Annotated in this window: 75 protein-coding genes and 1 pseudogene (1 of these 76 running past the window's edge); 23 read left to right on the forward strand and 53 right to left on the reverse strand. The window is 54.8% G+C overall.

The window, feature by feature from the left end:
* From LX66_RS23695 to LX66_RS28675, 4 genes are all read right to left on the reverse strand, one after another.
* A protein-coding gene (locus tag LX66_RS23695) for a SusC/RagA family TonB-linked outer membrane protein (RefSeq protein WP_145718057.1) crosses the window boundary here: on the reverse strand, nt 1–3221 show its 5' portion. 193 nt of this gene lie to the left of the window's left edge; 3221 of the gene's 3414 nt are visible here — the first part of the coding sequence; its start codon is at nt 3219–3221; its stop codon lies beyond the left edge, outside the window.
* Nucleotides 3222–3322: 101 nt separating this feature from the next.
* Nucleotides 3323–4288 (reverse strand): FecR family protein, encoded by a 966-nt coding sequence (locus tag LX66_RS23700; protein WP_158642741.1) that lies wholly within the window; start codon nt 4286–4288, stop codon nt 3323–3325.
* A 217-nt stretch (nt 4289–4505) separates the two neighbouring features.
* A complete protein-coding gene (locus tag LX66_RS23705) occupies nt 4506–5099 on the reverse strand; it encodes an RNA polymerase sigma-70 factor (RefSeq protein ID WP_145718061.1) in 594 nt (197 codons plus the stop codon).
* Between the two features lie 80 nt (nt 5100–5179).
* Nucleotides 5180–5263 carry a DUF433 domain-containing protein gene (locus LX66_RS28675; protein WP_145718376.1) on the reverse strand — a complete coding sequence of 28 codons (84 nt, stop codon included), beginning with the start codon at nt 5261–5263 and terminating at the stop codon, nt 5180–5182.
* Between the two features lie 445 nt (nt 5264–5708).
* Here LX66_RS28675 and LX66_RS23715 point away from each other — a divergent pair, with 445 nt between their 5' ends.
* Both LX66_RS23715 and LX66_RS23720 read left to right on the forward strand, forming a co-directional pair.
* Nucleotides 5709–6047 (forward strand): hypothetical protein, encoded by a 339-nt coding sequence (locus LX66_RS23715; RefSeq protein WP_145718063.1) that lies wholly within the window; start codon nt 5709–5711, stop codon nt 6045–6047.
* A gap of 77 nt (nt 6048–6124) precedes the next feature.
* The gene (locus LX66_RS23720; RefSeq protein WP_145718065.1) at nt 6125–8407 is read left to right on the forward strand and encodes an outer membrane beta-barrel family protein; all 2283 of its coding nucleotides are present in this window, start codon (nt 6125–6127) and stop codon (nt 8405–8407) included.
* Between the two features lie 55 nt (nt 8408–8462).
* Here LX66_RS23720 and LX66_RS23725 read toward each other — a convergent pair whose 3' ends face one another.
* From LX66_RS23725 to LX66_RS23805, 17 genes are all read right to left on the reverse strand, one after another.
* Entirely contained in the window at nt 8463–9176 is a 714-nt protein-coding gene (locus LX66_RS23725; protein ID WP_158642742.1) for a DUF4625 domain-containing protein, read from the reverse strand.
* A 53-nt stretch (nt 9177–9229) separates the two neighbouring features.
* Nucleotides 9230–9706: a DUF4625 domain-containing protein gene (locus tag LX66_RS23730; protein WP_145718069.1), complete on the reverse strand. Its 477-nt coding sequence runs from the start codon at nt 9704–9706 to the stop codon at nt 9230–9232.
* Between the two features lie 225 nt (nt 9707–9931).
* Nucleotides 9932–10270, reverse strand: a complete 339-nt coding sequence (locus LX66_RS23735; protein WP_145718071.1) for a hypothetical protein — start codon at nt 10268–10270, stop codon at nt 9932–9934.
* A complete protein-coding gene (locus tag LX66_RS23740) occupies nt 10263–12644 on the reverse strand; it encodes a TonB-dependent receptor (protein ID WP_211366489.1) in 2382 nt (793 codons plus the stop codon). The genes LX66_RS23735 and LX66_RS23740 overlap by 8 nt, the downstream gene beginning before the upstream one ends.
* Nucleotides 12645–12779: 135 nt before the next feature.
* Entirely contained in the window at nt 12780–13202 is a 423-nt protein-coding gene (locus LX66_RS23745; protein ID WP_145718072.1) for a Fur family transcriptional regulator, read from the reverse strand.
* Nucleotides 13203–13852: 650 nt separating this feature from the next.
* Nucleotides 13853–15922 carry a CehA/McbA family metallohydrolase domain-containing protein gene (locus tag LX66_RS23750; RefSeq protein ID WP_145718074.1) on the reverse strand — a complete coding sequence of 690 codons (2070 nt, stop codon included), beginning with the start codon at nt 15920–15922 and terminating at the stop codon, nt 13853–13855.
* A 53-nt stretch (nt 15923–15975) separates the two neighbouring features.
* Nucleotides 15976–18144 carry a TonB-dependent receptor gene (locus LX66_RS23755; protein ID WP_145718076.1) on the reverse strand — a complete coding sequence of 723 codons (2169 nt, stop codon included), beginning with the start codon at nt 18142–18144 and terminating at the stop codon, nt 15976–15978.
* A 68-nt stretch (nt 18145–18212) separates the two neighbouring features.
* Nucleotides 18213–18545: a DUF6660 family protein gene (locus LX66_RS23760; protein ID WP_145718078.1), complete on the reverse strand. Its 333-nt coding sequence runs from the start codon at nt 18543–18545 to the stop codon at nt 18213–18215.
* A 15-nt stretch (nt 18546–18560) separates the two neighbouring features.
* Nucleotides 18561–20336 carry a hypothetical protein gene (locus LX66_RS23765; RefSeq protein WP_145718080.1) on the reverse strand — a complete coding sequence of 592 codons (1776 nt, stop codon included), beginning with the start codon at nt 20334–20336 and terminating at the stop codon, nt 18561–18563.
* A gap of 248 nt (nt 20337–20584) precedes the next feature.
* Nucleotides 20585–22246, reverse strand: a complete 1662-nt coding sequence (locus LX66_RS23770) for a GH35 family beta-galactosidase (RefSeq protein ID WP_211366491.1) — start codon at nt 22244–22246, stop codon at nt 20585–20587.
* A gap of 33 nt (nt 22247–22279) precedes the next feature.
* Nucleotides 22280–24214, reverse strand: coding sequence for a sialate O-acetylesterase (locus LX66_RS23775; protein ID WP_145718082.1), 1935 nt, complete (start codon nt 24212–24214; stop codon nt 22280–22282).
* A gap of 102 nt (nt 24215–24316) precedes the next feature.
* Nucleotides 24317–28120 (reverse strand): cobaltochelatase subunit CobN, encoded by a 3804-nt coding sequence (locus tag LX66_RS23780; protein WP_158642743.1) that lies wholly within the window; start codon nt 28118–28120, stop codon nt 24317–24319.
* 45 nt (nt 28121–28165) lie between these two features.
* Complete coding sequence (locus LX66_RS23785) at nt 28166–30235, reverse strand: TonB-dependent receptor plug domain-containing protein (RefSeq protein WP_145718086.1); 2070 nt, start codon at nt 30233–30235, stop codon at nt 28166–28168.
* A 133-nt stretch (nt 30236–30368) separates the two neighbouring features.
* Nucleotides 30369–31889 (reverse strand): RagB/SusD family nutrient uptake outer membrane protein, encoded by a 1521-nt coding sequence (locus tag LX66_RS23790; RefSeq protein WP_145718088.1) that lies wholly within the window; start codon nt 31887–31889, stop codon nt 30369–30371.
* A gap of 15 nt (nt 31890–31904) precedes the next feature.
* Nucleotides 31905–35474, reverse strand: coding sequence for a SusC/RagA family TonB-linked outer membrane protein (locus tag LX66_RS23795; protein ID WP_211366494.1), 3570 nt, complete (start codon nt 35472–35474; stop codon nt 31905–31907).
* Nucleotides 35475–35750: 276 nt separating this feature from the next.
* Entirely contained in the window at nt 35751–36764 is a 1014-nt protein-coding gene (locus tag LX66_RS23800; RefSeq protein ID WP_145718090.1) for a FecR family protein, read from the reverse strand.
* Between the two features lie 83 nt (nt 36765–36847).
* A complete protein-coding gene (locus tag LX66_RS23805) occupies nt 36848–37450 on the reverse strand; it encodes an RNA polymerase sigma factor (RefSeq protein WP_158642744.1) in 603 nt (200 codons plus the stop codon).
* Between the two features lie 235 nt (nt 37451–37685).
* On the opposite strand from LX66_RS23805, the gene LX66_RS23810 reads away from it, so the two are divergent.
* From LX66_RS23810 to LX66_RS23830, 5 genes and pseudogenes are all read left to right on the forward strand, one after another.
* Nucleotides 37686–39728 carry an ATP-binding protein gene (locus LX66_RS23810; protein WP_145718095.1) on the forward strand — a complete coding sequence of 681 codons (2043 nt, stop codon included), beginning with the start codon at nt 37686–37688 and terminating at the stop codon, nt 39726–39728.
* Nucleotides 39729–39811: 83 nt separating this feature from the next.
* Entirely contained in the window at nt 39812–40588 is a 777-nt protein-coding gene (gene map / locus LX66_RS23815; protein WP_145718096.1) for a type I methionyl aminopeptidase, read from the forward strand.
* 15 nt (nt 40589–40603) lie between these two features.
* Nucleotides 40604–41365, forward strand: coding sequence for a bestrophin-like domain (locus LX66_RS23820; protein WP_145718098.1), 762 nt, complete (start codon nt 40604–40606; stop codon nt 41363–41365).
* Nucleotides 41366–41450: 85 nt separating this feature from the next.
* Nucleotides 41451–44051, forward strand: coding sequence for an alpha-L-arabinofuranosidase C-terminal domain-containing protein (locus tag LX66_RS23825; protein WP_244620492.1), 2601 nt, complete (start codon nt 41451–41453; stop codon nt 44049–44051).
* Nucleotides 44052–44155: 104 nt separating this feature from the next.
* Nucleotides 44156–45328, forward strand: a pseudogene (locus LX66_RS23830) (glycoside hydrolase family 27 protein); the annotation flags it as partial.
* Here the strand turns inward: LX66_RS23830 and LX66_RS23835 are convergent.
* The 5 genes from LX66_RS23835 to LX66_RS23855 all read right to left on the reverse strand — a co-directional run bounded on the left by LX66_RS23835 (nt 45238) and on the right by LX66_RS23855 (nt 60088).
* Nucleotides 45238–47373, reverse strand: a complete 2136-nt coding sequence (locus LX66_RS23835) for a glycoside hydrolase family 97 protein (protein WP_407643614.1) — start codon at nt 47371–47373, stop codon at nt 45238–45240. The pseudogene LX66_RS23830 and the gene LX66_RS23835 overlap by 91 nt on opposite strands.
* Nucleotides 47374–47378: 5 nt before the next feature.
* A complete protein-coding gene (locus LX66_RS23840) occupies nt 47379–50873 on the reverse strand; it encodes an alginate lyase family protein (RefSeq protein ID WP_145718100.1) in 3495 nt (1164 codons plus the stop codon).
* Nucleotides 50873–52642, reverse strand: coding sequence for a RagB/SusD family nutrient uptake outer membrane protein (locus LX66_RS23845; protein WP_145718102.1), 1770 nt, complete (start codon nt 52640–52642; stop codon nt 50873–50875). The genes LX66_RS23840 and LX66_RS23845 overlap by 1 nt, the downstream gene beginning before the upstream one ends.
* 31 nt (nt 52643–52673) lie before the next feature.
* On the reverse strand, nt 52674–55856 hold the full coding sequence (locus tag LX66_RS23850) for a SusC/RagA family TonB-linked outer membrane protein (RefSeq protein ID WP_145718104.1): 3183 nt from the start codon (nt 55854–55856) through the stop codon (nt 52674–52676).
* A gap of 167 nt (nt 55857–56023) precedes the next feature.
* The gene (locus LX66_RS23855) at nt 56024–60088 is read right to left on the reverse strand and encodes a hybrid sensor histidine kinase/response regulator (protein ID WP_145718106.1); all 4065 of its coding nucleotides are present in this window, start codon (nt 60086–60088) and stop codon (nt 56024–56026) included.
* 206 nt (nt 60089–60294) lie between these two features.
* Here LX66_RS23855 and LX66_RS23860 point away from each other — a divergent pair, with 206 nt between their 5' ends.
* The 4 genes from LX66_RS23860 to LX66_RS23875 are packed head-to-tail and all read left to right on the forward strand — an operon-like array spanning nt 60295 to nt 64502.
* Nucleotides 60295–61452 carry a COG1470 family protein gene (locus LX66_RS23860; protein ID WP_145718108.1) on the forward strand — a complete coding sequence of 386 codons (1158 nt, stop codon included), beginning with the start codon at nt 60295–60297 and terminating at the stop codon, nt 61450–61452.
* 3 nt (nt 61453–61455) lie between these two features.
* Nucleotides 61456–62418, forward strand: a complete 963-nt coding sequence (locus tag LX66_RS23865; protein WP_145718110.1) for an ABC transporter ATP-binding protein — start codon at nt 61456–61458, stop codon at nt 62416–62418.
* A complete protein-coding gene (locus LX66_RS23870; RefSeq protein WP_145718112.1) occupies nt 62402–63409 on the forward strand; it encodes an ABC transporter permease in 1008 nt (335 codons plus the stop codon). The genes LX66_RS23865 and LX66_RS23870 overlap by 17 nt, the downstream gene beginning before the upstream one ends.
* Before the next feature lie 46 nt (nt 63410–63455).
* Nucleotides 63456–64502, forward strand: a complete 1047-nt coding sequence (locus LX66_RS23875; protein WP_145718113.1) for a family 43 glycosylhydrolase — start codon at nt 63456–63458, stop codon at nt 64500–64502.
* Between the two features lie 12 nt (nt 64503–64514).
* Here the strand turns inward: LX66_RS23875 and LX66_RS23880 are convergent, their stop codons facing one another.
* On the reverse strand, nt 64515–65225 hold the full coding sequence (locus LX66_RS23880) for a membrane or secreted protein (RefSeq protein ID WP_145718115.1): 711 nt from the start codon (nt 65223–65225) through the stop codon (nt 64515–64517).
* Between the two features lie 75 nt (nt 65226–65300).
* Between LX66_RS23880 and LX66_RS23885 the strand changes: the two genes are divergently transcribed.
* Nucleotides 65301–65723, forward strand: a complete 423-nt coding sequence (locus LX66_RS23885; RefSeq protein WP_145718117.1) for a secondary thiamine-phosphate synthase enzyme YjbQ — start codon at nt 65301–65303, stop codon at nt 65721–65723.
* Nucleotides 65724–65734: 11 nt separating this feature from the next.
* Here LX66_RS23885 and LX66_RS23890 read toward each other — a convergent pair whose 3' ends face one another.
* Complete coding sequence (locus LX66_RS23890) at nt 65735–66970, reverse strand: cation:proton antiporter (protein WP_145718119.1); 1236 nt, start codon at nt 66968–66970, stop codon at nt 65735–65737.
* A 71-nt stretch (nt 66971–67041) separates the two neighbouring features.
* On the opposite strand from LX66_RS23890, the gene LX66_RS23895 reads away from it, so the two are divergent.
* Nucleotides 67042–68523 (forward strand): vitamin K epoxide reductase family protein, encoded by a 1482-nt coding sequence (locus LX66_RS23895; protein WP_145718121.1) that lies wholly within the window; start codon nt 67042–67044, stop codon nt 68521–68523.
* A 4-nt stretch (nt 68524–68527) separates the two neighbouring features.
* Here LX66_RS23895 and LX66_RS23900 read toward each other — a convergent pair whose 3' ends face one another.
* The 10 genes from LX66_RS23900 to coxB form a co-directional block, all read right to left on the reverse strand.
* Complete coding sequence (locus tag LX66_RS23900) at nt 68528–71644, reverse strand: FAD-binding and (Fe-S)-binding domain-containing protein (protein ID WP_145718123.1); 3117 nt, start codon at nt 71642–71644, stop codon at nt 68528–68530.
* A gap of 18 nt (nt 71645–71662) precedes the next feature.
* Nucleotides 71663–72781 carry an enolase C-terminal domain-like protein gene (locus tag LX66_RS23905; protein ID WP_145718125.1) on the reverse strand — a complete coding sequence of 373 codons (1119 nt, stop codon included), beginning with the start codon at nt 72779–72781 and terminating at the stop codon, nt 71663–71665.
* Nucleotides 72782–72796: 15 nt separating this feature from the next.
* Entirely contained in the window at nt 72797–74587 is a 1791-nt protein-coding gene (locus LX66_RS23910; RefSeq protein WP_145718127.1) for a thiamine pyrophosphate-requiring protein, read from the reverse strand.
* A gap of 64 nt (nt 74588–74651) precedes the next feature.
* Nucleotides 74652–76046 carry a cytochrome b N-terminal domain-containing protein gene (locus LX66_RS23915; protein ID WP_145718130.1) on the reverse strand — a complete coding sequence of 465 codons (1395 nt, stop codon included), beginning with the start codon at nt 76044–76046 and terminating at the stop codon, nt 74652–74654.
* A 10-nt stretch (nt 76047–76056) separates the two neighbouring features.
* On the reverse strand, nt 76057–76566 hold the full coding sequence (locus tag LX66_RS23920; RefSeq protein WP_244620494.1) for a QcrA and Rieske domain-containing protein: 510 nt from the start codon (nt 76564–76566) through the stop codon (nt 76057–76059).
* Nucleotides 76541–76756 (reverse strand): hypothetical protein, encoded by a 216-nt coding sequence (locus tag LX66_RS23925; protein WP_145718132.1) that lies wholly within the window; start codon nt 76754–76756, stop codon nt 76541–76543. The genes LX66_RS23920 and LX66_RS23925 overlap by 26 nt, the downstream gene beginning before the upstream one ends.
* A complete protein-coding gene (locus tag LX66_RS23930) occupies nt 76753–77565 on the reverse strand; it encodes a cytochrome c oxidase assembly protein (protein WP_145718134.1) in 813 nt (270 codons plus the stop codon). Before LX66_RS23930 ends, LX66_RS23925 begins: the two co-directional genes overlap by 4 nt.
* An 11-nt stretch (nt 77566–77576) precedes the next feature.
* Complete coding sequence (locus LX66_RS23935) at nt 77577–78128, reverse strand: cytochrome c oxidase subunit 3 (RefSeq protein ID WP_145718136.1); 552 nt, start codon at nt 78126–78128, stop codon at nt 77577–77579.
* A gap of 5 nt (nt 78129–78133) precedes the next feature.
* On the reverse strand, nt 78134–79780 hold the full coding sequence (ctaD, locus tag LX66_RS23940; RefSeq protein ID WP_145718138.1) for a cytochrome c oxidase subunit I: 1647 nt from the start codon (nt 79778–79780) through the stop codon (nt 78134–78136).
* Nucleotides 79781–79796: 16 nt separating this feature from the next.
* Entirely contained in the window at nt 79797–80756 is a 960-nt protein-coding gene (gene coxB / locus LX66_RS23945) for a cytochrome c oxidase subunit II (protein ID WP_158642745.1), read from the reverse strand.
* A 60-nt stretch (nt 80757–80816) separates the two neighbouring features.
* On the opposite strand from coxB, the gene LX66_RS23950 reads away from it, so the two are divergent.
* Genes LX66_RS23950 through LX66_RS23960 form a run of 3 tightly spaced genes read left to right on the forward strand, consistent with a single transcriptional unit; the run spans nt 80817 to nt 84959 of the window.
* The gene (locus tag LX66_RS23950) at nt 80817–81833 is read left to right on the forward strand and encodes an SDR family oxidoreductase (RefSeq protein ID WP_145718142.1); all 1017 of its coding nucleotides are present in this window, start codon (nt 80817–80819) and stop codon (nt 81831–81833) included.
* 20 nt (nt 81834–81853) lie between these two features.
* Nucleotides 81854–83698: a glycoside hydrolase family 15 protein gene (locus tag LX66_RS23955; protein ID WP_145718144.1), complete on the forward strand. Its 1845-nt coding sequence runs from the start codon at nt 81854–81856 to the stop codon at nt 83696–83698.
* 25 nt (nt 83699–83723) lie between these two features.
* Nucleotides 83724–84959, forward strand: coding sequence for a cation:proton antiporter (locus tag LX66_RS23960; RefSeq protein WP_145718146.1), 1236 nt, complete (start codon nt 83724–83726; stop codon nt 84957–84959).
* Here LX66_RS23960 and LX66_RS23965 read toward each other — a convergent pair.
* From LX66_RS23965 to LX66_RS23990, 6 genes are read right to left on the reverse strand one after another with little or no spacing between them, the layout of a single operon-like run.
* A complete protein-coding gene (locus tag LX66_RS23965; RefSeq protein WP_145718148.1) occupies nt 84945–85301 on the reverse strand; it encodes an SPW repeat domain-containing protein in 357 nt (118 codons plus the stop codon). The genes LX66_RS23960 and LX66_RS23965 overlap by 15 nt on opposite strands.
* Nucleotides 85302–85304: 3 nt before the next feature.
* A complete protein-coding gene (locus LX66_RS23970) occupies nt 85305–85865 on the reverse strand; it encodes a vitamin K epoxide reductase family protein (RefSeq protein WP_145718150.1) in 561 nt (186 codons plus the stop codon).
* Between the two features lie 27 nt (nt 85866–85892).
* Entirely contained in the window at nt 85893–87347 is a 1455-nt protein-coding gene (locus LX66_RS23975) for a calcineurin-like phosphoesterase C-terminal domain-containing protein (protein WP_145718152.1), read from the reverse strand.
* A gap of 28 nt (nt 87348–87375) precedes the next feature.
* Nucleotides 87376–88932 carry a RagB/SusD family nutrient uptake outer membrane protein gene (locus LX66_RS23980; protein ID WP_145718154.1) on the reverse strand — a complete coding sequence of 519 codons (1557 nt, stop codon included), beginning with the start codon at nt 88930–88932 and terminating at the stop codon, nt 87376–87378.
* A 27-nt stretch (nt 88933–88959) separates the two neighbouring features.
* Nucleotides 88960–92067: a SusC/RagA family TonB-linked outer membrane protein gene (locus LX66_RS23985; RefSeq protein WP_244620495.1), complete on the reverse strand. Its 3108-nt coding sequence runs from the start codon at nt 92065–92067 to the stop codon at nt 88960–88962.
* Nucleotides 92068–92083: 16 nt separating this feature from the next.
* Nucleotides 92084–93151, reverse strand: coding sequence for a FecR family protein (locus LX66_RS23990; protein ID WP_158642746.1), 1068 nt, complete (start codon nt 93149–93151; stop codon nt 92084–92086).
* Nucleotides 93152–93294: 143 nt separating this feature from the next.
* On the opposite strand from LX66_RS23990, the gene LX66_RS23995 reads away from it, so the two are divergent.
* A complete protein-coding gene (locus tag LX66_RS23995; RefSeq protein ID WP_158642747.1) occupies nt 93295–93909 on the forward strand; it encodes an RNA polymerase sigma factor in 615 nt (204 codons plus the stop codon).
* A gap of 2 nt (nt 93910–93911) precedes the next feature.
* Here LX66_RS23995 and LX66_RS24000 read toward each other — a convergent pair whose 3' ends face one another.
* Complete coding sequence (locus tag LX66_RS24000; protein WP_145718160.1) at nt 93912–97148, reverse strand: S41 family peptidase; 3237 nt, start codon at nt 97146–97148, stop codon at nt 93912–93914.
* A 227-nt stretch (nt 97149–97375) separates the two neighbouring features.
* Here LX66_RS24000 and LX66_RS24005 point away from each other — a divergent pair, with 227 nt between their 5' ends.
* Nucleotides 97376–97765, forward strand: a complete 390-nt coding sequence (locus tag LX66_RS24005) for an SPW repeat domain-containing protein (protein WP_244620496.1) — start codon at nt 97376–97378, stop codon at nt 97763–97765.
* 10 nt (nt 97766–97775) lie between these two features.
* On the opposite strand, the gene LX66_RS24010 is transcribed toward LX66_RS24005, so the two are convergent.
* From LX66_RS24010 to LX66_RS24030, 5 genes are all read right to left on the reverse strand, one after another.
* Nucleotides 97776–99830 (reverse strand): beta-L-arabinofuranosidase domain-containing protein, encoded by a 2055-nt coding sequence (locus tag LX66_RS24010; protein ID WP_145718162.1) that lies wholly within the window; start codon nt 99828–99830, stop codon nt 97776–97778.
* Between the two features lie 28 nt (nt 99831–99858).
* Nucleotides 99859–102297 carry an ABC transporter permease gene (locus tag LX66_RS24015; RefSeq protein ID WP_145718164.1) on the reverse strand — a complete coding sequence of 813 codons (2439 nt, stop codon included), beginning with the start codon at nt 102295–102297 and terminating at the stop codon, nt 99859–99861.
* Between the two features lie 154 nt (nt 102298–102451).
* Nucleotides 102452–102835, reverse strand: coding sequence for a DUF3037 domain-containing protein (locus LX66_RS24020; RefSeq protein WP_145718166.1), 384 nt, complete (start codon nt 102833–102835; stop codon nt 102452–102454).
* Nucleotides 102813–103610 carry a HipA family kinase gene (locus LX66_RS24025; RefSeq protein ID WP_145718168.1) on the reverse strand — a complete coding sequence of 266 codons (798 nt, stop codon included), beginning with the start codon at nt 103608–103610 and terminating at the stop codon, nt 102813–102815. Before LX66_RS24025 ends, LX66_RS24020 begins: the two co-directional genes overlap by 23 nt.
* A 26-nt stretch (nt 103611–103636) precedes the next feature.
* On the reverse strand, nt 103637–104878 hold the full coding sequence (locus LX66_RS24030) for an MFS transporter (protein WP_145718170.1): 1242 nt from the start codon (nt 104876–104878) through the stop codon (nt 103637–103639).
* Between the two features lie 187 nt (nt 104879–105065).
* Between LX66_RS24030 and LX66_RS24035 the strand changes: the two genes are divergently transcribed.
* The 5 genes from LX66_RS24035 (at nt 105066) to LX66_RS24055 (ending at nt 111880) form a co-directional block, all read left to right on the forward strand.
* Nucleotides 105066–105275 carry a YgaP family membrane protein gene (locus LX66_RS24035; protein ID WP_145718172.1) on the forward strand — a complete coding sequence of 70 codons (210 nt, stop codon included), beginning with the start codon at nt 105066–105068 and terminating at the stop codon, nt 105273–105275.
* Nucleotides 105276–105380: 105 nt separating this feature from the next.
* Complete coding sequence (locus LX66_RS24040; protein WP_145718174.1) at nt 105381–105938, forward strand: RNA polymerase sigma factor; 558 nt, start codon at nt 105381–105383, stop codon at nt 105936–105938.
* An 88-nt stretch (nt 105939–106026) separates the two neighbouring features.
* Complete coding sequence (locus LX66_RS24045; RefSeq protein WP_145718176.1) at nt 106027–106980, forward strand: FecR family protein; 954 nt, start codon at nt 106027–106029, stop codon at nt 106978–106980.
* Between the two features lie 50 nt (nt 106981–107030).
* Nucleotides 107031–110264: a TonB-dependent receptor gene (locus LX66_RS24050; protein WP_211366498.1), complete on the forward strand. Its 3234-nt coding sequence runs from the start codon at nt 107031–107033 to the stop codon at nt 110262–110264.
* Between the two features lie 23 nt (nt 110265–110287).
* Nucleotides 110288–111880 carry a RagB/SusD family nutrient uptake outer membrane protein gene (locus LX66_RS24055; RefSeq protein ID WP_145718178.1) on the forward strand — a complete coding sequence of 531 codons (1593 nt, stop codon included), beginning with the start codon at nt 110288–110290 and terminating at the stop codon, nt 111878–111880.
* Between the two features lie 84 nt (nt 111881–111964).
* Here LX66_RS24055 and LX66_RS24060 read toward each other — a convergent pair whose 3' ends face one another.
* The 3 genes from LX66_RS24060 to LX66_RS24070 all read right to left on the reverse strand — a co-directional run bounded on the left by LX66_RS24060 (nt 111965) and on the right by LX66_RS24070 (nt 115236).
* Nucleotides 111965–114307, reverse strand: a complete 2343-nt coding sequence (locus tag LX66_RS24060) for a GAF domain-containing protein (RefSeq protein ID WP_145718179.1) — start codon at nt 114305–114307, stop codon at nt 111965–111967.
* Nucleotides 114308–114408: 101 nt separating this feature from the next.
* A complete protein-coding gene (locus LX66_RS24065; protein ID WP_145718181.1) occupies nt 114409–114708 on the reverse strand; it encodes a hypothetical protein in 300 nt (99 codons plus the stop codon).
* Between the two features lie 114 nt (nt 114709–114822).
* Nucleotides 114823–115236 (reverse strand): nuclear transport factor 2 family protein, encoded by a 414-nt coding sequence (locus LX66_RS24070; RefSeq protein ID WP_145718183.1) that lies wholly within the window; start codon nt 115234–115236, stop codon nt 114823–114825.
* Between the last annotated feature and the right edge of the window lie 107 nt (nt 115237–115343).

Below are 115343 nucleotides of genomic sequence, written 5' to 3' on the forward strand. Positions count from 1 at the left end.
TAGGCGATCTCCGCGTTCTTCAGGCGTATGTATGAACCGTCATACATATATTGGGTTCCCCTGTAATAGCCTGCCGGGGTGGAAAGCCAGCGCAGCATGGGCACCATGTCGCCGGTGTTGTCCTTTGTCCAGTAAGCGCCTTCGTCATATACTACATGGCTTTGAGAAGACAGGCTGTTGAACACCACCTGGCGGGTGGCATTGTTCACGCCGTAAAACTGTACGAAAACGCCGAGGCCTTTCCAATCAATGCCGATGGTGGCATTGTAGGTATTTTGCGGCCATGAGGAATAGCCGTAGGGAATGTTGTCCTGCGCGTCAATCACGCCGTCCCCGTTATAATCCACGATGTGATAGTTGCCCGGCAGCTTCTGGTTGTCATTGGTATTGTGCATGGTGCTGCCATACAACTCATCCCAGGTATTGTAATAGCCCTGGCTTACATAAGAATAGGTCTGGCCGATCTCCTTTCCTTCCGTTTTCTGGTATTCAGGCAGCAGGGTGGGATTATCCGCATCAATTATTTTGTTCTGGGAATGGGTCATATTAAGGTCTGCCCAGAGGCGGATCTTGTTTTTGAACGTATAGTTGAAGTGCAGCTCAAGCTCATATCCTTTTGACTGTACCCTGCCCAGGTTAGCCACAGGAGCGGTTGTGCCGTAGTAAGAGGGAATGGCCCTGCTGCCGCCTGCCAGCAGTATTTCGCTGCGGTTATCACGGAAAAAGTCCGCCTTACCGGTAATCATCCCTTCCAGGAAACCGAAATCAATGCCCAGGTTGGCTTTCTCCACTTTCTCCCAGTGAATGTCCGGGTTTCCTACCGCGGTCTCTGTGTACCATGTGTAAGGGCTTTGCTCCGCGCCTTCCCCTGTTACGCCCAGCCTGGCCCTGCCGCCATAGGCCCACTGCGACATATACAACCACCTGCCGCTGATATTATCATCCCCTATCTGGCCGTAGGAAGCGCGTATCTTCAACAGGTCCAGGAAGCTGAGCCCCTGCATGAATTTCTCTTTGGACACTATCCATCCGACCCCGCCTGATGAAAAGAAGGCGAAACGGTGCTCCGGGCTGAATTTCTCCGAACCATTATAAGCCCCGTTGTATTCCACCATGTATTTACCGGCATAGTTATAAGTGGTTCGGAACACCCAGTCTTCGCGGTAGTTGGGTATCTCGCTGCCGCTGGCGCTCTCGTTCCGGTTAAAAAGCCCCATGGCTGTAACATTGTGCTTACTGCCCAGGGTAACGGCGTAATTGAGCTGCGCCTGGTAGAACAGCCTGCGCTGGTTGGCCGTTACCGCTCCCGCTGCGGGCGACCATTTGATGCCTTCCTGGAAATCAAAATTGGTAACGCCGTCATACGCCTGTTTGTAAATAACCATTCCTGTTCCGGGGTCAATCCACTTACGTTGGGTATCATTATACAGGTCGTTGATTCCCCTGTCGCTTTCCACGAATGTGTTGTCCAGGGAAACTGTGCCGCTGAACTTCAGCCCCCTGACCAGCATGTCCAGGTCCTGGTCAATGGTAAAGTCCGTGGTGATCCTTGCGGTGGTCTGGTATTGTATGCCGCCGATGGCCAGGCTCCTGGCGGAGTTTTCCGCCCTTCCTTCGCTGGGCGCATAATATCCCCAGGAACCGTCGGAATAAACCGGCAGGAAAACGTCCGGCGCCGTAGTGTAAGCATCTATCCAGGGCCCGTACTGCGAGCCGGAAAATCCCCAAGGGCTTTTTCTTACGCCATATGAGCCGAAAAGGTTGGTTTTAAAAAGCGTGGAGGGCGTTAACTGGAAGTCCAGGTTGCTCCGTACGTTCAAGCGCTTGAAGCCGAAGCCGGGCTTATACCCCCTGTTATTGTCATATACTTTGAACAGGTCTCCTTCATGGAGGAAATCCGCGCTGGTGAAATATTTAACTGTCCTGGTGCCGCCGCTGATATTAATGTTGGCGTTGTGCGACATTGCATAGTCCTTAAACAGCGCCTTTGCCCAGTCAACGTTCGGGTAACGCTCTGCTTCTTCCAGGCTGGCAGGATAACGGTATTTGTCCAGGATTGCCTGGGGGAGATACTCGTTCCAGCTTTCCGGCTTCAGGGCCAGCTCATACTCAATGGCTTTATTACGGATGCGCAGCGCATCATAAGCATCGTACTTGCCGGGCAACCGGGAGGGAACTTTAACAATAGTGTTCACCGTTCCCCTGATAGATGCCTTTCCTGTCCGTCCTCTTTTGGTGGTGATGAGGATAACCCCGTTTGCCCCTCTTACCCCGAACACCGCCGTGGCAGAGGCGTCTTTCAGGACTGATATAGATTCCACAGAACCGATGTCAATGCTGGTCATGGGCCGTTCCACCCCATCAACAAGGATCAGCGGGTCAGCATTATTCCAGGTGCTGCGCCCCCTGATGATGATCCGCGGATCTTCTTCCCCGGGCAAACCAGTACTGGCCGCAGTGATCAGGCCGGGCACGTTACCTGTTAATGCAGCGCCAACACTGGAAACGCCGCCGGCGCGTTCCAGCACGGCGCCGTTCACCTGGGCCACCGCGGCTACCACGCTTTCCCTTTTCTGCTTCCCGTAGCCCACAATTACAACGTCATTTATCGATACCGTCACGGGCAGCAACTGGATGGAAACAGGGCTTTGCCTGCCCGATAGCGGAAGCTCCGCCGGCGCGTATCCTACATAGGTAACCAGCAGCACCGCTGTACTGTTCGTGACAGTGATAGTGAAAGAGCCATCGCTTTTTGTAATGGCAGAATTGCCGGCGCCTTTCTCCACCACCGTTGCCCCGGCAAGCGGTTCCCCTTTCTCATTGATAACTTTTCCTTTTACCGTTTCCGCCAAAGGGCCGGACACCTCCCTGTCTGAAGCCAGTGGAACAATGGTTACCAGGTTGCTGTTGATCTTCCTGAAGGTCAACAGGGTGTTTTCAAGCGCTATGTCAAGCACTTCCTCCAGTGTAGCGTTCTTAACGCGCAGGCTTACCCGCTTGTCTTTCGGGAGGATCTCCTCCTTATACACAAAGCGGTATTTCCCCTGTTCCTCAATAGCTTTAAACACCCTGGCCAGGTCCACCTTATCCAGGGTAAGGCTGATAGTGTCCTGGGCATCAATGCCGGTAAAGGATTCAAGGAAAAGAAGGCTGGCTGACAGCAGCGCGCACCTGGCGGCGAAAGACCAGGCAAGCAGCAGTTTTTTTGTAACGTTTTTCATAATCTAGTCTAACGTGAAATGTTACTATTTACCCCCGGCGGCACAAAGCTCCGCCTGAAGGCACGTGGAAAATTTACATCTACCCTCTTGTATTTATGCTGTTATTGGTTGATAGTCACCTTATCTTCCTGTATAGTATAGTGGAATCCTCCTGTTAGTCGTAATGCCTCCAGTACTTCTTTCAATTTTTCGTTTTCGAACAGTCCTGTATATTTTGCTTCGTTCAGCCGGTCATCGGTAATGATTACACGCACACCATACCAGCGTTCAATCTTCCCGGCTATCTTGTCCAGTGTCTCCCTGTCAAACACCAGCCTGTTCTTCATCCAGGCGGTTTCTATATTATTGCTGCTATCCTTTCCCCAGTAGCGTATTTTGCCCAGTACAATCAGGGGGATTTCTTCATGCCCTTTTCCGCCTGCTGTAGTATAGGCCGTGCTGTTTACCGTGTTATTTACCAGTATTTTCTCCTTGGGCTTCAGGATAATTTTTTTAAGGGGGTCATTTCTCAATGTCACTTCAACTGCCCCGCTGACCAGTGAAGTTTCCGTTTCCTTCTCACTTTCATATGACCTGACATTGAAAGCCGTGCCCAGGACCCTCAGGTCAATGGCGCTTGTGTGAATAATGAATGGGCGGTCCTTATCTTTTGTTACATTAAAAAACGCTTCCCCGGACAGGTGCACTTCCCGGGTATTCCCCCGGAAATCGCCTATATAAGTCAGTCTGCTGTCAGCATTTAACCACACGCTGGAACCGTCCGGCAGCGTAATATTTTTTCTGGTGCCCGGCTTTGTGGCAACAGTATGACCGGCTGCATCCAACTTCGTATGTTCCTTACCGCTATAATAGTACTTCACCGCAGCACAGCAAAGCAGCACAGACGCCGCCACTGCGCCCAGGCGCAACAGCATCCTACGCCCTGACCGCCCTGCCACTGACGGTCTTAACATTACCACATCCTCCTGCTGTGCAGGGTCCTGCAAATGCGCCCTGAACCTTTCCAAATGCCTGTCAAGCGCTTCTTCCTTTTTTTCCACCAGGCCCGCATGCTTTTCATTCCACATGGCGCCAAGCATCTCCAAATGGGCCCGCAAACCGGGATCCTGCGCGATAAGATATTCAAGCTCCTCTAGTTCCCTGGCAGTGGCTTCCCCGCTTAATTTTAAACTGACTAATAACCAAAATCTTTGATCTCCCGGCATTTGAACAGGTGTCTGTTAATATAAGGACACAGCGGGCAATTAAAATGTACCAAAGACACTAAAAAAAAATTTAAAGCCGTCAGGAGGTGGAGAACCGGTCATGAAAATGCAGCAGGGACCTGTATTGGAGGGGTAATGCTTCTGAAATTTTCTTTATGGCGATGGCAAGCTGGTTACGGACAGTCAGCACGGATAAATTCAGGATACCGGCCACCTCCTTGTACTTCAGCCCGTCCTCCTTCACCAACTGGAAAATGATCCTGCACTGGGGCGGTAACTGGCAGACAGCCTGCCGGACCTTATTGATGATCTCATTGGAGATATAGATGTCTTCGGGGCTTTTGACCTCTATGATGGTTTCAACATCAATCTGGTCAAGCTGCACAAGCTGTTTCTTTGCCGTCCTGGCGTGATAATTAAGGGAGAGATTCTTAGTGATAACGTAGAGGTAAACTTTCAGGTTATCCACCTTCTCCAGCCCGCCCCTTACCTGCCATAGCTTTATAAAGGCATCGGACACTATTTCCTCCGCTGCTTCGCGGGATCTGACGACTGAGTAGGAAAACCTGTGCAGGCCGTTGAACAGAAGGAGATAAAGCTCACTGTATGCTTTGACATCTTCATACAAAGCAATGCGCAACTGTAATTCCTTTATGATACGCTCCTGCTGCATTGATTGGAGGTAGGGATTTTATGTGTTAATATTACAATTATTACAGTAAAAAACAAAAGTAATTGTATATCTCTTTAACCCTATTCTCCTTTTATCTTTAATACGGCATACTTTAAAGCGGCATAAATAGATTCTTTAGTTATATGCGGGTAAGCAGTAAGGATATGTGCCGCCCAGGGTCTTTATATATAAATATGATAAACGTTATTCGGGAATAAAATAGTAAATTAGGAAAGTATTTTGTTCACATAACGCAACCCGGTTATGTTCCTCAAAAACCATTTTTCACCCAAAAACCCAAGCATTATGAAAAAGAAAACGTCAAAATCCCTCAAGCTCACAAAAATCAAGATCGCGTCCCTTTCAAAGCCTCAACAAAATTATCGCCTCGCCACTGAAATTGATTGCTGGAGCGATCGCCGAACCTGCGCCTCCTGCGTGCTCACCTGCACAACGAATTTGTGTTAACCTGGTCTACACCCCAAGGCTGTTTCTATAAGAGATAGCCTTGGCTTGTCATTGCATATTGCCACTATTGCAGGCACAACCGTACTCTTTCAATAAATACAACATTGTTGCAATTATTGAAAAAAGCGCCTATCTTTGTTTGTGCCTGTTTTACAAAACATACGCTCCACGAAGCTCACCGCATTTGTACTCCTGGTACTTATGCCGGGCATTCATGGGGTAAAGCTTTTTCATCACCACCCCACTCCCGTTTTAACCAAGCATGCATCTCCCGGCCGCTCTGCGCTGGCTGTCCACCCACCGGTACATCATTGTGTAATATGCGATTTTCAACCGGCCAAGGCCGCCGGCGTAGCGATTGTACAGTTTTGTTTCCAGCCGTTACAGCCTGCTGTTGCATGGTACGCCCACTACCCTGCTGCTTACACTACCATCCGTTCTCCTCACGTATGGCTGCGGGGGCCGCCCGTAATCGCCTGATCATCTGCATACATGGTAATGGTGGTAAAACTGCTGGTTAACAGCAATCCGCCCTGTTTATAATTCCAATTTTCCGCATGGCTGAACTGCTTGGTAAGCGGCACGATGGTGCTGCTGCATTGAAAAGTATTGATCTGTCCCGGCAAAAAGGCGCCGGCAGGCGCTTTACGATCAAGAAAACCCGTATTATAACCGTCTTGCTCTACGCTTCCGTTTCGCTGCGCAGCTACGGGCAAACAGCATCGCAGGACAGCACCCAGGCGCCGGCCATGCTGCTGCCCGGCATAGATACACTCCAACAGGTGGTCATTTCCGCACAGCGAAACAAGATCGCCGTCAGCGGCAACAAGGTAACGCTGCATGTAGCCAACAGCGCCACTACTGCCGCCAGCTCCGTAATGGATCTCTTAAAGAACCTGCCCGGTGTAACGGTTGACCAGGACGAAAACATCCTGTTCCGTGGCTCTTCCCAACTGAACATCATGATGGATGGAAAAATGACGTATGTATCGGGAAAAGAGCTGGCGCAGATGCTCAAGGGGATCAGTGCGGAAAATATCGCTAAAATAGAAATGCTGCTGTCCCCTTCCGCCGAATTCGACGCTGCCGGAAACGCCGGCATCCTCAACATTGTGACCAGGAAAAACCTGCGGGCCGGCTATGCTGCCGACCTGCGGGCAGCGGTTTCAAAGGGAAAGTACTGGATGACAAATGAAAACATATCAGCCAACTTCCGGGGACGGCAATTCAGCATCAGCGGCTCCTTTGATTTTAACACCCCGCATAAGCTCATTAAAGGCCGCAGCAGCAATACGATTAATGAGAATGGTGAAACCGTCAGGATACAAAGAGACAATGAAGTAGCTTTCAAGATCAGGTACTATACCTACCGGCTAGGGGCAGACTGGCAGATTGCGCCGCGCCACCAGTTGCAGGCAGGATATTCTGGTTATAAGGATGACTTCACGGCGCCCAAATCGTCAGTAATTGGCAAATATGACCAGGCGCAGCACCTGCTTGGCACCCTGTACACCACCGTTAACATTATCGAGCCCTATTACTATGACGCGGGCAACCTGGGGTACCGGTTTGATATTGATTCCGCCGGGAAAAATATAACTGCGGATGCGCACTATATCTCCTACCGGAATTACTCTGATTCCCGGATGGAAAGCATTTATCATGATCCAGAGGGCGCACCGGCAGGCGATCAGCAAGTATTACGGTCCACGCAACCGGGATTTATAAAGATCCGCTCTTTTAAGCTGGACGCTGAATTGCCGTTTCCCGCCATCACGATCAAGGCCGGGCTCAAATACTCCAAAGTAACCAACGACAACCAGTTCCGTTTTGACTCGCTCGTTGCCGGCCACTTCGTTGAGGCGCCTTCCCTCTCCGATCATTTCATGTATACCGAAGCAATAAAGGCAGCGTATGTTTCGGCCTCGAAAAAGATTGGCCGCATCAGCCTGAACATGGGCCTGCGACTGGAGGATACAGAGGCAAGCGGCCATACGGTAAAGCAATTGGTTGACAATAAATGGAGCTATACCCGCTTGTTCCCTTCCGGCTCCCTTGAATATGAGATCAGTGAGCAGCACAAGATCAATTTTGCTGCCAGCCGCAGGATAGAACGGCCCAGGTACGCCAACCTCAACCCGGTACGGTGGTATAACGACCCCTATTTTATGTTTGCAGGAAATGTGGACCTGAAGCCTGAAATGGGCTGGCTATTTACTTCTACGTATACTTTCCGGCAAAAGTACATCCTGATGCTGAGCTACAGCAAAAGAACCGATTTCCTGTCGCGGAGGCTCATGGTTGAACCGGGCACGAACGCCGTCATCAGCCAGATGGCAAATTTTGACCGCCTTGAACGCTTCGATCTGAATTTCACTGCTCCCTTCACGCTCCTGCACGGCTGGCAGGTACAGGGTAGCGCCGGGCTGAATTACATGGAATACCCCATAGGCCAGTTGCATGGCAGCAGCACATTGTCGCAATGGGCCGCCAATTTACAGCTACTGCAGCAGATCGCCCTTCCCATGGGCCTTAAAATGGAATGCAACGCCTACTGGTATTCCAGCGAGCTGTTGGGCGTGTATAAGCACAGCGCTTACTTTTTTGTCGATTGCGGGCTGAAAAGATCCTTCCTGGAAAAAGCGCTTGATGTTCGCTTGTCCCTGAACGACCTGTTCTCAACCAATCATTTCAAAGCCACCTCGCAAACGGATTATACGGATTACACCTATCATAACCGGCCGGACACCCGGCGAATAGGCCTGTCCCTGACCTATCATTTTGGCGGCAACCCGGCCGTCAGCAAAACGCGCCGCATAGAAGAACAGGACCGGCTTTAAGGCACAAAGCCCGCAAACATTGCTGTCTGCGGGCTTTGGTATGGTCCGGTGCTGCTTATGGTTTATCAAAGTGATCTTCAAACTCACGTTCCTTTCCTGCCTGGTCCACCACCTTGATATGAACATGGTAGTGACCGGCGGGAGCGGCTGAAATATCTATATGCTTATGGAAGTCATAAGTGGTCTGCCCTACCATCTCCGCATCGGTGTAGGTGTACTCTTCCTCCCAGGCCCCGTGTATTTCCACGCTCACCTCCGCAATTTTGTTAGGCGCGGTAATGGTTGTTTCCAGGTGAAGCTCATTCCCGTTGTTCTCAAGCTCAATGCCAAGCCCGGAAATAGACGGCAGCGTAGCGTCCTGCCGGATCTCGATCTCTTCCTCTATTTCTGCTTTCACGCCGTTTTCATCCGTTACCGTCAGATGAAGATGATAATGGCCCACAGCGGCATCCGCCGGGATATCGATATGCTCATGGAACTGGGCGTTTTTCAGCCCCGCAAAGCCTTCCGTATAAACAGAGTCATATTCCCAGCCGGCGCCGGACTCGGGATGTATCTCCAACTGCACATTTGCAATGCTGCCCGCGGCGGTAATGGCTGCATCAATATGGAAGTCGCTGCCAGCGTACCCGATCTTGCTGTTATCGGCCCCGATCTCCACTTCCGTAATGGAAGGAGCGGCAGGACGCACGTCATCATCATCGGAGCAGGCTGCAAACAAGGCCGAAATGCTTAGTACCATGAATAGTGTTCTAAAATTAGTTCTCATGATGTCGGTTTTAAATGTTAGGTAATAAGATGGATTGAAACAAGTCATGTTTATCAGTCAGTAATTTTAATACTGAGCCCCTTCATCGTCTGCCAGCCCTCCTTGTCCGTAAGCCTTACCATAAAATGGTAATCCCCGGGGTCGGCGTCTGCCGGCACGCTGATCTCAACGGTTGCTACATATTCCTGCAGCCCGGCCGTTATCGCATAATCCTTTATGAACAGGAATGGCTGCACCGGCGTCTTCTTTGCCTCCAGGTCGCATTCCTCCACCTCGGTGCTATGCGAATGATGGTCGAAATTGTGATGGACGTCGAGGCTGTAAGAGCCCAGTTCCGCGTTATCGCTGAAACGGGCTTTGAATGTGAAAGCCTGTCCGCGTTGAATGCTGCTGCATTGCCGGGGAAAAGCCCCTGCAACAGAAAGGTCGATCTCCGGGTAAACGGTATCCACCTCCTCCTTGTCTTTACTGCAACGCGTAAATAACAGGGAGGCCAATACGGCAAGGCACATGAATGTGGCTTTTTTCATACTATTGATTTTGACAAAGTGATTATTCGTAACGGATTGAAAAGTCGATGTAGTGATACAAGCTCATATTGCAGGTGGTGTTCCTGTACAGCACGCCCAGGTAGTACTCTCCTGGTTCCCTGGATTTGCCGCCTTGCCGGAAACAGCAGGCCGGGCGGGCACATACCTTATGCGTATGCAGGATGGAAAGCCGGGCCCATAGCCCGGGTCGCAGCAATTTGTTTGTCAGAAATCGGTAGTGACATACGGGAAAAAAGGAGGTCCCCTTTTGAAACTGTCAATGATTACCGCAGGAATGCAGTATGAAAACCGGATGGTATTCAATAAGGTATATCGCTGGACGATGAAATCCACTACCTGGGGGGCGGCGATGATGGCAAAAGAAAAGTGATAGTCGCAAACCGTGCAATGCCGTTGGGTTTTATGGATACCGCACAGGTCCTTATGTTCATTAACATGATGCTGAACAACCAGGTAATGCAGGGACTTCTGCTGCGCAAAGAACAGGAGGACCGCAGACAGCAGTACAATCATTACTTTCTTATGGTGGGCTGCCCTATCCATTGATGCTTACACTAAAAGGGATCTTAACAGATAAAATAATGTTACGCCCCGGCTCCGGCAGTTGGATCAGCCTGTAGAAGCTGGTATGGCGCAGGTATCTCGTATTCAGCACATTCTGCACCAGCAGGTGAATGGTCAGGTCGTGCCGCTTCAGCCGGACCCTGCTCCCGGCCGAAAAATTGAGCACGCGGTACCCGGGTGTTTTTCTTTCCGGTGGAACAATATTATCCTGCTTCGCCGTCAGCCGGTAGTCAAGCGATACATAGCTTTCGTGCAGGGTTTTCCTGAACACCGGGTGATAACTGACGTTTAACAACAGGGAAGGCGGCGGCGTAAAGGGCAGGGTGTAGCCTTTCTTTTCTCCGGACAGTTGCTCGTTATACAGGTACTCCCCCAGTATCTCCGCGCTCCAGTGCTCCAGGAACCTGTACCTCACCTGCGCTTCTCCCCCGTAGCGCATTACACGGCTTTGCGCGTAATGAAACACCTGGTTGCCGGCCCCGTAATAGTAGTCGTGCTGCGAGGTAGGGTTCAGATAAATATAGTTGGGAAAATAATTGAAAAAGGGGCTCAACTCCACGGACCAACCGGTGGCCGTCCAGCCGAGCCCGAGATCCAACTGGTAGGAGCGTTCCGGCGACAATCCCGGGTCTCCCTTCTCATACCGGAAATAGTGGTAGTTGACACCGTTGGCGCCCAGTTCTTTGGCGATCGGCATCCTGAAGCTGCTGCCGATATTCGCTTTCAGCGTAAATGCCCCCGGCGTAAAGTTGACGCCGGCCGACCAGTTCACACTGTTGAACATCCTTGTAAGATTGCCGGCACGTTGCAGGTATTGCCGGACCGTATCCCCGTTGGAAACAATATCCGAGCTGAACCAGTCCGTATACTCCTTCATATCGATCCTCCCGTAGTCATAACGGGCCGCGCCGTGCAGGAATAATGCGTCATTCAACCGCAGTTTGTCATAAACGAAAGCGCCGGCCGTCACCTGGTCAAAGGAGGGTATCAGGAAACTCCATCCATCAATGCGGTTACGCTGGTATTCACCATTGGCCCCAAAGGTAAGCGCATGCCGGCCCAATGTAATTTCATCCTGTATGTTCAGGGAATATACCCTTTTGTCATACTGCCTTTCCAGGGTAGACGGCACCTGCATGTGACCGGGATAAACGGGTGGCATATAACCGTGATTCACATATTGGTTCCACTCCTGCCGGAAATTCCGCTGAAAGCCCAGCTCGGTCTCCAGCCGGTGCCTGCCCGGCCGGAACACGCTGCGGTTAATGATCTTGTGATGCGTTACTTCCTGGTTAGGCATCAGCATGTCCCGGTTGGAACGGTCATGGAGCGCGGCATCTACGCGGCGGGGCTCCAGGCCATGTGCATTGGCAAAGAAACCGGTTTTATTGTACACCCGGCTCAGGTAAAAGACGGACTGCATGCGGCTACCCATCCATCCTGCACTGGCGTGCAGGTTCCATTCCCTGCCCGCCGTATTGCGTACATAGCGGTTATTCAACCCTACGGCGTAACTGTAAACATACACGGTGTCCGCTGGCACCCGGTAGTCACCATAGGCGGTATGGGTGAGGCGGGTATCAAAGAAAAACGCGCCTTTCCGCCCGTAAAGCTGAAGAGAGCCGCCGTACTGGTTATTATTCGATCTGCCTGCCAGGTCAAAGGCGCCCCCCAGCGTATCCTGCGAGGGCGGCGGAGCGGGCTTGATGTCGATGGCGCCTGCGATAGCGTCGGAGCCGTACACGAACGATGCCGGCCCTTTTATGATCTCCAGGCGGTTCACGGCAAACTGGTCTATTTCCAGGCCATGATCGGCTCCCCACTGCTGCCCTTCGTGCTTAATACCGTTATCTACCACCACTACCTGGTTGAAGCCAAGCCCGCGGATCAGCGGTTTGGAGTTCCCCGATCCGATCCCGATGGTTTTCACGCCGGGCAGGCGCTCCAGGGATTGCATTAAGCTGCCTCCCAGGTTGCGCCGGATATAATCGCTGTTCACCGCTTCGATCTGCAGCGACGACTCCCGCCGGTTGCGCCCGGCATAATTATCTGACACCACCACTTCCCCAAGCACCCGGGTAAACGGGATGAGGGTGATATCCGCTACTTTATTCAGGTGCTTCCGCAGGTTCACTTCCAGCATAGCCTGGTGATGGCCGGTAAAGGTCACCGTTATTTGTTGCCTGCCGCGCGGCAGGTCTGCAAAGGAAAAATATCCCGCTGTATCTGTCACCGCAGTTTTGGCGGCCGGGTACACCGCCACTGTTGCGCCGCGGGCAGGCGCCTGTGTATGATCCAGCACCCGGCCTGCCAGGCGGACGGATTGCGCCATCGCCCCTGTGGCAACAGTCATGAAGAGAAAACAATAGTATAATAGCGGAACTACGTGACTATGCATTTTATTAAACCTTCAGCTCATTTTTTGCAATACTGTTGCAAATATAGAATATCCCCTGAAGATTCCTACGATAAAATGCGATCAGCGGCATCAGGATGTTTGCGTACAACTGTTGCATTCTCCTGTGATCACCACTTCCGTTTCCTTCTCCTTAAAGCCTTCCGGGAGCTTAAACTGGGGAATGGGAATATTGCCCAGGCAAATTGTGCGGCCGCAGATGTCACATAGAAAATGTAAATGCTGCTGGTAATACGGGTCCTTATTATTTTCCAGCAATCCATAGCGAGTTACCGGGCTCGTGGATGGGAGTATATGGATAATGCCTTTTTCCTGGAACAGATCCAATGCCCTGTAAATGGTTACGCGGTTATAGGCGCCGGACATCCGGCTTCTTATCTGCTGAAAGCTCAGGGCCTCCTGCCGTTCGAGAAAGATCGCCAGCAAGGCGGTTCTGGCCGTAGTAGGAAGGACTCCTTTTTTTTGCAGCATGGCCGTTACTTCATGATGATGCATAACAAAATAATATGGAGCATGTAAATAAGGTTGCCTATACCTGGCACCACTTTTTATTCATATTGATCATTGCCAGGCTACAGCGCAGGAGAACATAAATAGAGGCGGACGCAAACCGTCCCTGATCAACATGCACGCGGTGCGGTTTAACGCCATGGCATGCAGGTGATGCATTTCATGATCCGTTGCTGTAAGCAGCGGTGATATTAAACCAGGTGAGGCAAAGGGGGACCTTTATTGGAGCAGGTTAAAGTGAAGGCCAAAGTAATTTCCCGCTTGTAAAAGCAGGTAATCATTCCCAGGAACAGCGGCCGGTGCTGCCAGTGAAAGAGGCAGCTTTCCTCGTAAACGCTGTATTGATGCGTACAGATCCTGCAATGTTCTTTCCCTGCATGTATGACCTTTCCCTTCGGAACCGTTGTAAGATCGGCTCCCGAAGCGGCCGAGGCATGGTGATGCCAGTGCTCAACAGGGGTTGCAATAAAGGTGTACAGCGCCAACAGCATAGCAGCGATCACTGATCTGTATGTATTTAAGGCCGACACGTTTTTGCAATATTGTTGCAAATATAGTAGTTTATTTAAGCAAAACCACTATTTGTGCGATTTCAGTCTGCCGGCGAACATTCACTTCATACAATATGCCACCGCCTAGCGGAGATAGAAGGTCTGGCTGAAAGCTCCATTGGCGGCTACATCCCAGGCCTCCACGCGTACCCATTTCCGGCCGGCCAGTTGACTTTTGAAGGTAAAGGTCTTTTCCCCGAAAGCCTCCGTGTCCCGGAGATCTATTTTCTCCCGGTATACTTTAGCACCGTCTCCCGAAATCACCTCCACGAAATTCATGGGAAATGTCCAGTTCAATGTAAGTACGATATCCGCCATACCGCCGGGAGGGAGTTGCAGGCTATCGCCCGAGATATGCCCGTTGATCTTTAACGAGGGGATCAGCACTTCACCTGTAGTGCCAAAGAACCGGCCATGCTGCATGGCGTCGAGGATGGGGCTCCAGCCGTCCTTGTAGGCGGGCAGCTTGTCCAGCATGAGGTAGTTGACATTCATGTGCGCATACATCTCGTTCTCCTGTGTGACGGTGAACAGGTCGGCTTCAGAGATCACTGTCTTTTTTGTTCCCCAGTTGTTCATATCGTCCAGCAGGTCCAGGACCCTTTTACCCAGCCGGGGCTGGGAAAGGTCTGCCGGCATCGCCTTCCAGGCGGCGCCCATAAACCGGTCGGACAAAAAGAATGCTTCATGGTTATAGATGTCCGGTGTGTTTACGGACCCCTTTGTCCGGGGATGGGCTGTCCAGGCAAGGCCCTGCTCGTCTTCCAGCAGGCGCAGCATCTCCTCCTTGTTGCCGATATGGTATACCTTACCGTAGCCGGTTTTTTCTTCCACGTAGGGTACACCGGGTTTTCGGGACATTACCCAATACACCGGGCGGGGGAACAGCTCGAGCCAGTGGCCGCCCAAAAATTCATTCGGCTCTTCGCCCGGCAGCAGCAGGAAATCTTTGCCGGATTGCTTTTCACATAAGTCGAAAAGCGCCTTCAACTGGGGCAGTCTTTTCTCATCCGGTCCCCTGGGATCAGCGGTGTAATGGAACTCTGCCAGGTGCACAATATCAAGGCCCAGTTGTTTGAACACTTTCACAAACTCCGGGTGCTCCGGTACCGGCTTTCCCGCCATCACCACCTTCATAATAAATTCATTATGGAAATGGCTGGACATGGTTTTGAACCCGGGCAGCCGCACGTAGCGGTCATTATGCGTAAAACGTTTTACGGCAGCAAAAGCCTCCGCATCGTTTTCCGTGCTCAATAAACAAAAGAAATTGAGGCGCTGCTTTGTTCCCGGCGGTGCATTAAACCAGGGCACAAAACGTTTGTCGCCCTGCAGCTCCTGCCTGATACCAATGCCATAGCCATCCACCAGCCGGCGGTACCCGCCGCCATACCAGGTAAACCGCAGGTTAAAGGCTTCATCCAAAGGATAGAAATACTGGTGCGGCGGAGGAAACAATACCAGCACCCCTTGCCCGCCTGCCGCAGCAATGGCGCGGTACTTAACCGCCAGGTTGCGGGCGGTGTCACTTGCCACTACCCGCGCCTGCCGCAGGCTGTCACCCGTAGTGATCCAGGAAACCCGCTGCCAGTCGGGAGAACGGCTCACCATTCCTGCATCGAAAACAATTGCTTTGGCCTCCGCTTCTGTGGTTATCACGGCGGCTACATTGAATAAGGGGCTGCCGTTGTAGCAGGTAACTTCCAAGGTACCTGTAAAGCTTTCTGCCGTCAATTGCCCGATGGTAACGATCGTGCGGCTGCCTTCCGTCTTTACGGATGCAGCGTTCTTCTTCATTATTAACGGGAATGACTCATGCGGACGGTTGGGCACTTTATCAAAAAAGATGTTCCACCTGTTTTGTGAAAGCAGGTCTCTTTTGCCGACTGTGAGCACAAAAGCCGGGTCAACATTGGCGGTGACCAGTTTGTTCCCGAGATAGATCTCTTTAAAAAGCGCGCGGCCGGGCGCCAGGTCAAATATAATTTTACCGGCAAGTGCATTGCCGGCCGGCCAGGTGATCTCCAGCAGTTGACCCTCCTGACGGACAACCGCACCGTTACCAGGCCTGAACACTTCCAGGTCGGTACCTACCCCGGCTGCGGTAGTAACGGTAACGAATAAGGTAATAGCAAATAACAAAGCCAATCTCATGACGTGGATTTTTATTGGCTGAATATATATTTTTCCGCTGGGAAATCCAATCCCTACAACCGCAGCTTCAACCCGCCATTCACCACAAAACCGTCCAGCGGGGCATAAATATCCCTGAATACCGGCTGCGTTACCGTTCCGGTATATATGCTGTCAAACTTCGTTTGCCGGGTATCTGTAAAGTTCTCAAAATTGATGAACAGGGAAAAGCGTTCCCACATCCGTTCTGCCATAAAACCGAATGTCCAGTAGGGCTGCCCGGTGGCGCCATCGTTCAGGTGCTGACGGCTGTAGTAATACGCTTCCAGCCCGGCCCGCCATTTTTCCTCCACTTCATACATCAGTACATTATTCAGGCGATGTCGCGCCGTAAGCGGATTCTCCTGCACCCTGCTTCCCTGTTTCAATTGGGCATCGGTAAAGGTATATCCAAGAAAGAGTTTAAAATCATGGAATGACAGCTTAACGTTGGTTTCCCAGCCTTTGGTATCCAGGTAACCGTCAGCATTGGCAAGCTGGTAGCGGTTGCCGGCGGCCTGCGCCAGCAGTAAAGGATGGTTGATACGGGTATAAAAGAAAAGCTGGTTGATGCTGAGGCTGAGCTTTTCAAATAAAGTGGTGCGGTAATTCACATCAAAGTTAACGCCGTAAGACCTTTCCAGTTGGTCGGCCGCCGCGCCCAAAGGCAATACCGACCTGAATTGTATGCGCTCCGTTTCTTCCGTGAAGATATTGGGCACCTTATACCCCAGGCCGCCGCCCAGACGCGAACTAAGTGCGGGGGAGATCCTGAAGAGGGCGGCTATGCGGGGCAGGAACACAAAACCGTAATCTATCACGTAATCACCGCGTATGCCTGTCTCCATCTGCAACCAGTCACTGGCTTTCCAGGTGTTCTGTATAAACCCGCCCAGGGTATATTGACCGTAATCCCGCTGCGGGAAACTGTCTTTCGGGTATTCATTGAAGTTATCAGTATACACGTTCAGACCGGCAACCCAGTCCATTTGCTCCCGGTTGTTATGGTAGGCTGCTTCGGAATAAGTGGACCATTGCTTACCGTCGAAAACATACGCGGGGACCGTGATCTTCCTGTTAAAATTATTCACGGAATTTTTGATCACCAGGCCGCTGTGGTCGCTGAACTGGTGCCCGAGGGAAAACTGCGTGGAGAAACGGCTGCTTTTATTCCGTTCAAAGTAACTATGCGTGCTGTCGCCATGCCCTTTGATATACCGGATGTCGCCGCCGGTGCGGTCCTCGAAGATGGTATTAACGCCAATGTTCATGGTGGTGCGGGGGCTGAAGTAAACAAACAGCCGTGGATTCAATACATAGCGCTCTGTTTCAGGAATGGCTGTAAAACCGGTGCCGGATGGGTCATAGGGCCGGCTGCTGTTGCGGGCGGCGTAAACGGTCCAACCGGTCCGTTTGAATTTTTGAGCGTAGAAGCCGTTGATATCCAGACCGCCGGCAGAAGTGCCATTCACCAGGAAGCGCAGTTCCCTTTCTTCCGTGGGCTCTTTGGAAATGAGGTTCACCAGCCCCGCTATAGCGCCGCCGCCATACAGGGTGGAGGAAGCGCCCTTGATCACCTCTACCTGCTTCAGGTCCAGGGGAGGCGTTTGCAGCAGTCCCAGGCCGCCGGAAAACCCGGCGTACATGGGAAACCCGTCCTTCAGCATCTGGGTGTAGCGGCCGTCGAGGCCCTGTATGCGGATGCTGGAATTGGCGGAGGTAGCGGATACCTGCTGGGTTTGTATACCCGTGCTTTCATTCAGCATCATGCGTATGTCCCCCGGTTTCATATTGCCCTTTTCTTCCAGTTCTTCCCCTCCTATAAATTCCACGCGGGTGGGAATGTTCTGAATGGTGCGGGTGCTGCGGGTAGAACTGATCACCACCTCTTCCACCTCCTCCCCTGCCGGTTCCAGCAGTATGGTGAGCGTGTCATTATCCAGGGGAAAGACAAGTATTTCCCTATGCTGCCGGTAGCCGACAGAGCGAAACAGCAGTTCCTGCTTACCACCGGGTATGCCGGTAAGCACCACGATCCCGTTTTCATCTGCTGCGGCGCCTTTGTTGCTGCCTGCCAGCAGTACGGCGGCTCCTGCCAGCGGCTCGCGGGAGTCTGCATCCTTTATAATAGCTGTGAACAGATGCTGCGCCATGCACAGGTTACCCATGCAAAGCAATAGCGCCAGCGCTAAAACTTTTATCATTTTCCGGTATGTAATTTATAATGAAATAAATGACGCATGCCTGCATGCAGGCATGCTGTAAAGTATGATCAGGCGGTGGTACGCGCCCGCCGGGGAGGCTGCCAGATGGAAGGTGAAAAATCAGCAGGGGGATGTACTTTATAGTCACTTTGCGGGGCTGCTACCGGGCGTAGCGGCTTTAAAAATTCAATAGTATGATCAGGCACCACAATGGCATGACAGGCGCCACAGGCAAAAAAGGGAGAGCAGGGACAGGCCGGCTTATGATCCGGATCATGCGCCGGCTTCGCGGGTTCGGTGGTGCAGGTGATCTCATCCGCACAGCAATGCTCGTCCGCATCACAGGGGATGCCGGACAACAGCAGTACGTAAAACGAGAACAGGTAAAGCAGCCACTTCATGGATGCGAATATACGCTATGATATGTTTTCCTCACCATCGTTTTTAGCAGGAGGCGCCTCGGTTGGCTGCGTACCCGTTAGTTCCTTCAATTGCTTGTCCCCTATTCCCTGTAGCGGTGTGGGGTATCTCTTCTTTTTCAGTTCTGTTAATGTCATTTTCATGTAATCCCCCAGTGATGCCTTATACGCTGCTATTGTCGTCTTTTTCTGCTCATCTTCGGGGTTACCGGATTGAAGTATGCTTAATTTTTCCTCCCACTGGTGCAGCCGCTGATAAGCTTTTACAATATCGATCTGCAGCACCCGCATGATCCTGAACAATTCATCATTAGCGCTTTTCACCCTGCTTTGCACCCCCTTTCTCCTTGCCCGGCTCTTTTCTATCTGCTGCTGTGCATCACTATCCTTTGATTCGCCCTCCAGGATGTCTAATTCTGCCATTTTTGCCGCATATTCCTTGAACATGCCCCCCGAGTACACATTGTGCTTAAATACATAATCATAAAACTCACGCAGGGTCCACTCACCAACCTCTGCTACGGAAAAGGGGAATTTCCAGGATTCGTCTTCTTCCATGCTATTATCACTCCCGGTATCTTTCACGCCCAGGTGTACCCTCAGGTGATCTTCATCCTTTTCACTGAACCTGTGCAAGGCATCCGCATCAAACTGCATTTCCCGGAGCACTTGTTTTGTCTTTTCTTTACGGTCCTTTCGCGCAGCGCTCAATAATGTATCCTTATGGCTGAACTGCTGATCCCTTCCGCTGAGCGCGCTCTGGTACAGTTTAAAGGTCAGGGAGCCCGCAGTTTTACTGAACAGCTTGTTTTGATTGTCTTCAAATTTGACATCGAATAACGCAGGAAATAATTTAACGTGATCCGGCTGCCCAATCCCCAGGCTATGCAGCGGCGCCTGCTCCGCCGGTAATCCCAGTATAGCCTGTGTAAATTCCAGTTGCTTCTTCCTGGACTCATCCCTGCTTTGCCTGGGCCCCTGCGTACCGTTATTCGTTTCCTGGTATTCCATTAAGTGGCAACCTACAATCTGTGCCAATGGGGAGCCATTCGAGGTGGTTTTGATGGTGTATTGCTTCGCCGGCTGTTCAGCCTGCCATAGTTTCGCCCCCTCTTCAAGCCCCGGCTGCAATGCGCCCTCTTTTTGCAACAGCGACATAAGGCTTTGCATCGTTGGATAACTCCAGTCCTTTTTACTGATGATCGAAGTGGCCAGCTCCGCTGTGAGTCCGCATTCTTCTCTCAATACCCGGATAGCCTCCCCGGGGTCGTCGAATGTAGTATACGTCCGGGCGCTGTTGTGCCGCCTGGCAACATGGAACTTGATGGGTACGATTGTTTTTCTCTTCTTGGTTGCACTCCCCTCATTTTTTCTTTTCCGCTTCCTGGTAGCTTCCCCTTCTTCAACGTTCTTTTCATCCCAGCCGGTAAATCCTAATACTCCGGTATAGGACGGATCAAAGTTGTAATTATTGTCCTGAAAATCCGCCCATACCTGGTTCCCGTCCCTGTCTTCCAGCTTATATGCCAGCCTGCCGCGAAAAATATCATTGTCCACTATTTCAAACCTGGCGCCGGAGGGCCCTATCACTATCCGGCCCCGATGTAAATAGCCGCCGTTGCCGATCATGCGTTGTATAACGCCGCTGGCCGACATACTGGCATAATTATCCGCCAGGGCCTGGTAGCTTCTCAGTTGTTTTATCTGCGCCGTGTCATTGGCCATTTCCTGGTAAGTGCTCAGCCGCTTCACCTGCGGACTGTTATCCGCCATTTCACGCTGTACCTGTGATTGAGCCGTTTCGGGACGACTATCCTCGAACTGAAGTGGAGTTGCCTGCCCCCGCTGCAATACGATTGGCGTACTTGCAGGGATTTGGTTTTTACGTTCCCCTTTTTTTTCAGCGTGGGTATTCATAGTCTTATCTTTTCAGGTTTTCAACTCGTTTACCGTCGCAAAACAAAGTGTAGGAAAGAGTATCTACCGGCAAAAGATAGTGTAAATATAATCATCCGGGGGTATTAAAAGGTCGCTGTACCCACATTCGTCCTGTACAGTTTTATGCGTTGCAGCCCCCATTCGCCAAAGGGTATGCGCAGGTGGCGGCCCTGGTGGCTTTGGTCGCCGTTCAGCCTTCTGCCGCGTTGCCAGGCGCCATTTACGAATTCGCCTTCATCAATCCATAAAATATTGGCTACCTCCGTGGTATCAACGGACGTAAATGTGGCAAAAACGCCCATGCCGCCTACCATAAACTCATCTTCACCCACCCGGATGATGATGCCGCCGCCGGGCTCCCATACGCTATCCTTCGCCACCGGCGACCAGGGCAACAGCCCGTCGTGCAAAAAGGTAATGTCATACCCGCCCAGGCGGAGCTTTTGCCGGGTATTAACCTTATCTACCAGTATGCCTTCCCGGTTGCCTTTTTCATTACGGTGTATGCTGTTGCCGGCTATGATAAGCGGCTGTAGCTGGCGGATAATATCGTAACTGCTTTTTAATGCACCTGCTTCCTCCTTTGCTCCGTTCTCGATAGAAAAGGGAGAAAAGCCCAGGGTGTTGTAATGCCCGAATACATACAGTGCCTTGGCCCCGCAGGAAGGCTCAAAGCGCATTTCAGGAATGAACAGCGGTTGCTGTTTGCGGGTATACAGGTCGCACCAGTAGGTAGTATTGGGATTATAAAAATCCGGTGATAAAATGTCCACTGCCGGTGCGGCACATTGCCACACCTCCATTACCTGCGGCAATGGTCCTGCACTGGGGTAGTTGCCCGGCAACTGTCCTTCGCGGAACAGCGCGGCGTTCACATACATGGGAATATCATATTCCGCCTTGCCGGCCGCCGCCACGGCATTGGCAAAACGGGCATAGTACCAGGCCTGGAAAATCTCATCGGTGGCCGGGCCTTTGCCAAACACAGCTTCCCAGTTCCCGCTGGTCTTATAACCCTGCGCGGCCCAGCGGCTGCGCAGCCCGGGCAAGAGCAAGGCTTTGTTGTTGACCAGGTAATTCATCAGCTCAGCAGGTACCGGCCGGTTAAAGGCAGCATTGGCTTTCCGGGTAATTTCCCTGGCAGGGCCCAGCATCCCGATCTCGTTTTCCACCTGCACCATGATCACGGTACGTTCTTTTTCGTCTATCTGCCGGATATGTTTCATCAGGGCGGCGAAGGCCTTCTTATCGGCCGCTAAATTCTCTTCACCGAATGCGGATAGTATTTCCACCGGTTTCCGGTCCTTGTCGGTGGCCCGCTCAAACCGGTCCGCGTCGGTCTTTACCCAGGCAGGTGCATAACAGCTCATGCTGTTCTTCCAGGAACCGAACCAGAGGAAAATGATCTTCATATCATGCTGCCGGGCCTGTTGGATATGATCATCTACCCGGGTAAAATCAAATACATTTTCCTTTGGCTCCATCAGCTCCCAGTACACGGGTATCAATACCGTGTTGAGCTGCATGGCCTGCAGGCGCGGCCATACAGGACGCATCTGCTCAATGGTGGATGCCGTGGAGTTGCCCAGCTCCCCCCCCAGCACCAGGAAAGGCTTTCCATCCACCAGCAGTTGCGTGGCAGCATCTTTTCTTTCCAGGCGTGGAGCAGGATTGTTTTCCTGCGCATGCAACATTGCAGGCAAAAGGACAATGGCGATGTACAACAGCGAAAAATAGTACTTCATGTACGGAAGGTTTTTAACAGGATATAGCGTACCCTATCTTTTAATAACCGCTTCAAAGGGTGAAGCCGGCAGGCCGGCCTGGTTGTATAGATTCGCGCCTTCAGGATTATTGGCCCAGGCGTACCGCACGGCCACCGGCTGCGTAATCTGATCGCTCCAGACCGTTATTTCGTACGGCCCGCTTATGTCGGCCTGCGCCCATGCAAACTGCCGGTCCGGTCCGGCTATCGCAAAGTATTGAGGGGCTTTCCCGTTTTTGGTTGTCAATGGGCTGCCGTTGTCCGCAAATTTCAAAATAGCCTTGTTCCCTTTTACCTGCATGGATTGATACAAAGGCCCGGAAGCAACAACATGCTTATCACCATAAGCCAGGCGCATGGCCTGCAATGCCAGGCGATGGCCCACATCCTGTTTGTTCAGCGGGTGAATGTCGTTCCATTCGCCGAGGTCAATGGTAACGGCCATGCCCGTACGCGGTGTCCGTTGCAGGGTGTTGAGCTGCGCCTGCCGCAATGCAGCCCAGTCGCTTTCGGCGGGCTGGCTTACCGGCTCCATAAAACCAGGTAGTTGCGCAAACAGGAACGGGAAATCACCTTGTTGCCATTTGGCGCGCCAGTCGCTGATCAGGGCTTTGAACAGCGCGGTATATTCCTGCGCCCGGCCGGTATTGGCTTCGCCCTGGTACCAGATGCATCCTTTGATGGCATAATGCAGCAATGGCGCGATCATAGCGTTGTAGAGGCCCAGCGGTTTCCATCTTATAAACGTAGCGCCGCGCAGTGGTTCCATTACCGCTCCCTGGCGGTATTTCCAGTCGCCTTCGAGGTGCAGGGTATCCGTATCGGTGGCAATGGCATATAATTTATCCGGCACAAAGCCTCCCCTGCCGGCGGTATTGACCACTCTTACAGCAATGGTGTTACTGCCAGCTTTCAGTACACCGGCAGGCAATTCATAGCGACGTGGGGGATATTGATAGCCGGTAGTGCCCACAAACTGCCCGTTGACGAAAACGGAGTCCGCGTCTACAATTCTGCCCAGCCAGAGCCTTACCGGCTTATTGATGAAGGCAGCCGGCACATGCACGCTTTTACGGAACCACACCACGCCATTTGTACGGCCCGGCGCCTGATCTGCCCAGTAGCCGGGCACCGGCATCTGCTGCCAGCCCGCATCATCCAGCGCAGCGGCGGACCAATGTTCTTTCAGGCCCTGGTCCTGTCCATGCAGGCGGGCATACCATTTCCCGGAAATTGTTCTATCCGCCTCCTCAATACTGTCGATCAGCGCCTGGTTCCTGAACTTCATGGCTTCCGCATAGGGAGCAGGAAACGCTTTCAATGCGTCTTCGCTCAGCCAGGCTTCCACCGGCGAGCCGCCGAGCGCGGAATTGATCAAACCTACCGGCACCTGGTACTTTTCATATATTTCCCTGGCAAAAAAATAAGCCACCGCGGAAAAGGCGAGGATATGCTCCGGCGTAGCTTCCTGCCATTCGCCTGCTTCCAGGTCGTTATGCGGTTGGTTGAAATCGTATTTATCCGGCACGGTGAACTGCCGGATCATGGAATTTCCCTTAGCGGCAATGACAGCGGCGTATTTATCCTGTACTCTTTGCATGGTCAGCTCCATATTGGATTGGCCGGAGCAAAGCCATACATCGCCCAGCAGGATGTTATTGATCTCGATCGTGTTGCTGGCGCTGAAGGTCATTGTATAAGGGCCGCCCGCACCTTGCGGAGGGAGCTGGATGGCCCAGCTACCGTTATTGTCAGCCACGGTATGATATTCCTTTTGCCGGAAACGCAGGCTTACTTTTTCTCCCGCGGCGGCCCATCCCCAAACCTTGATTTTTTTATCGCGCTGCAGGACCATACCATCGCTGATCAACCTGGGCAACCTGATCTGGGCATAAGTGACAAATGGCAGCAGCAACAGGGGGAGCACCTGTGTTAAAAGTCTGTTCATAACGTATTGTTTGTTTCCGCTCATTGCAAGTAATGCGGAGGGTAACAGACAAATTAGCTATAAAATGTCAATTTAACAACCATTAATTGGCTCCCCTGTATGCTACCGGTTTTTCTTCCTGCCTTCCTCGTAGGGTGTCAGCGTGGCATCCGGCACATTCTTATCCTTCAGGTCCTTGTTCCTGCCGGGCGTCTTTTGTTGCCCGTTGTTGTCCGTGCTTTTTATGTCTGCCAGTTGTTGCTTATAGGACTCCAGCAGTTGCGGGTCGTCCTTCGTATTATCTTCAATAAAGCCACGCAACGCCGGGTTGTCGCAAACATTTTCGTTGCAGGAAAGGCCGGTTTCCTGCACGGTCTGCAGGTATTCCTTCACCAGCTTATTCCTGGTTGCGGCCACGGGATGCCAGTAATCTTTCCTGACCACTTCCAGCATGCGGGAAAGCGCCACCTGGTAGGCGTGCATATTGCCGGACTTCCGGAATTTCTCCTTAATGTCCAGTTGGAACTGATCGTTCACGTACGTATCAAACAGTTGCTGCCATTTGTTTTCCTCTACAGCGCCGGGCACCGTTACCTGCCAGCCCCAGAGATTGGACACCACGTTATTGATCATGCGGGCGCCTGCATAGCCTTCGTCCAGCATTTCGTTTATCCATGCAGGGTTGAGGTAACGGGTTTTCATTTCCCTGCCCATGTATTTGTCCAAAGACTCCTGCTCGCCGGCGCCTGCACCGGAAAGGTTGGTCACCACTACATCCGGGGTGGAGCCATCCACCGCCCTAACCGCCATGGCCGTACCGCCCAGGTACTGGAAAAAATCGTCGTTGTCCAGCGCGCCGTACAGGTTGGAAGAGCGGCTGTGCACCACAGCCCTGGTGCCGGACAATGCGCCTTTCAGCAACTGCGTGCTGAAACCGGCCGGCAGCGTTTTGTTCTTTGTCTCCGCCTTGTCGCCCCAGAAACCCTGTCCGTACAAATGGCTCATCCTGTTAAAGTAAACATCGGCCACCTGCGCTTCCTTGTCCCATGTGCCGGAAGCCTGCACCACGTTTTCAAGACCGGCGCCGTATGCGCCGCTGGGCACGGAAAACATGCGCACACCGGCCAGCCGTGCCGCCACATCCTGCTGTACGCCCTGCTGCATCAACTGCTGCTGCATGGACAATGCATGTTGCCGCAGGTAATTGTCCGGCTCTTCCTGTTGCTTCACCAGGCTCACAGCCTGGTCCAGCAGTTCCATGAGGTTGGGGAACATATCCCGGTAAAGGCCGGAGGGGATCATGACCACGTCCACACGCGGACGCTGCAGGCTGTCACGGGGAATAAGCGCCACCCCGCTTACCCGGCCATAGCCGTCATATACCGGCTTTACGCCCATGAGCTGCAATATCTGCGCTTCCATTACGCCTTCATGGCGGATGGTCTCCACAGACCACAGGTTAAAGGTGATCTTATCCGGGAACTGCCCCTTGTGCCGGTCCCGGTGCTGGCGGATCATCTCTTCCGCCAGTTGACTGCCGGCAGCAAATACCGCCTCAGACGGGATCTTGGAAGGGTCAAACGCGTAAAAATTCTTACCGGTGGGTAGGGAGGCCGGGTTTCTCAGGGGATCGTTTCCCTGGGCCGCCGGCACGTAACGCCCGTTGAGAACGGCTATTAATGCATCCAGCTCGCTGCGGCCGCTAGCAGCTATTTTTTCCGTGATGTCGCGGAGCAGGCTGTCCCTGGCGGCAGGCGCCAGCTTTCCCTGCCGGTCTGCAATGGCGGCGGCAGTAGAAGCCACCCGTTCCGGCGATGGAGAGGCGCCGAAAGTATGCAGGCCAAAAGGGGTTTGCCGCTCTCCTATTTCCTGCACGTAATGCTCCAGCCGTTGTATGTGCTCCGCAGCCAGGCTGTCTTTAATACCCAGGTCCTTCAGCAATCCCAGCCTGTTGGCCAGCCGGCTGATGCCTTTCAGCTTGGCGGAAGCCAGCATCTCGCTTTTGTCTGCCGCAGCCATGTAATCATTTACCAGGCCTGCCAGCTCCTTCAGCTCCGGGTTCAGGCCCGCTTTGTCAAAAGGCGGAGTAAGATGGTCAACCACTACTGCCATGCCCCTGCGTTTGGCCTGCAGCCCTTCTCCCACATCGTCCACGATGTAGGGGTAAATATTCACCAGGTCGGCGATCAGCGCCTCCGGCGCATCGTCATCATTCAGCCCGGTTTCCTTGCCGTTCAGCCATTCGTGCGTGCCATGGGTGCCCACATGGATAACGGCATCTGCCCGGAACCTGCGCCGCAGGTACAGGTAGAAGGCAATGTACTGGTGATGCGGCGGCAACGTTACGTCATGGTACATCTTTTCCGCATCGGCATCCCAGCCCCGCGGCGGTTGGGGCGTCAATAGTATTTTTCCATAGCGTACCGCCGGCAGCACAAAGTAGCCGTTGCCGTTATGGTCATGCCAGGTCATAATGCGGGAGCTGTCAGGCGGGCCCCATTTATCCAGCACCTGCTGCTGGAAACGTGGGCTAAGGGTAGCAAACCAGGTTTTGTATTCGCTGACGGGCACCAGCACGGGCAGGCCATTCTCTGCCAGACGGCTGATCTCCGCAGGCGCCCAGTGCCCGATATTGCGCCCCCGGTTCATGATATCGTCAAAGATTCGGTTGCTGTCCGGTGCAATGCTGCCCAGGTCATACCCTTCCTGCTCCATCCGCGCCAGGATGTTGTACATCGTAGCGGGCAGCACATTCAGGTAGCTGGCGCCGATGTTCTCCTTCCCGGGCGGGTTGACGTAATAGATCAGGGCAATATGTTTTTCTCGGTTGGCTTCCTGCTGCAGCCGGTGCCAGGCCAGCACCCGGTCCACCAGGCGCTGCACGCGGCCCGGTATGGCCCGCTTCTCCGTGATGCGTACGCTGCCCGGCAGCACCGTTGTTTCCTGGCTGCTGGTCACCATTGGCTGCACCTGCCCGGTCAGCTCAGGTCTGCCCAGGTGCAGGGTGCGGCTGAAAACGCTCAGCCCGGTAAGCGACTGCTCCCATTCCTGCGCGGACTGATCCAGCGAAATGGCGTTGATCACTGGCACGCCTATACGGGCAAACATTCCCCGCAGCGTTTCCGGCGACGCCCCCGGAAGCGAGGAGGTGGTGACCAGGAAACTTACGGTTGCCCGGCCCAGGGAGTCCAGGCAGTACCGCTTCAGCGATACCTGCATGGGTATGCCGAAGAAAGGCATTACGTTGAACCCTGCACGTTCCAGGGCCTGTATGTGCGCGTCCAGGTAGTCATGCTGCCCGGTCAGTATCTCGTAGCGGAAGGTATAGATGCCTATCCAGGGCTTCCCGGGCCGGTAGTTAGCATACGATGCCCGGAATGCCTGCAGATCGGTATAAACCGTGTCGCCGTTCAGTGAATAGATGCCTGCTTCCGGGTACCTGATCACATCACCATAGGGAAATTTCAGTCCCTTGTCCACATCCAGCCGAAACAGGATCATGTTCTTAAAGTTCTCTATGCTGGCCTGGTCAAAATACTGCAGCACGCCCGCGTTAAAGATCACCCCAGCTTCCCGGTACGCCTCTTCTGCCGGTGTAGCGCCTAAAGCATATACGCTGGCACCCCGGCTGATCGCTTTCAGCAGGTGCGGCTTCGCCTGCTCAAATACAGGCGTCACATGCACATAGGCAAACACCAGGTCCGATGCTTCCAGGAAAGCAATATCGTTGCTGTAGAAATCCGTATGGGCATATACCTTTATCTCGCATTTTCCCCGGAGGCCAGGTGCAGATGCGTACAGCCGCTGCACGGCCTCATGACCGGCTTTGGTATAATTGTCGGACAGTACCAGGCTGACCTTCACCTGCGCCCGCAGCGCCAGCAGCGGCAGCAAGAGCAGGATAACATAAATGAAACAATGTTTCATTTTTTTCTTAACACACGTAGACATCATCATTCACGTTTTTATGGCTTATAAAAGGTAAGACACCCCCAGGTTCACGGCGCGGCCGGGAGCCAGGTAATAGCTGGTGGGAGAAGTATAGGACCCGAAGTATTGCTTATCGAACAGGTTCAGCATGGTGCCGTACACCGTGAACTTCCCTATTTTCCTGGCGGCCCGGATATCGGCCACGGTGTAAGCGCCGATCATTTTATCCTTTGAATTTTCCAGGTCGCTGAAACTGCTGCCCGTGTACCTTAGCCACAGGCTTACATCCACGATCCGGCTGCCTGCAAAAGCCAGCCCGCCGTTTACCTGGTGCCGCGGGTTATCGTCCACCTCGTTGCCCTCATAGGCGGTGTTGGTTTCGTAACGGGTGATCTTAGAGCGGTTGTAGAAATAGCTGGCAATGGCCGTCAGTTGCGGCGTTATTTTGTAGCGCAGCGATGCTTCCACTCCATGCAGGTTTACCTGGCCGATGTTGATATACTGCCTGACCGGCAGGCCACCGGGATCAAAGTAGTCCGGCACTTTGGCCGGGTCAATGAGCACGGCGTCCAGGAAATCTTTGTAGCGGGAAGCATACGCAGTGCCGGATAGTTCCAGCACTTTGCCAAGGGAGTAGTCCACCCCGGCTTCTATGGAGTACACCATGCGCTCCGGCTTCAGGTCCGGATTGCCCAGGCGGAAGGAAGAGCCCAGCGGTGTGGCGTTGTACATGTAATACATGGCCGGCGCTTTAAAGCCCATGGCGTATACCGTGCGCAGGCGCAGTTGATCCGACAGGTGCCAGACCAGGCCGGCTTTGGGCGAGAATACGCCGGATGAGGCGTTATCATAGTGAATGGAGATGTCCGTTCCGCTCTGGTTGTCATGGAACTTCCCGTTGTTGTTCTGCCAGTTATCGTAACGGAGGCCCACATTCAGGTCCAGCCTGGAGCCGATGGTTACATCGTCGTTGATGAAAAAGGAAAGGAAGTGCTGATTACCGGAGTAATCCTGGTTGCCCTTTCCATCATAGTATTTACGGGAATCCAGCTTGCTGCTGCGTATATCCGTGCCCAGGGTGATGCGGTTGTGCCAGATGGTCCTGCTGACCTTCCCGATAAAACCGAACACCTGGACCGGCACCCGGGAATTGTAATACGGTGTATTGAAGGCCGCTTCGCTGTTGTTCCAGCGGACCGCGTCCGTTTCCTGGTCAATACGGTTATAATAGGCGGACAGGTTGTACTCAAACAACTGGTTATGCCCGCTATAACGCAATAAATAATTGTTGGTGCGGGAATTCTCTTTGTAGATCGTAGCAGTGCCGGATGCCGGGCGCTCCATGTAGTAGTCCACTATACCTTCCAGCTTGGAACGTTCATTCAACTGGTAGGACAGCTTCCCGTTCACATTCAGCAGCTCCTGCGTAGGCTTGCGGTAGTAGCTTTTCCACAGGCTGTCCGCCATGTACTGGTAACCGTCCGTTCTCTTGTATTCTGCAAAGGCGATCACGCCAAAGCCGTTCCTGAACGCTTTCCCGCCTTTAATGCCCGCTATCAGCGTGTTCATGGAGCCATAGCGGAGATCGGCCCCGAAGGTGGGTTTTAAAGTGGGATTTTCCGTCACCAGGTTAATGGTGCCTCCCATGGAGTTGGAGCCGTAAATGGAAGAGCCCGGCCCTCTCACCACTTCCACCCGGGCGATGCTGTTGGTGGCCAGGCTGTTCCACTGGTTCACCCCGCCGGTGTAGGTATCATTCAGTGGAATGCCGTCCTTCAGGATCAGCGTGCGGCCCGCGGCGCCGGTACCTCTTAGTGTCACGGTGGTATGCGAGCCGGTGGTGGTCAGCCCGCGGCCCCGGTTGACTGATACGCCCGGCATGTAGCTCAGGGCATCGTCTATGGTCTGTACCTGTTTCATTTCCGGGTCGGAGGCTTTCAGCACGGTAACGCTGGACGCCACTTTCCGCAATTCCACCGGCATGGCGGAAGCGGTGACCGTTATTTCGTTCAGCCTGGTAATACGGGAGGTGTCCTCCTTTGACTGGGCAAAAGCGGCAGTAAAGGTAAGGAGGAAAAAGCAGCATAGGTGAATGGCGGATGGTGTGCGCATAATGACAATCTTTTACGGGGACAAACATAAAAAAATAATTGCAACGTAGTTGCATTATTTTTTCCGTTAAATAAAAAAGCCGCCCCGCAAATCGGGACGGCTCTCTATAAAAACGTTATTGACTATGGCAGCCCTACTCTACCAGCTCATTATAATCTGTTTCCTTCAACGGAATTTTCCAGGTCCACTTGTTATTCTGATCAGGCGTGATGGTTACAGCCAGGGTGGAGGTGTAATTCCCGCCATTGGCAAAGCTGGTACGCTGGATGTTGTCGCCCCAGCGCTTCATATCAAACCAGTCAAAACCTTCTCCCCACAGCTCAATGGCCCGGTATAGCTTGATCTCGTTCAGCAGGTCCGTGCCGGTTTTGGTGCAGGTGTAGTCCGGATCGCGGCCGCTGGCGGCAGTCAGCTCCTCCAGGAGCTGCTGTATTTCGGCGGCGCTTTCATGCTGAAAGTATTTGGCCTCGGCTTCTACCAGGTACATTTCAGATGAACGGAAATGGTTCATATTACCTACGCCGGGCAGGTCATTTGCCTTGATCTTGAACTGCATATAGGCGTATACTTTAGCCGTGCTTTGTATGTCAGGGTACAGTTCCCGGGCGTGGCTTGCCAGCGCGGCGCTGCCCTCCCCGGAAGAAGCAGAGTAAGTATACCCGGTAGGGTCCAGGAACAGGTCTTTACGGATATCCGTAGCGGGGATCTGCTCATACAGGAGCTTGCTGATGCATTTGGGATAGGTTCTTACGGCGCTTGCATTTGAATTATAGGCGATATAGGCAAAATAGGAATAGTAGTAAAGCGTTTCATCGGAAGCGCCGTAGCTGCCCCATATCCATTCGCCATTCGGGTTGGCGAAGCCGGCTTTATAATCGGCCACGCTCATCAGTGCATAACCTTCCCGGGCTTTCACGGCATTGGCTTCTGCGTTGGCGTAATCCTGCCGGTTCAGCGCAGCCCTTGCATATATTGCATAGGCAACATTCACATCGGGATCGAAATTCTTTTCCCTTGTTTTGCCGGATGCGGTAAAGAGCGCAATGGCATTGTCCAGGTCCGCATATATCTGGTCATATGTTTCCTTCAATGTGGATAAGGGCATGTCGTCTGTTGATTCATCCAGGCGCAGCACCAGGCCTGCTGCAGTCCCGCCGTTGGAATCGCTCCAGCGGTTGCAGTACAACTGGGAGAGCATCATGAACGCATAAGCCCGGTAGGTGAGCGCCTGGGCCTTGATGAACTGCCTTTCGGCTTCTGTTCCTTCGGCATTATCTACATTGACGATGATAGAATTGGCATTGCCAATGATCATGTAATAGTAATACCAGGGATAGTAGCAATAGATGCTGGCGGTATTCTCGTTGAAGGTGGCGTTGATGATAGGCGCCCAGCCGTTGAGATACACATAGAAATGGTTGCCCGGGTAGTTGCCATAGTACATTTTGATGGTGCCCTCACCGTTAAAGCCCTGGCTGGATAAATATTGCCGGGTCATCAGCTTCGCCAGGCCGTTGACCGCCAGTGCGGCATTGGCGGTAGTGGCGAAAGTGGTGGGCTTCCCGATGGCGTTGGTCGGCACTGTCTCCAGGTAATCTTTAGCACAGGAGGAGCAGGCCAATATGATAAGTAGCAGATATGATAATTTCTTCATTGCGGTTGCATTTTTTTATAAACCAATATTCACTCCTGCAGAAAACACGCGGGCAGTTACAAAGGCGTTGTTATTAAGGCCGTTAAATGACTGCTGCGGGTTCATGCCTCTCAGCGATGTAAATGTGGCCAGGTTTTCCACCGCCAGGTTAATGCTGGCGCTGTTCAGTCCCAGCCTGTTCATCCAGGGTTGCGGCACCTTGTAACCCAGCGCAATGTTCTTGATCACGAAGTAGGAAGCGTCCTGCAGGAAACGGGAAGAGGTGGAATTGGTGAACTGGCTTCTTGCAAAGTCCACTACCGGCACGCCATCCGGGTCTATCCTGTTGGCGGCGCCTTCTGTCATACCGGCTGGCACATCCTTCCAGGCCTTCAGCAGGTCCTTGTGCAGGGCGGAGGGATTCCCCGACATGCTCATCAGCGACTGGTAGGAATAGTCCAGCACTTTACCGCCCAGGGAGTAGGTCAATACCGTTGACAGGGAGAAATTCTTCCAGGTTAAAGTAGAAGAGATCGCGCCATATACATCCGGCAGGGCGCTGCCGCTCCAGTCTCTTTTTGCGTAGGTAGTATAAGTGGTGTAATAATCCTTCCCGATCTGTACCAGGTACTGGCCCGGTATGGTATCCTTGTCAGGTGCGGACCCGTTGAGGTTGTATGCCTCCGTATCCGGCAGGTACAGTGCATTACCGGTCATCTGGTCTACACCTACGTACTGGTGCAACCAGAAATCATATACGCCATGGCCTTCCAGGAACCGCTTGGTGCCGGATATAATCCCCTTCTCCCTGTTTTCCTCCGGCAGCTTCACGATCTTGTTCTTCAGCACCGTGGCATTCACGCCAATGTTCCAGGTCAGGTTTTTCTTCCTGATCACGTCCACATCTACCATTACTTCAATCCCTTTGTTGGAGACAGAGCCGATGTTCTTTGCAATGGTGGACTCTGCATCGTCCGTGGAAGTTCCCCCGGCTGAAAGCGGCAGGTTCACATCAAACAGCAGGTCATTTGATCTTTTATCGAAATACTCCACGGTGAAATTGGCCCTGTCAAACAGGCGTCCCTCCAGGGCTACACCAAATGACGCGGCAGTTTCCCAGATAAGATCTTTTGCCTCATTCTGTATTTTATAAAGCGCGCCCATATTCGCGTTCTGGCCCAGCGTATACAAAGCCATGTAGGCATAGTAATCCACGCTCTGGTCATTTCCCACTTCCCCGTAAGAAGCGCGCAGCTTCAGATCATTCACCACATGGGCGATGGGCTGCATAAAGTTTTCCCGGCTGATCAGCCAGCTACCGCCCAGCGACCAGAAGTTCCCCCACCTGTTGTCCTGGTAGAAACGGGAAGATCCATCCCTGCGGAAAGAAGCATCAGCAAAATACTTTTCGTCATAGCTATACCGCACGCGGCTTAAATAGCTCTCCGTTTTATAATTGTGCTGGTAATCGGTAAGGCGCGTGATCTCTGTAAAATTCACCAACTCGGGCATGCCTGCAAATGTCTCCAGGGTTTTGTAACCGTTCAGGTAATTTTCATTGTAGCTGTAATTTTCGTGGCCTACCAATACATCTACGGCATGTGCATTGAAGGAGCGGTTCCAGTTCAACTGCTGCTGGAACGTATAGTTCTTGTAGCGGTAAATGGTGCGCTGGGCGCGGCCCTGGTTGCCGGCGCCATCGCCGATGATGGCATTGTTGTAGGTTTGCTGCTCGCTGTTGCGCACATTCAGATCGCCCCGGAGGGTAAACCTGAAATCTTTCAGGAAGCTGATATCTGCGAAGGCCTGGCTGTTAATGGTATTCCTGTAAGTGCGGTCCATATCCAGCTCGTTTTCCCAGATCACATGGCGGCCGGGATATTGCGGGCGGGAATACAGGGTGCCATCATCATACTGCTTGTTGCCGTTTGCATCCAGCACGTACTCCCCGGTAGCCATATCGTGCAGGTGCACCGGGTATACCGGCGCTATCTGGCGGGCGTACATGAAGGGATTTACAAAAGAGGCCGCGTTATCCGTAGAGCCGGAGGTGTTGCTCGACATCTGGTGCGAACCCGCCAGTTGCACCCCGGCTTTGAACCATTTTACGGGAGACATATCCGCATTGAGCCGGCCGGTGAACCTTTTGAAATCAGAACGTTTCACATAGCCTTTTTCATCGAGGTAGCCGCCGGAGAAATAAAACCCGCTCTTTTCGGAACGGCTGCCGCCGTTAATGAAATAATCCTGGCGGTGCCCTACCCTTTCAATGGGATCATACCAGTCCAGGTCGCCATTGTAGCCGTCACGCATTTGGGCATCGGCTACCAGTTTACCGTTAGCATCAAAAAGGGCATCACCGGGTTTATTGTACAGGTTATAGGTAACATAATCGGATACCAGCGAGCTGGACGCCTCGGCATTGGCCAGTTCCCGGGTAGGATAGTTGCCAGGCTGGGAGGTCATCAGGTAATTCCGGTAGCCGGTCCACATGGTTTCCATCCAGTCGTTAGGTCCCAGCCGCTCGTATTCCTTGATGCCCCTGGTATACAGCCCCTGGTTCACGCTTACGTTCATGGATACACGGTCCCGCCTGCCGCGCTTGGTGGTGATGATGATCACGCCGTTGGAAGCGCGGTTGCCGTAAAGCGCAGCAGAAGCCGCATCCTTCAATACGGAAATGCTTTCAATGTCTGCAGGGTTCAGGTCAGAAATGTTACCTCCAAACTGAACGCCATCCAGCACGTACATCGGGGCGTTGGAACCATTCACGGATGTAAAGCCCCGGATGCGGATGGTGGGATTGGCACCGGGCTCTCCATAGGTGTTGCTGACCTGGATACCGGGGGCTGCTCCTTCCAGCGCGCCAACCACGCTGGACAAGGGGCGCTTCTGGATATCCTTATCGGAAATGGCAGACACGGCGCCTGTCAGCGATTCCCGTTTTGCAGTGCCGTACGCCACTACCACCACTTCATTCAGGCTCTGGTCTGACTGCGCCAGCGAGGCATTGATCACGGAGGAGGCGCCGATCTCCTGGGTCTTTGTCAGGAAGCCCACATAGCGAAACTCCAGCGATTTTGCATCCCGCCCCACTTCCAGGCTGTATTCCCCGTTGCCATCCGTGATGGTAGCATACTTCGTGCCTGCTATAATTACCGTTACGCCGATCAGGGGGCTTCCGTCACCGGCAGCCACCACTTTCCCGCGGATCCTGCGGCGCAGGGTATCTGCCTGGCTGCCCGGCAACTCCTCCATAAGCGCTGCCGCTTTCTTTACACGCGCTGCTTCCCGGAAAATGAGGATGGTATTACGCTGCTCCTTAAACGACAGCGCGGTGTTTTCCAATAACAGCGCAAGTGTCTGCTCTACCGTTCTCACGCCCTTTTCCAGCGATATATGGCCATACCTGGCCACTGCCTGGCTGGACCAGGCCAGCCGGAAGCCGGACAGCGCCTCCACCCTGGACAACGCTTCGCTCAACGGCACATCCTTTAGTTCCAGGGCGATCTTCTTCTCCGTCATGTTCTGGCCACTGCCGGCATGGGCGGACAATAACTGAACAGAGGTAAGCAACACAAATACCACACAGGTACTTACTCGCATAAATAGCCTTGTTTGATAATTACATAATAGCGCTCTTAGCAATGATGCAACAGGCGCAGAGGTATAGCCACGGGATATCCGCCTGCCGTAAGCAATGATTTTTTGCATAACTTGCAAGTAGTTTTAAATTGACAATAGTTGATTTGAACGGTCCCCTCGGAGCTTCCTACGGCATGGGGGGACTTTTAATAGCAAATTCCTTCCCGTCAGGAACTGTCGGATTTCTCCATAGCGACTGAATTTTGGTTGTTAATAATTATAGCTGTTCACTTTTACTTATTGTTCTCCGCATCCCGCGCCATCAAACACAACCTGGTTGCCGGAACGGGTATACTGTATGTTCAGGATAGCCGAAAGTGTCTGCAGCACGGTTTCCAGCGCTTCCGTTCCGCTGAAGGAGGCTACCAGCTCACATTGCTTCAACTGTTCATTGTTAAATGATACCTGTACATTATACCGCTTGCTGATAGCAGCCGCCACTTTTTCAAGCGGCTCATCCCGGAATATCATATCTGCCTGTGCCCAGCGGGCTGCTGTGGCAGCGGCATCCACCTTATGCAGCGCCACCGTGGCGGCTGCCGTCTGGTAGGTGATCTGCTCATTGCTTGTCAGTTCCACCGATACCTGCTTCCCGTCCTCCACGCGCACTTTTCCGCTGGTAACGGATACCTCCACGCTTTCCTGCCCGGGCCAGGCTTTGATGTTAAAAGCAGTGCCCAGCACCGTGGTCTTCAGGTTCCCGGTATGAATGATAAAGGGTTGCGCATGATCGTGCACAATATCAAAATAGGCCTCCCCGATCAATGTCACCTCCCTGGCCCTGCCGCTAAATACCGGCGGGAACTGCAGCCGGCTGTTGGCCTGCAATACGGCGCGGCTGCCATCCGGCAGCACGATGTTACGGATATAGGTCACCGCGACAGCCGGATCCGGAGCAGCTATCACCGCCTGCTGCCGGCCGGCGGGAGATGTTTTTACCAGCCAGTAGTATGTTCCGGCCAGCAGCAACACAGCTATGCAGGCCGCCGCCCAGCCCCACCTGCGCAGGAAACGTGCCCGGCCGGCCACCCTAAGCGGGGCAGGCTCCGCTACCCGTTCCATTAACCGCTCCCAGTTCCTGCTTTCAATCGCCGCCCGCTCCTCACCGGTATAGGTATCCGACAGGTTGGGCTCCTGCTCAAATTGCCGGTAATATTGCTCAACAAAGGCCCGCTCCTGCTCCGTAGCGTTGCCCTGCTGGTAGCGCATCAATATTTGCTGCAGTTTTTTCCTGTTTTGGTCGTATGACATGATCTACATACTGGTTTATACCTATATAGCCACCAAACAGGCACAAACCTCCCAAGCAGGGAGAAAATTTTTTTTGCTTTAACCTATAAAAAGAGAGGCGCTGGTATCAGGAGAAGATACCGGAGACTGATACACCAGAGGATAAGGGGCGCCAGGCCGGTCCGGAGCCTTTTCAGGGCAGTTCCCAACTGGTTCTGCACGGTTTTCTGGGAGATGTCCAGCACCCAGGCAATTTCCTTTGTGGAATACCTGGACTGTATATGCAGGAGAAATATCTGCCGGCGTTTTTCCGGCAGGGTCTGGGCATAAGCGTAGGCCAGTTGCAGCAGGTTCCGGGCTACCAGCTCATTTTCCGGGGTGGTGCCGCCTTCCAGCAGCTCATGGAAAGGCTCCAGGAATGCATGCGGCTGCCGGCTGCGGGAAAAGTAATTGAGTATTTCGTACCGGACCGCCGTATGCAGGTAGGCCTCCAGGTGCTGCACCTGTAATGCCGCGCGTTTGGCCCATAGTTTACAGAACACATCCTGTACTATATCCTCCGCCTGCTGCTTGTCCTTCAGCCGTTTCCAGGCATGGTCCACCAGCGGCCACCAGTATTTATGGTAGATGGCCTCAAAAGCTTTCCGTTCTCCCCTGGAGAGTTGCTGCAGCAATACCTGGTCTGTATGAGCGATTTCGGCTGGCATTTGTTGATAGTCAACGGTTTGGATAGCGCGCAATAAAAACGGCAACATTGTCCCCTGCTATACTTGCAATAAAGCAAATATACAATAACCCGCAAATTTATTTTACAGGCGGAAGCAGGAAGATCTGCCAATCCTGATTTTTAGCTTGGAGAATGATTAAATATACGTAATATTGACAGCGGCATATAATTTCTCCTGTTATTAACTGATTTGTTGGTCCTTATCCTAAAGAAATATGAATATATATTTCTTGTTTTCAATTATTATCCTCCTTTCTGCCTGCGCGCCTGCTGCGCAGCACATACAGGAACATCCTGCCTACTTTGATGAAGTTTTCGCGAAGGCTGACAGCATTGGTCATTCCGACCTGCCTGCCTCCCACGCGTACTTGCAAAGCGCCTATGCGGCATTCCCCGAGCCGGGTATGATAGACCTTTGGCGGAAATACGAACACCTGTTCATCTATCACATCGGTAAGACCTATAATTTTTCACTAGCCATGCTGTACGCGGACAGCATGTTATACACGCTGCGCGACAGATCGCTCCAACAGCGGTATCCTGTCTATTATGCCGGCGCGTTGTTTGCAAAAGGAGATGTGCTGCGCGACCAGCAAAAATACAACGAGGCCTATACCTATTTCTATCGAGGCCGGGAGATCCTGCGGAAAACAAATGATACCTGTGAATATCACCAGTACGCCAGCAGGTTGGCGCTCGTTTATTACCGGCAGGAAAAATACCTGGAGGCGGCGCCTTATTTCCTCGAAACCTTTGAACGGCTTGGGCAATGCGACACCTCAGATTACAATACTTTTTATCTCCGGCAGGGTATGCTGGACAATGTGGCATTGAGCTACGACAAGGCTGGCAACACCCGCCAGGCGCTCGCTTACTATGACAGCACCCTGTACTTCATCCGCCTGCAGGGCGCAAAATTCCGGCATATCCCCGAATACGAAAGGGGCATGCAGGCCGCCGCCGCCGTGGTGTATGGCAACAAAGGCAGCGCCCTGCTCCGTATGGGAGATACTCTTGCTGCGGAATCCCTGTTCCTGCAAAGCATTGCGATCAACATCCGCGGCAGGGACGAAAAAGTGGATGCACAGTTGACCATGGCCAAGCTCACTGCCCTGTACCTGGCTGCTAACCGGCTGAAAGATGCCGCCGCCGTACTACAAGAAATGCAGGCAGCCCAGGCGCTGGCTCCCAATGCCGACTGCCGGCAACGCTGGCTTCACCTTCGATGGCAATATTTTGAAAAGACCGGCCGGACCGATTCCGGCTATGCTACCCTGAAGGCCTATACACAACTTAAAGATTCCCTGGCGGCGGCGGCCACCAAGCCAGACATCGCGGATATTAAGGAAGAATTTGAGCATATGTCCAGGGTACACCAGTTGGAGATAATCGAGAAGAATAACCAGCTCAAGACGGCCTACCTGGGCATCCTGGTCATTTTATTCATCATCGTTTTGCTAATCGCGTGGATGATCTGGCAAAACTGGCGGAAATCGCACCGGCATATAGCGGAGCTCCAGCGCCTGAACCAGGAGATCACCGCCCGGCATGACGACATCCGCAAAAGCCTGACCGCGCTGGAGCAAAGCCATCAAAATAATTCCCGGATGATGAAGATCGTAGCGCATGACCTGCGCAATCCCGTAGGCGCCATCTATTCCATCGCGCAACTGCTGCAGCATGGAAAGCTGTCGCCAGAAAAGGACCAGGAAATGCTGGAATTGATCAAAACCTCCAGCGATAGCGCCCTGCACCTGATCTCGGACCTGTTGGTACTGGATACTGCACTCACAAATATGGAAAAAGAGCTGGTGGAGATACATGTTTCACTAAAGTATTGCGTGGACCTGCTACAGACGAAAGCCATGGAAAAGCAGCAGAATATTGTGCTGGAAACGGAGCCTGTAAAAGTCCTGGCTTCCCGTGAAAAGATCTGGCGCGTGTTCAGCAACCTTATCAACAATGCCATCAAGTTCAGCCCGGACGGCTCCCGCATAGAAGTGGCGCTGAAACGGGTAAACGGCACTGCCAGGATATCCGTGAAGGACCAGGGTATCGGGATACCACCTGCCATGCAGGACAAGATATTTAGCCTGAGCAGCGAGGTAAAACGAAGAGGCACCCGCGGGGAAGAATCTTTCGGCTTCGGCCTCAGTATTTCCAAACAGATCATTGAAGCGCATAATGGCAGGATATGGTTTGAGACAGAGCATGGCAAAGGCACCACCTTTTACGTGGAAATGAGCGCGTCTGCGTAGCAGGTTGTGGGTGGAAACCAGGAGAGAAAACATTAATTTGCGTATTGAAAGCAGTTGACCAAACATGATAAACAAGCACGCCTATGTCTATTACAGCAGCAGATGAATTAACCGGCATGCAAAAGGCCAGCGCCGCGGTAGCGCTTACTTTACAGGAAATGCGGTACTATGCCAGGCCGGGAATGACCACGGGGGAACTGGACCGATTTGGGGAAAAGATACTGGCAAAATTCGGCGCGCGGTCTGCGCCGCGTTTAACCTATAATTTCCCCGGCTGCACCTGCATTTCCCTGAATAAGGAAATTGCCCACGGTATTCCCCATAATGGCAAGGTAATGCAGGAGGGAGACCTTGTCAATATTGATGTTTCTGCAGAGCTTAACGGGTTCTGGTCCGACAACGGCGGCTCCTTTGTGCTGGGGGAAGACATTCACCATTATCAGCCGCTTGTGGATGCCTCGAAAGATATCCTTAAAAAGGCCATCTTCCATATAAAAAATGACGTAAAGATCTCCGACATCGGGTACCTGATGGAATCCACGGCCAAAAGATCAGGCTATACCGTCATCAGGAACCTGACCGGCCATGGTATCGGCAGGAGCTTACACGAAGCACCTACCTCCATCGCTAATTACCGGCAACGTTTCAACAGGGAGCGGTTCAGGAAAAATGCGGTAGTAGCGGTTGAAACCTTTATTTCCACCGCTTCCAATATGGCAGTTTCACTGCAGGATGGATGGACGCTGGTCGGGAACCGGGGCGGATATGTGGCGCAACACGAACATACCATTGTTGTTACAGACGATACACCGATCATCCTGACAGAAATGAACGGGATATGGGATGAAGAAAATATTTAAGGAAAACCCTTTTCCATGCTTGCTTATTTTTTCTACCTGATCATCTATCCTTTATTGCTATTGCTCAGCGCCTGGCTGGGCAGGATAACAGCGGCGCGCTCCCTTCGGAAAGGGCACCAGTGGAAGCCGCTGGGGCTGGAAGGCGGGCTGCTGGGATTTTATGCGTTGCTGGTATCCTTCACCCTCGTACAGTCCGGCACCCGGGCCCATGAGCGGGACGAAATGGTGCATGCCATGGCGGACGATATCTCGGAAATACTGCGGGTGGCGAAAACATATGACCCGGCGCTGCATAACCGGGTAAAATCCTATTTCGTGGACTTTTACAATATTTTCAGGGAGCAGCCGGGAGCGGACAGGGAGCGGATTGAAGCCCAGATAGACAGGATCGACCGCCTGGATGATGTGCTGGATGCCGACCTGCAGCGTCATATTGCCCGGGATCCCTCCTACCGGGACCGCATTGCCGTACTAATGTCCAGGACGGACCGGATGGAATCCACCTACTACCGGCTGATGCACTCCTATCACCGTACCGTGCCCCGGATCATCCTGATGATACTGATGCTCTTTTCACTCTTTATAGGATTCCTGGCAGGATTCATGGGGCGGTATTACGGGAACCATATTCATATTGTCACCACTACATTTGCCGTGATGAGCATCGTTGTGCTGAACGTGATCCACGACCTCAACAGCCCTGCTATCGGCTATATCCGGCCGGACTTCCAGGATATTACGGAAGTGATGCGCAGCTTTCATTTACTGGGGCGGTAAGGTTATTTTTAATTTTAATTGTCATTTTAACACTTTTTATTATTACTTTGTACCAGTTTAATTGGTACAAGTAATAAATTCCACTATGGTGAAAAAACTCCCCCTGCTATGCCTGTTATCCATCATACTGGCGCTGCCTGGCGCCTTATCCGGCATGCACAACGAACCGGACTCCGTGTACCTGCTTGCATATGCCACCGGTAAGAACAATAATCATAACGGCCTGCAGTTTGCCTGGAGCCGTGACCGGCAGCAATGGCATCCTATCGGGGACGATTATGGTTTCCTGAAATGTGACTACGGGCGCTGGGGCGCAGAAAAACGGATGATCAGCCCCTACCTGTTGCAGGGCCCGGACAGCCTGTGGCATTGTGTGTGGAGCCTCAATGAGCGGGACCGCCTTTTTGCCCACGCTGCCTCCCCCGACCTGGTGCACTGGAAAAGGCAAAGCTACCCTGTTATAGAAAAAGGCGAAAATTTCCTGCGCCCGGCACTGCAGTATGACAAGGCCAGGGGGCAATACAACATTACCTATGCCAGCGCCGGCAACCGGCATTACCGCATCAGCACCAAAGATTTCAAAACCTACGGCCCTGCCAGGGAAGTGCCGGCCGCGCAGCATTCCGGCGCCGGCCAAACGGTTACTTTACCTGCAGGTCCCGCTACCGGACAGGTGCACCGTGTAGCATGGGCAGTGGTGGACCGGCTGCTCAAAAAATATGAATGGCAGCAGTATAAACGGATGCAGAACGCGGAATCCACCCGGCAGGACAGCCAGCGCTTTGCCGGCCTGCAGCCGGTACAGGCCAGCATTACCGTACAGCCGCAAATGGCCCGGCCGATCAGCGAACTGCTGCTGGGCATTTTCTTTGAAGACATTAATTACGCAGCGGATGGCGGCCTGTACGCAGAGCTGGTGCAGAACCGCGATTTTGAATATAACCCGGGCGATAAGGAAGGGCGTGACCCGGGCTGGAACAGCAGCCACTCCTGGACACTGCAGGGAGCCAACACGTCTTTTGCAGTCGATTCGTCCACGCCGGTACACCCTCACAACCCGCATTACGCGGTGCTGGACACCAAAGCCCCCGGCGCGGCGCTGGTCAATGCCGGCTTTGATGGCATTCCTGTAAAGCAGGGTGAAAAATATGATCTTACTTTCTTTGCCCGGCGCCCGGATGGACCAAAGGGAAAGGTGCTGGTCAGCCTGGTCAGCCAGCAGCAGGAAGTGCTGGCGCAGGCCACCGTGGATATTGCCCCCGGCAACTGGACATCCGTTAGCACCGTGCTTACTGCTGCTGCTGACGCCACGGCTGCGCAACTATCATTGCAGCCGCTCTCGCCGGGCCGCCTGTCGCTGGATATGATCTCCCTTTTCCCACAAAAGACATTCAGGGGCAGGAAGAATGGTTTACGGGCAGACCTGGCGCAGGCCATTGCGGGCATTCACCCGCGCTTTGTGCGGTTCCCGGGCGGCTGCGTAGCGCATGGAGACGGGCTGGGCAACATCTACCGCTGGAAAAACACCATCGGTCCCCTGGAAGCGCGCGTACCGCAGCGCAACCTCTGGGGCTATCATCAATCCGCCGGGCTGGGCTATTTTGAATACTTCCAGTTCTGTGAAGATATCGGCGCGGAGCCGGTGCCCGTGGTAGCGGCCGGCGTCCCCTGCCAGAACTCAGGCGCCGGCACCTGCGGGGGCGGTCAGCAGGGCGGCATCCCGATGGACGAAATGGACGAGTATGTACAGGATATACTGGACCTGGTGGAATATGCTAACGGCGGCGTAAACACGAAATGGGGTAAAAAACGCGCGGAAGCCGGACACCCGGCTCCCTTCCACCTCAAATACATCGGCGTGGGGAATGAAGACCTGATCACGGATGTTTTCGAGGAGCGGTTCACGCTGATCTACAAGGCCCTGAAAGAAAAGCACCCGGAGATCACCGTGATCGGCACCGTAGGGCCGTTCTTTGAAGGCACCGATTATGAAGAAGGATGGGACATTGCCGGGAAACTGCAGGTGCCCATGGTAGATGAGCATTACTACCAGTCGCCGGGCTGGTTCATCCACAACCAGGATTTCTATGACCGGTACGACCGTTCCAAATCAAAAGTATACCTGGGCGAGTACGCGGCCCACCTGCCCGGCCGGCCCAGCAACCTGGAAACCGCGCTGGCGGAAGCGCTGTACCTGACCGCCCTGGAGCGGAACGGCGACGTGGTGCAGATGGCTTCCTACGCCCCTTTGCTGGCAAAAGAAGGACATACCCAGTGGAAGCCCGACCTGATCTATTTTAACAATACCGCGGTAAAGCCCACCGTGGGATACTATGTACAGCAATTGTACGGCCTGCACGCCGGGGATGAGTACCTGCCCGGCGCTGTTGCGCTTTCCAATAATGACGACGCTGTAAAAAAACGTATTGCCGTTTCCGTGGTACGAGATACCAAAAGCGGGGACCTGGTCCTGAAAATGGTGAACCTGCTGCCGGTAGCGGTGCAATCCGCCATTGATCTCAACGGCATTTCCGTTGCCAGCGGCCAGGCCCTTAAAACCATCCTGCAGGGACGTCCCGGCGACGAGGACACGCGGCCGGTAACCATCTCCTGCGAGGTAGCCGAAAAATTCAATACGGCATTGCCGGCCTATTCCTTTACCGTTATCCGAATCAAAACAAAATAAGCATTATGATGAAACAGCTCTGCTCACTGATCCTGGTGATCCTTGGTTTTACGGCGCATGCGCAGCAGGCGGCCGATTTTCACAACTGGGCGCCCACCCCGCCCATGGGATGGAACAGTTGGGACTGTTTTGGCCCCACCGTGGCAGAGGCCGAGGTCAAAGCCAATGCAGACTATATGGCGAAGCACCTGAAAGCCTATGGCTGGGAGTATGTGATCGTGGATATCCGCTGGTATGTATCAAACGACAAAGCGCACGGTTACAACGAAACCGACCCGGCCTACAACATAGATGAATACGGGCGCTTCCAGCCTGCTGTGAACCGCTTCCCTTCCGCTGCCGGCGGCAAAGGGTTTAAACCGCTGGCAGATTACCTGCACAGCAAAGGCCTGCAATTCGGCATTCACATTATGCGGGGCATACCGGTAATAGCGGTAAAGCGCAACCTGCCCATTAAAGGCAGCAGCGCTACTGCCCGGGACATCTATTCCGAAAAGGACCAGTGCAAATGGCTGCACGACATGTACACCATCGTGCCGGGCAAAGAAGGCGCACAGGCTTACTACAATTCCCTTTTTGAGCTATATGCGGACTGGGGCGTGGACTTCGTGAAGGTGGACGACCTCTCCGCCCCCATTTACTTCACGGAAGAGATCAACATGATCCGCAAGGCGATAGACCGTACCGGGCGCAAGATCGTATTAAGCACCTCGCCTGGAGAAACACCCATTGCGCACGCCGCGCATGTACAGCAGCATGCCAATATGTGGCGTACGGTAAATGATTTCTGGGACCGCTGGGACCACCTGGACGAGCATTTTGAAGTGTTTGAGCGCTGGAACAAGTGGCGCATGCCCGGCGCCTGGCCGGACGGCGACATGCTGCCCCTGGGCCACATTGGCATCCGCGCGGAAAGAGGCGATCCCCGCATGAGCAAATTCACCAGGGACGAGCAGTACACACTGATGACGCTCTGGAGCATCTTCCGCTCGCCCCTGATGTTTGGCGGCCATCTCCCGGACAATGACCCTTTCACGCTTTCCCTGCTCACCAATAAGGAGGTGCTGTCCGTGCTCAATCACAGCACCAACAACCGGCCTGTTTTCACCGATCCTGCCAAAGCTGCCTGGACAGCCGATGCTACCGGCAGCAAAAACAAGTACCTGGCGGTTTTTAACCGTGGCGATCAACGTGCTGCCATTCCCGTTACACTGTCATCACTCGGCATTACCGGGCCTTGCAGGATCACGGACCTGTGGACGGGTAAAACCACAGGCACATTTTCCGGCACCTTTGCCCCGGAGATCAACGCGCACGGTGCGGGGCTGTATAAGTTATGGCAGGAGTAGTTCCGATAGGGGCGCAGATAGACCTGCCAGGTTTTAAAAACCTGGTCTGGTTTCAGCCACATGGCATGCCCGCCGGATGCCGGCAGCACAATAGGCATCACCGTGGATGCATTGACGCGCTGCTCCGTTACTTTTACCTTGGTTTTGGTAGGGACGGCGGGATCATCCGTGTATATTTTTGCAAGGAATGACTGGCCCGGCGGTAAAAAATCAAATGACAACTGCAGCGTCCGGGCGCTATTGTTGGTGATGGTGCCCACAAACCATTCCGCTCCTTTCCTGCGGGCTACGGAAATGTGCTCGCCAGGTTCGCCCTGCAGCACCCGGGTCTCGTCCCAGGTAACGGGAATATGATCCCAGAATTCCAGCTCCGGTTCATCATCGCTTAATGCAGGACTGTCATACCAGTACAGGGTTTGCAGGGGGCTGTAGTAAATAGCGGCCAGCGCAAGCTGATGCGCATGCGTGGTCTTTATCCGCGGATCGTAGTAACAGATGGTGTAATCGGCTGCGCCGGCAATATAACGGGTAAAGGGCAGGATGGTGTTGTGCGTGGCATCGGGCATTTCCTCGTTGCCCCTGATCCCTTCGGCGGTCATCAGGTTGGGCCAGGTCCGCTGCTCGCCGGTGGGGCGCCAGTCATCATGCACATTTATCATGATATGGTTTTCCGCGGCTTTTTTAAACATGTCTTCCATCCAGGTGGTCCAGCGGTGGGAGCCTACCTGCACAAAACCGAACTTCACGCCCTTCACGCCCCATTGCCGGTATACGCTGAACAGGGAATCCGACTGGGCCAGCAGGGCCTGCTGATTTACGTATAGCCACACGCCCACGCCTCTCTCCTTCCCGTATTGTATAATGGCCGGCAGGTCAAAATCCGGGATGGCTACTTTGGTGGCATCGGAGTTAAAGGTAAAGGACGGCCCATACCATTTCCAGTCAAACAGGATATACTGCAGGCGGTGCTTCACGGCGAAATCGATATGCGCCTTTGCTTCGGCGGTGTTTTGTATCATGACCCGGATGATCTTGCCGGGCTTTATCCAGCCGGTATCTTTGATCCTGGAAGGCGCATTGAGGTCCAGCAGTAAAAAGTCGTTTTCCATCAGCGCCCCCGGCCTGTCTGCCACCATGATCACCCGCCAGGGCGTACCAAAGGGGGAGATCAGGTCGGCAGGCGTATAGATGGAAGTGACCACGGTGTTGCGCTTATCGGGGCTCAGGGTGAATTTGGTGCGGGCATAATCCACTAACTGTGCTTCGGCCAGGCAGGCATACAGGCCACCCGGCAGTTTCAGCGTAAGCGGGCGCTCCGCTTCTCCCGGCCAGTCACGCAGGGGCAGCTCCCGGTAGGGCGCCTGTCCCCACAAGGCATGGAAGGCGGTGGTGCCGGCCGGCAGCGCAAATTCCGTATGCTCTGCTACCACGCGGTAATAGCTGCCCTTTTCATGTTCCGGGAAATAATACCGGATAGCCACGCCTTCATTATACACGCGCAACTGCACGTCCATGCGGTACAGGGGGTTGTTCGCCTTCTGCATGGACACCGTCGCGCCGTTATAATGATCGCGTACCAGGGCGCGCTCTCCCGCCACCGGCTTCCAGCTCGTGTCCTGGCTGCTGCGCCGGATATCCTTTACCACCAGGTCGGCGGTCCAGCGGGTAAAAGTATCTACCGGTAAAGCCATGGCGTTTTCAGACAGGTGGTTGTCCAGCCGGATGTCCAGCACAGAGGGCCGTATCACGGTTCTTCCCTTATAGGTCACTTCGTAATACAGGCTGCGCCCTTCTTTATCGTTTACCTGGTAAAACCTGGCGGTAAGATTGCTGTCCGGCGACGATACCGTTACCTGGGTGCCCTCTATGGGCGCCGGTACTGCTGACTGCACAGAACACCCGGCTGCTCCTATGATCCCAAAAAACAAAGCGGCATAGCCCCATGCCTGTCTTACAAAAGAATATCCGTTCATGTGATTCAGTTTGTTGATTCCTCTCCGAGAATGCGTGTACCTTTCCGCTCTGTCATTTCCACTTTTACTGTACCGGTTTCCTGTTCCAGTTGCCGGATGTTAAATTCCTGCACCCTGCCATCCTGCAGCTCCACGCGCAGCCGGTCGCCGGCGGTGGCGCGCACGCTTTTGATCACCGGGTTGCGGTCGTAGGGGGCTATCACGGTGATGTAAACGGCCTCCTTTCCCTTGCTGCGAACGGCATAGGTCTTTCTTCTTGCGGCTTCATTTCCCAGGGGATAATCGCTGCCCAGCGTAGCTTTGAGCCGACGGGCCTTGACACCGTCCAGGTCAAAGGTCATTACTGCCGGTTGCGCAGGCGTGGCCGGCATGGCCGGTATGGCAGTGGTCATGGGAATGCCGCCGATCTTAACGGGGCCGCCCAAATAATCCCTCCCGGCTGCGGGCACGGCCTGCACATTGCCGTACCTGGCAGGCAGGCTGCTCAAAGGCAGCTCCTTCCCGTTTTCCAGCACTACAACGGCGTTGCCCAGGAAAAGGGAAGGCTGCCCGGACGCATTGGTACGCAGCTCCACCTGCAGCTCCTTTATGGCTTCCAGGGGCAGGTCAATACCCGCCGCGCCCAGTATCCAGGCGCCGGTGCTGTCCGTTTTCAATAGTTTACCATCGCCTTTTATGGTGTAGTGCACCTGTTTAGCTACATGATGGTCTTCCGGCGTTGTACCGGCCATTACCTGCTTTTGCAGGGGCCAGGCGCTGTACACATCCATGTGCAGCACACCGTCCTCGCTGTAGGGCGCCCGGGTGCCGGCATTGTCGCAGCCTTCACCCCAGCAGGTAGTAAAATGCGCTTTGGCCGTACCGCCGGCGCTCCACCAGTTACAGTCCGTTATGAACTGGGCGCTGCCCAGCGGGTCGGTATTCATCTGCGCCGTATGCTGCAGGAATTGCTTTTCTTCCGCTTCCATGCCGGTGAAACCTTTTGCCTGGAACAGCCAGTCAAAAGTGTGCTCCTGCGCTGCTTTTACATAATCCGCCAGCACTACATAATCATCTGTTACTATCATCAGGCGGCGCTGGAAAACAGGCTCCGTAAAACCGGTGACCGCGCCATAGCCCGGCGCATGGGCCGGCAATGGTACCGAACGGCCTTCCAGCCAGCATTTCTGCGCAAAGGAAATGTCGCCCCACTCGCTGTAACGCATACCACCGTATGGCGGGTTGGACCATCTTGCCTTTGTTTCCACCACCGCAGCCTGCATCATGCGGCCGGTATGGAACAGGGCGCGATGGCTTTCCACCGGCTCCTGCATTTTCTGGTCCACTACCACCATGTTCTTTGACATCGAGGTCTGCACATAGAATTTGTACATGAAGGACCCGTAGCCGTACCAGACCATTTCGGGATTATAAAAGCTGCGGCCGTAACGGGAAAGGTGGAGCAGACCGGTACGGTCAAAATGCCCGTGGTAGCCGCCGTGCGTGCCGTAGTGCAGGGCCGCCTGCAACTGTTCCCCCTGTTCCCTGCCGGGCTTTTGGGAACGCAGCATCACGATGCCCATGTTATCCGCATAAGCGGAGCGGCCGGCCAGCAATGAGGAATCCTGCGGCAGTTCCGGCACCCCGTACAGCAGGTCGCGGTCCGCGCTCCTGTTGATGATAGCGGCATATTCAGGGTCACGGTAGAGGTAGTACGCCAGCTCGTAGGGCTGCCCGGCCACCATGTTCTCCTGTGCATCGTTCACGGCAAACATAACGCCGCGGTTGTCAATAAAGGCGGGCAGCGCATCCCACATATCCTTAATGCCTACACTGTTTTTGGTGACCGGCCCCCACTTCTCAAAGTTCATCCCGTACAGGCCGGGCCGCATCATATCCGGTATCAGGGAATAATAAGGGGTAGTGCCAGCAGGCACCCGCATATCCTTGAAATTAACGCCCCAGGGAGCCAGCGCCAGCGCGATCTGCGAGAACTCGCTGGTGCACCATACATTGTAGCTGATGGAGCATTCATACCACCAGCCGTCATTCATCACGCCCTGGGAAAGATGGTCCAGGATGCCGCCGGGACCGTTGAAAAAGCGCTCCACCAGGCGCCAGTCCTGTATGGCCAGCGCGCAGTACAAGGCGCCTGTTTCTTCGCTGAGCAGCCAGTTGTTGATAGCCCCTTCCCTGGTGCCCAGATCCACTGTTTCTATAAAAAGGCGGAACGTGTGCTCAATCGCTGCCCTATCCTCCCCGGTCAGCACACCGGATGCCGCAATCATATCATAGGCCATGGCAATATGCTGGAAGAAATGGCCCTCCTGCACAAAGGACTGGTGGCAGCCGCGGAACGTGGTGGGGTATCCCTTCTGTGGATCGCTTAAGCGCCGCAGGAACAGCGCCACTTTTTCCGCGTACTTCTTATTACCTGTGAGCTGGTAGGCAATGCCAGCCGCCATAAAATTGAATTCCTCCTGCGTCCGGAAGAGATGCTGTCCCAGGATCGCATTGTCATTGCTCAGGCGTGTAGCCGGTTCCGGTACCTGCCAGGCTTCCGCCAACTGCACGTATTCCTCCTGCTCCTTCCTGGCCCATGCATACTGCTTTATCTTGTTACGCACCTCGTCCCAGCGGGCGGCGGTATGCAGGATATTCGGATGAGGCAGCGCCGTGGCGGTGATCAATTCCATACCGGCATCCGGCAACAGCCGCCCGTTGGCCAGCACGCGGATCACCTGTTTTTCGCGGCTGCCGGGCGGCAGGCGGTCCGCCACCTTTACGGTTACTTTACAGGTTTTGATCTCGCCGGGCGCCAGCTCCATAAAGGCCGGCTCCAGGGTGGTGTGCATGGATTCCCACCCGTAATGAGCTGCCTCCAGGTGCAGGGCCTGCCGCACATCCGATGTATTGCCTACGGCAAGGGTATATACGGCCGTTCCGCCCGGTGGCGCGGCCTTTCCTTTTACGGCGGTTGTAAGGGATACCGCATCCCCGGCAGTGAGCTGCACGCGGCGGATGCGTACCCGCCCGTCTGAAGGGCCGGCTGGCCGGATGATCACGGCCTTCACTGTTTGCAATGCGCCTGCCCGCTGCGCTTCATTGATCCGGAAGCTTTTCCAGGGCAGCACCACCCGGCGCCATCCTGTACCCGGTATGCTGACCGGCGCAGTGATCTCCGGGTAGATGTTATCCTTTTCATAACCCGGCACCTTGATCGCTACTTCCAGGTTGACGGTCCTTTCACTGTCCGTGAAAACGTAAAAGCTGATACCATAAAAACGGGTCCAGTCCGAGGCGCCTTCATCCAGCTTCCGGAAGCCCTTGTTATAGCGCTTTCCATCGGGGTAGCGGTATTGCAGGGAGCCGGCGGGCAACAGCACGGCGCCCTCCTTATCCGGCCGGCCTGCGCCCTGCCAGTCTGAAAGATCTGCTCTACCAATACCTTCCTGCAATACCGCTGCAGAGAGCTGCATTGACAGGAAGGCGGCAAAAAATAACATTAATACGTTCTTCATCAGTTATATCCGGGATTTTGCTGGAGGTTCGGGTTCAGCACCAACTGGGTAGCAGGTATGGGCAGCAGATAGTGCGTCCGCTTGAAATTGCGGTTGGATTTGCTGTCAATCACCACGCAGGACAGGTTGCCGGCGGCTGTAGCCACGGTTTCCTCTCCCCACACATAGGCCGCGGGCTTATAGCTGGCGGTAGCATCGCCGGAAGCATCCCTGAAAGCCGTGGTATAGGCGGCATCACCTACTACCATGCCGCAGGTGGATGCATTCAGCGCAGCCTCCGCTATGCCCCAGCGTTTCAGGTCATCAAAGCGGAGCCCTTCCTGGTACAGCTCGCGGGCGCGCTCATTACGTATTTCCTCCAGCATGCTCAACCCATTGGCGGCGACCAGCGCATTGGTGAGCGGCGCTACGCCTGCCCTGGCCCTTATTTTATTTACAGACTCGTCAAGCTGTGCGTCAGATATGCTCCCGTTCTTTTCATACAGCGCTTCTGCATACATCAGGTATACATCCGCCAGCCTGATAATGGAGTAGTTGGAAGACTCCTGGTTGGCGTTCCGGTAGGAGCCGTAGTTATACACGGCGAACTTCCGGTTGCCATAGCCGGCCAGCCCGTTGTCCAGCGTTGCCGACGCAGGGGCTTCCCCGTGGTAGGCGGTCATGCGCAGATCCCGGTTCCGGAATTCATCACCTACATTGTGATAGCCCTGGAAAAGCGGGGATTTTGCGGGCGGCAGCCCATCCGTGCACAGGTACAGGTCCATCATCTTGCGGCTGGGTATCATCTGCGCCGTAGTATGGGTAAGGTTTTGCCCGCCCTGCCGGTAGGTAAAGTCATACACGCCGTACAGGATAAATTCCTTGTTGGTGGCCTTGGTCAGCCCGGCAGGATTGGAGCCGCCGTCTTCCAGGTTAAACAGGAAATAGCTGCTTTGACCGTCCAGCGTGTTGTTCTGGTCCCACAGCTCATAGCCGCCGTTGTCCATCACCTCCTTGCACAGGCTGATGGTTTCGGTCAAAAAGGCGCTCACCTGTTCGGAAGACGGTCCGCCGGAGCCGGCAAAGTCCGTGGAAGTACCTACGTATTTGCGCCAGGTAGCTTCGTACAACAGTACGCGGGCCTTGTATGCTCCCGCGGCCCATTTGCTGATGCGGCCCTTGTCTGCAGCGGCAATTTCCTGTTCCGCGGGCAGTCCGGCAATGGCCTTGTCCAGGTCGGACAGGATCAGGTCTATCACTTCATAACGGCTATTGCGGGGCGCTGTCAGCTCCGGCGACTTTACCCCTGGCACCGTAGTAACAAGGGGCACTCCGCCAAAGAAACGCAGCAGGGTAAAATAGGCGTTGGCCCTGAAAAAGCTGGCTTCGGCCATGTATTGTTTGATCTCCTCCTGGCTGCCGGTATAAGCTGCCGCGTTCTCCAGCAGGATGTTGGCGGAGCGTATCCAGTTATACGGGTTGCTCCAGCGGTTGTCGTCACCGGGTACGGTAATGTTGCCACGGGCATAGTCCCCGGAAAACCCGGTATTGGTTGAGAGGTCAGAGCCGGCATCCATGTACTGGTAAATGCTGTTGCCTCCAAACGGCGATTTCCATCCCATTAGCTGGCTGTAAAAACCGGTGGTATAGGCTTTGAAGTCAGCCGGCCGCTTGAAATAAACAACGTCCGTCAGCTCATCCTGCGGTTCCAGGTCCAGGAAAGTTTTCTGACAGGCTCCCATGGCGAGGGATATGCCGCCTGCCAGCACGATATATAGTAATTGCTTCATAGTTTACTGATTGCTGCGTGTTAAAAAATGATCACAAACCAACGTTGATCCCGAAAGACCAGGTCCTGTAAAAAGGGTAGCCGGCATTCTGCGTGGTTTCGCCATGTTCCGGGTCGTAGCCGTCCTTGATGCTGGTCCATTCCCAGAGGTCGTTGCCGGAGAAGTACAGGCGCACCCTTTCCAGGCGGGCTTTTTGCGTAAGCTGCTGCGGCAGGGTATAGCCGATCACCAGCGCTTTGAGGCGGAGATAGCGGCTGTTCTGCAGCATGAAGTCATTGTTCTCATAATTCCAGCGCGCCCGGTTGGTGTACACCGTCAGCCGCGGGTATTGCGCATTGGGATTCTCCTCCGTCCAGGTTTTCCCGATATAGGCCACGTTCTGGTTGGACCAGATCACGTTAAAGGGAAATGCCATATAGCCGGAGCGCATGATGTACTGCTGACCTACGCCCTGAAAGAAGGCGTTAAAGTCCAGGCCTTTCCAGGAGCCGCCCATATTCAGCCCGAATACGTAATGCGGTGCGGCATCGCCCATGAACTTTACATCGCTGGCTACTTTTTTGGAAGCGTCGTAGGTGTTGCTCACCACCCCGTCGCCGTTATGATCTATACGCCTGGTATCGCCGGGGCGGAGGGCGTTATTGCCCTGCACAGCGCCCAGCAGGCCTGCGTTACCGCCATGCGCTTCATAGTAGGCATCCACTTCTTGCTGGCTGGCGAAATACCCGCTGGTCTGGTATAAGAACCAGGAGTACAGGGGATACCCGTTCACGGTATTGTTTTTCCCGGGGCCATAAGCGTCGGCGCCTTCCATATTTTTCAACAACGTTTTGTTATTGCTGATATTAAAGGATACGTTGTAAGCAAAATCGCCTTTCTGATCCTTCCATCCTACCATCAGCTCCCAGCCTTTTACGTTGAGGTGGCCGCTGTTGGATTTGGGAGCTGCGCCGCCCAGCACTGCCGGGTATTGCACATTTACCAGCATTCCCTTATTGTCTTTCTGGAAATAATCAAAGGTGGCTGTGAGCCTGCTGTTGAGGAAAGCCAGGTCAATACCGATATTCTGCTGGTACACCCGTTCCCAGGTCCTTTCCCGGCTGACCAAACCGTTATTGGCCAGCGAAGAAGCGCCCTGCAGCCCCACCGGGTATCCCAGCGCCACGGTGCTATTGCTTACGGTAGACACATAGTCGTAGCTGCCAATGCCTACATTGTTGCCGGACACCCCGTAGCTGGCGCGGATCTTGCCAAAGTTCAGCCCCGGGATGGCAGGCATGAATTTTTCGCTGGTAAATACCCAGCCGGCAGACACGGTGCCAAAATGTTTCCATTTATAGCCCACATCAAACTTGGAAGATCCATCCCGGCGGCCCAACAGCTCCAGCAGGTACTTTTCCTTATAGTTATAATTCAGCCTGGCTATATAGGAGTAATAGCCTGTCTGGTTCTTGCCCCCGCTGTTGCCCATCACATCCGTAGTAGCTGCATTCAGGTCATAAACTCCCTGGTCAGTAAAATTCACGCGGTAAGCCTGCAGGTATTTATACTGGTATTTTTCTGCGTTGATGCCGGCAAGGGCGGAGAAGTTATGCACCCCGCCAAAAGACCTGCTGTAGCGCAGCAGCGCGGAGTAGTACTGGTAAAAGGTGGCATTGGAGGTGGTGGCATAACCCGGGTTGCCGGTGTTTTGCACCGTGGAGGAAAGGGCTTCCCTGGCCTTGTTCCCGTACCAGTCGTACAACTGCACGGGGTTTACATATTTTTCACGCCGGTACTGGTCGCCCTGGAAGGAAGCCATGCCCTCGAAGTCCAGGCCTTCCAGCAGGTTGACAGTCCCCTTCAGGTCCAGCCGGCCCAGCGTGCCCACCTGGTCGTCCCGGCCCCCGTCCGTGGTGGCCGCTACGGCGTTCCTGTTGCCCACGTTGCCGAAATTGGCATTCCACTGGCCCAGGGGGTTCCTGGAAGGAAAGAAGGGCATGTCATATGCAAACATGGTAGCATCCAGCCCGGATGAGGGACTGGAGGTCACCACATTCTGCAGCGTAATGCCTGATTCCAGCTTGATCCGGTCGGAAAGCTTATAATCATAATTAAAGCGGAGATTGTATTGTTTCTGCCCGTCGTAGGCAGTGGCCAGGTTGCCCCTGTTATCAGCATAGGCAAAAGAGAGGCGATAGCCGGTGATATCGTTCCTGTTGGCAATGCTCAGGTTGTGCTGGTGGGAATATTTCCTGGTAAACAGCTCCTGGATGCGGTTGCCGTGGCCCAGGTACACATCGTCCCAGAACTGGGTCTGGTATACATCCTCCACGCCCTGCTGCATTTTTTCCATGTTCTCTTTGGATACCCAGCCCCACCAGTTGGGAATGGTTTCCTCCTTGTTGGCTTCCAGCCAAACCGTGGCGTATTCCTCCATGGTGGGCGAGTAGCCGGCAATACCGTTGGTGGTGAAGCGCAGGTTATTGCTGTATTCCACCTGCAGCTTTCCCTTGCCTCTTTTGGTGGTGACCAGTATAACGCCGTTGGCGGCCCTGGAGCCGTAGATGGCGGCCGCGCCGTCCTTCAGCACGCTCACGCTTTCAATATCGTCCGGGTTCATTTGCTGCAGGGCGCTGCTGTGCAGGGCAGGAACGCCGTCAATCACGATCAGCGGGGAGCCGCCGTTTACCGAAGTGGCCCCGCGTATCTGGAAGGCGATGCCTTCATTGCCCGGCCGCGGGGAACTGCGGGTCACTACCAGGCCGGGGGTTTGCCCCTGCAGGGCCAGCCCCACATTGGTAACGGCGCGGTCCTGGAACGCCTTGCTGCTTACCTGTTCCACGGCGCCGGTAAGGGTGGTCTTTTTCTGGGTGCCATAACCTACTACCACCACATCGCTCAGGGTGGAGTTGGACAGCCTCAGCACAATATCCGGCAGCCGGGACGAGGTAATTGGTATTTCCATGGATTGGTAGCCCAGGTAACGGACCAGCAGGACATCGCTTTGACCGGCAGGAATACTGAAGGTGCCGTCATTGCCGCTGTGCGCGCCCTTGTTGGCCACGCCTTTGATGATGATACTGGCGCCGGCCACCGGGGCGCCGGTAGTGTCCACTACTTTTCCAGTTACCAGGGGCGTTTGCGCATAGGTATATGGAACTGACAGGAAGAGAAGGGCAAGCAGCCAAAAAGCCATCCGGCTTTTGCGCCCTGTAAAGCGAGTTCTTTTCATACGGGAATTTGTTTTATGCTAAATGCTCAATGCTGAACGCGAAACGTTTCCTGCATTAAGGGCGTTCGGCGTGACGCGTTGAGCAAAAATAGCCGTTGCTTTCCCGCAGCGTGAGGAGGAGATTCGGATAAAAAGGGTATAATTTTCGCCTTTGGGGGGGCTGATCCTCAGGTTTTGTGCACTTTCCGGTTCACATGGTGGGTATTATGGAAGGGCCGGCGGAATTTCCGGATATATTCCGAAGGGTTCATCCCGAACAGGTCATTAAAGTGCTGGCGGAAGTACTTCATATTATTAAAGCCCACCATGGCGGCAATCTCACCGATGTTGTGCTCCGTGCCGATCATGATCTCGGCCGCCTTCCGCAGGCGGATGAAGCGGATAAAGCCGTTCACGGACTGCCCGGAAACGGATTTTACCTTTTTATACAGGCCGGAATGGCTCATGCCCACCTCCCGGGCCAGGGCCTGGATAGAAAAACGGTCGTCGTCCAGGTGGCTTTCCACGATCTGTATACAGCGGTCCAGGAACTCCTTGTATTCCACGGATACCCGGAGGTCGTTCCGCTTCAGCGTGATCTCATTATAAAAATACTGCTGCAGGGTATTCCGCTTTCTTAGTACGCCCATTACCCGGGCTTTGAGCAATTCCCGTTCAAAGGGTTTGGTAATGTAGTCGTCCGCCCCGCTTTCTATCCCCTCCAACTGGCTTTCGGAGGCGGTAGTGGCCGTGAGCAGGATCACGGGGATATGGCTCAGGGCCGTATCCTCCTTGATATGCCGGCATACGGCTATACCGTTCATGCCCTGCATGGTAATGTCGCTGATGATCACATCCGGCAGGCAGTCCTTTGCGAGCTGCAGGCCTTCTTCCCCGCTGGCGGCTTCCAGGATGGTAAACTCCCCGGCAAAAAGCTGGGCGACGTATTTGCGCAGCTCAGCATCATCATCTATGACCAGGATGGTCTGCCGTTCCGTAACCAGCGCCGCCAGCTCTGCCTCCGGCTTAGCCGGCGCCGGCTCCTCCGCCGGCTCCTGCAGCAGCACAGACCTTTCCGGGGGCGCCTCCGGGCATATCATTTCCTGCCTGAAATGCGCTTTCCCTTTCAGCAACACCAGCCGGAAAGTGGTGCCTTCCCCTACCCGGCTTTCATAGCTCACCATGCCGCAATGGCGCTCCGTGAAATGCTTCACCAGGTACAGGCCGATACCGAAACCACCGGCAGCAGGCCCCTGCCCCTGCTTTACCTGGTAAAACTTCCGGAAAAGCCGGTCCCCTACCTCCGGCTGAATGCCGCAGCCGCTGTCCGTTACGGTTACCTGCACACCGTCTCCTGCTTCCGCCACCCGGAACGTAACACGTCCGCCCGGCGGCGTGAACTTCAGCGCGTTGGACACCAGGTTAAACAACACGATCTCTATCTTTTCGCGGTCGGCATATATTTCAACAGGCGTTTCCGGGCATTCAAAGCGGTAATCTATTTTTTTGGTCCTGGCCTGCTGCACAAAACAGAGGTACACTTCCCGGCAGGTATGCCCGAAGTCCAGCCGGGCCACTTTCAGGTTGTCCTCTTCACTGTCTGCCCGGCGAAAATGCAGCAACTGGTCCACCAGGCTTAGCAAACGGCGTGCATTCCGGTATACGATGTTCAGCTCTTCCGGGTCGGCGCCCTTGTCCGCACCGGACAGCATTTCTTTCACGGGGTTGATGATGAGGGTAAGCGGCGTGCGGAACTCGTGCGACACATGGGTGAAGAACGACAACTTTTTTTCATGCAGGTCCCTTTCTTTCTGCGCGTTCATATTGGCCAGCCGGATCTCGTATTTCAGGCGGTTCTGCCGCATCTTATAAAGGAAGTAGAGGTATACGGAGCCGGACAGCAGGGCGGCGTACAACAGGTAAGCCCACCAGCTCCGGTACCAGGGCGGCAGCACGGTAATGCCCAGGGCGATCTCCTGGGTGTTCCACACCCCTTCCGCATTGGTGCACCTTACCCGGAACGTGTACCTGCCCTCACCCAGGTGCGTATAAGTGGCGGAGCGCAGGTTGCCGGCATTGTTCCAGCCCTTGTCCCATCCTTCCATGAAATAGGCATACGTGATCTTTTTGGGCGAGGCATATTCCAGCGCGGTAAAGCCAAATGAAAAGACGGCCTTGTTATAGGGCACCCGGATGGCTTCTATGGCTTCATCCGTTACCCGGGTGATCAGCGGTTCATTCTTTTCCAGGGGCGTATTGTTGATCACCAGGTCTGTCAGCACCAGGTTCAGCTCCCGGCTTTCGCCGGTGATCTGTTTGGGATAGAACAGGCTGAAGCCCCGGATGCCGCCAAAGGCCATTTCCCCGGAGCGGAGCATTTGCGCCGCATTATAGAAGAACTGGTTGCTCTGCAGGCCATCACCCTGGTAGTAGTTGGTAAAGGTTCGTTTCGCCAGGTTGAATTTTGACAGGCCGTTGTAAGTGCTGAGCCAGAGGTTGCCCTGGCCGTCGTCCAGCATGTTCAGCACCGCATCGTTGCAAAGGCCGTCCTCCGTGGTGTAGCGGGTCACGATGTTACCCTGGCGCTTATCAAACAGGTACAGGCCTCCTCCTTCCGTTCCTACCCACAGGTGGCCGTTTTTATCCTCCTGGATGGCCCTTACCGTATGGCCGATATCATAAAACCGGTGCCGGCGGTTCACCCGGTCGATCTTCACGAGCTGGTTCAGGTTGCCGCCCCAGAGGTTGCCCTGGCGGTCTTCCTGCAGGACAAAGAGGTCGGACAGCGTGTCGTCAAACATATCAAAGGCATCCCTGGCGGGATTGTAGCGGTATAAAGCGCCGTAAATACCTCCGCTACGCAGGGCGCAGGCCCACAACTGCCGGCCCCGGTCCTTATGCAGTACAAAGATCACCTTGTTTTCCGCCCCGGAAACCGGGTTAATGCAGGGATAATGCTTAAACTGCCCGGTGTTTTGATCCCACCGTTGTATGCCCCTGCTATAGGTAGCGATCCATACATGCTGCTGCTCATCTCCTTCCAGGGAAGTGATAAAATTATCGGCCAGGGAATGCCGGTCCGCCGGGTGATGCGTGTAGGTGGTAAAGGTATTGGTACGACGGTTCCAGCGATTCAGGCCGTTGCCGTCCGTACCTATCCAGAGGCTGCTGTCCGGCGCTTCATAAAAAGCAGACACCACGTTCCCGGAAAGGGTGTTGTCGCTGCCCGGCTCCCGGCGTATAGTATGGAAACGGCTCTTTTGCAGGCCGGCAATATTAATGCCGCCCCTTAAAGTGCCGATCCATTTAGTGGAGGCCTTGTCTTCATACATGGTATGAATAGCGCCCCCGTTCAATGCGCGGCTGCCTTCCCCTGCTTCCAGGTACCAGGTGTCGCCGGTATGCAGGTTCCAGGTATAGATATTGCCGGTTTCCGTACTGATCCAAAGTTCCTGTCGGTCCCTGGTGAGCATGAGTGACAGCACTATTCCCGGCGGCAGGGGCTCCGTTGTAACTTCAAACACCTGCTTCATTTTACCCGATGGAATATGATACGCATACACTGCGGTGCCGGCTCCTATCCATACCTGTTCGCCATCGGCAGCCAGGCAGGTGGCGCCGGACAGGGAACCGTTCACCAGCCGCAGTTTCCCGGTTGCCGGGTCAAACAGGCCCAGGCCCCGGTTCTGCACCAGCACCCACACCCGGTTCCGGTTGTCGGTAAGCGTGGCATGCACGCCGTAGGTATACGTTGCTGCTCCGTTGACGACCAGGGGAACAGGGCTACCCACGGTGGCGCCCTGCCGGCATAGCAGCAGGCCCAGTCCTTCCGTGCCGATGAAAATGTTATCGCTGCTGTCCGTACCTACACTCCGGATCACGGTACTTAATTTTTGCACCCGCTCACCGCCTGCCGGGCGGTACCGGATGCCGGTAAATTTTCCCAGCAGCGGGTTGTAGCGGCTCAGTCCCTGCCGGGTGCCGATCCATAAAAAGTGATGCCGGTCTTCCGTGATAGCGGTAATGATATTATTGACCAGTGAATTGGTGTCACTACGTTTGCTGCGGAATACTTTAAAGCCGTAACCGTCGTAGCGGTTCAGCCCATCATAGGTGCCAAACCACATAAAGCCATCATGGTCCTGGTAGATGCAGCGCACGGTATTATTGGACAGGCCCTGCTCAATGCCGAGATGGTGAATGGGAGGATGAGGCGGGAAAAATATGGATATAAGCGTAAAAATAAGCGTCATAACGTTCTATTTGGCTGCAACTGTCCCATGCACACTTTTATGTGCACTCATGTTCACTGTTGTGGAATTTATGCTATGTAAGATAATGAAATATTGAAAACTTAAAATCAACTTAAAATCCCCCGGACCGGGTTTTGAAATTTCTCAACATTTAATAGATTTGCCCACACTTTTTTAGTCATTTAATCCATTTACTGTAATTTCTTATGTCAGTACGTGTAAAAAGATTAATCAAGTTCCTATCCTTCTTATTCTTTACAGGACTTATTTCAGGCGGTTTCCACGTTAGCTGCGCCGCGCAAAGTGTTACACTTTACACACCCTACACCAAAATTTCCGTTCCCCCCGGGGAGTCCATCAACTATTCGATTGATGTGATCAACAAAAGCGGCGGGTTGCGGACTGCGGACATTGCGGTAACCGGGCTGCCTAAAGGATGGAGCTATGAGCTGAAATCCGGCGGCTGGAAGATCGATGCCCTGTCGGTACTGCCCGGAGAAAAGAAAAACTTCTCCCTGGATGTACAGGTGCCGCTGAAGGTGAACAAGGGCAGCTACCGCTTCCTGGTGCAGGCAAAGGGCCTGAGCCGGCTGCCGCTTACCGTGGAGGTGTCCGAGCAGGGCACTTTTAAAACAGAATTTTCCACGGACCAGGCCAACATGGAAGGCGCGGCCAACTCCACTTTCACCTTTAACGCCAGGCTGCGGAACCGCACGGCAGACAACCAGGTATACGCCCTGAACACCTATGCGCCGCCAGGCTGGAACGTGACCTTCAAGGCCAACTACAAACAGGTATCCTCGGTGAACGTGGAGGCCAATCACACACAGGATATCACGATCGAAGTAGATCCGCCGGACGAACTGAAAGCCGGGAAATACAAGGTACCGGTAATGGCCGCCACCAGCAGCACCTCCGCCAAAATGGAACTGGAGGTGGCGATCACGGGGTCCTATGCACTGGAGCTTACTACGCCACAGGGATTGCTAAGCACGGACATTACCGCGGGCGACGATAAACGGATAGCGCTGGTGGTGAAGAACAAAGGCTCCGCGCCGCTGCGGAACATCAACATGCAGTTTGCTGCGCCGGTGAACTGGGACGTTAGCTTTGAACCAAAAAAGGTGGCGCAACTGGAGCCCGGGCAGACAGCGGAAGTATTTGCCACCATCAAAGCCGCCGATAAAGCCATTGCCGGCGATTACGTGACCTCGCTGGAGGCCAAAACGCCGGAAGTTTCTTCCAAAGCGGCCTTCAGGGTATCCGTAAAAACTTCTTTCTGGTCTGGTTGGGCCGGTATCCTGATCATACTGGCTGCGTTGGGCAGCGTATCCTACCTGTTCAAAAAATACGGAAGGAGGTGAGCCATGAGCGAATATATCATATCGCTGGCCGGCCTGACCAAAAAGTACGGCGCATTAACGGCCGTTGACCGGCTGGACCTGTCCATCAGAAAAGGCGAAGTATTCGGATTGCTGGGACCCAACGGCGCCGGCAAATCCACTACCATCCTGATGATGCTCGGCCTTACCGAGCCTACATCCGGATCGGTGCAGGTATGCGGCATTGACGCTACTATGCACCCGGTGGAGGTGAAAAGGAAAGCAGGCTACCTGCCGGATGAAGTGGGCTTTTACGAGCACCGCAGCGGGCTGGAAAACCTGCTGTATACCGCGCGCCTGAACCGCATACCGGTGCAGGAAGCCACGGAGCGCGCCTACCTGCTGCTCAAACGCGTAGGGTTATACGAAGTGGCGCATAAAAAGACCCGCACCTACTCCCGCGGCATGCGGCAGCGGCTTGGACTGGCCGATGTGCTGATCAAAAATCCCGAAGTCATTATACTGGATGAGCCCACGCTGGGCATTGACCCGCGCGGGGTGCGCGAGTTCCTGGACCTGATCGTGCAACTGAGCCGCGAAGAAAAGATCACCGTGCTGCTATCCTCCCACCACCTGCACCAGGTGCAGCAGGTATGCGACCGGGTGGGCATTTTTGTAGGCGGCAGGCTGCTGGCCGAAGGGGACATTCCTACCCTGTCGGAAAAGCTGTTTGCCGGCGAGCCGTATATCATTGAAGCGGGCGTGCAGCCGCTGCCGGATACCGCGCGCCTGCAGACCGTACTGCAGGACATTGAAGGCATCCGCTCCATACAGTTCAGCGAGGGATTGTTCCGCATTGGCTGCCAGCGGGACCTGACCAGCGCCATTGCCGGCGCTATTGTGCGGTCCGGGCTGGCGCTTACCCACCTGCAGCGGAAAACGTACGGGCTGGATGATATTTATAACCGCTACTTTGAAGGAGGACCTGTCTATGAACAGACTGCTTAATATTGTTGCGCTGCTGAAAGCGCCGCCGGCTGCCACAGGCAGGGCGCCTCACCCTTTCCGGGCGATCGTGGACAAGGAAGTGTCGGACCATTTGCGCAGTTGGCGTTTCAACATATTGCTGGTATTAATACTACTTACCTGTTTCGGATCGCTGTATATTTCCGTGACCAATATCGGCAAGGCGGTAAAGCCGGACGACCCGGACGGCGCCTTCTTTTTCCTGAAACTGTTCACGGCCTCTGACGGCACGCTGCCGCCCTTTCATGTGCTCATTGGTTTCCTGGGGCCGCTGCTGGGCATCAGCCTGGGGTTTGACGCTATCAATTCCGAGCAGAACGGGGGCACGCTGAGCCGGATCATGGCGCAGCCTATTCACCGTGATTACCTGATCAACGGGAAGTTTGTGGCCTCGCTGATCGTGATCAGCGTATTGTTCTTTGCGCTGGGCTTCCTGGTAATGGGACTGGGGCTGATCATCATCGGCGTACCGCCCACGGCGGGAGAGTTTTTACGCATTATTTTCTTCATTCTCCTCAACATACTGTACGTGGCTTTCTGGCTGAACCTGTCCATCCTGTTCTCCGTATTGCTGCGGCAGGCCGCCACTTCGGCGCTGGCCGGCATTGCGGTGTGGCTGTTCTTCACCATCTTTTACCAGATCATCATCAAGCTGGTGGCCAAAGCGCTGATGCCGTCCGAGATGGCATCCGGGCAGGCCGTGCTGCATTACCAGGAGCTGATACTGAACCTGTTCCGGATTGTGCCCAGCCAGTTATTCAGCGATGCCACCACTACCCTGCTGATGCCGTCTGTGCGCAGCCTGGGGCCGCTTACCATGGAGCAGGTATACGGGGCTATTCCCAGCCCGTTGCCGCTGGGGCAGAGCCTGCTGATCGTATGGCCGCAACTGACCGGCCTGATCGCCTCTACCGTGGTATGTTTTGCCCTGTCGTATTTCTCCTTCATGAAAAGGGAAATCCGCCCGCGGTAAACAGGATTTTATTATCTTGTCCGCATTCCACTGAGGTACACAGATTATGCAAAGAACCACCTTACTATCCGGCGTTGCTACCGTCCTGCTGTTGACCGCGCTGTTACAGCAGCATGCCGCTGCACAGACCATCCTGGAGGATAAACCCGGCGAGGCCAGCACCTACCAGAACCCGGTTTTCGATTATGATTTTCCCGATCCCAACCTGGTAAAGAGCGACGATGGCTATTTTTATGCCTATGCTACGCAGGCGGACTGGCGGCGGCAGGGAGCCGGCGGTCCTTATATTATTCCCGTGCTGCGGTCCAAAAACCTGGTGAACTGGCAGCCGGCCGGGCAGGCGCTGGACAAAAAGCCATCCTGGAAAAAGGAAGGCGGCATCTGGGCGCCGGATGCGGTAAAATACCAGGGGAAGTATTACCTGTACTATGCCTTTTCCACCTGGGGGGATGCCAATCCCGGCATAGGGCTGGCCGTGGCCCCCCACCCGGAAGGACCGTTCACGGATAAAGGCAAGGTGTTCCTGAGCAAAGAGATCGGTGTGGACAATTCGATAGATGCCTTCCTGATAACGGACAACGATGTGCCCTATCTTTTCTGGGGCAGCTTTCATGGCATTTACGGGGTGGAGCTGACCCGGGACGGTACCCGGCCCAAAGGCGCGCCCTTCCGTATTGCCGGGAATGCTTATGAGGCCGCCTATATTTATCAAAAAGACGGCTATTATTATTTCTTCGGCTCTACCGGCACCTGCTGCGAAGGCGCCGGCAGCACTTACCAGGTAAAAACAGGCCGGGCTACCTCCTTAAAAGGCCCTTACCTGGACCAGTCCGGCCAGCCGCTGCTGGAAAACGGCGGCACCCTGCTGCTGCAGGGCAACCCGGGCAACACCGGCTTTGCTGGCCCCGGCCACAATGGCGATATAATTACGGATAAAGCGGGGCAAACCTGGTTGGTGTACCATGCCTACCGCAAGGATGACGACAAGCGCGGACGGGTGATGCTGCTGGATAAAATAAGCTGGGAGAATGGGTGGCCGGTGATACGCGGAGCCGTGCCCAGCCTGGAAAGGCAGACAGCGCCGGTGTTTTGAGGGGGGAGTCACTCACATCTTCGTCCACACCTCGTGTATCGGATCCCCTTTAGAGCTTTTGCCGCTGTGGTCCCATTTACTTCCCTCCACGCTGCCTTTAAAGCTTAGCGAGGCCCCTACCCGGCTGTTATCCCGGGAAAAGAAATCAATGTTTTCTGTATACACACCGTTCTCAAAGGTGTAGGTGCCGCCACCGGTACCAAAGAACTCGCCCGTTTCCGTATTGATGGCCGCCCACTGGAACCGGGTGCCGGTAAGCACCTTAATGGTCTTGCGGGCGCCCCGCTTCATTTCGCGCATTTCCCCGTTGGACTCCCTGGCGGTGATCTGCCAAACGCCGGCCATCGGTCCGCTGCCGTCATCGATCCGGGTCCAGGTGGTTTGCTGGTCCCCCAGGGAGGATACCAGTTGTCCGCCTTCAAATGAAGCGGTAGCATCCGGGTGCTTTCCCACCTGCGATTTATCAGCGGAATTGAATTCTATGGTAGTGGTGGCAGCGTTGTCGGACGCGCCCTCCCAGGTACCGCCCATGGTAGATTGGAAGCCGGAGGCATTAAATACGGTTACAGTAAAATAGCCCGGCGTGATCAGCATAATGGAAGTATCGGCGCCGTTAACAGAGCGCCAGGCGCCCAGTACCCCGGATTCTGATTGTGCATGAGCAGACTGCATGCCTGCAATGGCCAGCAGAAAAAAGAGGATAGTATACGCGAACAGTTTCATATCAGTGGATTTACCAGTAAATATACTGATTTAATAATGTATACTTTTACGTATCGTTTAACAGCACCGTTCATTATGAAAATATACCAGCAACTCCTGGAACTGAAGGAAATGCCCAGAGGCTTTCACCTGGTGACCGCAGCCATCATGCAGGCCCTGCCGCAGATCGGCATGCTGAAATCCGGTATCTGCCAGGTCTTCATCCAGCACACCTCCGCTTCACTCACCATTAATGAGAATGCAGACCCTACGGTGAGAATGGATTTTGAGACCTACTTCAACAAGGCCGTACCGGAAAATGACCCGGACTATGTACATGATACTGAAGGACCGGATGATATGCCCGCTCACCTGAAATCATCCATGCTGGGCTGCTCGGTGATGATCCCCATCCGTAACGGGCGCCTGGCGCTGGGCACCTGGCAGGGTGTGTACCTCTGCGAGCACCGGGATCACGGCGGCAAAAGAAGGCTGGTGATCACCGCCTGGGGCGAATAACGGTTCCGGCGCTACGCGATCAGCCGTTTGGCCACTTTGCCAATAGTAAGCCCCTGCACGATAATGGAGAACAGCACCACGATATAGGTGATCCCCACCAGCAGGTCGCCGTGCATAGTCCTGGGAAGAGACAGGGCCAGGGCTACGGACAGCCCGCCTCTCAGTCCGCCCCAGGTCAGAATGGTGATCACATTCTTTTCAAAATTAGTGCTGTACCGTAAAATACCGATGGGGATCAGCACGGAAACATAACGGGCCAGCAGCACCACCGGTATGGTAGCAATGCCCAGCCATACCAGGGTATTGCTGAAGGACATGATCAGCACTTCAAAACCGATCAGCAGGAACAGGATGGCGTTCAGCAGCTCATCCACCATTTCCCAGAACTTGTCAATGTAATCCCTGGTCACATCGCTCATGCCATAAGTGCGGCTCTTGTTGCCGGTAATAATGCCGGCTATCACCATGGCCAGCGGGCCGCTCACATGCAGGTTCTCCGCCAGCAGGGAACCACCCATTACAATGGCCAGGGTGATCATCACCTCTATCTGGTAATAGTCAATGGAGCGCAGCAGCAAAAACCCGCAGTAACCCAGCAGGGCGCCCAGCAGTAGTCCTCCCCCGGCCTCTTTAACAAAAAGCAGCACAATGTTCCATATGCTCAGGTTTTCAGTGCCGGCGGAGATCACCTGCATAATGCTCAGGAACACCACTACCGCCACCCCGTCGTTGAACAGGGATTCTCCCGTGATCTTGATCTCCAGTGAAGCAGGTATGTGCGCCTTTTTTAAAATGCTGAGCACAGCAATAGGGTCGGTAGGCGAGATCAGCGCGCCAAACAGCAGGCAGTATATGAAATCTATATCCAGGCGGAACAGGCGGCTGAGGCCATACAGCAGGCCGGCCACTATCACGGTGGACAGCAGTACGCCGATAGTGGAAAAAGCGAGGATCGTCCTGCCCTGGCTGCGCAGGGCCTGCGCATTCACATGAATGGCGCCTGCAAAGAGCATGAAGCTGAGCATGATCTTCATCAGCACGGTATAAAAATCGATACTGCGGATCATCCGGGCCGTTTCCTCGAACAGGGCGGGGCGCAGCGACGCCATGCCGATCATGCAAAGGGAGGCCAGCAGCGAAATAAGCATGATACCGATGGTATTCGGCAGTTTGATAAAGCGGTAGTTGATATAACCAAACAGGGCAGCCAGTACGGTAATGATCGCAAATACGTTATAAAGGGCCATCAGGGGTATTTTTTGTGTGTTCTAATATAGGCATTTTCATCTCTTGGTATGATTTTCCTGAAGGGTAATATATGGACCAACATTCACATGAGCAGATGGGCAACCGCGGCGTTACCCGGCCGCAAATGAAGCATGAGCACGGCATGACGCCCGAACAGCGCATGCAGATGCTGCATATGCATCATCACCAAACGCTATGGATATACTGGATGCTGGTGATGCTGGGCGTGTGGCTGATACTGTCACCACTTACCTTCTCTTACGGCAAGGGCCTCACAGACCCTGCCGGCGGGCGCAGCCTGTGGCTGCCGCTGGCTGCACGCATACAGGCCATGCAATGGAGCGACATTCTCAGTGGCGTGGCGCTGATATTCTTCGGGTGGCGCTCCCTTACGCCCAATCGGCCTGTCAGCCTGTGGATGTGCTGCTTTACCGGCCTGTGGCTCAATGCGGCGCCGCTGGTTTTCTGGGCGCCCACAGCCGCCGCCTACCTGAATGATACGCTGACCGGCATGCTGGTGATGTCATTGTCCATTTTAATACCGGGTATGCCCAACATGATCATGTATATGAAGATGGGGCCGGATACGCCGGCAGGCTGGAGCTACAATCCCAGCAGTTGGGCGCAGCGCTGGATCATGATCGCCCTGGGTTTTGCAGGCTGGCTGGTATCGCGCTACCTGGGCGCTTACCAGCTAGGCTATACGAATATTGCCTGGGACCCCTTCTTTGGGGACAGCAGCCGGCAGGTGCTTACCTCTGAAATGTCGCGCTCCCTGCCCATATCCGACGGCGGGCTGGGCGCTTTTGCCTATACGCTGGAGTTCCTGATGGGATGGATGGGCAGCCCCGCGCGCTGGCGCACCATGCCCTGGATGGTGGCTTTCTTCGGCATACTGGTGATCCCACTGGGACTGGTGCATATTTTCCTGGTCATTTCCCAGCCGCTGACGGTAGGCGCCTGGTGCACGCTTTGCCTGCTGGCAGCCGGCATTATGCTGCCCATGATACCGCTGGAAGTGGATGAGGTGGTAGCCATGGGGCAACATATGGTGCAGGCCAAAAAGAAAGGCGCCTCCATGTGGAAAGTGTTCTGGCAGGGTGCGGCACCGGCTGAAAATGACACGCAGGACCAACGTACGCCTGCACTGGCACAATTGCCGCAGCAACCCGGTAAGGTGATACAGGCATCCGTATGGGGCATGAGCTGCCCGGCGACGCTGGCGCTTGCCACGTTGCTGGGCATCTGGCTGATGTTTGCACCGGCGGTATTCGGTGTGCCTGTTAAAGACATGGCCGCAGATGTGCATCATTTGTGCGGCGCACTGATCGTGGTGGTATCCGTGATCTGTATGGGAGAGGTGGTGCGCAGGGGCCGTTATCTCAATATTCCCCTGGCATTGGTGGTGGCCATTGCGCCCTGGTTCATGGACAGCAGTCCGCTGGGGCTGTGCCTGAGCAGCACGGCCGCCGGCATTTTAACGGCGGTGCTGTCATTCCCGCGGGGCCCTAAGAAAGAAACGTACGGGCTGTGGGATAAATATGTGCGGTAAGCGCTTATTGCTTTTGCTTTCCATTGGCGGACAAGACACAGCCGGCCAGCGTGAGCCCCGCTACAGCGGCCGCCAGCAACAGGTTTTTCGCGGTTTTCCCCTGATCCCGCAACTGCATCTTGTCTACGTATATCCTTTCGGGTTTTTCCTTTGTCTTGTTGCGCCCGTGCTGCTCATGCAGCGCCATTTGCAGCACTTGCGCCAGGTGCATGCCTTTGCGGTCTGAGCCCTGTTCTATCTGCCCGCGGCAACTGAAGCCGTCTGCAATAATGATCGCGTCTTTGCCGGCTTCCCGTACGGCCGGCAGCAGCACCCGCTCTCCCAGCTTTACGGAAACATCATAAGGTGCGCCCTGCTTGTACCCGAAATAACCGGCTATCCCGCAGCAGCCGGCATCCAGCACATTCAGCTCCAGGCCCATTTTATTCAGCAGCTCCACTTCGCTTTTCATGTCCAGCACCGCTTTCTGATGGCAGTGCCCGTGCAGGATGGCATTGCGTTTCAGGGGCGGCAGTTGAAAGTCTTCCGCGTAGCGGTCAAGGAATTCCGCCAGGGTGCAGGTTTGCTTCTTTAGCCGCCGCGCATCCTCGCTGCCGGGCAGCAGGTCGGTCAGCTCATCCCTGAACACGGACACGCAGCTCGGCTCCAGGCCCACAATGGGTATGCCCTGCCGTATCTCCGTTCTTAGTTCCGCCAGGATCTGCTGCAACAGGTGCTTTGCAGTCCCCAGCATGCCAAAGTCGTACAGCGGACGGCCGCAGCAGAGCAGGCGCCGGGTGATCAGCACTTCAAAACCCGCTGCTTCCAGCACTTCCGTGGCCGCCACCAGGGTTTGCGGCAGGAAAAAGTTGTTGAACGTATCGGTCCAGAGGATGACCTTTTTATGCTTCGGGGCTTTTTCCCGGTTGCGACGCCCAAACCATTCCCGGAAAGTAGTGCCTGCAAAGGCAGGCATGTCGCGCTGCGGCGCTATGTCGCCGGCCGCTTTCAGCAGGCGGCCTATGCCTGGCGCGCGCATCACAAAATTGGCCGCGGCCGGCACCAGGGAGGCCAGCCTCGCCCACCAGGGGATCAGGCCAAAAGCATAAGCCGAGCGCGGGCGCAGGCGCCCCTTATAGTAATGGGAAAGAAATTCTGCTTTATAGGTAGCAATATCCACATTCACCGGGCAGTCCCCTTTACAACCCTTGCAACTGAGGCAGAGATCCAGCGCTTCCTTTACATGCGGATCCTTCCAGCCGTCTTTAATAATGTCTCCCTGCAGCATTTCATTGAGCAGGTGCGCACGTCCGCGGGTGCTGTGCATTTCCTCACCGGTAACCATGAAGCTGGGGCACATGGTGCCGCCATCATGACGGCGGCATTTGCCTACCCCTACACACCGCAGGGTAGCCCTGGAAAAACGCCCGTTATCCGCCGGGTAATGAAACTGCGTGCGCGGACTGGCAGGATTGTATTGCGTGCCCAGGCGCAGGTTGGCAGTCTGTCCGTAGGTATCCAGCACCTTGCCCGGGTTCATTTTATCCTGCGGGTCCCAGATGGATTTGAACTCATGGAAAGCTTCCATCAGCTCGGGACCGTACATGATCTCCAGCAGGTCGCCGCGGGCCTGGCCATCGCCATGCTCGCCGGAAATGGAGCCACCGTACTGTTTCACCAGCTCCGCGCCTTCGCGGGTAAATTGCCGGTACTGCTCCAGGCCCTGTTCGGAAAGCAGGTCAAACGCCACGCGGCAGTGCACGCAGCCCTGCCCGAAATGCCCGTACAGCGAGGGGTTCAGGTCATACTTTTGAAAGAGCCGGCGCAGGTCCTGCAGGTAATCGCCTATCCTTTCAGGGGGCACAGCGGTATCTTCCCAGCCGGGATTGGTCATCGGCTCTCCCGGCACCCAGGCGGTGGCGCCCAGCCCGGACTCCCGTATCTCCCAGATCATCTGCGCCTGCTCCGGGTCATCAATGAGGCTGATATCAGGCGTATCCGCTTTCTTTTTCAGCGCTGCTATCATTGTCCTGGCCTTTTTATCCGCTTCTTCTACAGAAGCGCCGCCAAATTCCACCAGCAGCCAGCCATTGCCCTCCGGCAGCAGGGGCAGGTCCTGCAGGTTCAGCCCTTTGCGCTTCATGAAGCTGATCAGCATCCCGTCAATGCCTTCCAGGCCAATAGGCTCGTAGGACATCACTTCCGGCACCGCCCTGCCCGCCGTATATACGTCCGGGTAGCCCAGCACGGTCAGCACCCGTGCCCGGGGAGCATCCAGCAGCTTCATGGTGGCATCCAGCACGGTTACACAGGTGCCTTCGGTTCCACTTAGCGCATGCGCTACATTGAAACCATTCTCCGGCAGCAGCGCCGGCAGGTTGTAGCCGGATACGCGGCGGGGAATATGGGGAAAGCGCTCGCGGATCAGCGGCGCATACTTGTCTGCCAGGGCTTTCAGGCGACGATAGATCTCGCCTTTAGGGCCGCCCTCCGCAATAATCCGTTCCAGCTCCGGTTCCGGTGTAGGGCCTACTTCCATTTTAAGCCCGTCGTAGGTGAGCACGGTCATCCTTTCCACGTTGTCGGAGGTCCTGGCGCCATTGCCCTGCCGGGCGGCCATGATGGAATGCACGCCACAGGAATTGTTGCCTACCATCCCGCCAATGGTGCAATGGTTATGGGTGGCAGGGTCCGGCCCGAAGGTAAGGCCCGCCTTTTCCTCCGTGTGCTGCCGCATATGGTCCAGCACTATGCCGGCCTGTACTTTCACCAGCTTTTGATCCTTGTCCACCTGCAGCACCTTGTTGTAATACTTGGATTGATCTATTACTACCGCTACATTACAGCACTGGCCGGCTAGGCTGGTGCCCCCGCCCCTGTTCAGCACGGGCGCATTAAAACGGCGGCAGGCAGCAATGGTGTGCACGATATCCTCCTCATCCTGCGGCAACACTACGCCCACCGGCACCTGCCGGTAATTGGAAGCATCCGTGGCATATAGCGCTTTGCTGCCGTCATCAAAACGCACTTCTCCTTTGATGCGCTCCTTCAACCACTGCTCCAGGCCGGCGGCATCTACGCCTGCTGCGTACTTTGTCCGAAAACGGGTGTTAAAACGAGGTTGTGTAGTAAGTTGTTCCATATCTGCTGTAAGCGTTTTTTAAATGAGAAACTTTTCCGCGTCCCGGTGCTTGAATGTCAGTCCCAGGCCCGGCCTGTCCAGGTCCGGCAACAGGCAACCCTGCCGCGGCGGTGATACGCCATCGAACAGCATCCGTTCGATCCTGGCGTGGTCATAAAAATATTCGCCGGTAAAAAAAGAGGGTAAAGCCAGCGCAGCGTGCAGGTGCAGGGCCGGCGCGCAGTGCGATGAAAAAGGGAGCCCGGCCGCTTCGCAGAGGTGCCCGGCTTTCAGGAAACCGCTGATGCCGCCGCAACGGGTCGCATCCGCCTGCAGCACGTCCACGGCGCCGGCCTGCAGCATGCTGCGAAAACAGGCCAGGTTCCAGGCATATTCGCCGGCGGCGATGTTCATGCCGGCCGGGGCGCGTTCCCGGATAAAACGCAGCCCTTCCAGGTTATCGGAAGACACCGGCTCTTCCAGCCAGGTCACCCCCAGCGCAGCAAAGCGGGCTGCCTTATCCAGCGCCTGTTTGACGGTATAGGCGCCGTTGGCGTCCACGAAAAGCACGGTGGCGGGGCCCACTGCTTCCCGCGCCGCCCGCACCCTGGCTACGTCCAGCTCCGGGTCGGCGCCTGTTTTCATCTTTACGCTGCTGATACCCTGCGCGGCCCAGCCACCCAGTTGTTCCTGCAGGCGCCCCCTGGTATAGTCCGTAAAACCGCCGCTGCCGTATACGGGCATGGCGTCTTTCGCCTGGCCCAGCAACCGGCAAAGGGGCAGCTCCAGCATGCGGGCCTTGAGATCCCACAGCGCGGTATCCACGGCGGACACCGCCATCATGGCAAGACCACAATTACCGTTGTTCCTGATATTACGTATAAGCGTTTGAGTAAGATGCGGGATCTGCAGCGCATCCTGCGTAAGCAGCAGGTCCGCCAGCTCGCTGTTAATAAAGCCGGCTGCAGCGCTGCTGCTGTACGTATAGCCGATGCCGGTACAGCTTCCCGCCTGTATTTCCACCAGCACCAGCGTGGTGCTTTCCCATTCCAATGTGCCATCCGCTTCCGGGGTTTCGGCCGGTACCCGGTAGGCACGGGCCTTCACCTGCCGTATCCGGGCGGTATCCCGGATCACGGCCTCCTGCTGATCTTTCATTTCCTGCTCCTGTTATTATTTTTCCTTTGCGGGAAAAAATTCCGCAACCACATCCTTGTAGGTCTGCCTGATCACATCGATCGCGTCGCTATCCCCTCCCGCCATGGCAGCGGTAAACGCCTTCATCTGCTCAAAGCTGATATGCGGGGGCGTCATGGGTACCGAAGGATCGGTGCAGGCTTCCAGCACCACGGGCTTCCGGGCCGCAAAGGCGGCGTCCAACGCAGCAGGCACATCTTCCGGGTCTTCCACCCGGATGCCTTCCAGGCCCAGCATCCTGGCATATTGTGCATAAGGGAAGTCCGGCACGTCCTGTGAGGCGTCAAATTTGGGATCGCCGGCCATCACGCGCTGTTCCCAGGTCACCATGTTCAGGTCGCGGTTATTCAGCACCAGTATCATGAGGCGCGGGTCTTTCCAGCGTTTGTAGTATTTGGCGATGGTGATCAGCTCATTAATGCCCATCATCTGCATGGCGCCATCACCGATCAGGGCAATGGGCATACGGTCGGGATAGGCAAACTTGGCGGCAATGGCATACGGCACGGCCGGGCACATGGTAGCCAGGTTGCCAGACAGCGAGGCCATCATACCATCGCGTATTTTGATGTCCCTTGCAAACCAGGCCGCGGTAGAACCGGAATCCGCAGAAAGGATGCAATTGTCCGGCAGGCGGCCGGACAGCTCATGGAACACGTACTGCGGGTTGATGGGCTTTGCGCTGTTGTCTGCCCTGGCTTCCAGCACACGCCACCAGCGATCCATTTCGCGGATGATGTTTTCCTGCCAGCCCCGGTCCGTTTTTCTTTTTAACAAAGGAATAAGCGCGCGCAAAGTCGCCTTGCTATCACCCAGCAGGTGCACATCCATCGGGTAACGGATGCCCAGCATGCTGGCATCAATATCTATCTGCACGCCTTTCGCTTTTCCTTCCTCCGGCAGGTATTCTGAATAGGGAAAGCCGGAGCCTACCATCAGCAAGGTATCGCAATCCGTCATGAGGTCCCAACTGGGCTTTGTTCCCAGCAGGCCGATGGCGCCGGTTACATAAGGCAGGTCGTCCGGCAGCAGCGCCTTGCCCAACATGGCTTTGGCCACGCCGGCGCCCAGCAGCTCCGCTACCTCTTTGATCTCTTCAGCAGCGTTAAAAGCGCCGGCGCCGGCCAGTATGGCTACCCGTTTTCCTTCGTTCAATATGTCGGCGGCATGCCGCAAGTCTTCCTCCGCAGGCAGCACGCGGGACTGTGCATATCCCATGCTGGAGTGCACGGTGCCATGCCTATGGGGAGGTTCTTCATAATCCATTTCCTGCACGTCGTTGGGAAAAATAATGCAGGTCACGGTGCGCTGCGCCTGCGCTATCCGGAAAGCCCGGTCAATGAGGTGGCGGGTCTGCGAAGGATCGCTGGCCATATGCACATAGGCGCAGGCCACATCCTTGTAAAGGGAGATGAGGTCCACTTCCTGCTGGTAGCTGCCACCCATGGCCGCTCTTGCCTGCTGGCCTACAATGGCCACCACCGGCTGGTGGTCCATCTTGGCGTCGTACAAACCGTTGAGCAGGTGGATGGCGCCAGGGCCGGAAGTGGCCATGCACACTCCTACTTCCCCTGTGAACTTGGCATGCCCTGACGCCATGAATGCCGCCATCTCTTCGTGGCGCACCTGTACAAAATCTATTTTTTCCTTTGCGCGGTTAAATGCGCCCATAATACCATTAATGCCATCGCCGGGGTATCCGAACACTCTTTTCACGCCCCATTGGTGAAGGCGGTCCACCATATAATCTGCTACCATTTGTGCCATAAGTTTTTTTCTTTTTCGGCACAAATACCAGACCAGCCATGCCAGGCAGGGCTATGAGCACACGCTATTGCCTGCTCTGCAGGAAGGCGATCAACTGCTGCATCTCCCGGTGCCGGAGCAGGCGACCGTAAGCAGGCATGCCGGTGCTGCCATTCAGTATGCGTATATGCATTTCCGTTGTACTTAGCCGGCTGCCTGCATGTGTCAGGTCCGGGCCTACTATCCCGCCCTTGTCCCCTATGCGGTGACAATACAGGCAGCCTTTCTGCTCAAACAATACTTTCCCCGCCTTTACATCGGGGCCGGCGGAAGCGGCCACTGCCGGCGGCAAGGTCCGCTGCTTGAATGCAGGCGACCAGCCGGCCCTGCTGCCGGCCAGCAGTAGCGCGCCTATCAGCACGATCACCGCAATGCTTCCCGCAACGGCCCAGGGCCTTTTCAAGGGGCTTCTTTCTCCTTTATTGGAGAGAAAAGGCAGGGCAAACAGCAGGAAGAGGGCGATCAGCGGACCGAAGAACATGGCATAGGATTCCACTTCCGGGGGCATCAGCGCAAACAGCGCATATATCCACAACAGGTACCAGTCCGGTTGGGGCTGGGTATACACAATGGAGGGATCAGGCGGCTTTCTCAGCGGCGGCGGACCAGCCACCGCCGCCAGCAGGACCACCAGCAAAAGCACCGCTACACTGAACACCACATCGCGCCAGGCCACATAAGGCCAGAAGGCAATGCCTTCGCTCCGGAGCGCATTACGGTACCAGGTGCGGTAAGTTTTCGGGTCTACCGGCCTGCCCGCTTTGGGCGGCTCGGAAATGCCGTTGCGCACCACCAGCCACAGGTGAAAGCCCAGGAACAGGATGAGCAGGCCGGGCACCATAAAAACATGATACGTGTAGAACCTGCTCAGGGTGTGCCCGCCCAGGGTATCGCCCCCCATCAGCAAACGCGCCAGGGACGGACCTATAAGCGGCACGCGGCCCATCTGCTCCGCCGCCACTACGGCAGACCAGACGCCGTTATCGTCCCAGCGCAGGAGCTGCCCGGTAAATCCCATCACGGTGGTCAGCAACAGCAATATGATACCGCTGACCCAGCTCATTTCCCGTGGATATTTATAAGCGGCGGTGAGGTATACCCGCAACATATGGATGCCCGCCAGCAGCATCATGGCGGAAGCGCCGAAGTAGTGAATGCCCCGCAGCCAGCGGCCCAGCACGGCCTGCTGCGTAATGTACTGCAGGGAGGCAAAGGCCTTGTCCGATGAAGGCTGGTACATGAGCGCCAGCGCCGACCCGGTAACGATCTGCAGTATAAAGCAGAACAGGGTGGCGCTGCCAAATACATAATTCCACTTTAATCCCCGCGGCACTTTATGCTGTAGCAGCGGATGCAGCATTTCTGACAGTCCGCTCCGGTCATCTATCCATTGCCATATACGTTTCAGCGTTTTCTTCATGAGCACTTACTTAATCCTGGATCTCTGTGATAGGCACGGGGGCGGTTTTCATTTCCACCGTACCACGCTTTACCCGCACCTGGTAGCGTACCAGCGATTTGGGAGGCGGACCAGCCGCCACGGAGCCATCGCCGTAGAACACGCCGCCATGGCAGGGGCACATGAACAGTCCTGCTTTTTCCTCCCAGCGTACCGGGCAACCCAGATGGGTGCAGTTGGCCGAAAAAGCGATGAAAAGATCCTCCTGCTCCCGCCGGAGCCATGCGGCAGACCTGGCGGTAGTGCCGGCCCAGGGTAACGGGTCTGCATTGATAAAAGTGATGAGCTTCGTAGCGCCTACCGGGATGTCTGACAGGCGGGCCACTTTTCTCCATTGCTGCTCCGACCGGCGCAGCAGGGGGGCCAGCAGGGCGCCCAGCACCGGCACCGATACCAGGGCAGCAGGAATGGCCGCCAGCCAGAGGCTCAGCTTTACCAGGAAGCTGCGCCTGCTTTCAGGGATGTTGTTGGGTATCATCATGGCAGATCGCTTTTATCCATCCGGTGAGGGAAATGAAAGTGCCCGCCAGGCCGGCTGCAAAAATGAGCCAGGTGGTCAGCAGCCCCCAGCCGGTAAACAGCAGGGAAACGGCCAGCATAAAAGGCATGCGGGTAGGCGAAGGCATTTCCTCCGGCTTTGCTTTTACGGTTGATTCTTCTGATGTGATCATGATGCAATATTTTTTACTGCGGACGCCGGTTCCCTGCTGCCGAACCACCCGGCCATCAGGTATATGGCGCCGCTGATATAAATGAAGCAGCAGGGCACCCACATGATCAGGCCCGCCGCCTGCTGGTCGGCCTTGCGGGTAAGCTGCCATTGCTGTTGAATAACGGCGTTGAGCCCATAGGCATCGGCTGCGGATAGATAGTGCATATACGTACCTGCCGGTGCAAAGGTGATCAGCAACCCCAGTATGGAACAACCGGTACAGGCAGTGAACAGGTATACCACTCCGGAAAGCGCATGCATGCGGTAACGCGGGTCAGGGTGCAGCACCGGCGCACTGTAGACCATCCCTCCCAATACCAGGCTGAACGTCTCTGCAACATGCACCCAGTGCACGCCGCCGGGATGATGCATACCGTCCATGCTGCTGTTGAAAATAACCGGCACATGCCAGCACCACATCACGCCCATACCTATTATCCAGGCCGCTGCGGGGTTCCTGCGCAGCCATGCGAACAGCCGGTCCGGCAGGCTTTGGGCGGTTACCCGCGGCCATCCCAGCAGCAACAATGGCCCTACCAGCAGCAACAATATCACGTGCACGGTCATATGCGCGCTGAACAGGTAATGCGCCGACAGCACCTGCAGCGGGGAACAAAGGCAGAGGAGCAGCAGCGCCCCCGCTACTGCCGCATACTTCATACGCGGGTTACGCCGGAAACCGCCGCACAACCCGTACAGCAGCGCCAGTGCGGCAATGACGACCGCCGCTGTACCATCTATACTCCAAAATGAAATTGTATGATTCATTACACGCAGGTTTAAAGAATGTAAGGCAACAGGTACACGGTGGAAAAAACCGCGATCCAAACCACGTCCACAAAATGCCAGTAAATACCAATAGCCCCGATGGCGGCAGCGGCGCTTCGCTTTCCATTTTCCAGCGTTGACAGCCAGGACAGGTACAGCAGCGCGATGATACCGGTGAGCACATGCAACCCGTGAAAACCCGTCAGCGCAAAGAAGGCGGAGCCGAACACGCTACTGCTTACCGTTACCTGTTCCTTACGTATCAGCCTGAAATATTCATATCCCTGCCCGCTCAGAAAAACAAGTCCCAGGCAGGCCGTACAAAGCAGCCAGAACAGCGCTTTGCCGCTTACGCCTTTGCGGTGGTGCTTTTCCGCCACCAGGAAAGTAATGCTGCTGGATAGCAGCACCAGTGTAAAAGGAATAGCCGTGCGGATGTCCAACTGCTGCCTGGCCACCTGGTCAAAGTCGCCGCTGTTCCAGAAATGCAGGTAACCAAGCAGGAGCGATATAAAAAAGACCGCTTCGGAACCTATTGCCAGTTTCATCATCAGTTTGTGCATGTGCGCTAATCTTTGTCCGGGTTTTCCGGGTGTTTCAGATCCCACAGTGGTCGCCTGCTGTTCACGGGCGGCAGGCGGTCAAAATTCTTTTCGGGCGGCGGCGAGGCCGTGTACCATTCCAGCGTAAAGGCATCCCAGGGATCGGCCGGCGCCGGCGGTCCTTTCCGGATGCTGCGATACAGGTTGTAGAGCAGCAACATTACTGCCAGCGCCATCAGGAAAGCACCGGCGGAGGCCAGGAAATTCAGCAGCGTGTAATACGGGATATCCGGGTAGGTATATACCCGGCGCGGCATGCCCATCAGGCCCAGGAAATGCTGGATGAAAAAAGTAAGGTTGAACCCGATGACGAACAGCCAGAAGAACCACCTGCCCAGCCGTTCGTCCAGCATGCGGCCGCTCATCTTGGGAAACCAGTAGAACAGGGCGGCAAACATGCCGAACAGGGAGCCGCCAATGAACACGTAATGCAGGTGCGCCACTACAAAGTAGCTGTCCGTCAACTGCCAGTCTATGGGCACAATGGAGAAAGCGATGCCGCTTAGGCCGCCAATGGTGAACTCGATCAAAAAAGCTACCGCAAACAGCATGGGTACCGTAAAGCGCAAATGCCCGCCGTACATGGTGCCCAGCCAGTTGAATATCTTTACGCCGGTGGGAATGCCGATCAGCATGCTGCTGGCCGCAAAAAAGCTGTTGACCGTATTGCCCAGCCCTGTGGCAAACATATGATGCACCCATACTCCAAAGGACAGCAGCGCAATGGCTACCGTAGAACCGGCCACAAAAGCATACCCGAATATCCTTTTCCCGGAAAATACCTGGAATACTTCCGAATACACGCCAAAGGCCGGCAGGATCAATATGTACACTTCCGGGTGACCGAACATCCAGAACAGGTGCTCCCATAACAGGGCGGAGCCGCCAGCCGCCGTATTGAAGAAATGCGCATTTATAAGGCGGTCCAGCAGCAGCATGCTCAACGCGGCATTCAGGGCAGGCAACGCGCCGACGATAAGGAATGAATTGACCAGCGCCATCCATACAAAAAGCGGCACACGCTTCAGCGACATGCCTTTTACACGCATGGTGAGCACGGTCACAATCGTATTGATACCGGTGCTGACGCTGCCGATACCTGCCAGCAGCAGGCCCATGGCATAATAGTCAATGCCCCTGGAAGTGGAATACTGCTGCTGGTTCAGGGGCGCATAGTTAAACCAGCCGGCATTGGGGGCGCCGCCGGCCGCAATGCTGAAGTAGAGCAGCAAGCCGCCGAACAGGGTGATCCACAAAGCAAAAGCATTGAGGCGCGGGTAAGCCATTTCATTCGCGCCGATCATCAGCGGGGTAACGTAAACGGTTATCCCAAGCAATGCGGGCATCATCACGAAAAAGATCATAGTGGTGCCATGCATGGTAAAAAGCTGGTTGTACACATCGGGATGCAGCAGTTGGTTATTGGCCACAGCGAGCTGCACCCGCATCAGCAGGGCGGCGCTGCCGCCAATGATAAAGAAGAACAGCGCCGTCAGCAGGTACATGATGCCGATATCTTTATGATCCACCGTAGTGAACCAGTGGTGCAGCGGCTTCTTCCTTCCGCTGGCGGCGGGCAGTTTGTCAACAGTATGGGTAAAAAAAGTATCCATTGTGTAAAAAGATCACTTATTCCAGTTGAGACAGGTATGCGGTCAATGCTTTTACCGTAGAATCCGCCAGGTGGAGATACGGCATGTAAATGCCGGGTTTCCGCTCCTGGGGATTGCGCAGGAAGGCTTCCAGGTGCGCCCGGTCATTCCGTATCAGCCCGGTAAGCAGGGTTTGCCTGCCTGCTACATGCGTGAGATCAGGACCGGTAGTACCATTGGCGGCCGTACCTGCAATGCGGTGGCAGTCCGCACAGGTCTGCTCCATGAACAGGGCCGCACCCGGCAAAGCAGCCGCTTCCGGCGAGGCCGGCGCTGCATGATGCGCCTGCCATTTATCAAACGCTTCCTGCGGCTGCACTACTACTACCAGGCGCATGCCGGCGTGCTGTGCGCCACAGAACTCGCTGCAGGCGCCGTAATAAACGCCCGGCTTGTCGATAGTGAGCCACAGGTGATTTTCCCGGTTGGGCACCAGGTCCATCTTGTTGCCAAAGGCCGGTATCCACCAGTCGTGGATCACATCTGCCGATAACAGCCGCAGCAGCAGCCGTTTCTTTACCGGCAGGTGTATCTCGTTGGCTGTCACCGCTCCGCTGCCGGGGTAGCGGGCCTCCCACCACCACTGGTGCGCGGTGATGATCACATCCGGTGTTCTGCCCGCTGCATCCGGCAGCACCCGCTGCATGGTATGAATGCTGTAATACAGGAACCCGCCCACCATTAAAAAAGGAATACCGATCATCGCTACTTCCCAGCTACCGGCGGGACTCCGGGTAGCAGCCGGGGCGCGGCCGGTCCTGAAACGGTAAAGGATATACGCAGTCAGCCCCGTTACCACCAGCAGGATAAATCCGGCAGCTATAAAGAAAGCGCCCGTAAGACGGTTGATCTCTATACCCTGTTGTGAGGCTGCATCGAATATGGACTGCAAAGGAATATCAACGGAAATGCTGTCTTTTTGCGGTAATGACTGCATGATCATACATGGCGCGGCACAAACATTGTACCACCAGTTGACACACATATCCTATTCATCATGAGCACTCACAGAGACACCGACCATACTTTCGGAGACCAGGTAGTAGTGATCACCGGCGCATCCGGCGGCGTAGGCAGGGCCACCGCATGGGAGTTTGCCAAACAGGGCGCCCGCGTGGTGCTGCTGGCCAGGGGAACAGCGGGGTTGGAAGGCGCGCGTAAAGAAGTGGAACAATACGGCGGCAAGGCCCTGGCCATTCCCGTGGACGTAGCGGACCCGGTGGCGGTGGAGGCCGCGGCCGAGCAGGCGGAAAGAGAGATGGGACCGATAGACGTATGGGTGAATAACGCGATGAACAGCGTATTTGCGCCGTTCAAAGAGATCACACCGCAGGAATTCAAACGGGTAACGGAAGTTACCTACCTGGGCCAGGTATACGGCACCATGAGCGCACTGAAGCGCATGCTACCCCGCAACAGGGGCTCCATTATACTGGTGGGCTCTGCGCTGGCCTACCGCGGCATACCGCTACAGTCCGCCTACTGCGGCGCCAAGCACGGCATACAGGGCTTTTACGATTCCCTGCGCTGCGAGCTGCTGCACGATAAAAGCAGGGTACGCATGTCTATGGTGCAGCTCCCGGCGCTGAACACCACGCAGTTTGGCTGGGTATTGAGCAAGCTGCCCAACAAACCGCGGCCGATGGGCAAAGTATACCAGCCGGAGGTAGCAGCCAGGGCTATTGTGTTTGCAGCTACCCGTAACCGGCGCAGCGTATGGGTGGGCTTTCCCACCTTCAAGGCGATCATCGGCAACAAGATAGCGCCCTGGTATGCGGACTATGTGCTGTCGCGCAACGGCTACAAGGGACAGCAAACAGATGTGCCGGCCAGCCCGCACCGCAAGAACAATGTGTGGGAGCCGGTACCCGGCGACCAGGACACGTACGGCGGTTTCGGCGACATTGCCACCCGGCACAGCACGACCTTATGGCTCAGCATGCACCGGGAATGGGTATGGCTCATTGCAGGCGTGCTAATTGCGGTACTGATCATCGGGCTGACCATGGATTAAATATAACCAGCAATCTTACTATGCATAAAAAAGAAACGACGTACCAGCCTATCGAGAACTACGGCATCATCGGCAACCTGCATACCGTGGCGCTGGTGTCGCTGAACGGGTCTATCGACTTCATGTCCTTTCCCCGGTTTGACGCACCTACCATCTTTTGCAGGCTGCTGGATGCCGCTAAAGGCGGCAGCTTTTGCATTACCCCGCTGATGGAAAATATGGTAACCAAACAGTTGTACCTGCCGGACACCAATGTGCTGGTAAGCCGCTTTTTCTCTGATGAAGGTATTGCAGAAGTGATCGATTACATGCCGGTAACACGCAATGAGGCCAGTTGCGCCGTGATCAGGAAGATCACCACCATCCGGGGAAAGGTGAGCTACCGTATGCGCTGCGCACCACGGTTCAACTATGCCGGCACGCCGCACCGCATCAGCCAGGATGAGAACAGCTTCCTTTTCTCCCCGGAAGACAAGCAACTGGCGCCCTGCTGGCTGACGAGCCATGTACCGGCCGCCATAGAAGGCGACGATGTGGTAGCGTCATTCACCCTGCAGGAAACGGAAAGCGCCTGCTTTATGCTGGAATCCGTACATAACCGGAACAGCCGCAGCAGCGACCTGGAACATTATGAAAAAAGCACCTACCGGCAAACAGTGCGTTACTGGCAGCGCTGGCTGTCCCGCTCCACCTACGAAGGACAGTGGAAAGAAATGGTGCACCGTTCCGCGCTTACGCTGAAGCTGCTCACCTCCAACAAGTACGGCTCTATGGTGGCAGCGCCTACTTTCAGCCTGCCGGAAGCCATTGGCCACGGCCGCAACTGGGATTACCGTTATACCTGGATACGCGACGCCGCATTCGCCATGCACGCCTTCCTGCAACTGGGCTTCCTGGATGAAGCGAAGGCTTTCCTGCAATGGGTAAAAGCGCAGAGCACCGAAAAGGACCTGCAACTGATGTTCGCCATAGATGGCAGCAGCCGGCTGGACGAGTACGAGCTGCCACGCCTGGAAGGCTACATGGCCTCGCAGCCGGTGCGCATCGGCAACGACGCCTACAGGCAAACGCAGATGGACGTGTACGGCGAGCTGCTGGAAACGATCTATATCTACGCCATGCACGGGGGCGATATTACCTATGACTACTGGAGGATCATAGCGCAATATGTAGAGCTGGTGATACAAAACTGGCGCTTGCCGGACCACAGCATCTGGGAGGTGCGCGGCATCAAAAGGGAATTCCTCTTTTCCAGGTTAATGTGCTGGGTAGCGCTGGACCGGGCCATCAAGATCGCGAACCATTTTTCCTTTCCCTTCGATATACTGCGCTGGCACGGTACACGCGATGAGATATTCCGGGATGTGTATGACAATTTCTGGAACGAGGAAAAACAATCTTTTGTGCAGTTCAAAGGATCGGACAACCTGGATGCCAGCGCCCTGCTGATGCCCATCCTCCGCATTATTTCCCCGGAATCCGATAAATGGCGGAAGACCATGCAGGCCATCGACCGCGAGCTGCGATCGGATGTGCTGATATACCGCTACCGGGAACAAACCATGGATATAGACGGCATGAAAGGAAAAGAAGGCACCTTCACCATGTGCTCTTTCTGGCACGTGGAATGCCTGGCCCTGAACGGGGAGATCGACCGGGCCAAAGAGCATTTTGAAAAAATGATCGGTTATGCGAACCACCTGGGGCTTTTTTCGGAACAACTGGGCATGAAGGGGGAACACCTGGGTAATTTCCCTCAGGCCTTTACACACCTGGGACTTATCAGCGCGGCCATTGAGCTGAGCAAACAAGAACAGGCGGCCGTTACCGAAATGCCCTCCTACTATTCCTGGGAAATGAAGTAACGGCATCCTGTCAAGTCATAGCGCCATGCATTTTTATTACCTGCTTATCTTTATCATTGCCGCCACTACCCTGTTCAGCTACCTGAACTACAAGCTCACCCGCTGGCCTGCGCCCATGGCAGTGATGATCTTCTCCCTGGTATCGGCGGTCCTGCTGCTGCTGCTGCACAACCTGTTCCCGGAGCTTACCGCGGACGTAACAGATACCATGAGCGAGATCAACCTGCAGGACCTGGTGCTGAAGATCGTGCTGGGCTTCCTGCTGTTTGCCGCCACCTTCCGTACAGATGTCATGCACTTTCGCAGGGAGGCCAGGCCTATACTTGCACTGGCGTTGCTAAGCACGCTGGCGTCCACCTTTATCACAGGAGGGCTGGTATATTTTCTGGCGCCCCTGCTGGGCCTCCGGCTATCCCTTATCAACTGCCTGCTTTTCGGGACCGTGATAGCGCCTACAGACCCGATCGCCGTGCTGGGCCTGCTGCGGAAAGCGGGTATACCCAAATCCCTGGAACTGCAGATAAAAGGCGAGTCCATGATCAACGACGGGATCGCCATCGTACTGTTCACTACTTTTTTGGAAACGGGCAATGCATCACAGGGAGGAAGCGTATTGGGGCACGCCGTGCTCCTGTTCCTGCAGGAGGCTGCCGGAGGGGCGCTGTTCGGCGCACTGATCGGTTACCTCGGATTGCAGGCTTTGAAAACACTGAACAATTACAAGCTGGAAATACTGGTCACTTTAGTGATCGTGATGGGCGGCTATACGCTGGCCGACCTGATACACGTATCCGGCCCCCTTACCATGGTGGCGGCAGGGCTGATCTGCAGCCGGGGTAAAACGCTGGCCCTGTCCGCGGAAAGCATGCGCCATGTAAGCAGCTTCTGGGAGCTGACGGACAGTTTCCTGAACGTCGTAGTATTCCTGCTGATCGGTTTTGAGCTGCTGGTGATCCCGCTTAACCTGCTGATAGCAGTGATGGGACTGGCCTGCATCCTGATCGTGCTGGTATCCCGTTTCCTCGCGGTACTGCTACCCTTTTACCTGCTGCGCAGCCGATTTGAACGGCATTCCCCGCTCATGCTTACCTGGGGCGCGCTGCGCGGGGGCGTATCCATTGCGCTGGCCCTTTCCCTCCCTGCCGCCATGCACCGGCATGAGTTGCTGCCGGTGACCTACCTGATCGCCGTATTTTCCATTATCGTGCAGGGCATGACCATCGGCAAACTGTCCAATAAACTTGGATTACAGCGGGGATGAGCGTTTGCGGAACACTATGCTCCAGCCACCTCCATAATCCTTCGTGACCTTTCCTTTTACGAAAGCGCATAAGAGGACGCAGATGCCTGCCGCCGCATTGGAGATGATAACGGCCATGCTGCCGGATGCGAACAGTAGCCCGGAGAGCATGAGCCAGCCGCCTGCCACTACATTAAAGTAGCGCGCGCCCCGGTTTATCTCCCACATGGCCACAATGGCCGCGGTAACCACCAATGGACCGGTGATATAATTGTTGTTAGCGGCGGTTTTGTGAAAGTCCAGCCAGCCGGGTGAGATCATCACCCATAAGCCGGCCAGTGTATTGATGATACGTGCCCACATAACTTACCTGGTTGTAGCGGTGACAGGATGATTACCCCAGAAAGCCTTCCATACCGGCTGTCCGTTCTCCTTTACCCGCCGCAGGTATTGGAGGCTGGCCAGCAGCTCGTCCATTGCGGGGCTGATAATGATCACGGATATAAAGGCCGAAGCCAGGCACAAGGTGCACCAGCTACTGAAGAGCACCGGCTGCAGTATGACCAGTAAAATGCTGACTAACCCCAGGGGGCCTACGGCAATGCCAAAGATGATCACTATCCAGGGCATCGTACGCCAGCGCTCCCGTCCGCCTATCATCGCAGTGACCACATCCAGCAGGTACCCGAACGCGCCCAGCAGCGCGTCCGGTACCGGCAGCACCCGGGAAACGGATGAATGCAGGATTTTCCTGCTGCCGTCTCCAAAGAAAGGCTCCCAGACCGTATCCAGGATACCCAGTTGATACAGGCCCAGGTACAGCGCGATCAGCAGGCCCAGGAGGGCCACTGCCGCTATGGGCAGGCGCTGCCCCCAGGAAGACGGATTATAGTCCCAGGCGGGCGGAATAGCGGTTACATGTTCCATACCCTTGCTGCATAAATACTATGCCGGTTACAGCGGGGTTAGCCGTAGTTCTTCTTTATAGACCTTCCCGAAACGGTCCGTTGCCTGTACGGTAAGGGCCTTTGTACCGGCCGCGGGCACCGCTGCAAAAAAATGATCGCTGCGCACATGCATATGCGCGGGATAGGAGGCCACTACGACCGGGTCCTGGCAGCGGATCTGCTCCATGACGCCTTTGGCCTGTCCATCCTCCCACCATTCCACTTTCCATTGCGGGTCCCAGTTCCACACATTGGCGATCACCGCCCCCGGCCTGGCGGCCACGCTTCCCGGCTTGTAAAGCCGCATTTGCAGCTCCCTGGGCTTGCCGGTGCTTTTGTAATACCATTGTACGGTATCACCGTCTATTTCGTAAATGGCGTAACCGTTGGGCGTGCCATCTGCCGCCACCTGCTGGGGACGCCACCAGGCGCCGCAGACGGTGCCATGGTTATGCTCCATGATATGGTCCTTTTCCCAACTTTCATTCCAGTGGGTATGCCCGGACATGATATGCACCTTGTAAGGTCTCAGCAGCTCATACAGGTGCTGCCGGTTGCTGACCACGCCGCCGGCCGGCTCTTCCTTCATGCCTTCCCTTTCCTTCTGGCCGGTGTTGGTAGGAATGTGCAGGCTGACGATCACGGTGCTGCCGGCCGGCACATATTGCAGGTCCTTTTCCAGCCAGGCCAGTTGCGTTTCCGTGAGGTAACCGATGTAGCTGTGCCCGCGGCCGATAAAGAACACGTCGTCCAGCATCACGTAGTGCACCCTGCCACGGTTGAATGAAAAATAATTGGGACCAAAAAGTTTCCTGAACTGTTGCTGTGAGCCTTCATCGGTCCTGGCGGCATAATTCATATCATGGTTGCCGATCACCTGGAAGAACGGGATACCAGTGGCTTCCACCGCTTTGGCGTAATCGTCGAACAGGTCAAAACGGTCGTGCACCAGGTCGCCCACGGTAATGCCATGCACCGGGATATTGCCCAGTGAGCGGACCTCTGCGGCCGTATCCGGGGCGGACACGTTCAGCAATGTCACCGCGTCTTCATCCTTCACCATCTGCGTGTCGGCCCAGATGACCAGCGCGTGCTTATGGTCGTCCAGCGTATTACGCTGCAAATCGAAGTTGGCGGTTTGCGTAGCCTGCTCCCGGAGCAAAGGCTGGTAAAAACGGGCAATGCCTTTTTCCTGCGGTATATGATATCCTGCGGGAATGGAGATAAAAACAAAACCGGCATCGGAGTGCAGGGCGATGCGGTAATTGCCGGCAGGATCCGTAGCCGTTACCGTATACCCATCGCTTACTACTACGCCTGCCAGCCCCTTCCCGGCCGCGGTCACCTTACCTTTTACATAGCTTCCGTTAAGCGGGCGGTCTGCACCCAGCAGGTGCGCCGCCGGCGCTGTGGCCAGCGCACCCGCACCGGCCAGGCGTTTTAAAAAATTTCTTCTTTGCATTACTATTTGTGATTGTAATAAAAAAGGATCATTGCGGATAACCGTCATTCTGCGTCAAATCCGGGTTCAGCTCCCTTTCCGACTGGGGAATGGGCAACAGCAGCCTGTTGGCATTCACCTGGTAGGTGGAGGGTGACAGGTAATCATACTGCTGCTTCAACGCTGCGCCATAAGCGTTCATTACTTCGATGGCCTTTCCGGTCCTTACCAGGTCATGCCAGCGGTGGTTCTCAAAAGCCAGCTCCACCCTTCTTTCGTGTGCTATAATGTCCCGGAGCGCTGCCTGGTCCGTGGTAACAATATCATGGTCGTTATTGCCGAAAGCCCTGGCCCGTACCCGGTTCAGCGGGGCCAGCGCCGCACCGCCCTTACCCTGCTCATTCTGCGCTTCCGCCAGCAGCAGCAATGCGTCCGCATAGCGGTAGATGGGCCAGTTGTCGTCCGTGTTATTGGGATCGGTATGCGGGTGCAGGTATTTTTTGATGTAAGGCACGCCTGTTTTACCCGGTTCCGGCGTATAGCCGATGATGCTTTTATTGGCAGACAGGGTGAACATATTGCTGGTGTTATAGGTGCCTTCCGCCATGCCTATGGAAGCGTCCAGGCGTGTATCCCCCGCCTCGTAGGCATTGATCATATCCTGCGTGGGGGTGTTCCAGCCGCCGATGCTGCTGTTGTTGTACCGCAGGCCTGTAAGAACAGTAGTATTGGAAGTGCGCGGGATAAAACGGTAGATGAAATTGCTTTGCTGTCCTTCCTGTAAACCCTGCATGTATTGCACTTCAAAAATGGACTCGCGGCTGTTCTTGTGCGCGGTAGAGAAAACATCGGCGTAGTCCGGCAGCAGGTCATATCCCATCCCGTTGAGCGAAAGCAGCAGCGCTTCCGCCTCCGCATATTTCTTCTGCGTCATGTACACTTCCGCCAGCAACATGGCAGCCGCCCCTTTGGTGGCCTGCCCCGGTTGCTGGTCATTGCTGAACGCCGGCGCTTCCAGCCTGGCGATCGCATCCTGCGCATCCGCGATGATCTGTGCATACACTTCCTCTGCCGTAGCGCGCGGCAGGAAGGCCTCATCCGCGGTGGTCACTTCTTCCAGGAACAATGGCACTCCGCCGAAGTACCTGACCAGCTTAAAATAGTTGAAGGCCCGGAGGAACTTTGCCTGCCCGGCAATATCATCCTTTGCCGTTTCACTGAGGGAGGCGCCGTCTATATGGCCCAGGATGGTATTGACCCTGGCAATGCCGGTATAGCAATGGAAATAGATAGCATTGGTATAGGAATTGGTAGGATCATCGGTAAAATCGGCAATATTTTCCCGGTAGGTATAGGCCGTACCGCGATTGATCTGGTAAAATTCGTAGTGCGTATTGTCCGAGCGCATTTCACCCGTATAAAAATCATTGTCCAGCAGGTCCCGCAGCGGCACATAAGCACCCGCCAGCGCCTGCCTGAACTGCGCTTCCGTTTTATAGAAGGTAGCGCCGGACACCTGGTCTTCCGGGGCCAGCTCAATGAAACTCTTTTTACAGGATAGCGCAGTGAGCGCCAGTAAGACTATCAGGACATATATCTTGTTCATATCCATATTTTAACTGCGTGAAACACTTTATTTGAAGGTGGCGGTAAGGCCCAGGGCAAAGGTCCTGGGAACGGGATAGGCATTTTCATCAATCCCGATGGAGGTGCCGTTCAGCCCGTCGAGGCTGATCTCCGGGTTGATACCGGAATAACCGGTAATGATAAAGGCATGCTGCACGGAGCCATATACACGCAGTCCTCTCAGCAGCAGGTTGCTGCCCAGCGGGATGGTGTATCCCAGCGTAATGTTCTTGGCGGAGAGGTAGGAACCGTCCTCCAGCCACTGGCTGTTCACGTACCTGCCTATCGCCGTGGTGCCGGTCTTTGTTCTTGGGTAAATACCGGAGCCGGGATCTTCCGGGGAGCGCCAGCGATCCTTTACGGCTGCCAGCAGCATACGCGCGCCGTCCAGGTTGGTGAGGTAGGCCCACTTGGAAGGGTTCAGTATCTGCCCGCCCACGGAGCCGGCCACAGAAATGGAAAAATCGAAACGTTTATAGCGCAGGTTATTGGTAAAGCCGTACAGGAAATCCGGATTGGGATCGCCAATGAAAGTACGGTCGTTGTTGTCGATCACGCCATCGGGCACTACATCGCGCATTTTTATGGTGCCTACGTCAGAGTTGTCGCCCCACCTCGCGGAGTTTTTCAGGTCCTCCTCATCTTTGTACAGGCCTTCGAAAACAAAGCCATAGAATTCACCGAGGGCATGTCCTACCTGGTTGCGGTAATAGTCCGAACTAACGGTATTGTTACGGCGGAAGAAGCCGGGCGCTACCAGCGCCTTTATTTTGTTCCGGTCAAAGGAGATATTGAAACTCGCATCCCATTTCAGCTTGCGATCAATGATATTGGCGTTCAGCGCCAGCTCATGTCCCCACAGCTCGATCTCTCCCACGTTGGAGGTGATGGTGGTGAAACCGGATGCGCGGGGAATGGGCCGGTCCTGTATCAGGCCGTCGGATATTTTGTGATAGTAATCGTAGGTGAAGGACAGGCGGTTATCAAGGACCGCCAGCTCAAAACCGATATCGAGCTGCTTGTTGCGCTCCCAGGCCAGCTCGGAGTTACCCAACCGGGAAATGGCCAGGCCCGGCACCAGCTCCCCGTTAAATACATAGTTGCTGGGCGCGATCCCGGGAATACTGGGATAGTTGCCGATATTGTTGTTACCGGTGATGCCGTAGCTGGCGCGTATCTTCAGGAAGTCAACGAACGGCAGCTTTTCCATGAACTTCTCGCTGCTGATGATCCAGCCGGCGGAGACGGAGGGAAAATTCCCGTATTTCCTGGCTGACCCGAAACGGGAAGACCCGTCACGGCGAACAGCCACCGACAGGAGGTAACGGTCCTTAAAGCTGTAGTTGAGGCGTGCAATGGCCGACAACAGGGAATAGGCAGTAGTATTGCTGCTGCCGTCCGTGATGGATGTGGCGGCGCTGAGCCATTCCACGTCATCACCGGGAAAGTTGGTGCCGCTCACCGTGTTGCTTTCCTGCTCAAATTTCTGTACGGAATAACCGGCCAGGGCTTCTACATAATGATCCCTCGCAAAGGTCTTCACGTAGTTCAGGGTAGCTTCCGCTGTCCAGGAATAGTTATCCACGGAGCTGCTCAAACCGGTGGCCACGCCGGCGGTAGAGATGGAAGCAGGGGAAAAATAGTTGCGGGTCTCTGCGCCTTTATCCACGGCCAGGTTGGTCTTTAAAGTAAGGCCGTCCAGGAAATTGTAGTGCAGGTACGTGTTGCCCAGCAGCCGGGTGGTCTTGTAATCATCCTTGCGCTGTGTGAACTGCGCATAGGGATTCACGTTAGCCACCATGCCGGGCGAGTTTACGTACAACGGCATATCGCCGTTCTCATCTACCGGCGCGATGAGGGGGCTGGCCTCCACGATCTTTTCCATCAGCCCGTTCACGCCCTGGGTGCCCAGGCGGTTGTTGTGGTCAATACGGTAGCTGGGGGCCAATCCGAAACCTATTTTCAGCTTGTTGTCACTGAAATTAAAATCCTGGTTCAGGCGCAGGGTGAATAATTTGGTGCCGGTGTTGAGGATCACGCCCTGCTGGTCCTGATAGCCTACGATCACTGCCGAGGAGGACCTTTCCGTGGCGGAGGAGAACGTGAGATCATAGTTCTGTACAGGGGCTGCGCGGGTAAGGGCGTTGAACCAGTTAGTGCCTTCGCCGTAGCGTTCGGGATTGCGGTACTCTTCCGCCAATTCCCCGGTATAGCCTTCGTATTTCACCCGGTCTTCGTAGTACTCGTTCTGGAACTCGGCAAACTCGCGGGCGGTCATCATGCGGGGCCGGCCCTGCTGCGGGATGACCTGCACGCCATAAAAAGTATTGAACTCAATTTTTGGATCACCGGGGCGGGCATGACGGGTGGTGATCAATACCACGCCATTGGCAGCCCTGGAGCCGTAGAGCGAGCTGGCGGACGCATCCTTCAGCACGGTAAAGGTCTCTATCTCCGCGGGATTGATATTATTGATACTACCGGTAACGGGTATACCGTCTATCACGAACAGGGGCTGGTTGCCGGAGGACAGCGAGGCGGCGCCCCGGATACGGAACTCCATGCCCCTGCCGGGCTGGCCGTTGTTCTGCCCTACCTGCACACCGGCAATTTTTCCCTGTAGCTGCTGGGCAAACTGGTTGACGGGCATATCCCTCACCCCGGCCGCATCCAGTTGTACAATGGCGCCGGTCACATCCCGCCGCTGCTGCCGTCCATAGCTCACCACTACTTCGTCCAGGGAAGTGGAGCTTGCTTTCAGCACCACGTACAGCGCTTCTTCTTTTTGCGGGTCCAGGGACTCCTTGTGCAGGGTTTGCGTTACGTATCCCAGGTGGGAGATCCGGAACATGTAAGGACCGGTAGCGCCGGGTGTTTCGATCATAAAAACACCGGCCTTATTGGTAAGCGCCGAGCGTTTGGCGCCGGTGGATTCATTTCTGAGGTCCACCGATACGCCTTCCAGCGCCTGCCCGTTCTCATTTTCCACCAATCCCCTGATCATGGTTTTTCTTTCCTGCGCCTGCAGCGACAGGGAAAGCAGCAGCGCGAACAGGAACGCCGGGATAAAGGGCATAGCATGCCCCTTCAGAGCTTTGTAGCTTTGTTGCATCATAGTGCTGAATATTTAATCAGTGAGTTTTTTGAATAATATATGTATTGCCGGTAGCCTTCACCTGCAGGTTATACAGTATGGCTATACGTTTCAGTACCTGTGACAATGTGTCTGTTCCCCTTATTTTGCCGGTAAAGAGCTTATCTGACAGTTCCGGCCTGTTGTATTGTACCTGCACGCCATAAGCGGATTGTATGGTATCCAGCAAGTCCGGCAGCGGTACCTGGTCAAAGGCGGCCGCGAAACCGGTACGGGCGCCCGGCGTGTTGTTGCCGGCCGCAACACCGGTATGCTGCGCCTGCTCTGCTGCATCCAGCAGGGTAGCCTTTCCCAGCGCCACATCGCAGGAAACCTGCTGGCCCGGCAACAAATAGATATCATTGATCCGTGCCCGGCCATCAGGCGGGTGATGCTTTACCACCACCTTACCGGTATGCAGCAGTACGGTCACTTCATTTTGCGCGGGCAAGGCCGTTATGGTAAAGGCAGTACCCAGCGCTGTAGTCGCCATATCGTGGCTGAATACTGTAAAAGGCCGGGCAGGGTCCTGCGCCACATTGAACCAGCCTTTGCCACGCAGGTGCACATGCCGGTGCTGATGTCCGAACGGATCTTCATAATCCAGCTCGCTGCCGGGCATCAGCTCCACAGATGTGCCGTCCTTCAGGCGGATGCGCCTGATCCCAGCCGTCGGGTTCTTTATAGTTACCAGGTGCGGCTGCCCGGCCTCCTGCACGGAGGCAGTATTGCCAGCCACCTGCCGCCCGGACCGGGTGCGGATACCGTTATATAGCAGGAACAGGGCGCCGGCCAGCATGGCGGCAGCGGCCCATTTTATGTAGGGCAGGTAAGAGCGGTTGCGCTGCCGTTGCTTTTGCTGCTCCATGGCATCCAGCCGATGCATGATACCGGTAAAAAGCCGGTCGCTGTAAGCCTGCGCTTCCGTTGAGGCAGCGTCTTCAAATAACCTCTCTCCTGCCGCCACCGCCTGCTCATACCAGACAGCATACTCCTGCAGTTCCGCTTCCGTAGCTGTTTGCTGCAGGTACCTGTCCAGTAAATATTGTAGCCGTTCTTTTGTCATGCTGTGCCGCTTTACTGATATATCTCGTGAACGGCATTTTTCCCCCATGCCTTTTTCGAGAAAAAGGTACAATTCATATTAAGTTAACATTGGGACATTGTTTACAATAAGATAACACGGGCGTGTATACCAGCCGGATAATTTTGCCCTTAAAAGGGACAGCTATCAGCAACGATCATACATATGAACAATTGTGGGAGGCCATCCGCCGGGAGGACAAAGCGGCGTTCGAGCAACTGTACCGGGCAACCGTGGTGCCCCTGACCAACCAGGTATACAGCCTGCTGCGCGACAGGGAGCAGGCGAAAGACATATTGCAGGATATATTCATCACCCTTTACCTGCGGCGGCATGCCTTACCGGCCGACATAAACGTAGCCGGCTACCTGAGCAACGCGGTGCGGTACAAGGTTTCCTCTGTTTTAAGGGACCGGCTGACGAAAGCGCCCCACCATTTGCACCTGCTGAAAGACGCGCAGGAGGCGGAGTTACAACAGCCGGATGATCCCTATGATCACAGCATCCTAAAAAGAAAAATAAGGGAAGGCATTGATTCACTGCCGGAAAAATGCCGGCAGGCATTCCTGCTCAATCATTATCATAGCCTGAGTTACAAAGCTATTGCGCATGAAATGGGTATTTCCGTAAAGACGGTGGAAAAGCATATCAGCAAAGCATTACAGGTACTGCGCAAAGAGCTGAGCGAAGAGCAGTACCTGTATATTGCCATTGCGATGCTGACCGTTTTTTCCTATTGATATTATTTTATCTCCTTCAGCATTTCCTTTACAGCAGTTTCCAGTTGGGCATCCTTGCCTGCCAGGAAATCTTCATACCGCAGGGGCACCCGGATGTCCGGCTCTATCTGCATGTTCTCCGTAGGACGGCCTTCCCTGCCAATGGTGGCTACCATCGGGATACCAAATACGATGGTAGGGTCTATCTGTCTTTCCCACCATACTGCCGTGCCGGTACCTGCCACCGGCATCCCGATCAGCTTACCAATGTTGCCCTGCTTATAAATGTAGGGGAAGATGAAGGCATCACTGTAATTGCCCTCGCCCATCAGCACACAGCTAGGGTGCTGCCACTGGCCCATGGGCTCGCCGCCTTTCAGCTTTTCTCCCTGCGGGGCAAACTCCAGGTATTTTTTCCCGCCCAGGAAATTATAGAGGTCATCATGCAGCCATCCGCCGCCATTAAAGCGGGTGTCCACGATCAGGGCCTGCTTACCGCGGTTCTTGCCCATCACTTCATCGTACACGGAGCGGAAACTGGCATCGTTCATGCCCTGCACATGCACATATCCTACTTTGCCGTTGCTTAGCCGGTCTACCATCTGCCGCATCCGGTGCACCCAGCGTTTATACATCAGCGTATTTTCTTCCCCGGTGCTGATGGGTTTTACGGTTTCCGCCCAGCGGGACCCGGTAGCCGGATCGTAAATGCTCACCAGCACGTTGTCGCCGGTTTTGCGGTTGAGCAACACCGCCCAGTCAAGCTGTGTAGTAACCGGCAGCCCGTCTATCTTCTCGATAATATTCCCTTTTTTCAGCTTGCTGGCAGCTTTGTCAAAGGGACCGCCAGCAATGATCTCGTCCACTTTAAGGCCGTCCTTTGCAAAAGTCTCGTCAAAGAGCAGGCCGAGGGAGGCGGTATTATCCACGTTATCCTGCGGGGGATAGTAACGGCCACCGGTGTGGGAGGCGTTCAGCTCGCCGAGCATTTCGCTGAGCAGCTCCTGGAAATCGTAGTTGTTGCTGATATGCGGCAGGAAGCGGGCGTAATTGTCGTGGTATAACTGCCAGTTCAGGCCATGCAGAGAAGGGTCGTAGAATTTTTCCCTTACCTGGCGCCAGGCATGATCCAGGATGTAGGCGCGCTCTGCCGCCGCGTCCAGCTCCAGTTCCGTTTTAATATTCACCGGTGTGATCTTGCCGGAAGCGGCATCCACTTTTACCACGCGGCCATTGTTGCTCACAAACAGGTGCTTGCCCTCCTTGTCCAGCTCAATGCTGCCGGGAGAGCCACCCAGCTTGGCCAGTATTTTGGTATCGCCGGTGCGGGGCTCCGTTACCCACAGGTCGTATCCCTTTTCAAAAGCAGCCGTATAATACAGTTTGGCGGCATCTTTGTCCAGCACATAATCACTAATGGAGGCGCTGTTGATCGTAAGGCGCACGCGCCTGTTCTCCAGGTTATCAAAGTCCGGGCGGAAGTCCTTCTTCTTTTCCGTGGTGTCCTTGTCCGGGGCCAGGGTGGTATCTTTCCCGGTCTGCTTGCGGAGCGCTTCTTCTTTTTCCTTCAGCAGGTTGAACTCATCTTTTGAAAGCTTGTATTTATCAAATGCTTCCTGGTCAAAGAATACGGCATAGATATCGGTCTCCTTGCTGCCCTGCCGGGCCAGGGAGCGGCGCCCTTCGCGGCTGGTTTCCCAGGTGAGCATTTTACCGTCTGCGCTCCATTTGCTGTTGCTTTCTCCAAAGCCGCTGTTAACAGGATATACAGGCGTGCCCTTCCCGTCTGCCGGGAGCAATACGGCATTTTTCATGCTGAAATATCCCTGCTGGTCATCCGCTACGATCCACTTCCCGTCCGGGCTCCAGGAGAAATGCCAGTCGCCGTCGGAATAGGAATGATTGCGACCTTTGGGCAGCAGCACCCGGCTTTTGCCGGAAGCTACATTCAGCACCTTCAGCACGTTGCGGTCCTCCACATAGGCAATCTCTTTGCCATCGGGGGAGAACACCGGCTGAAATTCCTCCGCGGCGGTGGCCACCACCGGTTCCTCCTTCAATAAGGTAGCGGCAAAGAAATAAGGGTCCTCCTTCCTCACTACCGTGCTCTGGTAGATATCCCAGTTGCCGTTGCGCTCCGCTGCATACAGCAGGCGCTTGCTGTCCGGCGACCATGCGATCATCCTTTCCTGCTGCGGCGTATTGGTTACCCTTTTGGTCATATTGCCTTCCACGCTGGTAACGAACACCTCTCCCCTGGCCACAAACGCCATTTCCTTGCCATTGGGGCTCATGGCGAATTCCGTTACATTGCCATTCACCGGCGTGTACTTTACCGTGCCGGCCCTGCCGTCGTTGAATATCTTTACATTCACCTTCTTCGGTTGCGCTCCTTCCCGCAACGTATATATCTCCCCGTTATAACTAAAGCAAAGGGTATTGTCGCCCGCCCGGGACAGGTGGCGCACCGGGTGTGTAGTGAAACGGGTCAGTTGCTGCATGTTGTCCCTGGCGGACAGGGAGGTTTTGAACAGGTTCTGGGAGATGCCCCCCTTTTCACTTAAGTAATAAATATCATCCCCATTGCCGAACAGGGGCTCCCGGTCCTCGCCGGCATAGCCGGACATCTGCTGATAAGTGCCCCTGGCAATGTCATATACCCAGATATCGCGGGTAACGGCGGATACGTGGTGCTTGCGCCAGGGGTCTTCATAACCTTTCCGGTCCTGGAAAACCAGCAGGTCGCCCCGGCTGTTGTAGTGCGCGCATTCCGCCCCTGCAGCGCTGAGCAGCATGGCGCGGCCACCGCTTACCGGTACCGTGTATAAATTATCGAACATGCGGGAGCTGAAGCGTATGCTGGTGGCCGGCGCATTGCGGCCACTGCCGAACAGCACCTGTTTATTATCCGGCGTAAAATCACAGGGATAGTCGTTTGCGCTGTTGGCTGTGAGCCGGACCGGCGTACCACCGGTGGCGGGCATCACGAATATGTCGAAATTGCCGTAACGGTCGCTGGCAAATGCCAGGTACTTCCCGTCATGGCTCCAAACGGGCATCCGGTCATGCGCTTCATGGATGGTGACCGGCACCGCTATTCCACCGGCAGCGTCTACCCGGTAAATATCTCCTTTGTATCCAAATGCGATGGTCTTGCCGTCGGGCGAAATGGCGGGGTACCTCAACCATAAAGCGTTATCCTGGGCATAGGTAAGGACGGCCAGCAGCAGGGCGGCGCAGGTAGTGTATAGCTTTCTCATAAATTGTTGTACGTTAACAGGCTGTAAAGCAAAATAAAAAAAATGCAGCGGTATCCTCCTAACATAGTGACAAGTGGCGTTTTCAGGCCAACAAAAGGCAAGCAGGTGTCTGCCCAAAACGTGTAGGGGGTTCTACACTGCTTTTACCAGCCACCTGCATGATCCCGACCTCGCCACATGCTGGCATAACTTATGCACTCATGTAACCAGATCAAAAAACCTGCGCTATGATGAGAGTTATCGGAACCAAAACCCATGCGTACCTGGATTACATCATGGGCGTGCTGCTGATCATTGCACCCTGGGTATTCGGGTTTTACCAGGGCGGTGCCGAGACCTGGATACCGGTCATATTTGGTTCAGGCACCATCATTTACAGCCTGCTCACTAACTACGAGCTGAGCGTATGGCGGATGATGTCCATGCGCACCCACCTGAACCTGGATATGATCAATGGCGCGCTGCTGGCCGCTTCGCCCTGGCTGTTCAGCTTTGCTGCGGATGTGCGGCAGCCGCATGTAATCCTGGGCCTGATCGAGATCGGTATTGCGCTGATCAGCAAGAGAGAGCCTTTTGCAGAAAGAAAGCAAACCACACATACAGCCACCCTACATTAAAAACCAGTTATTACTTCACCACGGGAAAAGCCACCACCCTTACTTTCGTACAGCCGTAGGGGATAAGGGTGATCTGTTCCACTTCATCGTTTACCTTTCCTTTATAAACTCCTTCCCGTTCCGTAACCGGCGTTGGCGCTACATCATTATAGAGCCGCCATCCCGGGATCTTTTTAGCATCCGCCACGATCTCAATGGGCGCATGCGCTATATTCCATACAAAATCATCTGTAACGGGCTTTACCTGCTTTACAGTCAGTTGCGCAGGGTCCTTCACCTGCGCCTGCAGCAGGCCGTAATTCCAATCCCCTTTGGGATAAACGCTGAAATACGGCCCTTCCTTTTCGTCCGTACCCTGCTCCCAGCGCTCCTGTAACTTTAAGGCATATACGAGCGGGCCTCTTTCCACGGCCCGGGAATTGCGGCCCCAGGTAGACACCTTTACTTCCATGGGCAACTGCAGGGTAAGCCGGTCCCCGTTCTGCCAGGTACGGTTGACAGTGATCACCTGCCCGCCTTTTTCCGTGCGCAGGCGTTGCCCGTTGAGCCAGATCACCGCTTCCTCACACCAGGAAGGGATGCGCAACTGCAGGGAAAAAGCCGTTGCTTTGGTGGCAGACAGCTCAAAGCGCACGCTGTCCTCAAAAGGATAATTCGTTATCTCCCGGATCGTAACCAGCGTACCAGCGGCGCCCACTTTGGCAGTAACGCTGCAGGGGCTGTAAGCCAGGGCTGCCAGGCCTTTTGCCGGTGTGGCATACCACAGGTGAGAAGCGAATTTGGTCCATCCCTGGTGCATATTGGCCAGGCAGCAGGTGTAGCCGCTGCGCATGCCAAACACATTGTTCATCTCCCGGTTAAATGGCAGCGAGAAATTAAACACGCCCCGGGTTACCTGCACCTGGTTGGCTATCTGGAAATATTGTTTGTTGTTATAGTCGTCTGTAGTTTGCGTGGGCAGCGCGTTGAAGGTCATTTTCTCCAGCGCATCCATATATTGAATGTCGCCGGTAATGCCAATGATCTGTTCCAGCGAGAACATGGATTCCACGATGGCGCAGAGCTCTGTGCCCTGTACCGGGTCGTTGCCGTGCAGGTCCTCATCAGCGGAGAACATGCCGAATGGCAGGCCGTGCAGGGTCATCAGGTCATTAAAACCGGTTTCCAGGTACTGCAGGTATTTTTCATCTTTTGTGCGCTGGTACTGTATGGCAGGGTCTTTCAGGGCCATGCCCACGTTTACGCCGTGGCGGTGCATCCAGTCCCGGTCATCCTGGTAAGCGGCGGCATGGATCACCCAATCGCGGTTGCCCAGCCAGTGGCTCCAGGGAAAGGACTGGTCCTCAATCATAGCGGCCAGGCGCAGCAGCGCCGGATCGCCGGTAATACCATAGAGCCATTGCGCTATCATGGCATTGTCTGTTCCCCGGGAAGTGGCCCATTCCGTCCATTTGCCGATGGGGCATTGCTGCAGGGCTTTATACTGGTAGTTGAAGAAACGGGTCATGAAGGTGATCACGCGGGCGTCGCCGGTGGCCATGTAATATTGCTGCAGTACTTTCAGCATCACCATTTTGGGCCACCAGTCCTCTCCTTCCGCGCAATTGGCCGCCGTGATGGCAACTCCCTTTTCTCTTTCCGCTTTGGTGAGCGGGCCAAAATAGCCGGAAGGCCGCTGGTGGGCAATCACCCAGTCCACGTACTTTCTGACTTTTGTTTTCAGCGCCTGGTCATCCAGCAGGTAAGCCAGGGGCAGCGCGCCATCCAGCCAGTAGGGCGTTTCCTCCCAGCCATCGCCCCGGCCGCCCAACCAGCCGTTGTCATTCTTCACTTTGGCGTATACTTCATCCAGGTGACCGGTAGTGCCATCGCGCATGATCTGCAACTGGTGGCGCAGCCATCCTTCGGGCCGGATGTTGCCCAGCGGTATTTCCAGGTAAGCGGGCGCGCTGAGCGCATTACTTTTAACGGTTTTTACGGGTTGCTGCGCATGGGCAGCGGACAGGTGCAGGACGCCGCAGACAATAAGCAGGCGTACCAGTTTTTGATGAACGTGCAGCTTCATGAGCCGTAAAATACAAAACTTATGTGCTTCATTCAGTTCTTAAATTCTTTACCGGGCTGGCCATCGCCGCTTTGACAGACTGAAAGCTGATGGTAATAAATGAAATCAGTATTACAGCAATACCGGCTATTAAAAAAATCCACCAGCTAATGTTTACCCTGTACACAAAGTTTTGCAGCCACTTATCCACCGCCCACCAGGCGATAGGTGATGCAATGGCAACAGCCGCTACTACCAGCATTACAAAATCCTTTGAAAGCAGCGTAATGATCTGCACAACAGTTGCGCCCATCACTTTTCTTATGCCTATCTCCCTTCTTTTTTGCTCTGCCACAAAGGCTGCCAGGCCAAATAATCCCAGCACCGATATGATAATGGAAATACAACTGAAGAGGAAAACCAGCTTTGATATCTTCAGATCGTTCTTATACAAATTATCGAAAGCCTCATCCATGAACTGGTAATCAAGGGGCGCATCGGGAATAAATTTCTTCCAGGTTGCGGTGATGGCGTCCATTGCCCTGTTAATATTGCCAGGAGTAATCTTTACAAAAAACATCGATACCAATTCATCGTCATTATTACTGAGCACCATCGGACCCACTTTATTGTACAGGGAACTAAAGTTATAATCCTTTATCACCCCGATAATAAGCCCGGTATCCCCACCGCTCCTTCCAAACATTTGCCCGGTATAAGGCGGGCGTATGCCAAACATTTTCACAGCGGTTTCGTTGAGCACATAATTTCTTTTGTCCGAATGATCCTTACTAAACCACCTGCCCGTTTTCATCTGAAAATTAAATATGGCTCCTGCTTCTGGCGAAAGGGACAGATGAACGACCTGGGCTTTCAGGCTGGTATCCATCTCCTGCCAGTACCAATTTCTTATCCCGCTCGAATTCAACATATTTCCTTCGACCGATGAGCTCGCAAGTGCAACGGTTTCAATGAAGCTGCTGCGCTCCAGGTCATTCCTGACAGCCTCGCAAAGCCTGTTGATCTTGTCAGGGGCATAGTTCACTCCCTGGAATACCCGGGCAGGGATATCAAGAGATACCACCTGTGCGCGGTCATATTGCGCAGCCGAGGTTTGCGCCAAACGCATCTGCAGGTAAATGGTGATCGTGCCGATAATAAAAATCACGCCGATCACAAATTGAAACACCACCAATCCTTTGCGCAACGATACATTCCTGAACTTCAAAAAAGAATAACCCTGTAAATAATGTAGCGGCTTAAAAAGCGACATGGTCAATGCCGGCAATACACCATTCACTAATGTGGTAAACAATAATGTACCTAACAGCACCGTCCATAAAATAACAGAAGCAACGGATAGTTGAAAGGTGGTTTCAGTAAGTTGATTGAACAAAGGGAGGCTGAGTGATATAATGACCAGGGAAATCGTCAATGCAATAAAGCATAATAAAAATGATTCGGCCAGGAACTGCCAGAACAGTTGTGCCCGGTTCCCCCCGATAATTTTCCGGATGCATATTTCTTTGGAACGGACATTGGCCTTCGCTATGCTAAGGTTTACATAGTTAATGCTTGCCGTGAGCAAAAGCAATGTTCCCAGCACACTGAAAACAAAGACGGCGGTCCTGCTGCCACGCCGGAATGCAGGATCGGACGAGTTGGTATCAAAATGCAATTCACGCAATGGTTGTAACGCGATGGAAAACCCTGCCTGCCTGGAGACCTCCTGCAGATGCCTGGTTGCCGTTTTGGTAAAAGCAGCCATATCCGTACCTGGATAAACTTTTACGAAAGTGCGATAGCTGAGGTTACCCCAGTTGTTATAATCTCCCTGCCTGTAGGCAAGACGCGCGGCCATTGGCACCAGCATATCAAACTGTATGCTTGAGTTTACCGGGTTGTCTTTTACAATCGCCTTTACCTGGTAAAGGGAAGTATCCAGCTTTATGGTTTGCCCGACGGGATCTTTGCCTCCAAATAGTTGCCTGGCCTTCGATTCGGTAAAAATGATGGAAAACGGATGTTGACCAAATGATTGAATATCGCCGCTTACAACCTTATAATCAAATAGTTTAAACCAGTTGCTGTCAACGGCAATACCGGTCTTCTGGTTGAACAGTTGACCATTGACATTTAAAGTACCTGCCCACCAGCTCATTCGCGCAACCTCCACCACTTTGCTTTCTTTTCCAAGTGCTGCCGCTACCGGGAGCGATGTCAATGGACTTTCCTGCCCGTACCCGCTGAATTTTGACTGTACCAGGTAAATATTCCCGGCATCTTTGTGATAAGCATCAAAGCTCAACTCATTCTGTACCCAAAGCGCGATAAAAATAAATGCTACCAGGGCCACAGAGAGCCCAAAGAGGTTGATCAGCGTGAGCGTCTTATTACGGAGTATGTTACGCCACGCGGTTTTCATATAATTCTTAAACATAACTCGATGTTCTGATGTCCGGCTTATTTGAGTTGCTGCAGCGGGCACCTGTCGTTCAGGGTCAACAAGATCAATGCCAGGGGTATAAATGGTTGTTTTTTAACTCCTTAAGACCTGGTTACCGCTGCAACTGTCCATAATCGGACGTCTTTTTGTACGAACCCGGACGAGACCGGGAATTGCACGCTTCCTGTAAATTCGCCTACAACACCAGTTGTACATGCAGCCTGCGCAGCGCTTCCTCCGGGTCGGCGCATAGCCCGGAATGCACTTTTGATGTTTGCAGCACGGTGCTGCGGGTGGCGGTGAGCCAGCGAAAGCGCAGCGCTGTGTCCAGCTTGCCGATGGGGCCGCCTTCCCTGCCACCCCGGCATACCTGCTCAAAAGCGCAGAGGTAGGCCTTTACTTCCGCGATGTCTGTTTCCGGCGCAAAGGCCAGCAGCCTGGCTTCGTTCAGCGTGTGCAGGCACTGCAGGAATTTGCGGTCCTTGCAATAAAGGATCACGCCCACATTCAGGAACTCTTCCCGTTCCACCCGCGGCACGATACGAATGACCGCGTACTCAAATAAGAATTTCCCTTGCATGTTGCGCTGCTTTTATAAATATGGCTGATGATGCAATGCGTGTGAGCAGGAACTGTACGTATACTTCCCTGCGCTCTTCCGGTCCGCCGGCCAGGGAAGGATCGTTGAGCCATTCGTCCGGCACCAGGGCCACAATGGCGCGTATACGCTCTTCTGTAAGAATGGCGCGGAAAGCGGCGTCCACGGCCTCCAGCTCGGACGCCTGCGGCAGCAGCACATGGTCCTTTGCCTGTGCAAAAGGCCGTGCGGCATGCTCTTTCCAGTTATGCCAGGTATGATGAAAGTACAGGGAAGCGCCGTGGTCTATGAGCCACAGCTCGCGGCGCCACATGAGCATGTTGGTATTGCGCGCGGTACGGTCCACGTTGGTAAGCAGGCAGTCGAGCCATACGATCTGCGAAGCCGGCAGCGGGTCTATCGTTGTAACGGCGGGATCGTAGGTGATGGCCCCCTGCAGGTAGTGCAGCGCCAGGTTCAGCCCTACGCTGGCCTTGAGCAGGTCCTGTATTTCCTCGTCCGGCTCTGTGCGGCCAAAGGCGCTATCCAGGCCGGCAAAAACGATCTCCGGCACTTTGAAGCCCAGCGCGCGGGCGATCTCCCCGCCTATCAGCTCGGCAACCAGGGCCTTTTCTCCCTGTCCGGCGCCCCGGAACTTCAGCACGTAGAGGAAGCCGTCATCTGCTTCCGCGATGGCCGGCATGGAGCCGCCTTCCCGCAACGGTGTAACGTAGCGGGTGACGTTAACAGACCTGATCTCTGGATAATGATGATTCATAAGCGGGCGAAATATAGCGCAAATTTTTAAGAAGGCCTGTTCAACAGCCGGAACGCCACCGCGCTGACCAGGCATAACGCGATGAGCAGGCCCCATAATACGCTATAGCCATGCTGCGCTGTGATCAGCGCGCCACCGCCGGGCCCCGCTACCTGGGCTACGGACCAGGCCAGCGCATAGGCGGCCGCATATTTGCCCCGGTTATGGTCAGCGGAGCGGCGCATGATCACGGCGTTGATAAAAGGCAGCGCCATCATCTCGCCCATAGTAATGAACACCACAGAGCCTACGGCCATCAGCATGGGGGCCATACCCGGCATGATCAGCAGCAGGTAACCCGCCGCAGTAGCGATCACGCCGGAAATGATATAGTACATATCGGAGCGGCGGTTTTCCCAGTACTTTACCAGGGCCATTTCAAAAACGGCCACCAGAATGCCGTTCAGGCCCAGCAGCCAGCCAATAGCGCTTTCCGGGATATGGAGGTGCTCTTTCCAGTACACGGGCACCAGTCGGAACAGCAGCAGGAAACAGGTGGTGTATGCCGCCACCGGCACCAGGAAGCGAAGCAGGAAAGCGTCTTTCCAGGGAGAACCGGCAGCAGCGGCAGGGGGCGTGGCCGTTACCTCTTTTTGCTTTTTTACCACGGGCGGCAGCAGCAGGTAAGTGAGGATACCGGCAGCGATATATACCGCGCCTTCCACCCAGAAAAGCAGGTGGTAGTTAATGGCGGCCAGCGCACCGCCCAGCGCGCTGCCCATGCCGAAGCCAATATTGGTGGCCAGCCGGTTGAGCGTAAAGGAGCGGGTGAGGGTTGCCGGGGTGGCGTAGGCCGTTACGGCGGCGGTATTGGCAGGACGGAAGGCCTCTGCTACAAAGCTGAGCACTACCGTCATGACACACAGCAGGGTAAAATTCCCGATCTGGCCCATGAGCAGGAACAACAGGCCACCGGCGATGGAAGTAAATATCTGTACGGCGCGGAAGCTGACCCGGTCAATAAAGTAGCCGCTCGCCGCGGAGCCCAGCAGGGCGCCAATGCCAAACAACGTGATCACGAGGCCGGCATCGGCAATACCCCGGTGCAGGCTTTGGGTAATGTACATGCTGAGAAAAGGCACTACCATGGTGCCGGAGCGGTTGATCAGTATGATCATGCCCAGCAGCCATGTTTCTTTGCTAAGGCCACTGAAGCTGGCCCGGTAATTACCGGCCAGCTTCACAATACCGGGCTGCAGACGTTGATTGGCGGAAGGAGTTGCAGACATATGGTGGTGTTTATACTGCAAACTTCCTTATTGGCTGGTACACTTGTATAGTCCAGGTTGGACAATGCGGGTAGTCCAGGGAAGCCCTGACCACCGTCACCCCTCCCCCTAACCATCATCATGGCGCAGCATCCTCCACACCGCTAATTTGCAATCGTCATCATTTATTCACCTTCAATCCAGTGATATGAAAAAGAATATGGGCACTATTGACCGCACGGTACGCATCATCATCGCGTTGTTGCTGGCTGCCCTGTACTATGGAGGCATTATTACCGGTACTACCGGCGCCGTCCTGCTGGTGATCGGTATCGTCCTGTTCCTGACCAGCGTAGTGGGCTTTTGCCCGCTGTACGGGCTGCTGGGCATCAAAACATGCGGTCTTAAGCAGGAATAAGGGGTATCTACCCCCTGTTCCAATGTTAAGCCTTTGCAATCTTTTGATCCGGGTATTTTCCCTGCCTGTCACAGGGCCTATCTTTACTCCCTGGCCAGATAACAAATGATACCGGATCAATTACCTGACACCGTGGTGGAACAGGTGCGCGAGGGGGATTTCAGCGCATTTGAGACCCTGTTCAACAGGTACTGGGAAGCGCTTTACCAGTACACGGCCCGCATACTGGGCAGCGGGCAGGATGCGCAGGACCTGGTACAGGACCTGTTTACCGACCTGTGGGAAAGGCGGGAACAGTTGCAGCTATCCACCCATATCCGGTATTACCTTTTCAGCGCCGCCCGTAAAAAGATACTGTGCAAGTTCCGGGACGACGGGCTGAAAGAAAAGCACCTCGAACAATTTGTGCTGCACGGCGAGCTCCGCTCGGAACTGACCCTGAATACCCTCATTCACAAAGACATCCTCTCACAATTGCAGGAAGACCTGCACGCCCTGCCGGAAAAAGAGCGGCAGGTATTTACCTGGTATCACTTCGATGAGCTGAGCATCCGGGAGATCGCCCTCATCAACGGAACAGCGGAACAAACCGTGCGCAACCAACTGAACAACGCCTACCGCAAGGCCCAGGGCATGATCAGCAAACTGCTTTACTTACTCTGAACACGGCTGCAATATTACCTAATTGTTAACTCGCCTTTTGCAGTAGTTAAAAATCAACGCTTGTGCAACTTTACCTTAAACGAGCATTTTGATCCGTTCTGCCGTACAAAAATTAATAGACCGCTACCTCGAAGGCCGCGCCGATGCGCGGGAGGAAGCACTGGTAACAGGCTGGCTGGACCAGGTGGCCGCCGAATCGCCCTACCCGGGAAAAGACCTGGACGATAAAGAAAAGGAAAAGCTGCGCAGGCAGTTGCTGGCGGCCATCCGCCGTAAAACGGGGCAGCAGCAGCGTATACACCGCCTGCGCTGGCAGCGGGCCGGCATTGCCGCGGCAGTGGTATCGGTGCTGTGCGCCGGGTACTTGTTATTACGTTTTCTTTCCACGCCTGCCGTACCGGTGTATGAAATTGTGCGCACCGGCGTGGGAGAAAAAAAGCTGATGACATTGCCGGACGGCTCCCGCGTGTGGCTGGCGCCTAACTCCGAGCTGCAATACCCGGAAGATTACATGGAACAACGCCACGTAAAGCTGACCGCAGGGGAAGCCTTCTTTGACGTAACGCATAACGCGGAGCAGCATTTTACCGTAATGGCGGACAGCCTGCAGATAGAAGTGCTGGGCACTTCCTTTAATGTAAGGGCTTATCAAAAGCTGCCGGACTGGCTGGTGGCCGTAAGCAGCGGCAAAGTAAAAGTATCCCGCAACCAGCGGGTGCTGGGCGCGCTTTCCGAAGGGCAGCAGATGCGCATTCTACGCGGCAACGACAGCATTGCACGCAGCAACATAACAGCAGCCGCAGTAGACGGCTGGATGCATAACCGCATTGAATTTGAAAAAACGCCGTTATCAGAGGTGTTATACATGCTGCAGCATTATTATCCTGTAACGTTCACCCTGCGGGAAGAACGCCCGCTGCTGATCAGCGGCTCACTGGACATGCGCCTGCGCATAGAGCAGGTGATAGCTGTACTGGAAGAACTGGGCAACCATCATATACAATTTCAACGGCAAACCGCGACGCATTACATCGTGAAGTGACCAACAGCTAAGTACAAAAAACGCTAACAACTAAACTAAATCTATACGCTATGATTAGACGTATTACACTGCTATGCCGTAAAGCGAAGCTACGGCAACTCCTGCCGGGTATGGCGCTGGCCTGCTGTCTCTCCGCAGGAACACAGGCTGCACACGCCCAGCAGCAAGCCCCGGTAGTACAGCAACTGCAGGTGAAGGCCGGCCCGCTCACCGGCGCGCTGAAACAGTTACAGACCGCTACCGGTATCAGCATTATCTATGATGCAGCTACCCTGGAGCGCTACCGGGTGCGCGGCCACCAATACCGCAACCAGGCCGCCACTGACATATTAAAGGACCTGCTGCAACCCGCCGGGCTGCAATACACCGAGAAGGAAGGCGTGATCATTATCAAAGTGCCGGAAAAAGCGCCGTTGCAGCGGGTGCCCGTAGAAGGCACCATTACCGATGCCGCCAACGGCACGCCCCTGCCGGGCGTAAGCGTACAGGTGCGCGGAGCCGGCACCATCACCGACGGGAACGGGCGCTTTACCCTGCAGGCCGATCCCGCGCAGGACACGCTGACCCTCAGCTACGTGGGTTACAAAACCACCAAAGCGCCGCTGCAGGGCCGGCGGGACCTGCAACTGCAGTTGAAGGCAGACGCCAATATGCTCAGCAGCGTAGTGGTAGTGGGATACGGCGCTACCAAAAAAGGCGACCTGACCGGCGCCGTGAGCCATGTGTCCAGCCGCGATTTTAACAACGGGGTATTCAGCTCCCCTGACCAGTTGCTGCAGGGAAAAGTAGCAGGCCTGAACATCACCCGCAGCGGCGATCCGAACGCCACGCCCGCCCTGATATTACGCGGCCCTTCCACCCTGCGCAGCGGCGAAGCCCAGGAGCCGTTCTATGTGATCGACGGGGTGCCGGGCGCTTCCATTAACCTGGTGGCGCCCAGCGACATCGTATCCATCGATGTGCTGAAAGACGCCTCCTCCACCGCCATTTACGGCGCCCGCGCCGCCAACGGCGTGATCATGGTGACTACCCGCCGCGCCAAAACCGGCCAGAGCTGGGTGACCTATAACGCCTATGCCGCCCTGGAGAACGTATCCAAAAGAATAGAAATGCTTTCCGGCGACGAACTGCGCCAGTACCTCGCCAACAACGGCAAAAGCCTGAGCCCCTCCGACGACGACGGCGCGAATACCGACTGGCAGAAGGAAGTGAGCCGCACCGGCGTATCGCACAACCATAATATCTCCTTCGGCGGCGGCCATGGGAATACGGTGTACGACGCGAGCCTGAACTACCTGAACAATGAAGGCATTATGAAAGGCTCCTCCCTGGAAAGGCTGATCATGCGCGCCAACCTGGAGCAACTGGCATTTGATGAAAGGCTGAAAGTGACCCTCTCCGTGAGCAACAGCATCAGCACGCAATTCCGGATACCCGACCTGGTATTCCAGAACATGCTGATGTACCTCCCGACCGTGAACATAAAGAACGCTGACGGCACCTACAAGGAAGACCTCTCCCGCACGCGGAACTACCTGAACCCGGTATCGCTGATCGATAACAATACGGATAAAACAAAGACCAAGATCATGCTGGGCAATGTGCGCGGCGAGCTGAAACTGCTGCCCGGCCTCAACTATACCATGAACCTTTCCATGCAGGACGAACAGGCCAACCGGGACATCTATTACAACCGCGCTTCCGGCCTGGCCCAGGGGGCCAACGGGGAGGCCATCCGCAGCTCCTTCAGCAACGTGAAAAAAGTGCTGGAAACCTACCTTACCTATGATCAGTCATTTGACCGGCATACCATCAGGCTGCTGGGCGGCTACTCCTGGCAGGAAGACCAGCGCAATGACGGCTTCCAGGCTTCCAATAAGAACTTTGTGTCCGACGCGCTGGGGTATAACAACCTGGGCCTGGGCAATATGCCGGCCGGCAGTGTCCCCAATTACGGCACCTCGCATATAGATATTTACCGCTTCATTTCCTTTTATGCCCGCGCCAATTACTCCTACGCTGACAAATACCTGCTGCAGGTATCCGCCAGGCGGGACGGCTCCTCCGTATTCGGCACCAACAACCGCTGGGGCACTTTCCCGGCTGTAAGCGCCGGCTGGCGGATCAGCCGGGAGCCTTTCATGAAGGACCTGGGCTGGCTGGACGACCTGAAGCTGCGTGCAGGCTATGGCGTTAGCGGTAATGCATTGGGATTCGGCGCCTTTACCGCCATCTTCCGCTACAACCTGGCGGGCTGGTTCTATTACAACGGCGGCTTTACACCCGCCATCGGTCCCTCCCAGAACGATAACCCCGACCTGAAATGGGAAAGCACCGGCATGGCCAACATCGGCCTGGACTTCTCCCTGCTGGGCGGACGCCTGGGCGGCTCTATTGACCTGTATGACAAGCGCACCTCCGACCTGATCTGGACCTACAACGTGCCTACCACGCAATACTTTGTGAACACGCTGACCGCCAACGCGGGCAAAATGAGCAACAAAGGCATAGAGTTGCAACTGAACGCCATACCGGTACAGGGCAAACAGTTCACCTGGCGCACCAGCCTGAACCTGGCGCATAACAGGAACCGGATCGAATCCCTGTCCAACGACAAATTCACGCTGACCACCATCCCCACGGCCTACCTGGGTGGCAAAGGGCAATCCGGCAACTGGTCGCAGGAGGTAACGGAAGGACAGGCCATCGGCTCCTTCTACGCCTGGAAGTACATGGGCAAGGACAAGGACGGCGTGTCGCAGTTCCTGAAAGCGGATGGCACCCTTACCACGGCCCCCTCTTCCGAAGACCAGGTGTATGCCGGCAGCGCACAGCCCAAGCTGCTGTACGGCTGGAGCAACACCTTCTCCTACGGTCCCTTTGACCTGAACATTTTCCTGCGGGGCGTGTATGGCAACAAGATCATGAATGCTACGCTGGCATCGCTGAACAGCCCTACGGACGCTACTTTCACCAACATACCGGAGTTTACGCTGCAGGAGCCGGCCAGCGATAACAACGCCTACCTGCGCTCCGACCGGTATATAGAAAGCGGCTCCTACCTGCGCCTGGACAACGCCACCCTGGGCTACAATGCGCCGCTGCACAACCGTTTCATCAAAGGGCTGCGGGTGTACGTAACGGCCAGCAACCTGTTCGTGATCACGGACTACCGCGGCATTGACCCGGAAGTGAACCTGGGCGGCCTGGAACCGGGCATTGACAACAACAATTATTACCCGAAAACAAGGTCCTTCCTGCTGGGCATGAATGTGAATTTCTAAGGAGACCTTAAAAAATAAAACGCATGAAAAAAACGATCCTATACTGCGCAGCATCCTTTAGCCTGGTGCTGGGCGCCTGCACCAAACTGGATGTTCCGGTTGAATCAGAATACACACAGGATAACTTTCCTACAACGGCGGACGGGTACATTGCCGCTACCGGTCCCGCTTATACGCAATTAAGCACCCGCTACGCCGTGGATTACTGGCGCATGCAGGAGCTGAGCACGGACGAAGCGATTATTCCCGCCCGTGACGGCAACTATGACGATGGCGGCCAGTACCGCTTCCTGCACAAGCATACCTGGGGGCCTGACCATCCGACTGTAAAGAATGTATGGGAATGGGGCTTTGGCGGCATCAATACCTGTAACCGCATCCTGTCGCTGTTTGAAGGCACTACGCCCAGCGCGGAAAGAAGCGCGGCCCTGGCCGAGATGCGCACCATGCGCGCGCTGTTCCATTTTTTTATGATGGACCTGTACGGCAATATCCCTATTGTAACAGAGTTTGGCAGCACTACCCCGCCGGAGCAGGCCACCCGCGCCGAAGTGTTTGCCTTTATTGAAGCAGAGCTGAAAGCGGCCCTGCCGGACCTGGGCACGCAAACAGGCGGGCTTACCTACGGCCGGCCTACCAAATGGCTGGCATTTGCCCTGCTGGAAAAGCTATACCTGAATGCTGCCGTATACACCGGCGCCCCGAGGAATACAGACGTAGTGGCCATGGCAGACAGTATACTGGCCGGCGGCGCGTATGCGCTGGATGCGGATTATGTTTCCATCTTCATGCCGGAGAATGGGCCGCAGATCACGGAGACCATTTTTGCCGTGCCTTACGACGCCAACCTGGTGCAAGGCTGCCAGTTCTCCCGGTTTGGGCTGCATACCGGGCTGCAGGCCAAGTACAGCCTGCCTTTCCGCCCCAGTATCGCACTAAGCACGATCGCCTCGTTCTATGAAAAATTCAACCTGGCCGGCGATGCGCGCAACAATACCTGGCTGGCCGGCAAACAGGTAGACAATAACGGCAACCCGATCCTCATTTCCACGACCAACAAGGGCCTGGACGCATCTTACAACGGACCTGATCCTACCGGCAAGATAGACTGGCAACTGGAATTCACCCCGGAAATGCCCCTCCGCAAAGAGGAGACCATGGACGTAGGGAATGATGAACTGGGCAAGGCCCGGGGTGTGCGCTCCATTAAGTACTATCCCGACAAGAACGCGAATCCCTCCACCCGCCACCAGAACAACGACGTGCCGGTGTTCCGCCTGGCCGATGTGATACTGATGAAGGCAGAGGCCATCCTGCGCGGGACCGCTCCCACCGCGGTGAATGGCGAGCTGCAGACTGCAGATGTGCTGGTAAACAAGATACGTGAACGGGCACACGCGCCGCTGGTGAGCAACATCACCCTGGACGAACTGCTGGAAGAACGCGCCCGTGAGCTGGCCTGGGAAGCCTGGCGCCGGAATGACCTGGTCCGCTTCGGCAGGTTTGAGGATGCCTGGGGCTTCAAGACCGACAGTGATCCCGACAAACGCCTATATCCTATACCTGCCAGTGAAAGGGCATTGAACCCGAACCTGGAACAGAACCCAGGCTATTAGTATGAGGTGGGAAGTAAGATGTAGGAAGTAAGACAACCTACATCTTACTTCCTACATCTTACCTCCTACTTCCTACATCCTGCCTCACACCACTCCTATTCTTAACGCTTTCAGCCCGCTCAGGCCCTGGAGGTCCTCCAGTTCCAGTTCCTCCAGGCCGGGCTGTAGCACGCCGCTTTCCTGCAGGTATTGCATATAGGGCAGGTAATCTTCCACATCCCTGGCGTTAAAATAGATCAGCGCGATGGTGCCCGGCTGGGTCAGCCTTTCCGTAGTGTCGCGCACATGCACCTTATCGATCCTTTTCTTGATCATCTGGTAACGGATATTATAGGTGCCTTCCACGTCAAACCTTTTCTCATCTGTGCGGAAGCTGATATCAATGGTATGGTTGTGCGCAAAGATCAGTTGGGTGGTGTGCAGCTCCACGGGTATATCCGGCAGCAGGGAACGGGTGAGCCGGGCAATGGCGGCCATCGAGGAAAGCTGCCAGAGACGGAGGTTCTTGAGGTGAAAATGATCGAAGGGGCGGGTGGGCGCAATAGACTGGCCGATATAGATATCGTATTCTATACCGTCTGTCCGGAACTTTTCGAAGTAGCAGGGATAAGACTGCTGCAAAGTATATTTCTCCGTCTCAAAATAACTGTTGATCGCGTTATTGATCATCTGCATGGAGGTCTCCAGCGCCTGGCGATGCTCATGGATAGCGCCATTGCTGCTGTTGAGCAGGCTGCGGTAGCCCTCAATCGCATCGCGGGTGGCCGGCTCCTGTGCGGACAGGTGCGCCAGGTAGGGAATGGTGCCTTCTGTCAGGAAGAGGTTGAGATTGGTTTCTTCCGTAGGCGTCAATTGCTCCTGCTGCAGCACGCCCTGCCATTTTTTGCAGGTAAAAATGGTTTCTTCCAGCAGGGAGGAGCGGTGGAACTGCTGCAGGCTGCCGAGCATTTCCGAGAGGACGCGCAACTGGGCATCCAGGTCGGCCTTTACGGCCCTGTTCCGCTCCAGTGTGGAGTTCCGGATGTCAATGGCGCCGTACAGGGGGTATACATCCCGGAAATGAATATTCTCCACTTTGGCGGGCAGGCGTTTCTTTTTCTGCTGCAGGTAATGCCAGGCCGCTTCGTTGAACTTCCACTGCACTGCGGGCTGTATGGAAGTGAACTTTTCCTTGACAATGCTTTCTATCTCCAGGTTGAACTCATCGATATACACCTGCAGCAACTGTGCAATGGGCGCGATGGCCGGCTCCAGCAGGGCCACCGTTTTTTCATCAAAAGTATCGTTGCCCCAGGTGTGCACACCCAGCACGCCAACGGGTATATGATTATGAAAAACGGGCATCAGCGCCAGGGACCGCACGCCCAGCTCCCGGAAGCGCGCCAGGAAGGAGGTATATTCATTTTCCTTTTCGGCAAAGATATCGGGAGAGAAAAAGAAGCTGGGATTGGCGGCATAACCGCTGGCCTGGCGGCGGAACTCCTCCAGCGTCATGTTGTCTTCTCCCCATACGGAGGAAAGCACGCCGGTGCCGCCTTTGGAATAGCTGTACACCGGGTCGCCGTTCACTCTTACAAAGGGGAACAGGTCAAACTCGATCTTATTGCTGCGCACCAGCGTTTTCAGGGAATGTATCACGCTTTTATGGCCTGCGGCTTCTTCGCCGGGCGTGCGGGAGAGGCGCACCTTCTGGATGTTGCCCACGGCTTTCTGGGCGGTAATGTCCTTCACCGTCAGCATGGCCATGCCACGGAAGCGGAAAAGGTGCAGGGGCAGCATGCTTTCCAGCATTTCATAGCCGGCGCCTTCGCTCAGGTGCATGTACAGGGCGCTGGTATCCAGGGCGGGCAGCGCCTGCTGCGCCGTCACCTCTACCAGGTCGGTATTGATGTTTACGGCATAGTATTCCAGCAGGCCGGTAGCCGTATTGGTGCCGGCATGCACCAGGCCGGCCTTTACGGGCACCTCGAAATTGTACAGTCTTTTAAGGATGAAGGTATATACCAGTTGCAGGCGCTCGCGGTGATAGTCTGCCGGCGTTTTTTCCGTTACATATACTTCCTGGCCCTCCTGCCGCTTGTCCAGCAATGCATACAGGATGTCCGTACCGTAGAAGATAAAGGGCTGGAAAGGGAAGCTCAGCCCCCAGGCCAGCTCGCTTTCGTCCGTCAGCCCGGGCGTGAGGCAGGCGTACATATGCTCCAGCAGGGACTCGTACTGGGTGATCTCCTCCAGGGAGATATCCTTTTCATATACGCCCGCTTCCTCAAACCGCTGCAGGATGGTGCTAAAGAAAGCGCCTTTGACGGTGGTTTCCAGTGCCGCCCTTTCCCGGACATGGTCCATAAAGGGTTTAAAGGAAAGCGCCGCATCGATCGGCAGGGCCTGGCCTTTATTACCGGATGCGTCGAATATGGTGTTTTTCATGGCGGGTTGGTGCTATGTTACCACGGTAAAATTAATGCATTAATTTTCCGCCACCATCACGATTATGAAAAGCCCCCTTGTCCTTTTGCTGCTGGTGTTCACTACTTTACTTTCAGTTTCTCCAGCATTTTAGCCGAAAGGATATCGGAAGAGCTGCCATAACCCGTTACCAGCAGGCCTTTTACCCCATTGACAGATGCGATGGCGTATACGGCTGCTTCATCGGCAGGATCGGTATTGCCTTCGTATCGGTACACGTCTACAATAGAAAAGTCGTCCAGGTGTATCCGGTCGTTACCGTTCACAAGGTAGCTGCCTTCCACGTTAAAATCGACGGTGAAGCCCTGCTGGCGCAAGGCATTGATGGCATTGGAGACCGTATCGTAATGTACGTTGCTCATTAGCGTTACTTTTGTTCACCTAAAGTTAGGCTTTTTGCCAACAGGGAGACCGGGCGGGTGTGAGAGACCTGCCCGGCCTTCAGGAGATACCACCGGCGCCGGTATTTCCCGGTGTTACAAAAATTTCCGGTACCCGCTGTCAATCGGCAGGTCGTTGATGGAAGCGAACCTTCGCTGCATCAGGCCATTCGTGTCAAATTCCCATTGCTCATTGCCATAGGAGCGGTACCACTGGCCGTCCTTGTCATGCCATTCATATTCAAAGCGCACGCTGATGCGGTTGTCCGTATAGCTCCACAGCTCCTTTTTGAGCTTATAGTCCAGCTCCTTTTCCCATTTCCCGGCCAGGAAGGCCACCACTTCGGTGCGGCCATTAATGAATTGGTCGCGGTTCCGCCATTCGGTATCTACGGTATAGGCCAGGGACACCCTTTCAGGGTCTTTGCTGTTCCAGGCGTCTTCCGCCAGTTGTACTTTCTGCAGGGCTGTTTCCAGCGTAAAAGGTGGTAGCGGATGTCTTTGTTCCATATTTTAATATTTAAGCAATAAATAAATAGATAGACCGTTCTGTCTATTTTACTAAACAAAGATAAGGTAAATAAACAAAAACCAGACAGACTGGTCTATCTTTTAGA

Source organism: Chitinophaga japonensis, assembly GCF_007830125.1.
In the GTDB taxonomy this organism is placed as follows: domain Bacteria; phylum Bacteroidota; class Bacteroidia; order Chitinophagales; family Chitinophagaceae; genus Chitinophaga; species Chitinophaga japonensis.

Coding starts and splice junctions, on each gene's coding strand:
- LX66_RS23700 (WP_158642741.1), bottom strand. CDS start 4,288: ATGTGGAATGAAAAGCATGCGGGCCTGGTGGAAAAAAAGGAAGAAGCG.
- LX66_RS23705 (WP_145718061.1), bottom strand. CDS start 5,099: ATGCAGCAGGAGCGTATCATAAAGGAATTACAGTTGCGCATTGCTTTG.
- LX66_RS23720 (WP_145718065.1), top strand. CDS start 6,125: ATGGCTGAACTGCTTGGTAAGCGGCACGATGGTGCTGCTGCATTGAAA.
- LX66_RS23725 (WP_158642742.1), bottom strand. CDS start 9,176: ATGAGAACTAATTTTAGAACACTATTCATGGTACTAAGCATTTCGGCC.
- LX66_RS23730 (WP_145718069.1), bottom strand. CDS start 9,706: ATGAAAAAAGCCACATTCATGTGCCTTGCCGTATTGGCCTCCCTGTTA.
- LX66_RS23735 (WP_145718071.1), bottom strand. CDS start 10,270: ATGGATAGGGCAGCCCACCATAAGAAAGTAATGATTGTACTGCTGTCT.
- LX66_RS23740 (WP_211366489.1), bottom strand. CDS start 12,644: ATGACTGTTGCCACAGGGGCGATGGCGCAATCCGTCCGCCTGGCAGGC.
- LX66_RS23745 (WP_145718072.1), bottom strand. CDS start 13,202: ATGCATCATCATGAAGTAACGGCCATGCTGCAAAAAAAAGGAGTCCTT.
- LX66_RS23750 (WP_145718074.1), bottom strand. CDS start 15,922: ATGAGATTGGCTTTGTTATTTGCTATTACCTTATTCGTTACCGTTACT.
- LX66_RS23755 (WP_145718076.1), bottom strand. CDS start 18,144: ATGATAAAAGTTTTAGCGCTGGCGCTATTGCTTTGCATGGGTAACCTG.
- LX66_RS23760 (WP_145718078.1), bottom strand. CDS start 18,545: ATGAAGTGGCTGCTTTACCTGTTCTCGTTTTACGTACTGCTGTTGTCC.
- LX66_RS23765 (WP_145718080.1), bottom strand. CDS start 20,336: ATGGCGGATAACAGTCCGCAGGTGAAGCGGCTGAGCACTTACCAGGAA.
- LX66_RS23770 (WP_211366491.1), bottom strand. CDS start 22,246: ATGAAGTACTATTTTTCGCTGTTGTACATCGCCATTGTCCTTTTGCCT.
- LX66_RS23775 (WP_145718082.1), bottom strand. CDS start 24,214: ATGAACAGACTTTTAACACAGGTGCTCCCCCTGTTGCTGCTGCCATTT.
- LX66_RS23780 (WP_158642743.1), bottom strand. CDS start 28,120: ATGAAACATTGTTTCATTTATGTTATCCTGCTCTTGCTGCCGCTGCTG.
- LX66_RS23785 (WP_145718086.1), bottom strand. CDS start 30,235: ATGCGCACACCATCCGCCATTCACCTATGCTGCTTTTTCCTCCTTACC.
- LX66_RS23790 (WP_145718088.1), bottom strand. CDS start 31,889: ATGAAGAAATTATCATATCTGCTACTTATCATATTGGCCTGCTCCTCC.
- LX66_RS23795 (WP_211366494.1), bottom strand. CDS start 35,474: ATGCGAGTAAGTACCTGTGTGGTATTTGTGTTGCTTACCTCTGTTCAG.
- LX66_RS23800 (WP_145718090.1), bottom strand. CDS start 36,764: ATGTCATACGACCAAAACAGGAAAAAACTGCAGCAAATATTGATGCGC.
- LX66_RS23805 (WP_158642744.1), bottom strand. CDS start 37,450: ATGCCAGCCGAAATCGCTCATACAGACCAGGTATTGCTGCAGCAACTC.
- LX66_RS23810 (WP_145718095.1), top strand. CDS start 37,686: ATGAATATATATTTCTTGTTTTCAATTATTATCCTCCTTTCTGCCTGC.
- map (WP_145718096.1), top strand. CDS start 39,812: ATGTCTATTACAGCAGCAGATGAATTAACCGGCATGCAAAAGGCCAGC.
- LX66_RS23820 (WP_145718098.1), top strand. CDS start 40,604: ATGCTTGCTTATTTTTTCTACCTGATCATCTATCCTTTATTGCTATTG.
- LX66_RS23825 (WP_244620492.1), top strand. CDS start 41,451: ATGGTGAAAAAACTCCCCCTGCTATGCCTGTTATCCATCATACTGGCG.
- LX66_RS23835 (WP_407643614.1), bottom strand. CDS start 47,373: ATGAACGGATATTCTTTTGTAAGACAGGCATGGGGCTATGCCGCTTTG.
- LX66_RS23840 (WP_145718100.1), bottom strand. CDS start 50,873: ATGAAGAACGTATTAATGTTATTTTTTGCCGCCTTCCTGTCAATGCAG.
- LX66_RS23845 (WP_145718102.1), bottom strand. CDS start 52,642: ATGAAGCAATTACTATATATCGTGCTGGCAGGCGGCATATCCCTCGCC.
- LX66_RS23850 (WP_145718104.1), bottom strand. CDS start 55,856: ATGAAAAGAACTCGCTTTACAGGGCGCAAAAGCCGGATGGCTTTTTGG.
- LX66_RS23855 (WP_145718106.1), bottom strand. CDS start 60,088: ATGACGCTTATTTTTACGCTTATATCCATATTTTTCCCGCCTCATCCT.
- LX66_RS23860 (WP_145718108.1), top strand. CDS start 60,295: ATGTCAGTACGTGTAAAAAGATTAATCAAGTTCCTATCCTTCTTATTC.
- LX66_RS23865 (WP_145718110.1), top strand. CDS start 61,456: ATGAGCGAATATATCATATCGCTGGCCGGCCTGACCAAAAAGTACGGC.
- LX66_RS23870 (WP_145718112.1), top strand. CDS start 62,402: ATGAACAGACTGCTTAATATTGTTGCGCTGCTGAAAGCGCCGCCGGCT.
- LX66_RS23875 (WP_145718113.1), top strand. CDS start 63,456: ATGCAAAGAACCACCTTACTATCCGGCGTTGCTACCGTCCTGCTGTTG.
- LX66_RS23880 (WP_145718115.1), bottom strand. CDS start 65,225: ATGAAACTGTTCGCGTATACTATCCTCTTTTTTCTGCTGGCCATTGCA.
- LX66_RS23885 (WP_145718117.1), top strand. CDS start 65,301: ATGAAAATATACCAGCAACTCCTGGAACTGAAGGAAATGCCCAGAGGC.
- LX66_RS23890 (WP_145718119.1), bottom strand. CDS start 66,970: ATGGCCCTTTATAACGTATTTGCGATCATTACCGTACTGGCTGCCCTG.
- LX66_RS23895 (WP_145718121.1), top strand. CDS start 67,042: ATGGACCAACATTCACATGAGCAGATGGGCAACCGCGGCGTTACCCGG.
- LX66_RS23900 (WP_145718123.1), bottom strand. CDS start 71,644: ATGGAACAACTTACTACACAACCTCGTTTTAACACCCGTTTTCGGACA.
- LX66_RS23905 (WP_145718125.1), bottom strand. CDS start 72,781: ATGAAAGATCAGCAGGAGGCCGTGATCCGGGATACCGCCCGGATACGG.
- LX66_RS23910 (WP_145718127.1), bottom strand. CDS start 74,587: ATGGCACAAATGGTAGCAGATTATATGGTGGACCGCCTTCACCAATGG.
- LX66_RS23915 (WP_145718130.1), bottom strand. CDS start 76,046: ATGAAGAAAACGCTGAAACGTATATGGCAATGGATAGATGACCGGAGC.
- LX66_RS23920 (WP_244620494.1), bottom strand. CDS start 76,566: ATGATGATACCCAACAACATCCCTGAAAGCAGGCGCAGCTTCCTGGTA.
- LX66_RS23925 (WP_145718132.1), bottom strand. CDS start 76,756: ATGATCACATCAGAAGAATCAACCGTAAAAGCAAAGCCGGAGGAAATG.
- LX66_RS23930 (WP_145718134.1), bottom strand. CDS start 77,565: ATGAATCATACAATTTCATTTTGGAGTATAGATGGTACAGCGGCGGTC.
- LX66_RS23935 (WP_145718136.1), bottom strand. CDS start 78,128: ATGCACAAACTGATGATGAAACTGGCAATAGGTTCCGAAGCGGTCTTT.
- ctaD (WP_145718138.1), bottom strand. CDS start 79,780: ATGGATACTTTTTTTACCCATACTGTTGACAAACTGCCCGCCGCCAGC.
- coxB (WP_158642745.1), bottom strand. CDS start 80,756: ATGCAGTCATTACCGCAAAAAGACAGCATTTCCGTTGATATTCCTTTG.
- LX66_RS23950 (WP_145718142.1), top strand. CDS start 80,817: ATGAGCACTCACAGAGACACCGACCATACTTTCGGAGACCAGGTAGTA.
- LX66_RS23955 (WP_145718144.1), top strand. CDS start 81,854: ATGCATAAAAAAGAAACGACGTACCAGCCTATCGAGAACTACGGCATC.
- LX66_RS23960 (WP_145718146.1), top strand. CDS start 83,724: ATGCATTTTTATTACCTGCTTATCTTTATCATTGCCGCCACTACCCTG.
- LX66_RS23965 (WP_145718148.1), bottom strand. CDS start 85,301: ATGTGGGCACGTATCATCAATACACTGGCCGGCTTATGGGTGATGATC.
- LX66_RS23970 (WP_145718150.1), bottom strand. CDS start 85,865: ATGGAACATGTAACCGCTATTCCGCCCGCCTGGGACTATAATCCGTCT.
- LX66_RS23975 (WP_145718152.1), bottom strand. CDS start 87,347: ATGCAAAGAAGAAATTTTTTAAAACGCCTGGCCGGTGCGGGTGCGCTG.
- LX66_RS23980 (WP_145718154.1), bottom strand. CDS start 88,932: ATGAACAAGATATATGTCCTGATAGTCTTACTGGCGCTCACTGCGCTA.
- LX66_RS23985 (WP_244620495.1), bottom strand. CDS start 92,067: ATGATGCAACAAAGCTACAAAGCTCTGAAGGGGCATGCTATGCCCTTT.
- LX66_RS23990 (WP_158642746.1), bottom strand. CDS start 93,151: ATGACAAAAGAACGGCTACAATATTTACTGGACAGGTACCTGCAGCAA.
- LX66_RS24000 (WP_145718160.1), bottom strand. CDS start 97,148: ATGAGAAAGCTATACACTACCTGCGCCGCCCTGCTGCTGGCCGTCCTT.
- LX66_RS24005 (WP_244620496.1), top strand. CDS start 97,376: ATGATGAGAGTTATCGGAACCAAAACCCATGCGTACCTGGATTACATC.
- LX66_RS24010 (WP_145718162.1), bottom strand. CDS start 99,830: ATGAAGCTGCACGTTCATCAAAAACTGGTACGCCTGCTTATTGTCTGC.
- LX66_RS24020 (WP_145718166.1), bottom strand. CDS start 102,835: ATGCAAGGGAAATTCTTATTTGAGTACGCGGTCATTCGTATCGTGCCG.
- LX66_RS24025 (WP_145718168.1), bottom strand. CDS start 103,610: ATGAATCATCATTATCCAGAGATCAGGTCTGTTAACGTCACCCGCTAC.
- LX66_RS24030 (WP_145718170.1), bottom strand. CDS start 104,878: ATGTCTGCAACTCCTTCCGCCAATCAACGTCTGCAGCCCGGTATTGTG.
- LX66_RS24035 (WP_145718172.1), top strand. CDS start 105,066: ATGAAAAAGAATATGGGCACTATTGACCGCACGGTACGCATCATCATC.
- LX66_RS24040 (WP_145718174.1), top strand. CDS start 105,381: ATGATACCGGATCAATTACCTGACACCGTGGTGGAACAGGTGCGCGAG.
- LX66_RS24050 (WP_211366498.1), top strand. CDS start 107,031: ATGATTAGACGTATTACACTGCTATGCCGTAAAGCGAAGCTACGGCAA.
- LX66_RS24055 (WP_145718178.1), top strand. CDS start 110,288: ATGAAAAAAACGATCCTATACTGCGCAGCATCCTTTAGCCTGGTGCTG.
- LX66_RS24060 (WP_145718179.1), bottom strand. CDS start 114,307: ATGAAAAACACCATATTCGACGCATCCGGTAATAAAGGCCAGGCCCTG.
- LX66_RS24065 (WP_145718181.1), bottom strand. CDS start 114,708: ATGAGCAACGTACATTACGATACGGTCTCCAATGCCATCAATGCCTTG.
- LX66_RS24070 (WP_145718183.1), bottom strand. CDS start 115,236: ATGGAACAAAGACATCCGCTACCACCTTTTACGCTGGAAACAGCCCTG.